Source organism: Streptomyces sp. Je 1-332 (assembly GCF_040730185.1).
Lineage (GTDB): Bacteria > Actinomycetota > Actinomycetes > Streptomycetales > Streptomycetaceae > Streptomyces.
Genome location: NZ_CP160402.1, coordinates 7,740,385 through 7,852,018 on the forward strand (window position 1 = coordinate 7,740,385; position 111,634 = coordinate 7,852,018).

At 70.5% G+C, this 111,634-nt stretch carries 105 protein-coding genes and 1 pseudogene (2 of these 106 running past the window's edge); 59 read left to right on the forward strand and 47 right to left on the reverse strand.

What is annotated here, in order from left to right; genetic code table 11:
* The 4 genes from ABXJ52_RS34830 to ABXJ52_RS34845 all read right to left on the reverse strand — a co-directional run.
* Positions 1–69, reverse strand: the 5' portion of a protein-coding gene (locus ABXJ52_RS34830) for an alpha-ketoglutarate-dependent dioxygenase AlkB (RefSeq protein WP_367047791.1). Its footprint begins 561 nt before the window's first position; only the first 69 of its 630 coding nucleotides appear in the window; it begins with the start codon at positions 67–69; the stop codon falls past the left edge of the window.
* A gap of 82 nt (positions 70–151) precedes the next feature.
* Complete coding sequence (locus ABXJ52_RS34835; protein ID WP_367047793.1) at positions 152–418, reverse strand: GlsB/YeaQ/YmgE family stress response membrane protein; 267 nt, start codon at positions 416–418, stop codon at positions 152–154.
* Between the two features lie 510 nt (positions 419–928).
* A complete protein-coding gene (locus ABXJ52_RS34840) occupies positions 929–1,357 on the reverse strand; it encodes an SRPBCC family protein (RefSeq protein WP_367047794.1) in 429 nt (142 codons plus the stop codon).
* A gap of 116 nt (positions 1,358–1,473) precedes the next feature.
* The gene (locus tag ABXJ52_RS34845) at positions 1,474–2,229 is read right to left on the reverse strand and encodes a hypothetical protein (RefSeq protein ID WP_367047796.1); all 756 of its coding nucleotides are present in this window, start codon (positions 2,227–2,229) and stop codon (positions 1,474–1,476) included.
* Positions 2,230–2,461: 232 nt separating this feature from the next.
* On the opposite strand from ABXJ52_RS34845, the gene ABXJ52_RS34850 reads away from it, so the two are divergent.
* Positions 2,462–4,507, forward strand: coding sequence for a SpoIIE family protein phosphatase (locus ABXJ52_RS34850; RefSeq protein WP_367047798.1), 2,046 nt, complete (start codon positions 2,462–2,464; stop codon positions 4,505–4,507).
* 77 nt (positions 4,508–4,584) lie between these two features.
* The gene (locus tag ABXJ52_RS34855) at positions 4,585–5,091 is read left to right on the forward strand and encodes a carboxymuconolactone decarboxylase family protein (protein WP_367047800.1); all 507 of its coding nucleotides are present in this window, start codon (positions 4,585–4,587) and stop codon (positions 5,089–5,091) included.
* 102 nt (positions 5,092–5,193) lie between these two features.
* On the opposite strand, the gene ABXJ52_RS34860 is transcribed toward ABXJ52_RS34855, so the two are convergent.
* From ABXJ52_RS34860 to ABXJ52_RS34870, 3 genes are all read right to left on the reverse strand, one after another.
* Positions 5,194–6,717, reverse strand: a complete 1,524-nt coding sequence (locus tag ABXJ52_RS34860; protein ID WP_367047802.1) for a catalase — start codon at positions 6,715–6,717, stop codon at positions 5,194–5,196.
* 345 nt (positions 6,718–7,062) lie between these two features.
* Positions 7,063–8,793 carry a thiamine pyrophosphate-dependent enzyme gene (locus tag ABXJ52_RS34865; protein WP_367047803.1) on the reverse strand — a complete coding sequence of 577 codons (1,731 nt, stop codon included), beginning with the start codon at positions 8,791–8,793 and terminating at the stop codon, positions 7,063–7,065.
* A 109-nt stretch (positions 8,794–8,902) separates the two neighbouring features.
* Complete coding sequence (locus ABXJ52_RS34870; protein ID WP_367047805.1) at positions 8,903–10,486, reverse strand: FMN-binding glutamate synthase family protein; 1,584 nt, start codon at positions 10,484–10,486, stop codon at positions 8,903–8,905.
* Positions 10,487–10,689: 203 nt separating this feature from the next.
* Between ABXJ52_RS34870 and ABXJ52_RS34875 the strand changes: the two genes are divergently transcribed.
* The 5 genes and pseudogenes from ABXJ52_RS34875 to ABXJ52_RS34895 all read left to right on the forward strand — a co-directional run bounded on the left by ABXJ52_RS34875 (position 10,690) and on the right by ABXJ52_RS34895 (position 16,104).
* Positions 10,690–11,316, forward strand: a complete 627-nt coding sequence (locus ABXJ52_RS34875) for a hypothetical protein (protein ID WP_367047807.1) — start codon at positions 10,690–10,692, stop codon at positions 11,314–11,316.
* Positions 11,317–11,689: 373 nt separating this feature from the next.
* Positions 11,690–13,777, forward strand: a complete 2,088-nt coding sequence (locus ABXJ52_RS34880) for an RICIN domain-containing protein (RefSeq protein ID WP_367047808.1) — start codon at positions 11,690–11,692, stop codon at positions 13,775–13,777.
* A gap of 30 nt (positions 13,778–13,807) precedes the next feature.
* Positions 13,808–14,863: a hypothetical protein gene (locus ABXJ52_RS34885; RefSeq protein ID WP_367047810.1), complete on the forward strand. Its 1,056-nt coding sequence runs from the start codon at positions 13,808–13,810 to the stop codon at positions 14,861–14,863.
* Positions 14,864–14,939: 76 nt separating this feature from the next.
* Positions 14,940–15,448: pseudogene (locus ABXJ52_RS34890) on the forward strand (NUDIX domain-containing protein).
* A 125-nt stretch (positions 15,449–15,573) separates the two neighbouring features.
* Positions 15,574–16,104: a GNAT family N-acetyltransferase gene (locus tag ABXJ52_RS34895; protein WP_367047812.1), complete on the forward strand. Its 531-nt coding sequence runs from the start codon at positions 15,574–15,576 to the stop codon at positions 16,102–16,104.
* 43 nt (positions 16,105–16,147) lie between these two features.
* Here ABXJ52_RS34895 and ABXJ52_RS34900 read toward each other — a convergent pair whose 3' ends face one another.
* A complete protein-coding gene (locus ABXJ52_RS34900) occupies positions 16,148–17,092 on the reverse strand; it encodes an SDR family oxidoreductase (RefSeq protein ID WP_367047813.1) in 945 nt (314 codons plus the stop codon).
* A 241-nt stretch (positions 17,093–17,333) separates the two neighbouring features.
* On the opposite strand from ABXJ52_RS34900, the gene ABXJ52_RS34905 reads away from it, so the two are divergent.
* Positions 17,334–18,173: a helix-turn-helix transcriptional regulator gene (locus ABXJ52_RS34905; RefSeq protein ID WP_367047817.1), complete on the forward strand. Its 840-nt coding sequence runs from the start codon at positions 17,334–17,336 to the stop codon at positions 18,171–18,173.
* A 10-nt stretch (positions 18,174–18,183) separates the two neighbouring features.
* Here the strand turns inward: ABXJ52_RS34905 and ABXJ52_RS34910 are convergent, their stop codons facing one another.
* Positions 18,184–18,567 carry a hypothetical protein gene (locus ABXJ52_RS34910; RefSeq protein WP_367047820.1) on the reverse strand — a complete coding sequence of 128 codons (384 nt, stop codon included), beginning with the start codon at positions 18,565–18,567 and terminating at the stop codon, positions 18,184–18,186.
* A 331-nt stretch (positions 18,568–18,898) separates the two neighbouring features.
* Between ABXJ52_RS34910 and ABXJ52_RS34915 the strand changes: the two genes are divergently transcribed.
* Positions 18,899–19,627 carry an SDR family NAD(P)-dependent oxidoreductase gene (locus ABXJ52_RS34915; RefSeq protein ID WP_367049467.1) on the forward strand — a complete coding sequence of 243 codons (729 nt, stop codon included), beginning with the start codon at positions 18,899–18,901 and terminating at the stop codon, positions 19,625–19,627.
* A gap of 66 nt (positions 19,628–19,693) precedes the next feature.
* Positions 19,694–20,839 (forward strand): galactonate dehydratase, encoded by a 1,146-nt coding sequence (gene dgoD, locus ABXJ52_RS34920; RefSeq protein ID WP_367047823.1) that lies wholly within the window; start codon positions 19,694–19,696, stop codon positions 20,837–20,839.
* Between the two features lie 27 nt (positions 20,840–20,866).
* Here dgoD and ABXJ52_RS34925 read toward each other — a convergent pair whose 3' ends face one another.
* Positions 20,867–21,319 carry an Lrp/AsnC family transcriptional regulator gene (locus ABXJ52_RS34925; protein ID WP_367047826.1) on the reverse strand — a complete coding sequence of 151 codons (453 nt, stop codon included), beginning with the start codon at positions 21,317–21,319 and terminating at the stop codon, positions 20,867–20,869.
* A 124-nt stretch (positions 21,320–21,443) separates the two neighbouring features.
* Between ABXJ52_RS34925 and ABXJ52_RS34930 the strand changes: the two genes are divergently transcribed.
* Positions 21,444–22,049: a LysE family translocator gene (locus tag ABXJ52_RS34930; protein WP_367049468.1), complete on the forward strand. Its 606-nt coding sequence runs from the start codon at positions 21,444–21,446 to the stop codon at positions 22,047–22,049.
* Between the two features lie 51 nt (positions 22,050–22,100).
* On the opposite strand, the gene ABXJ52_RS34935 is transcribed toward ABXJ52_RS34930, so the two are convergent.
* Positions 22,101–22,658, reverse strand: coding sequence for a GNAT family protein (locus tag ABXJ52_RS34935; RefSeq protein ID WP_367047829.1), 558 nt, complete (start codon positions 22,656–22,658; stop codon positions 22,101–22,103).
* A gap of 98 nt (positions 22,659–22,756) precedes the next feature.
* Here ABXJ52_RS34935 and ABXJ52_RS34940 point away from each other — a divergent pair, with 98 nt between their 5' ends.
* Entirely contained in the window at positions 22,757–23,386 is a 630-nt protein-coding gene (locus ABXJ52_RS34940) for a TetR family transcriptional regulator C-terminal domain-containing protein (RefSeq protein ID WP_367047831.1), read from the forward strand.
* Between the two features lie 40 nt (positions 23,387–23,426).
* Here the strand turns inward: ABXJ52_RS34940 and ABXJ52_RS34945 are convergent, their stop codons facing one another.
* Positions 23,427–24,071: a M15 family metallopeptidase gene (locus tag ABXJ52_RS34945; RefSeq protein WP_367047834.1), complete on the reverse strand. Its 645-nt coding sequence runs from the start codon at positions 24,069–24,071 to the stop codon at positions 23,427–23,429.
* Between the two features lie 86 nt (positions 24,072–24,157).
* Between ABXJ52_RS34945 and ABXJ52_RS34950 the strand changes: the two genes are divergently transcribed.
* From ABXJ52_RS34950 to ABXJ52_RS34965, 4 genes are all read left to right on the forward strand, one after another.
* Positions 24,158–24,853 carry a response regulator transcription factor gene (locus tag ABXJ52_RS34950; RefSeq protein WP_367047836.1) on the forward strand — a complete coding sequence of 232 codons (696 nt, stop codon included), beginning with the start codon at positions 24,158–24,160 and terminating at the stop codon, positions 24,851–24,853.
* Positions 24,846–25,976, forward strand: a complete 1,131-nt coding sequence (locus tag ABXJ52_RS34955; RefSeq protein WP_367047838.1) for a HAMP domain-containing sensor histidine kinase — start codon at positions 24,846–24,848, stop codon at positions 25,974–25,976. The genes ABXJ52_RS34950 and ABXJ52_RS34955 overlap by 8 nt, the downstream gene beginning before the upstream one ends.
* Positions 25,977–25,996: 20 nt before the next feature.
* Positions 25,997–27,040, forward strand: coding sequence for an endonuclease/exonuclease/phosphatase family protein (locus ABXJ52_RS34960; RefSeq protein WP_367047840.1), 1,044 nt, complete (start codon positions 25,997–25,999; stop codon positions 27,038–27,040).
* Between the two features lie 78 nt (positions 27,041–27,118).
* Entirely contained in the window at positions 27,119–28,630 is a 1,512-nt protein-coding gene (locus ABXJ52_RS34965) for a PE-PGRS family protein (RefSeq protein WP_367047842.1), read from the forward strand.
* A gap of 9 nt (positions 28,631–28,639) precedes the next feature.
* Here the strand turns inward: ABXJ52_RS34965 and ABXJ52_RS34970 are convergent, their stop codons facing one another.
* The gene (locus tag ABXJ52_RS34970; protein ID WP_367047844.1) at positions 28,640–29,419 is read right to left on the reverse strand and encodes an NAD(P)H-dependent oxidoreductase; all 780 of its coding nucleotides are present in this window, start codon (positions 29,417–29,419) and stop codon (positions 28,640–28,642) included.
* A 128-nt stretch (positions 29,420–29,547) separates the two neighbouring features.
* Entirely contained in the window at positions 29,548–30,564 is a 1,017-nt protein-coding gene (locus ABXJ52_RS34975) for a LacI family DNA-binding transcriptional regulator (RefSeq protein ID WP_367047846.1), read from the reverse strand.
* A gap of 270 nt (positions 30,565–30,834) precedes the next feature.
* On the opposite strand from ABXJ52_RS34975, the gene ABXJ52_RS34980 reads away from it, so the two are divergent.
* The 6 genes from ABXJ52_RS34980 to ABXJ52_RS35005 all read left to right on the forward strand — a co-directional run bounded on the left by ABXJ52_RS34980 (position 30,835) and on the right by ABXJ52_RS35005 (position 37,406).
* Positions 30,835–32,202: an extracellular solute-binding protein gene (locus ABXJ52_RS34980; protein ID WP_367047848.1), complete on the forward strand. Its 1,368-nt coding sequence runs from the start codon at positions 30,835–30,837 to the stop codon at positions 32,200–32,202.
* Between the two features lie 82 nt (positions 32,203–32,284).
* Positions 32,285–33,193, forward strand: coding sequence for a sugar ABC transporter permease (locus ABXJ52_RS34985; RefSeq protein ID WP_367047850.1), 909 nt, complete (start codon positions 32,285–32,287; stop codon positions 33,191–33,193).
* Positions 33,194–33,195: 2 nt separating this feature from the next.
* Positions 33,196–34,083 (forward strand): carbohydrate ABC transporter permease, encoded by an 888-nt coding sequence (locus ABXJ52_RS34990; RefSeq protein ID WP_367047852.1) that lies wholly within the window; start codon positions 33,196–33,198, stop codon positions 34,081–34,083.
* A 49-nt stretch (positions 34,084–34,132) separates the two neighbouring features.
* Positions 34,133–35,653: an alpha-N-arabinofuranosidase gene (locus ABXJ52_RS34995; RefSeq protein WP_367047854.1), complete on the forward strand. Its 1,521-nt coding sequence runs from the start codon at positions 34,133–34,135 to the stop codon at positions 35,651–35,653.
* A gap of 48 nt (positions 35,654–35,701) precedes the next feature.
* Complete coding sequence (locus tag ABXJ52_RS35000) at positions 35,702–36,901, forward strand: sialidase family protein (protein WP_367047855.1); 1,200 nt, start codon at positions 35,702–35,704, stop codon at positions 36,899–36,901.
* Between the two features lie 97 nt (positions 36,902–36,998).
* The gene (locus tag ABXJ52_RS35005) at positions 36,999–37,406 is read left to right on the forward strand and encodes a hypothetical protein (protein ID WP_367047857.1); all 408 of its coding nucleotides are present in this window, start codon (positions 36,999–37,001) and stop codon (positions 37,404–37,406) included.
* A 528-nt stretch (positions 37,407–37,934) separates the two neighbouring features.
* Here the strand turns inward: ABXJ52_RS35005 and ABXJ52_RS35010 are convergent.
* From ABXJ52_RS35010 to ABXJ52_RS35020, 3 genes are all read right to left on the reverse strand, one after another.
* Positions 37,935–38,828 carry a PRC and DUF2382 domain-containing protein gene (locus tag ABXJ52_RS35010; RefSeq protein ID WP_367047859.1) on the reverse strand — a complete coding sequence of 298 codons (894 nt, stop codon included), beginning with the start codon at positions 38,826–38,828 and terminating at the stop codon, positions 37,935–37,937.
* Between the two features lie 300 nt (positions 38,829–39,128).
* Positions 39,129–39,560, reverse strand: a complete 432-nt coding sequence (locus ABXJ52_RS35015) for a hypothetical protein (RefSeq protein WP_367047861.1) — start codon at positions 39,558–39,560, stop codon at positions 39,129–39,131.
* Between the two features lie 244 nt (positions 39,561–39,804).
* Entirely contained in the window at positions 39,805–40,743 is a 939-nt protein-coding gene (locus ABXJ52_RS35020; RefSeq protein WP_367047863.1) for a YihY/virulence factor BrkB family protein, read from the reverse strand.
* A 350-nt stretch (positions 40,744–41,093) separates the two neighbouring features.
* On the opposite strand from ABXJ52_RS35020, the gene ABXJ52_RS35025 reads away from it, so the two are divergent.
* The 4 genes from ABXJ52_RS35025 (at position 41,094) to ABXJ52_RS35040 (ending at position 45,772) form a co-directional block, all read left to right on the forward strand.
* The gene (locus ABXJ52_RS35025; RefSeq protein WP_367047865.1) at positions 41,094–41,687 is read left to right on the forward strand and encodes a hypothetical protein; all 594 of its coding nucleotides are present in this window, start codon (positions 41,094–41,096) and stop codon (positions 41,685–41,687) included.
* Positions 41,688–41,849: 162 nt separating this feature from the next.
* Positions 41,850–42,722 carry an ABC transporter ATP-binding protein gene (locus ABXJ52_RS35030; protein ID WP_367047866.1) on the forward strand — a complete coding sequence of 291 codons (873 nt, stop codon included), beginning with the start codon at positions 41,850–41,852 and terminating at the stop codon, positions 42,720–42,722.
* Positions 42,719–43,699, forward strand: a complete 981-nt coding sequence (locus ABXJ52_RS35035) for an iron-siderophore ABC transporter substrate-binding protein (RefSeq protein ID WP_367047868.1) — start codon at positions 42,719–42,721, stop codon at positions 43,697–43,699. The genes ABXJ52_RS35030 and ABXJ52_RS35035 overlap by 4 nt, the downstream gene beginning before the upstream one ends.
* Positions 43,700–43,705: 6 nt before the next feature.
* Positions 43,706–45,772 carry an iron ABC transporter permease gene (locus tag ABXJ52_RS35040; RefSeq protein ID WP_367047870.1) on the forward strand — a complete coding sequence of 689 codons (2,067 nt, stop codon included), beginning with the start codon at positions 43,706–43,708 and terminating at the stop codon, positions 45,770–45,772.
* Positions 45,773–45,987: 215 nt separating this feature from the next.
* Here ABXJ52_RS35040 and ABXJ52_RS35045 read toward each other — a convergent pair whose 3' ends face one another.
* Both ABXJ52_RS35045 and ABXJ52_RS35050 read right to left on the reverse strand, forming a co-directional pair.
* Positions 45,988–47,529, reverse strand: a complete 1,542-nt coding sequence (locus ABXJ52_RS35045; protein ID WP_367047872.1) for a SulP family inorganic anion transporter — start codon at positions 47,527–47,529, stop codon at positions 45,988–45,990.
* 54 nt (positions 47,530–47,583) lie between these two features.
* On the reverse strand, positions 47,584–48,234 hold the full coding sequence (locus ABXJ52_RS35050) for a carbonic anhydrase (protein ID WP_367047874.1): 651 nt from the start codon (positions 48,232–48,234) through the stop codon (positions 47,584–47,586).
* Positions 48,235–48,552: 318 nt separating this feature from the next.
* On the opposite strand from ABXJ52_RS35050, the gene ABXJ52_RS35055 reads away from it, so the two are divergent.
* Positions 48,553–49,125: a GNAT family N-acetyltransferase gene (locus ABXJ52_RS35055; RefSeq protein WP_367047876.1), complete on the forward strand. Its 573-nt coding sequence runs from the start codon at positions 48,553–48,555 to the stop codon at positions 49,123–49,125.
* A 30-nt stretch (positions 49,126–49,155) separates the two neighbouring features.
* Here ABXJ52_RS35055 and ABXJ52_RS35060 read toward each other — a convergent pair whose 3' ends face one another.
* Together ABXJ52_RS35060 and ABXJ52_RS35065 are read right to left on the reverse strand one after the other, a co-directional pair.
* The gene (locus ABXJ52_RS35060) at positions 49,156–49,635 is read right to left on the reverse strand and encodes a DUF5709 domain-containing protein (RefSeq protein ID WP_367049469.1); all 480 of its coding nucleotides are present in this window, start codon (positions 49,633–49,635) and stop codon (positions 49,156–49,158) included.
* A 111-nt stretch (positions 49,636–49,746) separates the two neighbouring features.
* Entirely contained in the window at positions 49,747–50,991 is a 1,245-nt protein-coding gene (locus ABXJ52_RS35065; RefSeq protein WP_367047878.1) for a PP2C family protein-serine/threonine phosphatase, read from the reverse strand.
* Positions 50,992–51,243: 252 nt separating this feature from the next.
* Here ABXJ52_RS35065 and ABXJ52_RS35070 point away from each other — a divergent pair, with 252 nt between their 5' ends.
* Positions 51,244–51,426 carry a hypothetical protein gene (locus tag ABXJ52_RS35070; protein ID WP_367047880.1) on the forward strand — a complete coding sequence of 61 codons (183 nt, stop codon included), beginning with the start codon at positions 51,244–51,246 and terminating at the stop codon, positions 51,424–51,426.
* Between the two features lie 111 nt (positions 51,427–51,537).
* Positions 51,538–52,560 carry a PHP domain-containing protein gene (locus ABXJ52_RS35075; RefSeq protein ID WP_367047882.1) on the forward strand — a complete coding sequence of 341 codons (1,023 nt, stop codon included), beginning with the start codon at positions 51,538–51,540 and terminating at the stop codon, positions 52,558–52,560.
* Positions 52,561–52,623: 63 nt separating this feature from the next.
* Here ABXJ52_RS35075 and ABXJ52_RS35080 read toward each other — a convergent pair whose 3' ends face one another.
* The 4 genes from ABXJ52_RS35080 to ABXJ52_RS35095 form a co-directional block, all read right to left on the reverse strand.
* Positions 52,624–54,720: a xanthine dehydrogenase family protein molybdopterin-binding subunit gene (locus tag ABXJ52_RS35080; RefSeq protein ID WP_367047884.1), complete on the reverse strand. Its 2,097-nt coding sequence runs from the start codon at positions 54,718–54,720 to the stop codon at positions 52,624–52,626.
* A gap of 32 nt (positions 54,721–54,752) precedes the next feature.
* The gene (locus ABXJ52_RS35085; protein ID WP_367047886.1) at positions 54,753–55,736 is read right to left on the reverse strand and encodes a xanthine dehydrogenase family protein subunit M; all 984 of its coding nucleotides are present in this window, start codon (positions 55,734–55,736) and stop codon (positions 54,753–54,755) included.
* Positions 55,733–56,266, reverse strand: coding sequence for a 2Fe-2S iron-sulfur cluster-binding protein (locus tag ABXJ52_RS35090; protein ID WP_367047889.1), 534 nt, complete (start codon positions 56,264–56,266; stop codon positions 55,733–55,735). The genes ABXJ52_RS35085 and ABXJ52_RS35090 overlap by 4 nt, the downstream gene beginning before the upstream one ends.
* Positions 56,267–56,344: 78 nt before the next feature.
* The gene (locus ABXJ52_RS35095) at positions 56,345–57,160 is read right to left on the reverse strand and encodes an SAM-dependent methyltransferase (RefSeq protein WP_367047891.1); all 816 of its coding nucleotides are present in this window, start codon (positions 57,158–57,160) and stop codon (positions 56,345–56,347) included.
* Positions 57,161–57,411: 251 nt separating this feature from the next.
* Here ABXJ52_RS35095 and ABXJ52_RS35100 point away from each other — a divergent pair, with 251 nt between their 5' ends.
* From ABXJ52_RS35100 to ABXJ52_RS35110, 3 genes are all read left to right on the forward strand, one after another.
* Positions 57,412–58,317, forward strand: coding sequence for a glycoside hydrolase family 16 protein (locus tag ABXJ52_RS35100; RefSeq protein ID WP_367047893.1), 906 nt, complete (start codon positions 57,412–57,414; stop codon positions 58,315–58,317).
* 68 nt (positions 58,318–58,385) lie between these two features.
* On the forward strand, positions 58,386–59,351 hold the full coding sequence (locus ABXJ52_RS35105) for an LLM class F420-dependent oxidoreductase (protein WP_367047895.1): 966 nt from the start codon (positions 58,386–58,388) through the stop codon (positions 59,349–59,351).
* Positions 59,352–59,436: 85 nt separating this feature from the next.
* Positions 59,437–59,859: a hypothetical protein gene (locus ABXJ52_RS35110; RefSeq protein WP_367047897.1), complete on the forward strand. Its 423-nt coding sequence runs from the start codon at positions 59,437–59,439 to the stop codon at positions 59,857–59,859.
* Positions 59,860–59,916: 57 nt separating this feature from the next.
* Here the strand turns inward: ABXJ52_RS35110 and ABXJ52_RS35115 are convergent, their stop codons facing one another.
* From ABXJ52_RS35115 to ABXJ52_RS35130, 4 genes are all read right to left on the reverse strand, one after another.
* Entirely contained in the window at positions 59,917–61,329 is a 1,413-nt protein-coding gene (locus tag ABXJ52_RS35115) for an NADP-dependent succinic semialdehyde dehydrogenase (protein ID WP_367047899.1), read from the reverse strand.
* Positions 61,330–61,456: 127 nt separating this feature from the next.
* Positions 61,457–62,290, reverse strand: coding sequence for an aldo/keto reductase (locus tag ABXJ52_RS35120; protein ID WP_367047901.1), 834 nt, complete (start codon positions 62,288–62,290; stop codon positions 61,457–61,459).
* A gap of 82 nt (positions 62,291–62,372) precedes the next feature.
* A complete protein-coding gene (locus ABXJ52_RS35125) occupies positions 62,373–62,945 on the reverse strand; it encodes an HPP family protein (protein WP_367047903.1) in 573 nt (190 codons plus the stop codon).
* A 240-nt stretch (positions 62,946–63,185) separates the two neighbouring features.
* On the reverse strand, positions 63,186–64,784 hold the full coding sequence (locus tag ABXJ52_RS35130; protein WP_367047904.1) for an MFS transporter: 1,599 nt from the start codon (positions 64,782–64,784) through the stop codon (positions 63,186–63,188).
* A 115-nt stretch (positions 64,785–64,899) separates the two neighbouring features.
* On the opposite strand from ABXJ52_RS35130, the gene ABXJ52_RS35135 reads away from it, so the two are divergent.
* Positions 64,900–65,802: a GntR family transcriptional regulator gene (locus tag ABXJ52_RS35135; protein ID WP_367047906.1), complete on the forward strand. Its 903-nt coding sequence runs from the start codon at positions 64,900–64,902 to the stop codon at positions 65,800–65,802.
* Between the two features lie 9 nt (positions 65,803–65,811).
* On the opposite strand, the gene ABXJ52_RS35140 is transcribed toward ABXJ52_RS35135, so the two are convergent.
* From ABXJ52_RS35140 to ABXJ52_RS35150, 3 genes are read right to left on the reverse strand one after another with little or no spacing between them, the layout of a single operon-like run.
* Positions 65,812–67,143, reverse strand: coding sequence for an enolase C-terminal domain-like protein (locus ABXJ52_RS35140; protein WP_367047908.1), 1,332 nt, complete (start codon positions 67,141–67,143; stop codon positions 65,812–65,814).
* A gap of 59 nt (positions 67,144–67,202) precedes the next feature.
* On the reverse strand, positions 67,203–68,540 hold the full coding sequence (locus ABXJ52_RS35145) for a gluconate:H+ symporter (protein WP_367047910.1): 1,338 nt from the start codon (positions 68,538–68,540) through the stop codon (positions 67,203–67,205).
* Between the two features lies 1 nt (position 68,541).
* The gene (locus ABXJ52_RS35150) at positions 68,542–69,444 is read right to left on the reverse strand and encodes a 5-dehydro-4-deoxyglucarate dehydratase (protein ID WP_367049470.1); all 903 of its coding nucleotides are present in this window, start codon (positions 69,442–69,444) and stop codon (positions 68,542–68,544) included.
* Between the two features lie 199 nt (positions 69,445–69,643).
* On the opposite strand from ABXJ52_RS35150, the gene ABXJ52_RS35155 reads away from it, so the two are divergent.
* The 9 genes from ABXJ52_RS35155 to ABXJ52_RS35195 all read left to right on the forward strand — a co-directional run bounded on the left by ABXJ52_RS35155 (position 69,644) and on the right by ABXJ52_RS35195 (position 78,036).
* Positions 69,644–70,474 carry an IclR family transcriptional regulator gene (locus ABXJ52_RS35155; RefSeq protein WP_367047912.1) on the forward strand — a complete coding sequence of 277 codons (831 nt, stop codon included), beginning with the start codon at positions 69,644–69,646 and terminating at the stop codon, positions 70,472–70,474.
* Between the two features lie 67 nt (positions 70,475–70,541).
* Entirely contained in the window at positions 70,542–70,835 is a 294-nt protein-coding gene (locus ABXJ52_RS35160) for a metalloregulator ArsR/SmtB family transcription factor (protein WP_367047914.1), read from the forward strand.
* A complete protein-coding gene (locus ABXJ52_RS35165; RefSeq protein WP_160509478.1) occupies positions 70,832–71,212 on the forward strand; it encodes a VOC family protein in 381 nt (126 codons plus the stop codon). The genes ABXJ52_RS35160 and ABXJ52_RS35165 overlap by 4 nt, the downstream gene beginning before the upstream one ends.
* A gap of 324 nt (positions 71,213–71,536) precedes the next feature.
* The gene (locus tag ABXJ52_RS35170; protein ID WP_367047916.1) at positions 71,537–72,808 is read left to right on the forward strand and encodes a fused response regulator/phosphatase; all 1,272 of its coding nucleotides are present in this window, start codon (positions 71,537–71,539) and stop codon (positions 72,806–72,808) included.
* Between the two features lie 70 nt (positions 72,809–72,878).
* A complete protein-coding gene (locus ABXJ52_RS35175; protein ID WP_367049471.1) occupies positions 72,879–74,462 on the forward strand; it encodes a CHASE3 domain-containing protein in 1,584 nt (527 codons plus the stop codon).
* Positions 74,459–74,908 carry a response regulator gene (locus ABXJ52_RS35180; protein ID WP_367047918.1) on the forward strand — a complete coding sequence of 150 codons (450 nt, stop codon included), beginning with the start codon at positions 74,459–74,461 and terminating at the stop codon, positions 74,906–74,908. The genes ABXJ52_RS35175 and ABXJ52_RS35180 overlap by 4 nt, the downstream gene beginning before the upstream one ends.
* 62 nt (positions 74,909–74,970) lie before the next feature.
* Positions 74,971–75,609 (forward strand): class I SAM-dependent methyltransferase, encoded by a 639-nt coding sequence (locus tag ABXJ52_RS35185; protein ID WP_367047920.1) that lies wholly within the window; start codon positions 74,971–74,973, stop codon positions 75,607–75,609.
* Positions 75,610–75,802: 193 nt separating this feature from the next.
* Entirely contained in the window at positions 75,803–76,288 is a 486-nt protein-coding gene (locus ABXJ52_RS35190; RefSeq protein WP_367047922.1) for a cupin domain-containing protein, read from the forward strand.
* A 41-nt stretch (positions 76,289–76,329) separates the two neighbouring features.
* Positions 76,330–78,036, forward strand: a complete 1,707-nt coding sequence (locus ABXJ52_RS35195; protein WP_367047925.1) for an ABC-F family ATP-binding cassette domain-containing protein — start codon at positions 76,330–76,332, stop codon at positions 78,034–78,036.
* Between the two features lie 15 nt (positions 78,037–78,051).
* Here ABXJ52_RS35195 and ABXJ52_RS35200 read toward each other — a convergent pair whose 3' ends face one another.
* Positions 78,052–78,759: a hypothetical protein gene (locus tag ABXJ52_RS35200; RefSeq protein WP_367047927.1), complete on the reverse strand. Its 708-nt coding sequence runs from the start codon at positions 78,757–78,759 to the stop codon at positions 78,052–78,054.
* Between the two features lie 291 nt (positions 78,760–79,050).
* Between ABXJ52_RS35200 and ABXJ52_RS35205 the strand changes: the two genes are divergently transcribed.
* On the forward strand, positions 79,051–80,826 hold the full coding sequence (locus ABXJ52_RS35205) for an alpha-L-fucosidase (RefSeq protein WP_367047928.1): 1,776 nt from the start codon (positions 79,051–79,053) through the stop codon (positions 80,824–80,826).
* Positions 80,827–80,862: 36 nt separating this feature from the next.
* On the opposite strand, the gene ABXJ52_RS35210 is transcribed toward ABXJ52_RS35205, so the two are convergent.
* The gene (locus ABXJ52_RS35210) at positions 80,863–81,519 is read right to left on the reverse strand and encodes a maleylpyruvate isomerase N-terminal domain-containing protein (RefSeq protein ID WP_367047930.1); all 657 of its coding nucleotides are present in this window, start codon (positions 81,517–81,519) and stop codon (positions 80,863–80,865) included.
* A gap of 74 nt (positions 81,520–81,593) precedes the next feature.
* Positions 81,594–82,247: a YceI family protein gene (locus tag ABXJ52_RS35215; protein WP_367047932.1), complete on the reverse strand. Its 654-nt coding sequence runs from the start codon at positions 82,245–82,247 to the stop codon at positions 81,594–81,596.
* A 258-nt stretch (positions 82,248–82,505) separates the two neighbouring features.
* Here ABXJ52_RS35215 and ABXJ52_RS35220 point away from each other — a divergent pair, with 258 nt between their 5' ends.
* Positions 82,506–82,661 carry a DUF6131 family protein gene (locus ABXJ52_RS35220; RefSeq protein ID WP_367047933.1) on the forward strand — a complete coding sequence of 52 codons (156 nt, stop codon included), beginning with the start codon at positions 82,506–82,508 and terminating at the stop codon, positions 82,659–82,661.
* 188 nt (positions 82,662–82,849) lie between these two features.
* Positions 82,850–84,061, forward strand: coding sequence for an aromatic acid exporter family protein (locus ABXJ52_RS35225; RefSeq protein WP_367047935.1), 1,212 nt, complete (start codon positions 82,850–82,852; stop codon positions 84,059–84,061).
* An 11-nt stretch (positions 84,062–84,072) separates the two neighbouring features.
* Here the strand turns inward: ABXJ52_RS35225 and ABXJ52_RS35230 are convergent, their stop codons facing one another.
* A complete protein-coding gene (locus ABXJ52_RS35230; protein WP_351165998.1) occupies positions 84,073–84,201 on the reverse strand; it encodes an LPFR motif small protein in 129 nt (42 codons plus the stop codon).
* Between the two features lie 205 nt (positions 84,202–84,406).
* Between ABXJ52_RS35230 and ABXJ52_RS35235 the strand changes: the two genes are divergently transcribed.
* A complete protein-coding gene (locus ABXJ52_RS35235; protein WP_367047936.1) occupies positions 84,407–85,006 on the forward strand; it encodes an NAD(P)H-dependent oxidoreductase in 600 nt (199 codons plus the stop codon).
* A 46-nt stretch (positions 85,007–85,052) separates the two neighbouring features.
* Entirely contained in the window at positions 85,053–86,306 is a 1,254-nt protein-coding gene (locus tag ABXJ52_RS35240) for a cation:proton antiporter (RefSeq protein WP_367047937.1), read from the forward strand.
* 31 nt (positions 86,307–86,337) lie between these two features.
* On the opposite strand, the gene ABXJ52_RS35245 is transcribed toward ABXJ52_RS35240, so the two are convergent.
* Entirely contained in the window at positions 86,338–87,108 is a 771-nt protein-coding gene (locus ABXJ52_RS35245) for a restriction endonuclease (RefSeq protein WP_367047939.1), read from the reverse strand.
* Between the two features lie 198 nt (positions 87,109–87,306).
* On the opposite strand from ABXJ52_RS35245, the gene ABXJ52_RS35250 reads away from it, so the two are divergent.
* Positions 87,307–88,290 (forward strand): Ku protein, encoded by a 984-nt coding sequence (locus tag ABXJ52_RS35250; protein ID WP_367047940.1) that lies wholly within the window; start codon positions 87,307–87,309, stop codon positions 88,288–88,290.
* A gap of 205 nt (positions 88,291–88,495) precedes the next feature.
* Positions 88,496–88,975 carry a DinB family protein gene (locus ABXJ52_RS35255; protein WP_367047942.1) on the forward strand — a complete coding sequence of 160 codons (480 nt, stop codon included), beginning with the start codon at positions 88,496–88,498 and terminating at the stop codon, positions 88,973–88,975.
* A 91-nt stretch (positions 88,976–89,066) separates the two neighbouring features.
* On the opposite strand, the gene ABXJ52_RS35260 is transcribed toward ABXJ52_RS35255, so the two are convergent.
* Together ABXJ52_RS35260 and ABXJ52_RS35265 are read right to left on the reverse strand one after the other, a co-directional pair.
* Positions 89,067–90,353, reverse strand: coding sequence for a phosphatase PAP2 family protein (locus tag ABXJ52_RS35260; RefSeq protein ID WP_367047943.1), 1,287 nt, complete (start codon positions 90,351–90,353; stop codon positions 89,067–89,069).
* 245 nt (positions 90,354–90,598) lie between these two features.
* Positions 90,599–91,165, reverse strand: coding sequence for a helix-turn-helix domain-containing protein (locus ABXJ52_RS35265; RefSeq protein ID WP_367049472.1), 567 nt, complete (start codon positions 91,163–91,165; stop codon positions 90,599–90,601).
* A gap of 244 nt (positions 91,166–91,409) precedes the next feature.
* Here ABXJ52_RS35265 and ABXJ52_RS35270 point away from each other — a divergent pair, with 244 nt between their 5' ends.
* From ABXJ52_RS35270 to ABXJ52_RS35280, 3 genes are all read left to right on the forward strand, one after another.
* Positions 91,410–92,561, forward strand: a complete 1,152-nt coding sequence (locus ABXJ52_RS35270; protein WP_367047944.1) for an NAD(P)/FAD-dependent oxidoreductase — start codon at positions 91,410–91,412, stop codon at positions 92,559–92,561.
* 248 nt (positions 92,562–92,809) lie between these two features.
* Positions 92,810–93,946: a PQQ-dependent sugar dehydrogenase gene (locus ABXJ52_RS35275; protein ID WP_367047945.1), complete on the forward strand. Its 1,137-nt coding sequence runs from the start codon at positions 92,810–92,812 to the stop codon at positions 93,944–93,946.
* A 165-nt stretch (positions 93,947–94,111) separates the two neighbouring features.
* Positions 94,112–94,777, forward strand: a complete 666-nt coding sequence (locus ABXJ52_RS35280; protein WP_367047946.1) for a histidine phosphatase family protein — start codon at positions 94,112–94,114, stop codon at positions 94,775–94,777.
* Positions 94,778–94,943: 166 nt separating this feature from the next.
* Here the strand turns inward: ABXJ52_RS35280 and ABXJ52_RS35285 are convergent, their stop codons facing one another.
* A complete protein-coding gene (locus tag ABXJ52_RS35285; RefSeq protein ID WP_367047948.1) occupies positions 94,944–95,825 on the reverse strand; it encodes a class I SAM-dependent methyltransferase in 882 nt (293 codons plus the stop codon).
* A 123-nt stretch (positions 95,826–95,948) separates the two neighbouring features.
* A complete protein-coding gene (locus ABXJ52_RS35290; protein WP_367047950.1) occupies positions 95,949–96,527 on the reverse strand; it encodes an XRE family transcriptional regulator in 579 nt (192 codons plus the stop codon).
* A 132-nt stretch (positions 96,528–96,659) separates the two neighbouring features.
* On the opposite strand from ABXJ52_RS35290, the gene ABXJ52_RS35295 reads away from it, so the two are divergent.
* Both ABXJ52_RS35295 and ABXJ52_RS35300 read left to right on the forward strand, forming a co-directional pair.
* Positions 96,660–97,196, forward strand: a complete 537-nt coding sequence (locus tag ABXJ52_RS35295; protein WP_367047952.1) for a MarR family winged helix-turn-helix transcriptional regulator — start codon at positions 96,660–96,662, stop codon at positions 97,194–97,196.
* A 134-nt stretch (positions 97,197–97,330) separates the two neighbouring features.
* Positions 97,331–99,466 carry an MMPL family transporter gene (locus tag ABXJ52_RS35300; protein ID WP_367047954.1) on the forward strand — a complete coding sequence of 712 codons (2,136 nt, stop codon included), beginning with the start codon at positions 97,331–97,333 and terminating at the stop codon, positions 99,464–99,466.
* A 95-nt stretch (positions 99,467–99,561) separates the two neighbouring features.
* Here ABXJ52_RS35300 and ABXJ52_RS35305 read toward each other — a convergent pair whose 3' ends face one another.
* A complete protein-coding gene (locus tag ABXJ52_RS35305; protein WP_367047957.1) occupies positions 99,562–100,191 on the reverse strand; it encodes a sigma-70 family RNA polymerase sigma factor in 630 nt (209 codons plus the stop codon).
* A 160-nt stretch (positions 100,192–100,351) separates the two neighbouring features.
* On the opposite strand from ABXJ52_RS35305, the gene ABXJ52_RS35310 reads away from it, so the two are divergent.
* From ABXJ52_RS35310 to ABXJ52_RS35330, 5 genes are all read left to right on the forward strand, one after another.
* Positions 100,352–101,371: a MerR family transcriptional regulator gene (locus ABXJ52_RS35310; RefSeq protein WP_367047960.1), complete on the forward strand. Its 1,020-nt coding sequence runs from the start codon at positions 100,352–100,354 to the stop codon at positions 101,369–101,371.
* A 165-nt stretch (positions 101,372–101,536) separates the two neighbouring features.
* Positions 101,537–102,784 carry an NAD(P)/FAD-dependent oxidoreductase gene (locus ABXJ52_RS35315; protein WP_367047963.1) on the forward strand — a complete coding sequence of 416 codons (1,248 nt, stop codon included), beginning with the start codon at positions 101,537–101,539 and terminating at the stop codon, positions 102,782–102,784.
* A 70-nt stretch (positions 102,785–102,854) separates the two neighbouring features.
* Entirely contained in the window at positions 102,855–104,087 is a 1,233-nt protein-coding gene (locus ABXJ52_RS35320; protein ID WP_367049473.1) for a lycopene cyclase family protein, read from the forward strand.
* Positions 104,084–104,851 (forward strand): class I SAM-dependent methyltransferase, encoded by a 768-nt coding sequence (locus ABXJ52_RS35325; protein ID WP_367047966.1) that lies wholly within the window; start codon positions 104,084–104,086, stop codon positions 104,849–104,851. Before ABXJ52_RS35320 ends, ABXJ52_RS35325 begins: the two co-directional genes overlap by 4 nt.
* The gene (locus tag ABXJ52_RS35330; protein WP_367047969.1) at positions 104,848–106,401 is read left to right on the forward strand and encodes an NAD(P)/FAD-dependent oxidoreductase; all 1,554 of its coding nucleotides are present in this window, start codon (positions 104,848–104,850) and stop codon (positions 106,399–106,401) included. Before ABXJ52_RS35325 ends, ABXJ52_RS35330 begins: the two co-directional genes overlap by 4 nt.
* Positions 106,402–106,413: 12 nt before the next feature.
* Here ABXJ52_RS35330 and ABXJ52_RS35335 read toward each other — a convergent pair whose 3' ends face one another.
* From ABXJ52_RS35335 to ABXJ52_RS35355, 5 genes are all read right to left on the reverse strand, one after another.
* Positions 106,414–107,421, reverse strand: a complete 1,008-nt coding sequence (locus tag ABXJ52_RS35335) for a DUF5914 domain-containing protein (protein ID WP_367047972.1) — start codon at positions 107,419–107,421, stop codon at positions 106,414–106,416.
* Entirely contained in the window at positions 107,418–108,410 is a 993-nt protein-coding gene (locus ABXJ52_RS35340) for a phytoene/squalene synthase family protein (protein WP_367047974.1), read from the reverse strand. Before ABXJ52_RS35340 ends, ABXJ52_RS35335 begins: the two co-directional genes overlap by 4 nt.
* The gene (locus ABXJ52_RS35345) at positions 108,397–109,893 is read right to left on the reverse strand and encodes a phytoene desaturase (RefSeq protein WP_367047976.1); all 1,497 of its coding nucleotides are present in this window, start codon (positions 109,891–109,893) and stop codon (positions 108,397–108,399) included. Before ABXJ52_RS35345 ends, ABXJ52_RS35340 begins: the two co-directional genes overlap by 14 nt.
* On the reverse strand, positions 109,890–111,032 hold the full coding sequence (locus ABXJ52_RS35350; RefSeq protein ID WP_367047978.1) for a polyprenyl synthetase family protein: 1,143 nt from the start codon (positions 111,030–111,032) through the stop codon (positions 109,890–109,892). Before ABXJ52_RS35350 ends, ABXJ52_RS35345 begins: the two co-directional genes overlap by 4 nt.
* Before the next feature lie 135 nt (positions 111,033–111,167).
* A protein-coding gene (locus tag ABXJ52_RS35355; RefSeq protein ID WP_367047979.1) for a cryptochrome/photolyase family protein crosses the window boundary here: on the reverse strand, positions 111,168–111,634 show its 3' end. Its footprint extends 1,030 nt past the window's final position; the window shows 467 of its 1,497 coding nt (coding positions 1,031–1,497); the start codon falls outside the window, past its right edge; the stop codon is at positions 111,168–111,170.

Here is a 111,634-nt window from a genome sequence, read left to right on the forward strand (position 1 = left end):
GTCCAGAGAGCCCAGGCGCACGTCGTCGCTCTGATCGAAGAGCGAGCCCTGGAGCTGGTGCGTTGCCATGCGGCCAGTGTACCGAATGATTCGAACATGCGATCTAATTCGAATGGCGGAATCGATGTACCGCCATCAGCCCGCCCGCGGGCTAGCGGCTTCGCCCTCCGGTGACCAGGCGATAGAGGATCAGGACGATCACGGAACCGACGATGGCGGCGATCCAGGTCGACAGGTGGAAGAACCCGTTGACCGAGTGAACACCGAAGACCACCTTGCCGAGCCAGCCGCCGAGCAGCCCGCCCACGATGCCGATCAGCATCGTCACCAGGCAGCCTCCGGGGTCCTTGCCGGGGGTGAGGGCCTTGGCGATGGCCCCCGCGATGAGGCCGATGAGGATCCAGGCGATGATGCCCACGAGCTCGTTCCTTCCCTTGTGCGAGTGGCGGCATGTGCTCCGCCGTCCGACACTGGGATCACTGTCCATCCGGGAACCCCGGACACGGGACCAAGGTCATCAGTCGCGGGACCAAGGTCACTGCGCTCGGTAGATGTGAAGAGAGCGTTGCAGTCTCTTCATGACTTCGGGGCCGTGAGCGCGCCGTCCACGGGCAGGCGAGGAGAGAAGCCGCGAGGAGGACGCAGCCGATGCTAGTTGTCGCTCTTTTGCTCCTGCCGGCCATGGGACTCCTGATCATCGCCATGGACCGCATAGAGGACCGCTTGAACGGGGAAGCGTGGCCGAGAACCGATCGGCGCGTACGCCACCTTCGCCTCGTCCGCGGGGAGGGGCACGCGGGACGTCATCGAGCGTCCGCCGCCGAGCAGCAAAGCGACGCGGCCTGACCCACGACACGACGGGAGGGCGCCGGGCCCGCATCCGCGGATGCGGGCCCGGCGCCCTCCCGTCAGTGGCCCTGCCAGGGGGCTACAGCGACAGCGCCGTCTTCTCGGCGAGCTTCTGGAATTCCCCCAGGTCGTAGTTGGCCAGGGTGGAGTCGAGATTGGTGAGAGCGCCGAGGTGTTCGACGAAGCCCTTGGGGTCGTACTCGATCTGGAGCGTCACCCGGCTCGTCGTGTCGCTGAGGCGGTGAAAGGTCACCACACCCGCGTGATCGACCCCCTCGACGGTGTGCCAGGCGATCCGGTTCTCGGGCACCACCTCGGTGAGCTCGGCGACGAAGTTCTTCTCCGCACCGGGCAGTTCAAGCTGCCACGCGAAGCGTCGCTCGTCCATCGGCTCGACCAGCCGTACGTGGCTGAGGAACGACGGCCAGCGGGTCACGTCGCTCCACAGGTCCCAGGCGACGGAAACCGGCGCCTGGACGTCGACGGACTCGAGCAGGGACGCGGACATACGCACCTCTTTCTGGACGGGGGAGTGGCCACGGGTTCTCCGGGCCGGTGAGGCATGGCACTCCGGTACCCCTCAAGGGGCTGACCATGCGAAAACGTCACTCGGACCGTCGCGCGTCACGCCTTCTGGGCGGATGCGGCGAGCTTCTCGAGGTCGACGGTCTCGCCGGGCGCGGGTGCCTCAGGACTGACCGGCTTGCCGTAGTCGCTGAAGGTGGAGGAGTTGGGCTTCTCGCCACCCTTCGACGTCGTGCGCAGGATGTACGGCTTGCCCTCGGTGGCCACGTACATGGTGAGGGTTTCACCGCCGGAGGTCTTCTTCGTCAGCTGGATCGCCTCGGTACCGTCGACGTCCGTCGTCGAGCCCTTCTTCATTCCCTTGCGGTCCGACTTGTCCTCGTCCATGGAGGACATGAGCGCCTTCTTGTCGCACAGGCCCTTCGTCGTCGCGTCGTCGGCGGGTGCCTTCACCCACTTGTCGGCCACCTTCGGCACGATCTTGTCGCCACCGGCCTGACCCTTGAGGGCCTGCTGCCAGTACTTCTCGTCGCCCCGCAGGTAGAACGTCCCCTTCGTGTTCCGGACGTCGGCCGACGCGCCCTCCGCCTGGAAGCTGCCGTCACAGTTCTTGCTGTTGTCCACCGACAGGTCGACGGTCATCGTGGTGCCCGCCGACTGCTGCACGGTCCCCTTCATGTGCATGGAATCGGCCTGCTCCGTCGCCTTGACCGCGTCAGCCGCGATCTGATCGGCGCTCTTGCCCGCGAACGGCTGCTTGGGCTTGTCGTCCGATTCGCCGCCACCGCAACCGGCCAGAGCCACTAAAGCCGCTCCGGCGACCGCGACCGCCATGGTTCTGCTGCCCCTGACCACGTCTGCTCCTTCCCGAAGGCGCGTCCGCGCCCTCCGGTGTCATCCGCGGCCGTCGGGGCCGCGGAACACCCGATTACCCCGTTGCCGCGATGGATCACCGGAAGGACGTTGTCCACTTTCTGGACGGTCCTGTCCGGTCCTGGACTGTCCTGGGCGGGTCGGCCGGGAGGCGACGGCCGCGCGCCTGCGGCTCCTGGCGCTTATGGTGACCGAGCGGCATACGGAGACAGCCATGACGTCAGCCAAGAAGTCACACATCGACCTGGAACAGTGCCTGCTCCTGACCGGCACGGGCGGTTTCGACTGGGACCTGGAGAGCGGTGAACTCCGGCTCGATGCCAGTGCCCTCGCGGTGCTCGACCTGCGCCCCGAAGAGTTCCGCGGCAAGGTCACCTCGCTGCGGGGACGCGTGCCCCCCGAAGAGGCCGTACGCATCAGCTTCGCCGTGACGGAGGCGGACACCACGGGCGTGGACCTCTTCGGCGTCTACTTCCGCGCCCGGCACCGTGACGGCTCGGTCCACCTCACGCACGCCCGTGGACGCATCCTGCGCGACGACGCGGGCCGGGCCGTGCGCGCAGTCGGCGTCGTGCGCACCGCATCGGACGACGGGGCCCAGCTCGCGGCGACCGACCCGCGGGAGGAGCGCAGGCAGGGCGTCGCCCTGATGGTGCAGGGCACCACCCAGGCCCTCTCCCGGGCCGTCACCGTCGACGACGTGGTGGCCGTACTGTCCGGTGCGAGCGGCCTTGACCGGTTCGCCGCCGACGGCCTGGTCCTCGGCCTGGTCGAAGGCGAGAACCTCAAGCTCATCGCCCTGGTGGGCCAGACGATGCAGGCCCTCGACGAACTCAAGCTGCACAAGGTCGACGAGTCGCAGCCGCTCGCCGAGGCAGTCCTGACGAGGCAGCCACGTTTCGTGGGCTCGCTGCCCGACCTCGGGCGGCGTTTTCGCCGTCTCGGGCCCTACATCGAGCACATGGAACTCGACTCGGCGGCGTTCCTGCCGCTGGTCGCGCAGGACCGCGCCATCGGCGGCCTCGCGCTCTTCTACCGTGGCCGCAAGGACTTCACCGACGCGGACCGCAACCTGTGCATCGGGCTCTCCGGCATCGTCGCCCAGTCCCTGCAGCGCGCCATGCTGTTCGACGAGGAACGCGACCTCGCCAAGAGCCTGCAGGCCACGATGTTGCCCCGCGGAGTCCCCGAGGTCGCGGACGCCCAGGTCGCCGTGCGCTATCACGCCGCCTGGGGCGGTCGCGACGTAGGAGGCGACTTCTACGACGTCATCACCCTGCCCCGAGGACGCATCGGCGTGGTCGTCGGCGACGTACAGGGACACGACACCCACGCCGCGGCCATCATGGGGCAGCTTCGCATCGCCCTGCGGGCCTTCGCCGGTGAGGGACACCCACCCGCGACGGTGCTCTCGCGTGCCTCCCGCTTCCTGGCCGAGCTGGACACCGAGCGCTTCGCCACCTGCACCTACGCCCAGTTCGACCCCGCCACCGGCATCGTGCGCGCCGTGCGGGCGGGCCATCTGCCGCCCCTCGTACGGCACGTGGACGGCCGTGTGGGCGTGCCACGGGTCCGCGGCGGGCTGCCGCTGGGGCTCGCCACCGAGTTCGGCATGGAGGACTACCCCGAGGTGCGGCTCGACCTCGTGCCGGGCGAGACCATGGTGCTGTGCACGGACGGACTCGTGGAGGACGCCAGCTTGGACCTCGACACGGGGATCCAGAACCTCGCCGAGGTGTTGTCCGCAGGTCCCGAGAGTGCCGAGGACCTGGCCGACCATCTCTCCCGCGCGCTCTGGAAGAGATGGGGAAGCAGCGACGACGTGGCGCTCCTTGTCCTGCGCCGGCTCCCCGACCCGGGGACGCTGCACGAACCGCGCATCCACCGGTACATCCACCAGGCCGACCCCGAGGGGCTCGCCGACGCGCGCGCGGCGCTACGGGAACACCTCGCGTCGTGGGGTCTTGGGGCGGTCGCCGACGATGTCGAGGTGGCCGCAGGCGAACTGCTCGTCAACGCCCTGGTCCACACCGAGGGAGGCGCCATTCTCACCCTGGAGGTCCTCACGGGGCCGCCTCGCCGCGTCCGCCTCTGGGTGAAGGACCGCTCCAGCACCCGCCCCCGCAAGAAGTCCCCGGTGGAGACCGCCACCTCGGGCCGCGGCCTGGTCCTGGTGGAGGCGGTCGCCTCGCGCTGGGGGATCGAGCCCCGGGGCGAGGGCAAGGCCGTCTGGTGCGACTTCGCGGTCCCGGAGGGGTGACCGGCCCGGCGGTCACATTTGTCTGCCGCGCTCCGTCAGGGCAGTAACAGCGACGTGAAAACCCTGAGGAGACAGCGATGGCAACACGTTCGATCACGGCACAGATCCCGACGGCGCCGCGGATGACCGAGGACCCCGCGGAGCTCGTCCCCGAGCTCGCGGCGGTGTCGGCGGCGCTTTTCAAGGTCACCGGCAACGGCTCGATACCGCGTTCCACGATCAGCCTGGTCCAGCTGCGTGCCGGTCAGATCGTCGGCAGCACCTATCTGACCGTTCTGCACACCGGATTCCTGCGCAAGGCGGGGGAGTCGGAGGAGCGCGTCACATCGGTGGCCAGCTGGCAGGACTCGCCGTACTTCACCGAGGCGGAGCGAGCCGCGCTGGCGCTTGTCGAGGCCGTGCTCCAGCCGTCCACGCACGGTGAGAGGGTCTCCGACGAGCTGTACGCCCGGGCGGCGGAGCACTACGAGGCAAAGGCGCTCGCCACGCTGATGTTCGCGATCGGGCAGGTCAACTTCTTCATCGCGGTGGCGCTCATCGCCAAGCCCGTGCCCGGCAGGTCGTTCACCGACCCCTGGAACTGACCCCCTTCGCGCACGACCTGCCAGGACCTGGCCCCGCACAAGGAGCGTCGGCCGCTGCCCCCCACGGGCAACGGCCGACGCGTACGGGCCTGGCAGCTTCGGTCAGGCCTTGTCCTGCATGCTGCTGCGGGCCGGGTTGGACTGCTCCGCGGCCTTGGGGTCCTTCTCGTTCGCCTTGGCGCGCACGCCCTGCTCGATGCGTTCACCGATGGACTTGTCGATGTTCGACCAGTACTCGAAGGCCCTGACGAGCACGGGCTCGGTCACTCCGTTGAGCAGGTGTCCGACGACGTTGTCCACGAGACGGTCGCGTGCGGCGTCGTCGAGGACCTCGCGCACCATGGTGCCGGGCTGGCCCCAGTCGTCGTCCTCGGCGTGGTCGACGTACGCAGCCCGGGTGATGTCGCCGTCCGCGTACCAGCTCGGCGGGGAGCCGTAGCGGGCCGTGTCGGCGGCCGGGCCGCCCTTGGAGTTGGGTGCGTAGACCGGGTCCTGCCGCTTGTGGATCGCCATGGCCCCGTCCTTGGAGTACGTGTGGACGGGCACGATCGGGGCGTTGACCGGCAGCTGCTGGTAGTTGCCGCCGATGCGGTAGCGGTGTGCGTCGGCGTAGGAGAACAGCCTGGCGAGCAGCATGCGGTCGGGGCTCGGGCCGATGCCGGGGACCAGGTTGTTCGGCTGGAAGGCCGCCTGCTCGATCTCGGCGTGGTTGTCCGTGGGGTTGCGGTCCAGGGTCATCTTGCCGACCTCGACCAGCGGGTAGTCACCGTGCGGCCAGACCTTCGTCAGGTCGAACGGGTTGAAGCGGTAGGTGGCCGCTTCCTCGTACGGCATGATCTGCACGTACAGCGTCCAGCTGGGGTAGTCCCCGTCCCGGATGTGCTCGAAGAGATCCCGGGTGTGGTAATCCGTGTCGGCCGCGGCCATCTGGTCGGCCTCGTGCTGCGTGAAGTGCTCGACGCCCTGGTCGGTCTTGAAGTGGTACTTCACCCAGAACCGCTCGCCCTGCGCGTTGATCCACATGTACGTGTGCGAGGTGTAACCGTTCATGTGGCGCCAGGTGCGCGGGATGCCCCGGTCACCCATCAGCCACGTGACCTGGTGGGCGGACTCGGGCGAGAGGGTCCAGAAGTCCCACTGCATGTCGTGGTCACGCAGGTTGTTGTCCGCCCTGCGTTTCTGGGACCGGATGAAGTGCTGGAACTTCATCGGGTCCTTCACGAAGAAGACCGGGGTGTTGTTCCCCACCATGTCGTAGTTGCCCTCGGTGGTGTAGAACTTCACCGCGAATCCGCGCGGGTCACGCCAGGTGTCCGGGCTCCCGCGCTCACCGGCGACGGTGGAGAAGCGGATCACCAGGTCGGTGTTGGTGCCCGGCTGGAAGAGGGCGGCCTTCGTGTAGGAGCTGACGTCTCCGGTGACTTCGAAGTGGCCGAAGGCGCCGCTGCCCTTGGCGTGCGGCTGCCGCTCAGGAATCCGCTCCCGGTTGAACTGCGCCATCTGTTCGATCAGATAGGAGTCCTGCAGGAGGATGGGGCCGCCGGCGCCGACGGTGAGCGAGTGCTCATCGCTTTCGACCGGCGCGCCGGCGTCGTTGGTGGTCGCCTTACCTGTGACGTCGCTCATGAGGTACGAGTGCCTTTCGATGGGTGAGATCTCAGCGCCGCGACGGCCTTGGCCCGCAGCTGCGAAGGGCTGTTGTCGAGAGTCGGTCTGGCGTGGCGGATTCGGCGGCGTGCTGGCGTCGAGTCCATATTGCGGCTTTTCCCCCGGTGTGGCCATTTATTCCACTAGGGGTTGTTCCACTACGGGCCTCCTGGCCGGCCTGAGCTCGTCGACCTCTCCGAGCTCTTCGGTTGGGTTGGGTCCAGAGCCGGACAGAGTCCGAGTGCCCGACTTGGCGCCGCCAATACGTGACGAACGCTTCCGTTTCTCAGTGACGGCCGGGTTTTCTCAGTGACCGCCGGGTTCTCAGTGACCGCCGGGGCTGGTGAGGTTCTCGCGGACCTTGGCGATGGCGAACCCCCAGCCCTGCTGGACGGTCGGCTTGGCCGGCACGGCGATCTCCTCGGGGTTGGTGAGGACGTCCAGAAGGACGGGTCCCGGCGTGGCGAAGGCCTTGCCGACGCCCCCGGCGAGATCCTCGGCCCTGCTCACGCGGATGCCGGTGATGCCCAGGGCTTCCGCGACCGCGGCGAAGTCCGGGTTGTCGAGCTCGGTGCCGAACTCCGGCAGCCCCGCCTCCTCCTGCTCCAGCTTCACCATCCCGAGCCGCTGGTTGTCGAAGACCACGAGCTTCACCGGAAGCTGTCGGCTGCGGATGGTCATGAGGTCGCCGAGCAGCATCCCCAGACCGCCGTCGCCGCAGAAGGCGACGACCTGCCGGTCGGGGTCGAGGAGCTGCGCGCCGATCGCCTGCGGCATCGCGTTGGCCATCGAGCCGAGGTTGTACGAGCCGAGCAGGCGACGGGAACCGCGCATCTCCACGAAGCGCGAGAGCCACACGGTGGCCATGCCGGTGTCCGAGGTGAACACGGCGTCGTCGGCCGCCAGGGCGTCCACCGCGGCGGCCAGCGCTTCCGGACGTACGAGGTGATCGCGGTTGTCCAACGCGGAGCGGACCTTACCGATCAGTCCGCGATCGTGTCCGGGCGAGGCGAGCCGCTGCTGTCCCTCCTGCCACTTGGTGAACTTCTCCCGCGCTCCGTCCAGGTGCCCGCGCTCCGTACGCCGCTCGAGCCGCTCCAGGAGTCCGCGCACGGTGGGGCCGACGTCGGCGGCGAGGGCCACCTCGACCGGGACGCGCCGCCCGATGTGCTCGGCGACCCGGTCGACCTGGACGACCTTCTTGCCCTCGGGATACCAGTCCCGGTACGGGAAGTCGGTGCCGAGCAGCAGCAGCGTGTCGGCGTGGTCCATGGCGTGCGCGGCGGCCGGATTGCCGATCAGGCCCGTCTGGCCGACCTGGTAGGGGTTGTCGCCCTCGAAGCCTTCCTTGGCCTTGAGCGTGAGCACCATGGGAGCCGCGAGCCGCTCCGCGAGCGCGAGGACGTCCTCGCGGGAGCCGCGCGCTCCGCGGCCGACCAGCATGGTGACCTTGCCGCCGTCGGAGAGGGCTGCGGCGGCCTCGTCGAGCACCGGGTCGTCGGGCCGGTTGGCGGACTGGGCGACGGAGAGCCGCGTCGGCCGGTCGTTCGGCAGTTCCTTGTCGCCGACGTCGCCGGGGACCGTCAGCACGGCCACACCGCGGCGCCCGATCGCGGTGCGCGCGGCGATCTCCAGGAGGCCGGGCAGTTGCTCGGGGGAGGTGACGGTGGCGCGGAAGACGGCGACGTCACGGAAGAGGAGGTCGTTGTCGACTTCCTGGAAGTAGTCGGTGCCCACCTCCGCGAGGGGCACCTGGCCCGCGATGGCGAGTACCGGGGTGCCGCTCTTGGCGGCGTCGTACAAGCCGTTCAGCAGATGTACGGAGCCGGGGCCCACGGTGCCCATGCAGACCCCGAGGGTGTCGGTGAGCTGCGACTGGGCGCCTGCGGCGAAGGCGGCAGCCTCCTCGTGGCGGCAGCCCACCCATTCGACGGACTTGCTGGCGCGGATGGCGTCGGTGAAGGGGTTCAGGGCGTCCCCCACCACGCCGAACACATGGCGCACTCCGAGTTCTTCCAAGGCGTCGATCACTACGCGGGCAACGGTGCGGGTCATCAGATGTTCCTTTCTGGATCAGCGGACAGGGCTGGCGGCAGGGCGTTCGTGCGGGTGGTCCGGGCGTGTGGGTGGTCCGGGCGTCCGGGCGGTCCGGTCGGCGCGGTCGTCAGGGCGTGAAGGCGTCCGGGTCCGCTGCCCGCCAGTCGGCGGCCCAGCTCGCCGGCGGCGCTGTGAGCAGTTCGCCGGGGGACAGCCACTCGTACAGCTCGGCGTAGGACCGGAACTCGCCGTGGTCCTCGCGGCGCCGCAGGAGATGAGGGCCGAGCTGCGCGGGGTCGTTGACGCCCATCGCGGCCATGATCTGCAGCGCGCTGTGGACGGTGGCCTTCTGGTAGCGCGCCACGCGCGCGGCCTTGTCGACGATGTCGAGGGCGCGGGCGCGGCGCGGGTCCTGGGTGGTGACGCCGGTCGGGCATCGGTTGGTGTGACAGCGCTGGGCCTGGATGCAGCCGACGGCGAACATCATCGCGCGGGCCGCGTTGGTGTAGTCGGCGCCGAGCAGGAGGCGCTTGACGATGTCGGCGCCCGTCGCCACTTTGCCGCTGGCGCCGAGGCGGATCTTGTCCCGCAGGCCCGTGCCCGTCAGAGCGCTGTGCACGGTGAAGAGACCTTCCCGCAGCGGCATGCCGAGGTGGTCGGCGAACTCCAGCGGCGCCGCCCCCGTGCCGCCCTCCGCGCCGTCCACGACGATGAAGTCCGGGGTGATCCCCTCCTCCACCATGGCCTTGCACACGGCGAGGAACTGGGTCCTGGATCCGGGGCACAGCTTGAATCCCACCGGTTTGCCGTTCGCCAGTTCCCGTAGCCGGGCGAGGAACTGGACGAGTTCGCGCGGGGTGGAGAAGGCGCGGTGGTACGGCGGCGAGACGACGGTCTCGCCTTCGGGCACGCCTCGTACCGAGGCGATCTCGGCGTTGACCTTGCTGCCGGGCAGGACGCCACCGATGCCCGGTTTCGCGCCTTGCGACAGCTTGAGCGACACGCAGCGCACGGAAGGGTGGGCGGCCTTGTCGGCGAACTGCCGCGGGTCGAAGTCCCCGTCGCGGGTGCGGCAGCCGAAGTAGCCGGTGCCTATCTCCCAGACGAGGTCACCGCCGGGCCGCAGGTGGTGTGTGGACAGGCCGCCCTCGCCGGTGTCGTGGGCGAAGCCGCCGCGTGCCGCGCCCGTGTTCAGCGCCACGATGGCGTTGGAGGAGAGCGAGCCGAAGCTCATCGCCGAGACATTGAGGAGAGCCATGTCGTACGGCTCGGTGCAGTCGGGGCCGCCGATCCGGACGCGGGGCGGCTCGTCGGGGACGGCCACCGGGGCCATGGACGGCACGAGGAACTCGTAGCCGCGGGCGTCCATGTCGCGCTCGCTGCCGAACGGCTCCTCGGCGGCGACCCCCTTGGCCCGCTCGTAGACGATGCTGCGGGTGTCGCGGTCGTAGGGCCTGCCGTCGTAGTTGCGCTCCACGAAGTACTGCTGCAGTTCCGGGCGCAGCGTCTCCATCAGGAACCGCAGATGGCCGAGCACCGGATAGTTCCGCAGCACGGAGTGCCGCCGCTGCACCAGGTCGTACGCACCGGTCAGCGCCACGGCCAGCAACGGAGCCGCCGCGAGCCACCACCACGGGGATGCCAGAAGGGCGAGCAGCACACCGCCCACCGCGCAGGCCGCCAACAGGCCCACCACCACAAAACGCGTCATGCCCCTCGTGTGACCTGATTTCCGCTGGTCACACGTTCAGTGATCAACACGTCGCCGGAAGGGTCCGGCACCGGGCCGCTACCCCAGGAACGCCGCCATGGTCGCCACGAATCGCTCGGCGTCGTCGAGCCACGGATAGTGGCCCGCGCCCGACTGCATGACCTGCGCCCGGCGCTCGCCGAATGGTGGGGGAGACTGAGGGCGTGCTGATCATGGATGCCGTGTTGGAGACCTACGAGGCTCGGGGCTTTACGCTCTGGCCCGTTTCCGAGCCGTCCGAGGACCGTCTCCTGCGCCTGTGCGGTGACCTGTCGTCACGTCAGGTCGGCACTGCCATGGCGGTCTTGACCAGCTACAACCTCCGGCCGCGCAAGCGTGGAGAGCGTCAAGCCGCTGACGGCGTGGGGCAGTTGCGTCGGTTGTTGGCGGCCGAGTGCGTTGTCGCGCCCGGCGGGCTGAGGGTCCGAGACACCGTCACCGGGGCTACGGTCGCGCCCGGATGCTGCTTCGGGCTGGAGAACTGGCGGGATTGGTTCGGCCTTTTGGACGGCGAGGAGCCTTGGCTCGGCCATTCCCCCGAACCGCGTGTCGAGCACGCAGGGTCGGTCATCCGGCTCTGGCCTGACGTGGACCGCCAGGAAGGGGTGCCCATCACCATCCCCCGGGCGGAGTTGCGGGAACTTCTGGGCTCGGTTCAGGACGACCTCTCGGGCTTCCTGAGCGTCGTGGAGCGGTGGGCTTCCGCGTACTTCGCGGACGTTACTAGCGGGCTGGTCTCGGCCCTCGATGAGGCCCTCGCCGTATCCGTGGCACTGGACGATTCGCCGTAGATTTCGAAAGCGGGTGCGAGTACCGCAGGTAACGCCAGCGTTCCTCTCTCTTCCTTAATGCAAGTCACTCGAACTTCTTGTTTCCCGTGAGTCGGCTGTGCCAAGGTGAGCTTCCTCGCGCTCCGGCAATGATCAGATCCGCCTTTCCTGTTCGAGATTCGTGCCGTCGACCCAAAAGGTCTTCTGTCGGCCGTATCGGACGGTCCACGGTTTGTTGATCCTGTTTCCCCTCTCAGTAGGCCATAGGTATGCACCAATCAGGCGCCCCTATTCGGTGGGTGTTGTTTTCCGCGTGCCGTCTTTCGGCTTGGAAGGAAAAGGTTCCGTGCAATCCCCCCACCCCCCACGCCCGACCCACCCCCCTCGTGCCGGTGTGAGCCCCGAGGAATCCGACACGAGCCTCGCCGCGCGACTGCGGGGCGAGGCGGAGGGGGAGTCGGATCAGCCTGTCGCGCTTCTGCTCGCCCGGCACTGGCAGGCGACGTACGACTACTCGGCCATCTGCCTCGCCGCCTGGTCGAGTTCGGCCTCGATGGTCGCCGCGGCGTCCTTCCACCGCGTGCTCGGGCAGATGGCGAGCGCCGAGCCTGGCGGGGCCCTGCGTCCGTATCTCCTGGTGACCGTCCGGGAGACGGTCAGGGGATGGACCGTCGACGAGCGAATATCCGCCCTTATGCCGGAACTCCGCAAACCCACCGGCGGTCGCGGTATGCGGGCGGCGACGACCATGACGCCCGAAAAGCGGCGACTCGCCGCACGCTCGTTCTGGGCTCTTCCCGCAGTCGCCCAGTGTCTGCTCTGGCACTCCGCGGTCGAGGCCGACGACATATCCATACCGGCTGGTTTGTCGGGCTTGAGTGCCGACCTCGCCGTCGCCGCCCTCGAGCAGGCGCGGGAGCAATTCAGGGCAGGCATCCTCCGCGGTCACCGGGAACTCGCGCCCACCGAGGAATGCCCCCTCTACAACCGAATCCTCGACGTCACGATTCGTCGCGGCGGCACCTTGCTTCCCGATGTCCAGCAGCATCTGTCGTCGTGCCGCCACTGCTGTGACGTGACCGAACAACTCAGCTTTGTCGAGGGCGAGTTGGGCACGCTTCTTGCCGAAGCGGTACTCGGGTGGGGCGCTCGCCGCTACCTCGAGTCGCGGCCGGGGCGAGGAGGAGCCACGAAGCGTGGCGCAGGGGCTGCCGGTCAGGGCGGCAGGCACGCGGGCGGTGGCGGACGACACCGTCCGCCGTCTCACGTCGCCCTGCCGGGCGGCGGTCACCTGCCGGGCAGCGGTCACCTGCCGGGCGGCGGCCCGCTCGCGTCGACGCGTACGCCCTCCAGGGCGCTGCGCACCGGAGCGGCCGTGGGGTCCGCGGCCCTCGTCGCGACGGTGCTCGTCATCGCCCTCTCGTCGGGTGACGGCGGTGGCGACGGTGCTGTTCCCCCGACCGGGATGACCGGCATGACCGGAAGCCATGACGCCCGACCGAGCGCGGATCCCGAGCCGCCCTCCGCCGGTACCTCCCCGCCCACATCGGCGGGGTACCCCGGCAGGTCCGACCAGGGCAGGCTCCGCAATACGGAGGCGGATCTGTGCCTCGACATCCGGGGCAAGGCGAAGCCCGGCGCCGAGGTGAAGCTCGCGAAGTGCTCGGCCGCGGGGAGCCAGCAGTGGTCGTACGACAAGAACGGGCTCCTGAGCAGCGCCGCCAGTCCTCAACTCTGCCTCGACTCCCACCGGGACGACGGCGTACTCGTCCTCGGACCCTGTGTGGCACCTTCCACCGAGCATGCCGACGAGGTGCGCTACGACCTGACTGCGCGGGGGGAGTTGTTGCCGCGGTGGCACGAAGGACTGGCGGTCGCGCCTGCCTCGTCGCGCAAGGGAGCGGAGGCCGTGGTCAAGGACCGTGACGGATCGCCGGAGCAGCGATGGAGGATCGACTCCTCCACGAGCTCCCCGAATTCCCGCTCGATCAAGGGAAGGGGCGAACCCACCGTGAAGGGTGTGATGGGTGAGAGGGATGGGAGGGGTGGGAGGGGCGGCCAAGGTGGCAAGGACCGGGCCGGAGCGCCGCGCGGTGGCGAGCACGTCTGCACGGGATCGACCTGCGAACCCACCTCGTCCCGCGCACCGAGGCCGGGGCCTACGGAGGCCCGGGAGGAAGACCGAGGAGAGAGGGGCGACGGCGACAGGCGTGACGGCGGCGGACGCCACGGCGAGAGGGGCCAGGGGCCTAAGGGCGGGGACCGGCGGGCATCGCCGTACTCCACCCGGCACGGCGAAGCCGAAGAGCGGTTTTCCGAGGGCGGCTGCCGCGCCGATTCCGAACCGATCGGGCAGAAGCGTTCTCGTGAGGGCGTCGGGACTCCCGCCCTGCGAAACGGAGTTCTAGGCCGGAGCGTCAGCGAGGGAGTGCCACCGGGTGAGGGGCGGCGAGTGAGGGGCGGCACGGAGGGCGCACGCTGAGCGTGGCCAATGAGTGACTAGGGTCGGGCCATGACGAGGACCACACCGCCGCGGCCACTGGACATCGAGGCGCTCTTTCCGGAGTTGGCCGCGCACCGAGGCACCACCACCCGGCTTCACCCGAGGCCGGGCAGCCCCGACGTGCAGGCCAGTTCCGTGGGTGGGCCGATGCTGTGGCCTGTTGCCGAGCCGTGGCCGGCGTGCACGGAGGCTCACCGTCGCGGAAGTGGCCGCCGTCCCGCGGACATCCACCGAGAGCGCGAGATCCTGGAGCGGGCGTGGGCCCACCCACCCTTCTCGGGCCCCACGGAGGAGGACCGGCAAATCCTGGACGAGCTGGACCACAGGCACCGGCTGCCCGGTGTCTCCGACACAGATCCGCTGCCGATGGTCGCCCTCGCCCAGCTGTACTGGCGGGACATCCCCGACCTGCCGGCCGGCCCGGACGGCAGCGACCTGCTCCAGGTGTTCTGCTGCCCTTTCGACGCGCACGGCCCGTCCCGGTACGGCCCGTTGTTCCACCTGCGCTGGCGGCGGTCGGCGGAGGTCGGCCAAGTGCTGGCCGCTCCGCCGCAGCCGCAAGTCGTCGGTGCCGTCGGTTATGTGCCCAAGCCCTGTGTGCTGCAGCCGGAGCAGGTGGTGACGTACCCGTTCGCCGGCCTTCTTCCCAAGGCGCTGGGCGAGAGGATCTACGCCTGGGAGGAGGCGCTTGAGGAAGAGGCAGAGGCGGCTCAGGAGGGCGGCGACGACGAGTACCGGGGCGAGGACGAGCACGGAGTGATCCGCTACCAGTACGACCTCTCCATCCCACCAGGATGGCGCGTCGGCGGATTCGCGTCCTGGCACACGACCGACCCGTCTCCCATGGACTGCCCGACCTGCTCCACGCCCATGCGATTGCTGCTGACCATCGACAGCTCCGAGTGGGACGGTGGCAGCGGCAGCTGGAGACCGACGGAGCAAGAAGGCCTCACTCCGCACCCGTTCGCCACACCCACCAAGGTCATCGTCGGCCGCGCCGGTGAACTCAACGTCTTCGCATGCCCCACGAATCCAGCCCACCCGCACCGCTGGAGCATCCAGTAGACCGACCCCGTCCGTCGATCCGGCCGCCAATCCGTCGCATCACCGACTGTCAGTGGTTCCTGCCATCGTGGGAGCCATGAGTGAGTCCGTGGAACGCGTAGACGATCACGATCAGGTGTTGGCCGTCGTGGACCGGGCCGATGCCATTCGGCATGGCTGGCTGCACCGCGTGGCGACCATCGTGTGTCGTGACGCCGCCGGGCGGATCCTTGTTCATCGCCGACCCGGGGACAAGACGCGCTTCCCGGGCCAGTTCAACTGGATGCTGGGCGGGGCCACAGAGGTGGGGGAGTCGTACGAAGAGGGCGCCGCGCGGGAGCTGTCGGAGGAGCTCGGGGTCGAGGGGCGCCCGCGTTTCGTTTCAAGTTCCTGTGCGCGGGCGTGATCAGCCCCTACTGGCTCGGCCTGCACGAGGTCGTGGTGCAGGGCCCGGTGCGACCTGACGCCTCGGAGATCGCTTGGCACGCCTGGTTCACGGAGCGCGAGTTGACTGACCTGGTGCGTCACGAGGCGTTCGTTCCGGACGCTCGGGAGGCCTTCGACAGATACCGTGCCCTCCGGCAACCGCCGAGAGACTGCGCGTGAGTTGGGCCCTTTCAGCGGACCCACGGAGTGCTTCTCGGCGGCCGTGTCCGCTTCCACATCGAGACGAGCCACTGCATGGCCACCGCTTCCCGGTCATCGGCCGCGTCTACTGACAGACTGCACCGATGATCGACGTTCTTCCTGGTGGTCTGACGGCGCGGCATCCCGTTGAGGGAGACCATCCGCAGGTGCTCGCCGTCCTTGATGAGTGGTGGGGTGGACTGAAAGGGGCTGCGGGGGTGTTGGAGCGTTCGTTGCTCCTGCCCAGGCTGTACTTCCAGCACTTCACCACCACCAGCTTTCTGGTCGAACGCGAGGGGGTGCAGGTCGGCGGGCGGCAGGGTGACGGAGGGGACGTCGCGGCCTTTCTGGTCGGTTTCTTGTCGCAGACCGAACTCGACGCCGCCTACGTGCACTTCGTCGGAGTCGACCCGCGACTGCACGGGCAGGGCATCGGGCGGGCCTTGTACCGGGCCTTCTTCGCTCTCGCCCGTTCACACGGTCGCCGATACGTGCACTGCATCACCAGTCCGCAGAACACCGCGTCGCAGTCCTTCCATACGCGCCTCGGTTTCACGGCATCGGGCGTGAAGCCGGACTACGACGGCCCGGGCCTCGACCGGGTGACGTTCTCGATCGACCTCGCTGCTCGGTGAGGAGCCTGAGCGTGAGACGTCCGTCGACTTCCCCGGGGGAATCTCAGCTGTCGGGGAAGGAGGCCTTCGTCAGCTCTTCGGAGATCTGCCAGACGCGTCGGGCCTCCTCCGCGCCGCGCAAGCGGGAGTAGAGCTTCTGTTCGCCGGGAGGGCCGCCCATGTGCCCCGGACCGCGAGGCCCGTAGAACCCGCCACGCCTGGCGTCGGGGGAGGTGGCGGCGTACAGCGCGGGAAGTTTCGCGGTTTCGACCGTCCCGACGATGATGCCGCGGGCGGACAGCGCCCGGATCAGGCGCACGCCCATGGTGTCCTTGGCGCGTCCGACCTCGGGGCGCGCGGCGAGGAGGCTCGTCGGGGCGACTCCGGGGTGGGAGAGGTTGCTCGTGATGCCCCAGCCGTGGGCCTGGCTGCGCCGGTCGAGTTCGAGGCCGAAGAGCCCGAACGCGATCTTCGACTGGCTGTACGCCTTCATGCCGTCGTAGGAGCGTTCCCAGTTCAGGTCGTCCCAGTTGATCGCGCCTCGATTCGCCGCGACGCTGACCTGCGAGGTCACGCGTGCGTGGCCCGCGCGCAGCAGTGGCAGCAGGTGGGCCACCAGGGCGAAGTGACCGAGGTGGTTGGTGCCGAGTTGCAGCTCGAATCCGTCGGCGGTCGTCTGCCGGTCGGGCGGGGTCATGACGCCGGCGTTGTTGATGAGGAGGTGGATCGGCCGGCCCTCCTGATGAAGGGTCTCGCCGAGCGCGTCGACGGAGTCGAGCGAGGAGAGGTCGAGCTCGCGGAGCGACACGTCCGCGTCGGGTGCCGTCTCACGGATCGTGGTGAGCGCCGCCTCGCCCTTGCGTGGGTTGCGCACGGGCAGGAGCACTTCGGCCCCGGCCGCGGCGAGCCTCGCGGCCAGGCCGAGCCCGATGCCGTCACTGGCTCCGGTGACGACGGCGCGCTTGCCGGCCAGGGCGGGGACGGTGACGTCGATGGGTTTGCGTGGCATGTTCCCGCTCCTGGGGGGTGTGTGGTGGGTCGTGGACTCCGGAACTCCGGAACTCCGGGACTCCGGGACTCCGGGACTCCGGCCGGATCAGCGCCGGTGCACGGGTACGTCACCGAGCCTCGATCGGCGCCGTGGCGGCGGCAACTCCTGAAGGGGGGATCGACAGACCGTGGCTGCCGGGGTGCACGGACGGTAGAAATGAGCATCGTAGGAGGCATACGCGGAGACGGAGGCGCGCACGGTGATCGATCGGACCGGCCTCGCGGACTTCCTCCGGCGCCGCCGGGAGGCGCTGCAACCCGAGGACGTCGGCCTCCCGCGGGGCCCGCGCCGCAGGACGAGCGGGCTGCGGCGGGAGGAAGTGGCCGCCCTGTGCCACATGTCGGCCGACTATTACGCGCGGCTGGAGCGGGAGCGCGGACCCCAGCCGTCCGAGCAGATGATCGCCTCCATGGCGCAAGGCCTCCATCTCTCGCTCGACGAGCGCGACCACCTCTTCCGGCTCGGCGGCCACACCCCGCCCCCGCGGGGCGCGACCGGCGAGCACATCAGCCCCGGGCTGCTGCGTGTCCTCGACCGTCTGCAGGACACCCCCGCGGAGATCGTCACCGAGCTCGGCGAGACACTGCGGCAAACCCCGCTCGGCGTGGCGCTCACCGGTGACCTGACCACCCACGTCGGGCCCGCCCGCAGCCTCGGCTACCGCTGGTTCACCGACCCCGCCACGCGGCAGCTCTATGCCCCGGAAGACCACGCGTTCCTCACCCGGATGTTCGCCTCGGGCCTGCGCGGGGTGGTCACGCTCCGGGGTTCCGGTTCGCGCGCGGCACACTACGCCGATCTCCTGCTGGCTCAGAGCGAGGAGTTCCGGCGGGTGTGGGACGAGCACGAGGTCGGCCTTCGCCCCGCCGAGGTGAAGCATTTCATCCACCCCGAGGTCGGGGCACTGGAGCTGACCTGTCAGACCCTCCTGGATCCGAACCAGTCGCACCTGCTCCTCGTCTACACGGCCGTCCCCGGCAGCGAGAGCCACGAGAAGCTGCGGCTGCTGTCGGTCCTGGGGGCCCAGGCGCTCCGCTGAACGGTCACCATCACCTCGAACGCGCGGCGGCCGACGAGCCGAACGCCCGGGACACATAACCGTCGAGGAGATCCCCGAACCCGTGAGGCGAACCGACTCCCGGAGCCTCGCTCACGACTTCCTCGTCTCCGCCGAGGCAGGCGAGAAAGTCAACGTCGGCCCAGCCGCCCCGGAACAGGACCACGGAGAGTTCAGAGCCCTGGGGCCCGGTGATGTGGATGCCGATGGAGTCCGGGGCCTCCACCCGCGAACGGCTCTGCTCGAGCCGCTGCGGCCAGGCCGCGGCACCGTCCCGCCAGGTGAGTGGCCCTGCCACCAGGCCGACGGCGGTCCACTGCTGCCGACGCGCTTCGAGCTGCGCCGCCGCCTGGTCGAGGTCGATGAGTTGCTCCACAAGGTGATCGTCCCTTACGCCGTACCGCTTCGTTCACCCCTTGCCCTACCGGCCGGAGCGGGGAAGGCAGACAAGCAGGGGGTGTTGGCGGCGAGGTGTCCTGTGGGGGTTAATGGCGTGGTGGGTGTCGTCTGCTGCCGTGTGCCGGTGCGAGAGGCGGGAGTTGCCGGTGAGTTCTGAGTCTTCCGGGGCGTTCGGTTCAGAGGTGCCAGGGGATTCGGAGGGGCCCCTGGGGTCAGAAGGGGCGTTGGAGTCGCTGGAGTCGTCGTGGGCAGCCGATCTCACCGACGGCGTGGCTGCGGGACCCGGGCGGCGGTTCGTCGGCCGCTGCGTGGTCGTCAGCGGGGGAGCCCAGGGGATCGGCGCGGCGACGGCTCGACGGCTCGCGGCGGAAGGGGCCGGAGTCCTGATCGCCGATGTGGACGCCGACGAGGGCGAGCGCACCGCGCGTGCCATCCGGGACGGCGGCGGTCGCGCCGTCTTCCAGGCGTGTGACGTGGCGGAGGAAGAGGCGTGGGCGCGGGCGGTGGCGGCCGCCCGCGCCCGCTTCGGCCCGGTTTCCGGACTCCTCAGCAATGCCTACACGGTGCGCGGCGGCGCGGCCCACGTGATCGAACCGGCCGACTGGCACCGGCAGTTGTCGGTCATGCTGACCGGCGCGTTCCTCGGCGTACGGGCCTGCCTCGACGACCTGCGTGCCACGCGGGGCGCGGTCGTCCTGGTCTCGTCCGTGCACGCGGTCATGGGGCTGCCCGGACGTCCCGCCTACGCGGCGGCGAAGGCGGGCCTGACCGGACTGGCCCGCCAGCTGGCGGTGGAGTACGCACCCGGCGTTCGGGTCAACGCCCTCCTGCCCGGACCCATCCTGACCCGGGCCTGGGACGAGATCGGCGCGGAGGACCGGGCGCGCAGCGTCGAGCAGACCCCGGCGGGCCGCCTGGGCCGCCCGGACGAGGTCGCGGCGAGCGCGGCGTTCCTGCTGAGCGACGAGGCGTCCTTCGTCACCGGTGCCAGTCTTGTGGTGGACGGCGGATGGAGCGTGTACAAGTCCTCCGCCTGAGCCGGCCCACCGGCACGCCGCCGAGCCCCGTACGCCAACTGTCGTGCTGCCCATGGAGGTTCACCTTTGAAGATCACCCGGGTTGAGACGTTCGCGGTGCCGCCGCGCTGGCTGCTGTGCCGTGTGGAGACCGACGAGGGAGTGGTCGGGTGGGGCGAGCCGGTGGTCGAGGGGCGCGCGGCAACGGTGCGTACGGCCGTCGGCGAGCTGGCCGAACTCCTCATCGGCAAGGACCCCTCGGGCATCGAGGACCACTGGCAGGTGATGACGAAGGGGTCCTTCTACCGGGGTGGCCCGGTCCTCTCCAGCGCGGTCGCCGGTCTCGACCAAGCACTGTGGGACATCGCGGGCAAGCGGCTCGGCGTGCCGGTGCACGTACTGCTCGGCGGCCCGGTCCGCGAGCGGGTACGCGCCTACAGCTGGGTGGGCGGTGACAGCCCCGCCCACATCACCGAGCAGGTGACGGCACAGGTCGAGGCGGGTTTCACCGCGGTGAAGATGAACGCGAGCGGCCGCATGAACCCGCTGGCCACCGTCGCCGACATCGACGAGATCGTCACCCGCGCCACCGCGGCCCGCGAAGTCCTCGGCCCCGGACGGGACTTCGCACTCGACTTCCACGGCCGCTTCCACGCCGCGAACGCCCGCCGGCTGCTGCCCCACCTGGCCCCGCTCGCCCCCATGTTCGTCGAGGAACCGCTCCTGCCGGAGTACGGCCACCTGCTGCCCGCCCTGGTCGCGTCCTCACCGGTCCCGATCGCCACTGGCGAGCGCCTGTACTCACGACAGGACGTGCTGCCCGTCCTCGAGGCCGGCGTCGCGGTCCTCCAGCCCGATCTCTCCCACGCGGGCGGCATCTCCGAGGTGCGCCGCATCGCCTCCCTGGCCGAGACCTTCGACACCCTCATCGCCCCGCACTGCCCCCTGGGCCCCGTGGCGCTGGCCGCCAGCCTCCAGATCGCCGTCAGCGTCCCCAACTTCCTCATCCAGGAACAGTCGATCGGCATCCACTACAACACCGGCGCCGACGTCCTGTCCTACCTCGCCGACACCGAGGTGTTCCGCTTCCACCAGGGCCACCTCCTGCGCCCGACGGCACCCGGGCTCGGCATCGAGATCGACGAGACGGCCGTGCGCGCGGCCGACGACAGCGAGGCCGACTGGCACAACCCGGTGTGGCGGCACGAGGACGGCTCGTTCGCCGAGTGGTGAGAGCGCAAAGCCCGCCGTTGTCGGCCTCTACAGAGGCAGGGCGCGCTCGTTCACCACGTGCTTCATGACGAGCGTGGAGCTCAGGCGCTGGACCCCGGGCAGGGTGGCGAGCTTGTCGTCGTACAGCCGCTGGAAGGCGGGCAGGTCCTTGGTGACGATGCGTACGAGATAGTCGGGGTCTCCGAAGAGGCGCTCCGCCTGCAAGATCTCGGGGATCTCGGTGAGGGCGTGCTCGAAGGCGGAGACGGTGTCACGGTCCTCCTGGCGCATGGTGACGAAGACCAGAGCCTCGAAGCTCAGCCCCACGGCGCGCGCGTCCAGGATCGCGCGGTAGCCGCGGACGGCGCCGCTCCGTTCGAGTTCGCGCAGTCGGCGGTGGCACGGGGAGAGGCTCAGCCGTACGCGCGCCGCCAGCTCCGTGACCGTCAGACGGCCATCCTCCTGGAGCTCGGCAAGAATCTTCCGGTCCACATCATCCATGGGGAAGATTCTGCCACTGAGGCTGTCTGAGCTGGCAATACTTGGAAACACTTTTGGCCTATTCGGAACTAATCTCCTACTCAGAACCTGTTCGAGAGGGAGAAGTACGTCGTGGCCGTCAGTTATCACCGCCTTCTGGACGGTCTCAGTCCTGCTCATCCTCGTGCCGGGTGCGGACTGGGCCTACGCGATCAATGCGGGGCTCCGCGATCGGTCCGTGGTCCCGGCCGTGAGTGGCCTGCTGCTCGGCTACCTCGCGCTGACCGCCGTGGTCGCCGCCGGCGTGGCCGCGGTGGTGACGCGGACGCCGTCCGTCCTCACCGCCCTGACGGTCCTAGGCGCCCTCTACCTGGTGTGGCTCGGAGCCACGACACTCGCCCGGCCCGCAGCCGCCGGGACGTCACCCCAGGAGCCAGACGGCGAAGCGGCGGGGGCCCGGGTCCTCAAGGGCGCGGGGATCAGTGGCCTCAACCCCAAGGCGCTGCTGCTGTTCCTGGCTCTGCTGCCGCAGTTCACCGCCCCGCACGGCAGCTGGCCGCTGGCGGCCCAGATCGGCACGCTCGGCCTGGTCCACACGCTCAGCTGCGCCGCGATCTACCTGACCGTGGGCGTCCTCGCGCGCACCATCCTGCGGGCACGCCCCAAGGCCGCGCGCGCCGTCACCCGCGTCTCGGGCGCCGCCATGATTTTGATCGGCGTACTCCTCCTCGCGGAACGCCTCGCGGCCTGAGCGCAAACGGAGGGGGGCTGAGGCGCACACGACACGCCTGAGGCGCACACGTCACGCGGTGCCCTGCTCGCCCCGCCACTCGTGTGCGAGCAGGGACCAGATCTCCATGTCATGGCGGACGCCCTTGTACAGCGACTGCTCGCGCAGGGTGCCGTCCAGGTGCATGCCCATGCGCTGGGCGACGGCTCGGCTGCGGGCGTTCCCCGTGCTGTTCCACCACTCGACGCGGTGCATGCCGCGCTCGCCGAACGCATACGCGATCAGGTGCCGCACCGAGGCGCTGATCAGACCGTGGCCCTCGCCCGCCGGCTCGGCCCACACGCCGATCTCGCAGTTGCCCCTCTCGGCATCGAAACGCACGAACATCACGCCACCGACCAGGACGCCGTCCCGCCAGATCCCGTAGATCCGCCCGGCATCGGCGGCCTGCTTGTCCGCGTAGCTCTGGAGGGTGGCGCGGGCGGAGTCCAGGTCGGTGGAGCGTGAGGCCCAGGGGATCCACGGGTCGGTGTTGGCGCGAGCCCGGTCGATGTGGGCCAGGAACTCGGCGTCCTGCCAGGGCTCCAGCACGCGGAGCTCGGCAGTCTCGGTCAGCGGTATGGCGTACATGACTGGTCCTATGCGGTTGTCCGGCTGGGCGCGCGGGCGGGTGCCCCGATGTCGTGCACCAGGTACGTAACGAACGTTGGGTATGTACTCTAACGGCCATGACGCCGCCCGCCCGTACCGACCATGACGCCCGTAGGACCGAGGTCTCCCAGGCCGTGTGGCGGGTCCTCGCCTCCCATGGTTTCGGCGGCCTCACCCTGCGTGCCGTCGCCGCGGAGATGGGGGCCACCACCGGCCTGCTCACGCACTACTTCCCCAGCAAGCGCGCGCTCCTGAAGCACGCCCTCGAGGTGCTCGACCGGCACTCGGCAGACCGCCCCCGCCCGGCGGCGGAACGGGCCGGTGAGGCGTCCGGTCTGGTGATGCTGCGGGCGACGCTGCTCGACATCCTCCCGCTGGACCCGGAGAGCGCCGCAAGCAACCGCATCTGGGTGGCTTCCTGGGACGTGGCGCTCGCCGATCCGGAGCTGGCTCAAGAGCATGCCGAGCGCTACCGCCGTGCACGCGAGCGGATGGCCCAACACATCGCGCGGGCCCAGGAGTTGGGCGAACTGCCGCTCGGCCCGCGGCCTGATGACACCGCCGCGGCTGCACAGAGCTTTGTACTCGGCCTGGTCGTCCAAGCACTGTTCGCGCCCCGGGAGTTCCCTGCCGAGCGGCAGATCGCGCTGGTCGACGGCTATGTGGCGCGGCTGGGCGACGGACGCCTCGGAGAAGCGCCGGGGTGATGGGAAGCCCCGGAGTGAACCGGGCGGCTCGTCGCGCCGGTCACCGCTGCATCCTCGGGTCGTGCGTCGGGTCGGCGTACATGGGCGGGCAGCCTCGCTCGACAGCCTCGGGGCGTAATTCGTAGTGCCAGGATTCGTTCCGGTAGATCTGGCACAGGCCGTAGCCCGCACCGCGTGCGGACAGCCACGCCGTGGCGGCGGAGTGTCCGATGTCGATCGCGTCCCCCGACACATGGGGAGAGGTGTCCGGCGTGGCCACCCACCGGGCGGCCTTCTCCTTCGAGCCGTACGTCGAGACGGCCTCGCGAAGCAGTTGATCCTGGTACTCCGGGGAACGCCAGCCACTGTTGACGTAGAACGTGACCTTGTCGTCCGCGGCGTCCTTCGCGGCCCGGCGGAGGGCGGCGAGCAGGTCGGGGTCGAGTTCGGCCACGGCCGGCGTCTCGTCGTCGAAGACCGTCACGCCGTCGGGGACGACGCCACTCGCCGCGCCCAGTGACATCGAGGCCGAAGCGGATGAGGACTGCGATGCCTGGCAGCCGACGACGCCCATGAGCGTCGCGCCGCCGATCGCGAGGGCGGCGATGACGGCCGACCGGCCTCGGCGTGCGAAGACGGTCGACCGGCCTCGGCGTGCTGACGTATCCGCCGTCTCTGCTGTTCGTGCTGGTTCGTTGTAGGTCATGTCCGCAGTCAAGGCAGCGCGGTGTTGCCGGCCCGTATGCGGTTTTCGATATGCCGACGATATGCGCCGACTCGTAGCCTCGGAGCATGCGAGTGCTGATCGTCGAGGACGAGCCCTACATGGCGGAGGCCATCCGTGACGGCCTGCGCCTGGAAGCGATCGCGGCCGACATCGCGGGGGACGGCGACACAGCTCTGGAGCTGCTGAGCGTCCATGCCTACGACATCGCCGTCCTGGACCGGGACATCCCCGGGCCCTCCGGTGACGAGGTCGCCAGAAGCATCGTCGGCTCCGGCAGCGGAATGCCGATCCTCATGCTCACCGCCGCCGACCGTCTCGACGACAAGGCCACCGGGTTCGAACTCGGCGCGGACGACTACCTCACGAAGCCGTTCGAGCTCCAGGAACTCGTGCTCAGGCTCAGGGCACTCGACCGCAGGCGTGCGCACAACAGGCCACCCGTGCGGGAGATCTCGGGGCTGCGGCTCGACCCGTTCCGCCGCGAGGTCTACCGCGACGGCCTCTACGTCGCGTTGACCAGGAAGCAGTTCGCCGTGCTCGAAGTGCTGGTCGCCGCCGAGGGCGGGGTCGTCAGCGCCGAGGAGCTTCTGGAGCGGGCCTGGGACGAGAACGCGGACCCGTTCACCAACGCCGTACGCATCACGGTCTCGGCGCTGCGCAAGCGGCTCGGCGAGCCGTGGCTCATCGCCACGGTGCCCGGGGCCGGATACCGCATCGGCACTCAGCCGGAGCGCGGACGTGAGGGAGCGGAGCATGGATAGGACGCCCGGGTTGAGCGTGCGCTTCAAGCTCACCCTCAGCTACGCCGGCTTCCTCATGCTGGCCGGTGGTCTGCTGCTCGCGGCGGTGTGGATGTTCCTCCTTCGATACGTCCCTGATCGCGCGATGCTCTACGACCCCGATGTCAGACCACACGGGGTCTTTCCCGTACGGTCCGTTCTTCTGGACGTCTTCGTTCCGAGAGCGGCCGCCGTCATGGCGTTCTTGCTGGTGTTCGGCCTCGTGGGCGGGTGGATCCTGGCCGGCCGGATGCTCGCACCGCTGACCCGGATCACCGATGCCACCGGCATGGCCACCAAGGGGAAGCTCTCCCACCGGATCCGGCTGCCCGGCCGCAGGGACGAGTTCCGGGAACTCGCCGACGCCTTCGACATGATGCTCGAAAAGCTGGAGGCGCACGTCGCGGAACAGCGGAGGTTCGCGGCCAACGCCTCGCACGAACTGCGCACCCCCCTGGCGATCTCACAGGCGCTGCTCGACGTGGCGCGCACCGATCCGACACAGGATCTCAGTGAGACCGTCGAGCGGCTGCACGCCGTCAACGCCCGGGCCATCGACCTCACCGAGGCGCTGCTCGTGCTCAGCCGCGCCGACCAGACGTCGTACGCGCCGGAGCCCGTCGACCTGTCCCTGCTCGCGGAAGAGGCCACCGAGACGCTGCTGCCGCTCGCCGAGCGGCGCGGTGTCACCATCGAGACCTCCGGCGACAACGCCCCGGCCTTCGGATCGGCGGCGCTCCTGCTGCAGTTGACGACGAACCTCGTGCACAACGCGATCGTGCACAACCTGCCCGAGAAGGGCACGGTGCGGGTCGAGACCGACGCCGGCCCCGAGAGCGTGGTGCTCACGGTCGAGAACAGCGGCGAGAAGCTCTCCCCGCGTCTGGTCTCGACTCTCACCGAGCCCTTCCGGCGCGGCGCCGAACGCATTCACGGCGACCACGAGCACGAGGGTGTCGGCCTCGGTCTGGCCATCGTCAAGCGGATCACCGAAGTGCACGAAGGCACCCTCACCATCTCCCCCCGTCCGGCGGGAGGCCTCCGTATCTGCGTTCAACTGCCCGCACCGCCAGCACATTTCACCAAGAGGACGTCCGACCAGTGAGTGAAGCGACACGAGAAGTCATGGCTGCGCGGCCTCAGGTCGATGCCGAGGAGCGGGCCGAGGTCCTGGGCACCGGGGAGACCGGCCGCTCCCGGCCGGGCCCATGGAGGCGCGGCCCGGTGTTCGCCGCGCTGGCGCTGCTGCTCGGCCTGCTCATGCTGCTGCACGCGAAGATCACGGACCGGGGTGGCCTCGGCAGCCTCGTGGAGACGTTCCTGCCGTGGTTCGGCCTGTTCGTCCCGGTGCTGCTCGCCGGGGCGCTGTGGCGCCGCTCCGCCTCGGCGTTGCTCGCGCTGTTGCTGCCGGTCGTGGTGTGGCTGAGCCTCTTCGGCGGGCTGCTCATCGGCGGGTCCAAGGAGGGCGGCGACCTCACCGTGGTCAGCCACAACGTCAACGCCGAGAACCCCGACCCGGCAGGCACCGCGCGCGACCTGGCCGCCTCCGGGGCGGACCTGCTGGCCTTGGAGGAGATGACCCCGCAGGCCACGGTCACGTACGAGAAGGAGCTGGCGAAGGCGTACCCGCACCACGTGGTGAAGGGCACCGTCGGGCTGTGGAGCAAGCTGCCGCTGTCGGACACCCGGGCGGTCGACGTCGTGCGGGGCGATGTCGGCCCGCTGGCGAGAACGCCTCCGGCCGACCATCCGAAGGACCCGCCCCGGGCGCTGCGCGCCACGGTGGCCACGGACCAGGGGCCGCTCGCGGTGTACGTGGTGCACCTGGGTTCCGTGCGGCTGCAGCCCAGGAACGGCTTCTGGACGGACTCGCGCGACTTCGGCGCGGACGCCCTCGCCAAGGCCGTCGCCGCCGAGCGCAACGAGCGGATGGTGGTCCTCGGCGACCTGAACGGCACCACGGACGACCGCGCGCTCGACGCCCTCACCTCGCAGCTTCACTCGGCCCAGGACGCGGCGGGCGACGGCTTCGGGTTCACCTGGCCCGCGTCCTTCCCGATGGCGCGGATCGATCAGATCCTGGTCAGGGGCGTGCAGCCGGAGAGCTCGTGGGTCCTGCCGGACACCGAAAGCGATCACTTGCCTGTGGGGGCCGGGATCAGCTGGTGAGCACCGGACGTTGGTGGACGATGGGGCGGCTTGCCCTTCGCCGTGGACGAGGTACGAGAGTGACAGGAGGCGGCCGCTGTGGCGCGGACCGAGGAGACCCCGCAGGAGCAGGCAGCGGCCTGGGCCTCGCTGTTCCGGGGGCCGGGTCCTTCGGCGGGGCTGCGCGGGGCGTGGGCGCATGGTCTCGCCCGCAACCCGGCCGCACCGGACGACCTGCGGGGCGGCCTTCTCGGGCTGTCGCATCACCTGCTGTGGCGCCGCCTGCCGACCGCGGTGGTGGAGGCGGCCATAACCCATCCGGACTGGAAAATACGGACGTTGCTGGCCGAAGCACAGCCGGGCCTCACGGCCGACCAGTGGAGCCGCCTGATCCTCGGCGAAGCCGACTCCCGGCGCCGGTGGATCCTCACCATGATCGCGGTGGACCGGCGCGTCGAGGTCGGCGGCGCCGCGCACCGGGAGCTCGCCGCCGACCCGTCCTCCCAGATCCGTGAGGAGGCCGCTCGCCTCACGGGACTGCCCGTGCGGCTCCTGACCGCGCTGGCCACCGACCCCGAACCGCCGGTGCGGGCCGCTGCCTGCCGCGAGGCGTGGCCCCATCTCGACGACGCTCGGCGGCAGGGGCTGCTGGCCGACCCCGACGGCAAGGTCCGCGCGACGGCGTTGCTGCGCCACCACCAGGATCACCCGCTGTCCCGAGCGGTCTACGAGGACGAGGGATTCACGGATGACGCGGTGGCGAGCTGTTGGCTGGAGCGCGAACTCGCCGAACACCTGGCCCACCACGGGGACGCGTCCCGGCGTGGCTCCCTGGCGAGCAATCCGCGTCTGGCACCGGACCTTGTCGCCCTCCTCGCCCAGGACCCTGACGAGGACGTTCGCTCCATGGTGGCCAGGCGCCCCGACCTCACCGAGGAGCAGCGGGCGGCCATACCCATCACCTTCGATGCTGGCGGCCATCACCACGCGCTCGACTGGGTCCAGGCGCTGCATCACGACCCCTCAGCCATGCGCCGCCTCGCTTTCTCCACCCACCCCCTCGTGCGCAGGAGCGTCGCCCGTGCCCGCCGCCTGCCACCGGACGTCGTCGACGTGCTGGCCCGGGACGAGGACCGAGTCGTGCGCCTCTTCCTCGCCGAGTCCTGCGACGACGCACCCGCCCACATGCTCCTGGAGGTGTGGCAGTGGTGGACCGGCAGCCTGAGCACACCCGACCGCCCGCACGGACACCCGAACTTCCCCCGCAGCGGCCTTCTGCGCTACACCGACGACGAGAACCCCCGCATGCGCCGGCTGGCCCTGGACGACCCGGAGTCGACGCCCGAGCTGGTGGAGCGGTTCAGCCGGGACACCAGCGAGGAAGTGCGCTGCCGAGCGGCCACCGACCCCCGGCTGAGCGCGCCGTCGGCCACCCGTCTCCTCGACGACCCGCACGATTCCGTACGCCACGCTGCCGCGCGGCACCCGCGGCTGCCCGCGCGGGTGCTGGTTCGGTTGCTCGGGGACAGGAGCACCGCGGAGGACGCGGCCATGCATCCCTGCCTGCCCGTCGACGTCATGCGACAGATGATCGAACGCCTCCAGGGCTGACGGGCCGCCTCAGCGTCCTGGGGTGCGTGAGCGGTGGGCCGCGATGCCGGTGAGGGTTGGTTCGATTTCCGGGTGCAGGACCAGCGCGTCGTCGTAGTCGCCGCGGTGTTCGTGGCGGTAGGGGAGAGGCTCGGTGAACGGCAGGGCGCGGAGTCGCTCGCGCAGTTCGGCCGTGCGGTCGCGGTAGCCGGCCGCGTCGAGGCGGTCGGCTCCGTAGACGACGTACGGCGGGAGCGCGTCCATCCCCGTGTACCAGAAGGTGCCGTGCAGCACGGGGAAGAGCACCTCGTCCAGCTGCCCGTGGATCCCCCGCGGCCCGAAGCCGGACTCCCGCGCGCCGACCGAGGTGATGACCATGGCGCGCTTGCCCGCGAGGCCGCCGTCGCCGTAGCGCAGAGTCCGCCCCGCGTGGTCCTGGAGTCCGAAGGCGAAGCCCTGCACCAGCACCCGGTCGAACCACCCCTTGAGGATGGCGGGCGGTCCGAACCACCACAGCGGGAACTGGAAGACCAATGTGTCGGCCCAGGCGATCTTCTCCTGCTCGGCGGCGATGTCGTCCCTCAACTCGGCTGCGCTGTAAGCATGTTCCTGCTCGGCACCGACCAGGAGCCGGCCGTCCGTCTCGCGGTCGAAGTCACCGGAGTCCACGACCGGCTTCCAGTTCATCGCGTAGAGATCGGACTCGCGGACCTCGTGCCCGAGATCACGCAGTTCCTGGATCCCCTCGTCACGCAGCGAGCCGTTGAGGGATTGCGGTTCGGGGTGTGCGAATACCCAAAGAATCTTCATGCCATCGATCCTGCGCCGCGGCAGGGCGGGGGACGAGTGGCCAGATGGCCAGGGAGTGCAAGGATCTGGCCAAGGGGGCGTCCGGGGGCTTGGGCAGCTTGGTCGCCGTCGCGTGGGGTGCGGCCGGCTCAGCCATCCACGCGCGTGCTCTCCCGCACCACCAGTTCGTATCCCGCGGTGAGCCGCGTGTGGGGGGCCATCGTGCCCGCGTCGATTCTGCGGAGCAGTGCGTCCACGGCCAGCTCCGCGATGCCTCGTTTGTCGGGGGCGATGGTGGTCAGGCTCGGCACGCTGTAGCGGGATTCCTCCACGTCGTCGAAGCCGACCACGGCCAGGTCGTCCGGGACCCGCAGGCCGTGCTCGTGCGCCACCCGCAGCGCTCCGGAGGCCAGCATGTCGTTGAAGCAGAAGACCGCGTCAGGCGGATCGTCCAGCTTCAGTAGGGTGTGCATCGCCGCGGCTCCGGCGGCTCGGGTGAACGACCGTGTGCCCGGCGCGAGTTGCGGGTCGTGTGGGACGCCGACCGCGTGCAGGGCGGTCAGATAGCCGTGCATGCGCTGGACCGTCGTCGCGTGGGCGGGTCCCGCGGGCTGGCCGATGACGGCGACGCGGCGTCGGCCGAGGGACAAGAGGTGGTCGGTGGCCTCGCGTGCCGCCGCCGAGTTGTCTATCAGTACGTGGTCCGCGGGGATCTCGTACGACTGCTCGCCCAGGAGTACGAGCGGTACGCGGCCTTCGCGGGCGGCGAGAAGCTGCTCGTCGAGGCGGAGCGGGCTGAGCAGCACGCCGTCGATGAGCGGGTCGCTGAGCCCGCAGGCGATACGGAGCTCCTCGTCCGCGTTGCCCCCGGTGTCCTCGATGAGCACGGTGCAACCGCGCTTCTTCGCGGCCGCGATGACCTGCGCGGCCAGCTCGGCGAAGTACGGTGCGACGAGTTCGGGCACGGCGAGGGCGATGATGCCGCTGCGTCCGGTGCGCAAGTGCCGTGCGGAGGCGTTGGGTTGGTAGCCGAGGTCGGCGATGGCCCGCAGGACGCGCTCGCGTGTCCGGTCGGCGACCCTGATCTCGCCGCGGACGACATTCGACACGGTCTTGATCGATACCCCGGCGCGCTCCGCGACGTCCTTCAGGCGGGTGCCTGCCACCGCGTTCTCCTTCCCCCTGACTCCCCCGACAGCAGCAGCGTACGTCATGGTCCAACGTTGTAACCGGTGCGGGCGGGCGGCCTTTCGCGTAGTACGTGAACAGGTAATGCGGGCCCAGGTGTTGACGTCGTATTGCCAGCTGAGTACAACGTTGTAAACGCAGCCAGCGGACACAATGTGCCGCTGTCGCCGACGTGCATTTCAACGTTGTACTCGTCTCACGCCTTGCCTGCCTTGCCAGTCTTGTCCGCCGTGGAAGGACGCATGCCCATGCGGGACCGCATACCGACCCCGTCACCGCCCGCCCCCTCCCGCCGCCGTGTGCTGCGCGGAGGGCTCGCGCTCGGTGCGGCCGGAGCCGCCGCGCTCACCGTCGGCGGCTGCGGCAGCACCATCGCGCAGGGGTTCACCGGCGGTGCGCCGTCGCCGTCCCGGCTGAACTTCTGGAACCCGTTCACCGGCGGTGACGGCGAGCGGATGCTGGCGATGCAGGACGCCTACCGGGCCACACACCGCTCGACCGAGCTGAAATCGGCGACGTTCCTGTGGGGCAACCCGTACTACACGAAGCTCACCCTCGCCACGCTCGGCGATCGGCCGCCGCAGGTCGCGGTGGTCCATCTGTCGAAGCTGCCCACGCTCGCCGAGGCCGGCCTGCTCACGGAACTGCACTCCGAGGATCTGGCGCGGCATGGTCTCACCGAGGACAAGTTCGACGCACGGCCCTGGCGGAAGTCCCAGTTCGGCGGGGCGCCGCACGCCGTGCCCCTCGACACGCATCCCTTCGTCCTCTTCTTCCGCACGGACATCGCCAAGAAGGCCGGACTGCTTGACGGACAGGGCCAGTTGGTGGACGTGGACGGGCCCGACGCCTTCATCGACGCCTTGCGCGCGGCGAAGGAGGTGACCGGCGCCTGGGGCGGTTCGGTGGCCTCGGTGAAGGAGTCCTCGATGCAGTTCCGCCTGTTCTGGTCGCTGTACCGGCAGCTCGGCGGCGGCGACCTCGTGGCCGACCAAGGCAAGCGGGTGGTCATCGACACCGCCGCCGCGGCCGAGGCGCTCGCGTACATCCGGCGCCTCAGCCAGGAGAAGGTGATCCCGGCGAACACCGACGGGAAGGGCGCCATCACGCTCCTGACCACCGGCAAGGCCGGCTTCCTGATGGACGGTGTCTGGCAGGCTCTCGCGGTCCAGTCGGCGAAGGTGAAGTTCGACATGCGGCCCCTGCCGCGCGTCTTCAAGGACGCGCCCTACGCCTGCGCCGCCGACTCGCACGCCCTGGTGCTGCCGAAGGCGCCCACCGGGACGGCCCAACGCCTGGATCTCTCCCTGGGGTTCATCGCCTCGATGCTGCACTCCAGCAAGCTGTGGGCCGAGGGCGGTCACGTCCCCGCCTGGCTGCCGACGCAGCGTTCACGCGCGTACAAGGAACTGGTTCCGCAGTCGCACTACGCCACGGCCGCCGACGGCGCGGTCTATGACCCGGCCGCCTGGTACGGCGGCGCGGGAAGCACCCTGCAGATCGTGGTGGGCGACGCCGTGACCTCCGTCTTCACCGGCGACACCAGCCCCACCGCGGGCGCCGCGCGGATGCGTCGCGACCTGCGGGAACTGGCGTCGCGCCCCGCTCCGGTGTGACCGGCCCACCCTCTCCCGCCGCTCGGCCCCGCCCGCTCCACCTGCCCCCGGATCCCGTACGCCTTGACCGAAAGGCCGAACCGTGGCCACGACGACCGCTCCCTCCCCGACGTCCAGCAGAGGCGACCGCTGGGCAGGACCGGGAATGCTGCTGCCCTTCGCCCTCTTCTACCTGGTGTTCCTGGTGGGACCGCTCATCTACACCGTGGTGGCCGGATTCTTCGAGACGAGCCTGCTCAAGAGCGGCCTCGGTGACTTCGCGGGCCTCTCGAACTACTCGGCGGTCCTCGGCGACGCGGAATTCTGGCGGACCCTGCGCAACACGCTGTGGTTCACGGTCCTGACGACCGTGCCCCTCGTACTGCTCAGCCTTGCCCTCGCGCTGCTCGCCGACCGGTTCGTGCGCGGCCGTTGGTTCTTCAGGTTCGCGTTCTTCGCGCCGTTCGTGCTGCCGTCCGCGGTCGTCTCGCTGCTCTTCATGTTCATCTACGCCGACCAACTGGGCCTGGCCCAGGAGGTGGTGACGTGGTTCGGCGTGGAAACCCCGCCGTCCTGGCTCGGTGACCCGGACTGGGCGATGATCTCCATCGCCGCCGCCACGGTGTGGTGGACGATCGGTTTCAACTTCGTGCTCTACCTGGCCGGTCTGCAGGACGTGCCGCGCGAGGTGCACGAGGCGGCCGCCATCGACGGCGCCGGGCCCTGGCAGCGCATCCGGCACGTGGTCGTGCCGATGCTCGGCCGTACGACGACGCTGGTGACGGTGTTGCAGATCATCGCCTCGCTGAAGGTCTTCGACCAGATCTACATGATGACCAACGGCGGCCCCGACGGCAGCACCCGCCCTTCGCTCCAGCTCATCTACGACACCGGGTTCGTCGAGGGCCGCGTGGGCTACGCCTCGACCGTGTCGCTGCTCCTGTTCCTGGTGATCCTGTTCGTCTCCCTCGTCTGGTTCGCCCTCGTACGCCGCGCCGAGAAGGAGAACTGACCATGACCGCGATCGCCACGCGACCCGAGACGGAACAGTGCGGCGGTACCGCGCCACCGGCTCCACGCCGCGACTCGGAGCGCCTGTTCAACCGGGTGGCGCTCGGTTCGCTCATCGCTCTCGCGCTGCTGTGGCTGGTCCCGCTGGCGTGGGCGCTCGCCACGTCGGTGCGGCCCGCGCAGGAGGTCGTCACCGATCCCACCGGGTGGTTCACCGCGCACCCGACCCTGGACGCGTACGGGGAGATCTTCGACGCGGGCAAGCTGCCCTACTGGTACGCCAACAGCTTCATCACCTCGACCCTCACCACGGTCCTCACGGTGGTCATGGCGTCCCTGGCGGCTTTCGCCCTGTCGCAGACGCGGTTCAGGCTGCGCCGGGCCGCGTTCGTGCTGCTGCTCGCCGGGATCATGATCCCGGGCCAGGTCCTGATGATCCCGCAGTTCCTCGCGCTCCAGTCGGCGGGCCTGCTGAACACGTACTGGGGCGTCGTGCTGCCCCAAGTCCCCAATGTGGTGGCCGTGTTCGTCTTCAAGCAGTTCTTCGACGGGATCCCGCGGGAGCTGATCGACGCGGCACGCGCCGACGGCGCGGGCTGGCTGCGCATCTACTGGCAGATCGTGATGCCGATCTCCCGCCCGGCCGTATCCGCCGTCACGATCTTCGTGTTCGTCGGCGTCTGGAACAACTTCCTGTGGCCGCTGCTCGTGGTGACCGACCCCGAGATGATGACGCTGCCCGTCGGACTCACCTCCGTCCAGGACGTGTTCGGCGTCCCCTACGCCCAGCTCATGGCGTCCGCCGTGCTCGGCGCGATCCCACTGCTCGCCGTCTTCGCGCTGTTCCAGCGCCGCATCGTCGAGGGCATCGCAGGCACCGGCCTCAAGTAGCCCACCCCTCACCCGAGTCAGAGACCGCACCACAGAGAGGCACCGCAACATGCCGCACACCGCACGGTTCGTCATCGACCCGGAGTTCAGCGTCGGAGACGTCGACCCGCGCCTGTACGGAACCTTCGTCGAGCACATGGGACGCTGCGTCTACACCGGCATCCACGATCCCGAGCACCCCACCGCGGACGCCGACGGATTCCGCGGCGACGTCGCCGAGCTGGTCCGCGAACTGGGCACAGGCCTCGTGCGCTACCCCGGCGGCAACTTCGTCTCCGGCTACCACTGGGAGGACGGCGTCGGCCCGGTCGCCGACCGCCCGCGCCGGCTCGACCTGGCCTGGCGCTCCATCGAGACCAACCGTGTCGGCACCAACGAATTCCTCGGCTGGGCACGTCAGTTGGGCCTCGACCCGATGATGGCCGTGAACCTCGGAACGCGCGGGATCGACGCAGCCCGCGCCCTGGTCGAGTACTGCAACCACCCGAGCGGCACGGCCTGGTCGGACCTGCGCATCAAGCACGGCGTGAGCGAACCGCACGGCGTGAAGCTGTGGTGCCTGGGCAACGAGATGGACGGTCCGTGGCAGACCGGCCACAAGTCGGCCACCGAGTACGGGCGGCTGGCCGCAGAGGCCGGAAAGGCGATGCGTCAGGTCGACCCGTCCATCGAGCTCGTCGCGTGCGGCAGCTCCAACTCACGGATGCCGACCTTCGGCACCTGGGAGCGAGAGGTCCTGGAACAGACCTACGACGAGGTCGACTACCTCTCCCTGCACGCCTACTACGAGGAGTTCGACGGCGACCGCGCCAGCTTCCTCGCCTCAGGGGCGCACATGGACCAGTACATCCGCGACGTCGTGTCGACCGCCGATCACGTGCGGGCGGTGCGGGGCGCCAAGAAGCACATCAAGCTCTCCTTCGACGAGTGGAACGTCTGGTACGCCGCCCGCTTCCCCGGCGAGCGCAACCTGGAGACCGCCGAGACGCCCCGGCTCATCGAGGACACGTACAGCGTGACGGACGCCGCCGTGGTCGGCTCGCTGCTCATCACACTGCTGCGCAACGCCGACCGGGTGGCCGTCGCCTGCCTGGCCCAGCTGGTCAACGTCATCGCGCCCATCCGCACCGAGCCCGGCGGCGCCAGCTGGCGCCAGACCATCTTCCACCCCTTCGCCCAGGCGGCCCGCTTCGCCACCGGACGCGTGCTGCGCACCGACGCCACCGGCCCGCGCATCGACACACCTCAGTACGGGGACGTATCCGCACTGGACACCGTGGTCACGCACGACGAGGAGACGGGCGCGCTCACCGTCCTCGCCGTCAACCGTGACCAGGAGCAGCCGCTGCGCCTGGAGGCCGCGCTGCGCGGGGCCGCCGCCGGATACCGCGTCGTGGAGCACCTGATCCTCGCCGACCAGGACCCGGACGCGGTCAACACCGAGGCGGAACCGGACAGGGTGGCGCCGCGCCGAGCGACCGAAACGCACCTCACCACCGAGGGAGCGCTGACGGCCGAGCTGCCGCCGGTCTCCTGGAACGTCATCCGGCTCGCACCCCGACAGAACTGACCACAGCACGCCGTTCGCTCCCCACCACCACAGAGTCAGGAGAGGCCCATGTCAGCGCACGACCCCGCACGACCACGTCTCCTCCGCCCCACGCTCCTGTTCCCCCTGTTGCTCGCCCTCCTGGCGGCGCTGTTCGTCACGCAGTCCGGGACGTCGGCCGACGCCGCGACCGGCACCTTGCTGCGCGACGGCACCGGCCTTTACCCACGCGCCGTCAGACTCGCCCACAGCGGCGAAGCCAACGGCCGGGTCCTGGCCTCCGTGGTCACGTTCGACGGCAACAACGGGCTCGGCGCCATCCACGAGAGCACGGACGGGGGCGCCTCGTTCCGCGAAGTCGGCGCCGTGCGCGACCCCGAGGCGGCGGGCGGGCAGGGGCTGTGCTGCTCGACGCTGTACGAACTCCCGCAGCGCATCGGTGACATGCCCGCGGGGACGCTGCTGTGGGCGGCGTCGATCGGACAGGACGAGCCGAACCGTCGTATGGCTCTGCGGGTCTTCAAGAGCAATGACGTGGGCCGCAGTTGGAGGTATCTGTCCACGATCGCCACGGCGCCGAACGACAAGGGGCTGTGGGAGCCGGAGTTCTCCGTCGACGCCTCCGGGCAGCTCGTGGCGCACTACTCCGACGAGACCGACGCCGCCCACAGCCAGAAGCTGGTGGCCGCCCGCAGTGCGAACGGGGTGACCTGGACCGGACACCACGACACGGTGGCCAGCACGCTGGCCTCGGACCGGCCCGGCATGGCGGTGGTCCGCAAGATGGGCGACGGGACCTACTTCATGTCGTACGAGATCTGCGCGGCCGCCGGGCAGTTCGTGTGCGTCGTGCATTACCGGACCTCCAGCGACGGCTGGAACTGGGGTGCCACCAGTTACCTGGGCATCCGCCCGGAGACCGCCGACGGCAAGTACTTCAAGCACGCGCCGAACCTGGCGTGGGCACCGGAGGCGGGCAACCCCAAGGGCAGGCTCTTCCTCGTCGGTCAGGTCATGTACAACCGCGACGGCAGCAGGGCGGCCGGCAGTGGGCGCACCGTATGGGTCAACAGTGCGGGTGGAGCGGGGAGTTGGCGGGAGATCCCCGCGCCGGTCGCCGTCGAGTCGACGACCGTCGACTACTGCCCCAACTACAGTTCCAGCCTGCTGCCGTCGGCCGACGGCAACCGTCTCCTCGAGATCGCGACGGACTGGTCGGGCTCGGTCTGCAAGCCGTACTTCGCGACCGGGGCGGTCCCTGCGGCCTGAGCAGTCAGGTGTCCGGCAGGGTGAATGCGCAGCCACACGAGGGAGCCCGCCCGCGCGCCTGCGCAGCCCTGCCCGCGGCGGCCGCTACCGAGAGATCATGACCTACGACCCGCTCGACGAGATGTTCCGCCGGATCGACCTGGCGCAGGCCATGGAAGAGCAGTTCGGCAACAGCCGGGACTGGCCACTGCGCCTGCGTGCCGCGCATGCCCAGCTGGAGCAGTTGCGCAGACTGCTCGGCGACTCCCCCTACGAGACCTTCGCCGCGAGCGCCGTGGAAGCCGTACGGCGCCGTGCGGAGAGCCGAGGTCCGAGGGACCTGCACAGTCAGTACCTCGGCCGGGAGCTGCACGAGCAGGAACACATCCTCGGTGAGGACGCCGCACACGTCGCCTGGGGGATCGCGAGCGGACTCACGGTGCTGCTCGACGACGAGCTGTACGAGGAGGTCATCACCGTCGCGGCGGCGGCGGCTTGCGGGTCGGGAGCCGCCGCCGGCGCCTGAGCGGTGGGGCCGAGGGGACAATGGCCGCATGACCACACAGGCACAGGCCCAGGCACCGCACCCCGGCTCGTGCCGCTGCCTGTGCGGAGCCCACCCCGAGTTCCCCGCGTCGTGCACCGGTCACGCGGAGCCAGGCCTCACCGGTGCCTTCGACTCGCCCCTGTGCCGCAACTGCCACGACATCCGCATGGGCCTCGCCCCCCAACGCGGCTCCGCCCTGGAAGCGGTCACCGCCACCTGCACCTGCCACTGCGGGGCCAACCACCCCAGCAGCCCCGGCGTTTGTACAGCGGCCTCCGAGGACGGGGTGACGATCGACGGCAGACCTGCCTGCCCCGAGTGCGAGGAAGCCAGCCGCGGCAGCTGACGATGGTGGCGAGGTGAGCAGGAGGAAGTCGAGCAGGAGGAAGTCGAGCAGGAGGAAGTCGAGCAGGAGGAAGTCGAGCAGGAGGAAGGGGAGCACCCTTGCGCCGGGTGCTCCCCTTCCTCCTGCTTCAGCTGCCCTCGATCACGGCGCCCTGAGGGGCGTCAGTGGCTCGGGCCCTGCTTGCGGTCGCGGTCGCGCCAGGACTCGCCCTTCGCGCGGCGCTCGCCCTTGGCGTCGTCGAACTCGATCTGCTCCTTGCGCACCGTGTCCGATACCTCCTCGGTCTCGGTGACCTTCTCGGTCTCCAGACGGACACGCTCGACCGGCACGGACTCCTTGCTGACCACCGCCTTCTCGGCGTGCAGGGTCACCTCGGTCTGCTCCTCGCCGATGTTGGCGCGCGTGCGGTCACCCTCGCGGATGGGCTCGCGTACGACGCGGACCTCCTCGTGGGAGATGGGGACGGAGGTCTTCACGTCTTCGTTGACGACCACCTTGCGGAGACGGGCGTGCCCGACCTCCTGCTCTTCCGTCCCGACGCGGAGGCGCTCCTCCGAGCGGATCATCTCGTCCGTCTTGCCCTCGTCGCCCGGGCCGGAGCGCGTCGCGAACTCACGGGCGCCCGCGTTGCTTCCGCGGCCCTCACCGGCGCCCATGCCCATACCGGCACCTGCTCCGGCCATGCCCGCGGTACCGGCGCGACCACCTGCCGAGGGGGCAGGCGTGCCACTGGGGCGGGTGAGGCCGTAGTGGGTGTAGAGGTCCTGCTCCTCGCCCGGCTCGAGGTGCTGGTCGGCGTCCACGCGCGGGGCGTCCTTGACGGCTTCCTTCGTCGCCGTCACGTGCAGCTCGTCCTGCTGACGGCGGGCTCCGGCGAGGGGCACGAAGCTCTGCTTCATACCGAAGAGACCGGTCTTGACGGTCACCCACTCGGGACGCCCAGTTCGGTCGTCGAGATACACCTGCTCGACGCTGCCGATCTTCTCGCCGGTACGGTCATAGGCCGTAAGGCCCGCGAGCCCGTCGGCGCTGGTGAAGGCCTCGCCCTGAGTCATGGGTGATCACTCCCTCGCAGCGCGCGACGGGCAGAATCGAATTTCGCCACGGACGCCGCACGCGTCCCCTCCATCCCGCTCCGGACCGGAGCGGAACGCAACCAGGAGAGTTACGGAGCGTACGCGGACAGCTCGGTTCAGGTCGTTCTGCGGGCTGTTTGCGGCGATTGAGGTGACTTCGCCCACCATTCCATCCACTAGCCCATTCGAGTGACGGAGTGACGGAGTGACGGAGTGACGGAGTGACGGAGTGGCGGGGTGACGGGGTGGCGCGAGTCGCGAGGGTTTCGGGACCCGGGGCTAGGGCAGAGCCGCCCGCACCAGGACCTGCTCCGTCTCGGACGGGAAGAAGCCGGAGATCCCCTGCAGCAGACGCAGTGCCGTGGTCACGCGGAGAGGGAGGGGCCGCGGCAGGCCGGCCGGAGTGAGGGCTGCCACGCAGGGCTGCGACCGGGCCTGGTCCAGTTCGTGCTGGGCGCGCTGATCCTCGCCGTTGCGGATGTGGACGAGAGCGCGCCGGACACTGCCCGACGCCTGTTCCGAGACGCTCAGGAGGGCGGTGATGCCGGACGCGGCCGCATCGGCCCCGGTGGGGTGATCGGCGGCCGGCCGGGTCATGGCCGGCGCGGCACCTGCGAGCGTGCAGTCGCCGGCGGCCAGTCGGAGGTGGGTGCTTGCCTGGTCCAGGATTTTGACGATCGCGCACAACCGTCCCGTGTCGAACGAGGCCATGGGATGACTCCTCTTCGATACCGCGTGGCGAACACGCGCACGAGTTGTTCGTCCTTCAGACGTATCACCGCTGCACGTCCCGCCCGAACCCCCGCGGGGGAGCGCACGCGGCGCGCAGGGAAGGGCGAAAGCGGGCGCGGCGCCCGGGATTTCCGCCCGGGGGCGCACAACTAGGGCCCGTCCTGGACGGGCCCTAGTTGGGGCTCAGGGACTGACTGAACTGATCAAGCCGGGTTGCGTACGGTCAGGCAGACGCGTCGACCGGTACGCGCGCCATCTCCACCGTGAACTGCGCCCCGGCCAGCAGTGCCAGGTTGGACACCCAGAGCCAGACCAGGAAGACGACCACCCCGGCCAGTGAGCCGTAGAGCTTGCCGTAGGTGCCGAACCCCGTGGCGTACAAGGTGAACAGGCCCGAGGACAGGAGCCACAACAGCGCTGCAAGGAGGCCGCCCGGCAGGCTGCGGCGCCAGCCGCGCTCCGAGGGCGGCGCGTTGCGGAAGAGCACGAGGACGAGCAGGACCACGAGACAGACCAGGGCGGGCCACTTCATGACGGTCCACGCGGTCTGTCCCGCGTCGCCGACCCCGATGCGCCGTCCGACGGTCTCGACGAGGGAGCCGCTCAGTACGAGCAGGAGCGCGCTCGCGGCCAGCAGGGCGAGCAGCGCGGCGGCGGTCATCAGTACGCGGTGCGCCTTGCGCCACATCGGCCGGGTGTCCTTCACGCCGTGCATCGCGTGCAGGGCCCGCCGGAAGACGGCCGCGTAGCTCGATGCGGACCACAGCGCGCTGACCCCGCCGGCGATCACCACGGTCACGGCGGCCGACCGCGCGCGGGCCATCTCGGTGAGGGCCTCGTTCAGGGCGCTGCCCGACTGCGCGGGTGCCCAGTCGGTGACCTCGGCTATGAGTGACTGCGTGGTGTGCGGACTGACCAGGCTGATCAGGCTGACCGTGACCAGGAGCGCGGGCAGCAGGGCGAGAATCGCGTAGTACGTCAACGCCGCGGCCCAGTCCGACACGTCGTCGTTCCACATCGCCACCGGGGTGCGGCGCAACGCGGAGCCGCGCCGCGTCCACGGTGAGGGAGCCCCGGCAGGACCGGCGGGGGCGGGGAGCGGCCCGGGCCCGCCCGGGACGCCGGCGCGCCCCGCACCCTCAGGCGTCGCGGAACTGGTCATGGGCTGCTCCTCGTTGTTCGTGCCGACGGTTCGTGCCGACGGTTCGTGCGGACGGGGGGCGTGCGGGCGGCGCACTGTGCCGTTTTCCCTGCTCGGCCCCTTGGACACGTGTCGCGCGGGTCCGTCACGAGGAAGCGGACGGAACGTAATCTTCCCCTTCCCGTCATCTGTGGGTCGAAGCGGGTCCGCGTACGTCGACCGGTAGCGGAGGTAGCCGTTCAGTGACATCGCGGACAGGGCTGTGACGGGGGATTGGGCAACGGTCGCGGGACGTCGCGGGTCGTATGTGGAGTGGGGGTCGGGCAAGCCGGCCCTCCGGGAACGGGGAGTTGACGATGATGAGCGTTCGCATGAGCCGAGGACTGTGTGCCCTGGGCGCCGCGGTGGCCGTGGCGGGTGTGGTGGCCGGCACGAGCCCGGCGGCCGCCGCCGGTTCACCCCGGTTCCTGGCTCCGGCGGAACTGCCGCCGCACGCGTCGTCGGCATGGGTCGCGGGCCCGGTGACCGCCGGGCAGCCCGACCCGCTGCCGATGTGTGTGGGGGAGGCCCTGCCCTCGATCTCCGTGCACCGCGACTACCGCACGGACTTGGACACCAACGCCCTCCAGGTGACGGTGGTCGAGCGCAGTGAGCAGCGTGCCAAGGACTTCGCGGCGCTGCTGCGCAAGAACCTGGAGGGCTGCTCGAAGAAGCTGATGCAGCAGTATCCCGACGTCACCGCGACCCAGAAGTACTACGGGAAGCTGAACGTCGAGGAGGGCGCCCACGTCTACGGCGTCCACACCGAGGCCACCACGGGCTCGTCCGATATCAACATGCTCTCGGTGGGCCGGGACGGCACGACGGTGACGCTCGTCAAGTGGGGGCAGATGGGCAACTTCGCCCACGCGCAGGTGGCCGACTTCAAGGCGACGACCATCAAGGCCGTCAAGAAGCTCTACTGACGGACCGGGATCGGACTACTGACGGAACAGGACCGAGAACAGCGCCTCCGGTGCCGCCCATCGCCACGGCCGATGGGCGGCACCCGTGCGTGAAAGGGGGATCTGGGCCGAGTTGGCACCCCCTACTTCCAGCCAGACTAAGGTTAGGCTAACCTTCACGCCGTGAGATCAGGTGAACGCGCAGGTAGCGCCACACGTCCGCGCGGTCACGAACTGTCCGCCGAGCACATGACCGTGTCGTACGACGGCGTCGACGTCGTCCACGACGCCGCCATCCAGCTCAGGCCCGGCGAAGTGACCGCTCTCGTCGGCCCGAACGGGAGCGGCAAGTCGACACTGCTGCGCACCGTCGCCCGCTTGCAGGGGGCCCGGCTCGGCACCCTGACCCTCGACTCCGGTACGGCCGACGCCGCCGACGCCTTCGACCTCACGTCCCGCCAGTTCGCCCGGCGCGTCGCGCTCCTGACCCAAGGACGCCCCACGCCCGGCGGTCTGACCGTCCGTGACGTCGTGGAGTTCGGCCGCTATCCCTACCGGGGGCGCTGGGGTCAGGCCGATCCCGGGGGCGCCGCCGTGGTGGAACGTGCGCTCGCCATGACCGGCGTCGACGGCCTCGCCGACCGCGCCGTCGACCAACTCTCCGGCGGACAGCTGCAGCGGGTGTGGCTCGCCGGCTGCCTCGCCCAGGAGACCGGCGTGCTCCTCCTCGACGAGCCGACCACCTACCTCGACCTGCGCTACCAGATCGAACTCCTCGACCTGATGCGCGACCTCGCGGACGACGGCGGCATCGCCGTCGGCGTCGTCCTGCACGACCTCGACCAGGCAGCCGCCGTCGCCGACCGGATCGCCCTCCTGGACGCCGGGCGCATCGTCGCCGACGGCGCCCCCGAGGACGTACTGCGGCCCGAGCGCCTCTCCGAGACGTACGGCATCCGCATCGAGGTCGACACAGACCCCCTCACCGGCCGGCTGCGCACCCGCGCGATAGGCCGCCACCACAGCAGAAGTGAAAGGCTCCACACCTCCTCATGAGACGCTCCCTGATCGCCGCGACGGCCGCCACCGCCGCGGCCCTCATCCTGTCCGGTTGTGGCACCTCCGAGCCCGCCAAGGCCAGTTCGGACAAGAAGTCCGAGCCGATCACCCTCACCGACGCCCATGGCAAGACGGTGAAGCTCGACGGCCCGGCCAAGAAGGTCGTCGGAACCGAGTGGAACGTCGTCGAGTCCATGGTCACGCTCGGCGTCGACCCCGTCGGTGTCGCCGACGTCAAGGGCTACAAGGCGTGGGACTCGGCGGTTCCGCTGAAGAACGACCCCAAGGACATCGGCACGCGCGGTGAGCCGAGCATGGACACCCTCGCCGGTCTCACCCCGGACCTCATCGTCACCACGACCGACATGTCGGCCTCCGCGGTGAAGCAGATGAAGAAGGTCGCCCCCGTACTCCAGGTCAAGGCCGCCGACGGCGCCGACCAGGTCGGGCAGATGATGGACACCCTCGACGTCATCGCCAAGGCCACGGGCACGACCGCCGAGGCCAAGAAGGCCAAGGAGTCGTACGAGGCGAAGGTCGCCGAAGGCAGGAAGGCGCTGAAGGAGGCCGAACTCGACGGCTCGAAGATCGCCATGGCCGACGGCTACGCCGCCTCCAACCAGGTCTCCCTGCGCGGCTACACCAGCAACTCCCTGCTCGGCGCCGTCAACGAGGACCTCGGCCTCAAGAACGCGTGGAAGCTCAAGGGCGACAAGGACTACGGGCTCGCCACCACCGACGTCGAGGGCCTCACCGCGCTCGACGACGACGCGAAGCTCGTCTACATCGGCAACAAGGGCGACGACAGCTCCGACGTGTTCACCGACGAACTCGCGGACAACTCCGTCTGGAAGTCCCTGCCGCTCGTCAAGGACGACGAGGTGCACCGTCTGCCCGACGGCATCTGGATGTTCGGCGGCCCCGAGGCGATGGAGGCGTACATCGACGCCCTCGTCGACAGCCTGAAGAAGTAGGAGACCGTGGCCGTCACCGCAACGCCCTCAGCCACGCCCGAACGCGCGGCCGCATCCCCATCGGGCGCGGTCGCGGTGACGGCCGGTCTGGTTCTCCTGGTCGCCGTACTCGCCGTCGTCGACATCACGCAAGGCACCGCATCCGTAGGGCCCGGCCAGGTGTGGAAGGCCCTCACCGGGCAGGCCGAGCAAGGCGAATCCTCCGTCGTCATCGCCTCGCGCATGCCGCGCATGGTCGCCGGGATACTCATCGGCGTCGCGCTCGGCGCGGCAGGCGCCACCCTGCAGGCCGTCACCCGCAACGTGCTCGCCGCGCCGGACACCCTCGCCGTCAACACCGGTGCCTACCTCGCGGTGACGATCCTGGTCGCCAGCGGTGCCACGGCCCCGCTGCTCGCGTCATCGGGAGTGGCGTTCGTCGGCGGCCTCGCGGCGGCCGCCGTCGTTCTCGCGGTGTCGGGACGAGGCGCCGGAACGGTGCGCCTCGTCCTGGCCGGCAGCGCGCTCGCCCTCGGACTCAACGCCGTCACCGAGGCGCTGCTCCTGCTCTTCCCCGAACGGACCGAAGGCCTCTACCAGTGGGGCCAGGGAAGCATCAGCCAGAACGGCTTCGACGGCGTGGTCCAGATGGCGCCCGTCATCGGGGCCGCACTCGCCGGCCTCCTGCTGATCGCCCGTCGCATCGACGCCCTGGCCCTCGGTGACGACGCCGCGCACGGGCTCGGCGTCCCGGTCCGCGGGACGCGCGTCACGTCCGTCGTCCTCGCGTCGATGCTCGCCGCCGCGACGGTGACGCTCGCGGGGCCGATCGCCTTCGTGGGGCTGTGCGCCCCCGCCCTCGTGCGGCCACTCGCCGGTCGTTTCCGCGCCCTCGTACGCCACCGGGCCCGCATCCCCGTCGCGGGTCTCGTGGGCGCCGCCCTCGTACTGGGATCCGACGTGCTGCTGCGCGCCGTGACGTCCTCCCAGACCGCGGTCGCCGTGCCCACGGGCGTCATCACGAGCGTCGTCGGCGCCGTGTTCCTCGTCGTCATGGCGATGCGCACCCGCGACGGCGCCGGCGCCACCGCGCCGGAGCGGCTGCGCATCCCGGGCCGGACGGCCTACGTCATCACCCTGGTGCTCCTGGTGGGCGTGCTGGTCGGCGTCACGATCGCCGCGGTGCTCGTCGGCGACAGCACGTTCCTGCTCGGCGACGTGGCCAACTGGGTGCGGGGTCAGTCGGGCCAGGCCATCACCTTCGTCCTCGACACCCGGGTGCCACGGGTGCTCGCCGCGCTCTGCGCGGGTGCCGCGCTCGCGCTGTCCGGCACGCTCGTACAGTCCGTCACCCGCAACCCGCTGGCCGAACCCGGCGTCCTCGGGGTCTCCGGCGGAGCGGCGCTCGGCGCCATCCTCCTCGTCACCTCGGTTCCGGGCGCCGGATCGTGGAGCATCGCGGGAGCGGCGTTCGCCGGCGCCGCGGTCAGCTCCCTGGTCGTCTTCGGGCTCGCGGCGAAGGGCGGGTTCCAGAACAGCAGGCTCGTCCTCGTCGGCATGGGTGTGTCATCGGGATCCCTGGCGCTGATCAGCCTCGTCATCGTGCTCACCGACCGGTTCAGCGCGACCAAGGCGCTGATCTGGCTCTCGGGCTCCACCTACGGACGGAGCGGCACCGACATCCTGCCGGTCGCTGCCGTGCTCGTGGCCGCGACGGTCGTGGCGGTCTCCCGCCGCAAGGAACTCGACCTCGTGTCGCTCGACGAGGACACGCCTCGGCTCCTCGGGCTCGATCTGGCTCGCGGACGCCTCGGCTTTCTCGTCGTGAGCGTGCTGCTCAGCGCCACCGCGGTGGCAGCGGCCGGCACGATCGGCTTCGTGGGACTCGTGGCGCCGCACGCGGCACGCGCGCTGGTGGGCCGACGCCACGTCCGGGTCGTCCCGGTGGCGATGCTGCTCGGCGCGTCCCTCGTCTGCCTCGCCGACCTGCTGGGCCGTACCGTCATCGCCCCGGCGCAACTGGGCGCGGGACTCATGACGGCGGTCGTCGGGACGCCGTACTTCGTGTACTTGCTGGTACGCAGCCGGCGTTAGCCGCGGGGCGAACGACAGCGGCCCCGCCGCGACGGGGGGACGCGGCGGGGCCAGTTAGGCGAGTGCCCCGCCCATCGAGCCTCACGCCCGCCGCGGCGGATTGTTTTTCGGCGATTTTGCCGGGCGGCAAGGCGCGAGGAGCACCGCGCCGCCCGCCACCGGGGCGGGTGGCGGGTGGCGCGGCGGGTGTTGCGGGTGATGCGGGGCCGACGGGGTCAGCGGCGCATCGGTATCTCCGCGGGTTCCCCCGACTCGGAGTCGGGGAACGTCTTCATCCGCACCGCTTCCGTACCGCTGTCGTTGTGCCGCAGCGCCCAGTTCTCCAGCGTCGTACGGCAGGCGTGGTCCAGGTGCCGTACGGCGGTCAGGTCGAGCTCGATGGGCCGGTCCTTGGGGAGGGCCTCCAGCGTCTCGAGAATGCGGGGCAGCCGCAGGAACGTCGCGTTGCCGGTGAGGGTGACGACCATCCGGCCGCCGGTCAACTCCCGTACGTCCAGGTGGATGTGCGAGGTGTCCCAGGCGGACTTGACCACCGCGAGCACCAGGCCGAGCACCACGCCCTCGAACATGTTGGTCACCACGATGGCGATCGCGGTGGTGGCGAGCACCAGCGCCTCGCCCCGGTGCTCGCGGGCGAGCGGGACGATCGCCTTGACGGGGATCAGCTTGCAGCCCGCGTGGACCAGGACGCCGGCGAGCGCCGCCAGCGGGATGATGCCGAGCGCGGCCGGGAACAGCACGGCGAACAGCAGCAGCCACGCGCCGTGCAGGACCCGGGAGAGCGGAGTTCGTGCGCCGGCCTCCACGTTGGCCGAGCTGCGGACGATGACCGCCGTCATCGGCAGCGCGCCGAGGACGCCGCACGTCGCGTTGCCGATGCCCTGGGCGACCAGCTCCTTGTCGTACTGCGTGCGCGGACCGTCGTGCATGCGGTCCACCGCGGCGGCGCTGAACAGCGATTCGGCCGACGCGATGAGGGTGAAGGCGAGGACCGTGCCGAGCACGGCGACGCTGCCAAGGGCCGCGAGGTCGCCGAACCCCGGCGGCTGAATGGCGTCGACCAGGCCGCGCACGGTCACGTTGGCCACGTCGAGCCGCAGCCCCGCGGCCACCGCGGTGGCCAGCGCGACGGCGGCGAGCGGTGCGGGCACCACGCGCACGGCCGCGGGCAGCTTCGGCCACAGCACGAGCACGGCGATGGTGCCAAGGCCCAGGAGCGCGGCCGTCAGTGAGGCGGTGTCAGCCAGCACGTCGGCGAGGAGTCCGGGCAGCCCGGCTATCTTGTCGAGCCCGGAGCGCGGCTGTTCGGCCCCGGCCATGGTGTAGAGCTGGCCGAGGATCAGTACGAGTCCGATGCCGGCCAGCATGCCCTGCACGACGGACACGGAGATGGCGCGGAACCAACGGCCGCAGCGCAGCAGGCCGAGGACGATCTGCAGGGCGCCGGTGAGCAGCACGATGGCGCCGAGCATGCCGAGGCCGAACTCCTGTACCGCCTCGAAGACGAGGACGGTCAGACCGGCGGCGGGCCCGCTCACCTGCAGGGCGCTGCCCGGCAGGAAGCCGACGACCAGGCCGCCGACGATGCCGGTGACCAGGCCCAGTTCGGCGGGCACACCGGAGGCGACGGCCACGCCGACGCACAGCGGCAGGGCGACGAGGAAGACGACGAGCGAGGCGAGGAAGTCCTTGCGCGGGACGCCCGGTTCACGCAGCGGGCGGAAGGGGGAGCGGAGAGTGGAGAGGAAGGAGGACATGAGGGTGGGGGGTCCTGTCGTGAGAGCGGGCCGGGCGGTGGGGCGTGGCGGCTCTCACAGCGGACCGAACGCCGGCCGGCCGCCCTGCGAGGGGCGGTGGGCGGTGACGGTGCCTGTGTGCACTTCGTAGTACCAGGCGTGCAGGGTCAGTGAGCCTTCGCCGATCCGCTCGCTCACACAGGGGTAGGCGCGCAGCCTCTCCACCTGGGCGAGCACGTGGGTCTGCACGGCTTCGGCCACGTCCGTGGAGGCGGGGGAGAGGGAGCGCAGGGCGGCGTCCGACGCGACGGAGTGGTCCAGCCAGTCGCGCACGGCCGGCACGCCCGACAGGTCTTCGCCGCGCACCAGGGCGCCCACCGCGCCGCAGTGCGAGTGTCCGCAGACGACGATGTCGCGGACTCCGAGCACGCACACCGCGTACTCGATGGTGGCCGCCTCGCTCACGGGGTGACTGCCCTGGCCGAGGCCGTCGCGGGAGTCACGGGAGGGGTAGGGCGGTACGACGTTGCCCGCTGTACGGAGTTCGAAGAGTTCGCCGGGGCGTGCTCCGGTGATCAGGGTCGGTACGACGCGTGAGTCGGAGCACGTGACGAACAGGGCTTCGGGCGACTGCCCGGCCTCGAGGGCCTGGAAGGCCGCGGCGTTTTCAGGGGCCGCGACGTGTGTCGCGGCGAAGGAACGGGCGTTGTCGATCAGGGACTTCATGATGGCCTGCCTCCTGCGTCACTCCGGCGGAGCCGGGACGCGGTGTGGTCGGGTCGATGGTGACAGTGAGGCGGCGCGGGCCGCTGCATGACAGCGGGCACCACGTCGCCCCGGAAACAGCCTCTACGGCAGCTGTGTCTCTCACTTTGCCATCGCATTAACGTCGGATGACAGAGCAAAAACCTGCCAAAGATTGAGTAATAAACGCCCCTGAACTGCGAGTCGATCGAACGCTCAGCCGAAGGTCGAGACTCCACGTGGAGATCATGTGCAGCCCGTGAGATGGTTCCGCTCGCAGACGCGTGTCACTGTGATGTCATGCCCATCGACGTGCGACCGGCCTCGGTCTTCGAGGATGTCCGGGCCGTCATCGGCCCCAAGTCGGCCGGTGCCAATGTCTGCTGGTGCCTGAGCTATCGGATCCCGTCCAAGCTCAACAACGAGCTGCGCGGGCCGGACCGGGGTGAGTACGTCGCCGGGTTGTGCCGTGCCGAGCCGCCTCCGGGGGTGCTCGCCTATGACGGGGACGAGTCGGTGGGGTGGGCCGCGGTCGCGCCGCGTGCGGACACGTCCTTCGCGCGGAACCGGAAGATTCCGCACGTCGACGATCTGCCGGTCTGGTCCCTGTGGTGCGTCCGGGTACGCCCGGGCCACCGTAAGCAGGGGATCTCACACGCCCTCATCGCCGGCGCGGTCGAGTTCGCCCGCGCCCACGGAGCGCCGGTGGTCGAGGCGTACCCGCTCGACAACGGCGACGCCAAGGTCGACCTGACGATGGCGTACGCGGGGATCCGCAAGAACTTCGAGCGTGCCGGATTCACCCACGCCGCCGACACCACCTCCGTGCTGGCCGGCCACCCCCGGATCCTGATGCGGCTCGACCTGCGATGAGCTACCGCTGACCCGCCTCGGACGGCGAGGTCAGTTCGCGGCGTCCGGGTCGATGACGTGCACCGCCGCCTCCTCGGCGGACGCCGCCCCGCCGTCGATGCCCATGTCCTCGCCGACCATGTCCTGCGCGGCGTCGGTCTCCGGATCCCCGCTCGCCCCCTCGTCCGGGGCGAAGAGGCGCCCTGCGCGGGCGTCACCCACCTCCGCCTCGTCGATCGGCTCGCCGTCGGTGTCCGTCGTGTCCCCGATGCCGTCGTCGTCCTCGGCGGGATCAGGAACGTCGAGCGCGGGGTCGGGCCGCTCCTCGGACAGGCGTTCGTCCAGGCTCTCGCCCTCCTGCTGCTCCTGAGCGGTGGTGCCGGTGTGGCCCACCCCGAGGGGCCGCTCCGGGGGCGACCAGCCCTCGTCGTACGGATCCGCCCCGCGGTCGTTGAGCGTGTCCTCCGGATCGAGGATGCCCTCGTCCTCGCGGACCTCCTCCGCGGCGGGCTGGTAGACCTCGTCGCCCATGACCTCGTCGTCTCCCACGGTGCTCGTCCTCCTTCATGCGCGACTGATGCTGGTGTCCTGTCGTGTATCCACCCTGATCCAGAACACACGTTCCGGCACGCGGGGGAGGGGTCACCGGGTTCCCGGCGGACGCCACTCCAGGAGCAACAGCGTCGCGTCGTCGCGCAGTTGGTTGTCCTGCCGGTCGAGGATGGAGTGGATGAGCTGACGCAGGGCCTCGGGCGCCGGTTCGCCCGCCGCGGTCGCGCGGATGATGCTGTCCGTGAACCGCTCAAGGCCGAACTCGGCGCCACCCCCGGTCCGCAGCTCGGTGACGCCGTCCGTGTACATCAGCACCCGGTCACCGGGCTCGAGCGCCTCCTCATGGACCTCCCACGCCACACCGGCCAGCTCGGCGGGCGTCCCCATGGGCGGCTGGGCGGGCCGCTCAAGCGCACGGTCGAGCACGCGGTGGTCCCGGATCAGGAGGGGCGGCGGATGACCGCAGTTGCACCAGCGCAGCACGCCTTCGGCCAGGTCGAGCTGGGCGAGGATCCCGGTGCAGAACTGCTCGGGCAGCCACCCGGCCAGCGCGTGCTGGATGGTCTCGACGAGCTCGGGCAGATCGGCCTCGGCGCGGCGGGCGTTACGGCAGCCGGCCATGGCCACGGCGGTCGTGAGCCCCGACGCGAGGTTGTGCCCCATCGCGTCGAAGATCGCCACATGCAGGGTCGACGGGGTCAAGGAGTGATCGAACGCGTCGCCACCGATCTCGTACGCCGGTTCGAGGACGGCGGTGGAGATCACACGGGAGTTGCCGATGGTCCTGGGCGGCAGGAAGGCCCGGAGCATCTCGGCGGGAAGCTGCATGGCCTCGGACCGGGTCCGGCGCGCGAAGCTGTCGCTCGACGCACGCTTCGAGGTGATCGTCATGGCGAGGACGGAGGCCAGCATGCGGCAGCGGCGCAGCAGCGCGACGTCGATGACCGACGCCGTGGCCCCGATCACGCCGAGGCGCTCGGCGCCGTCGATCAGCGGCAGCCAGGCGACGATCCTGCCCTGCGGCAGCTCCTCGACCCGCAGCGCGTGCGCCCGATAGGCCGAACCGGCGACGGAGTCGTCCACATCGAGGGACGGCGTCTCCTCGGCCAGTGAGATCAGACGCCGCTGCTGGAGGTCCACGAGATACACGTCCACCCCGTCGAGCCCCACGGCGTCGGCGAAGCGCTGCGCCAGCGCGGGCAGCTCCATGGGAGCCGCCGCGTGCGCCGCGGTGAGCAGCTGCTCGAACAGCTGCTCCCCGGGGCCGGGCTGCCGGGGGCCTTGCTTCCCGGGGGCCTGGGCCCCGGGATCGGGCTCCCTGGGATGGCTCGACATCTGTGATCACCGCCTCATCAGCAGTCTCACATCAGGCCCGGGATCCTGCCCGGCCTCGGACGGCACAGGCCCCCATTTCACGTACGCCCGCCGTGATTCGGGCCTCCCCGGGCTCACCCCGGTCCCCCGGACCGGCCGTCTCAGTGATCGACCCCGGTCCGCGGCGGCCCGCCCGCGCAGCGTAAGGTCGCGGACCGGCCGCCTGCGGCCCAACCGAACCAATACCGTCACCCGAACAAGGAGCTGCTGGTCATGCCAGCCAATGACGCCGCTGAGGCGCCGATCTACGAAACCCTCGTCCAGGAGCACGGCGATGTCCTCGCGACAGCCCGCAAGGCCGCCGAGGAGACCCAGCAGAGAGCCGAGGCCGTCCTCGACTTCCGGGGGCCGCTCGCGGTCGTGCCCGACGCCCCCTCCGCCGAGCCCGCGGCGTAGGCGCCACCGCGGGGCGGGGAAGGCCGTCGCCCTCACATGCCCCGCCGCCCTTTGTGGGCGACGCTGGAAGCACACGTACGCCGTCACGGTCCCCGACGGCCGGAGGTGCTGATGGATCCCGTCGAGGCGCTGGAACGGATCGCCTTCCTGCTGGAGCGCGGCCGCGCCCCGACCTATCGGGTGCGGGCCTTTCGCACAGCGGCCGCGGTGGTGGGCGGCCTCGCCGACGGTGAGGCGGCGCGGCGCGTCGCCGACGGCTCCCTGGAGTCGCTCAAGGGGATCGGCCCCAAGACCGCCGGTGTGATCCGCGAGGCGCTGTCCGGCGACGTGCCCGGGTATCTGGAGCGGCTCGAGGGCGAGGCCGACGCCCCGCTCACCGGGGGCGGCGCCCGGCTGCGGGCGCTGCTGCGCGGCGACTGTCACCTGCACTCGGACTGGTCCGACGGCGGCAGCCCGATCGAGGAGATGGGCCGCGCGGCACAAGCGCTCGGCCACGAGTGGGCCGTGCTCACCGACCACTCGCCACGGCTGACCATCGCGCGCGGTCTCTCGCCGGAGCGGCTGCGCGAGCAGCTGGCCGTGGTGGCCGACCTCAACGAGCGCTGGGCGCCCTTCCGGCTGCTCACGGGCATCGAGTGCGACATCCTTGACGACGGCTCGCTCGACCAGGAGCCGGAACTGCTCGACCAGCTCGACGTCGTGGTCGTCTCCGTCCACTCCAAGCTGCGCATGGACGCCGCCGCGATGACGCGGCGCATGGTCGCGGCCGTCAGCAATCCACGGGCCGACGTGCTCGGCCACTGCACCGGACGGCTCGTCACCGGGCGCGGCAGGCCGGAGTCGCAGTTCGACGCGGACGAGGTGTTCGCCGCGTGCGAGGCCGCCGGCACGGCCGTCGAGATCAACAGCAGGCCGGAGCGCCTGGACCCGCCGCGTCGGCTGCTGCGCAGGGCCGTGGACGCCGGTGTGCTGTTCTCCGTGGACACCGACGCGCACGCGCCCGGTCAACTGGACTGGCAGGTGCTCGGGTGCGAGCGGGCCGAGGAGTGCGGGGTGCCCGCCGACCGCGTGGTGACGACCTGGACCGCGGAGAGGCTGCTGGCCTGGACGCGGGAGAAGCGGGCGGCGGCCTGAGCAGGGCACGATGGCACGACGGCAGACCGGCCGGGGCCACGGCTTCAGCTGTGGCCGATGCCTTCAGAGACCGCCCGCGAGGACCCGGTCCGGCGTCAGCGGCAGCTCGCGCAGCCGCACACCCGTCGCGTGGTGCACCGCGTTTCCGATGGCCGCGGCCGTCCCCACGATGCCGATCTCCCCGATCCCCTTGCTGCCCATGGGGTTGAGATGGGCGTCGTCCTCGTCGATCCAGTGCGCCTCGATCGCCGGTACGTCCGCGTTGGCCGGTACGTGGTAGGCGGCTAGGTCGGCCTCCGTGAAGTCGCCGAAGGCCGGGTCCATGGTGCTGCCCTCGGTCAGCGCCATGCCCAGGCCCATCGTCATCGCCCCGATGAACTGCGAACGCGCGGTACGGGAGTTGAGGATGTGCCCGGCCGCATAGACCCCGAGCAGCCGGCGCACCCGGACCTCGCCCGACACCGTGTCGACGCCCACCTCGGCGAAGTGGGCGCCGAAGGCGTGGCGGGCGTAGTCGCTGTCCGCGTCGGCCTCGCCCGTGGTGTCGGCGGTGGCACCGACGCCCTCCGGGGGCAGCTGCTGCCCCTCCTGTCCTGCCAGGCGTGCGGCGAGCCGCGTACAGGCCTCGTGGACGGCCCAGCCCCAGGAGGCGGTCCCGGAGGAACCGCCCGCGAGCGGCGCGTCCGGCAGGTCGCTGCTGCCGATCTCGGTCCGTACGGACTCCAGCGGGACGCCGAGCGCTTCGGCGGCGACCTGGGCGAGCACCGTGCGGGCGCCCGTGCCGATGTCGGTGGCGTTGACGCGGACCACGAAGCTGCCGTCCGGGTAGGCGTGGGCGCTCGCCTGTGAGGGCCCTACGACCACCGGGTACGTGGCCGCGGCGACCCCGCTGCCGACCAGGACCGGCCCCTCGGCGCGCGAGCGTGGGCCAGGGTCGCGCTCGGCCCAGCCGAAGCGCCGGGCGCCCTCGCGCAGGCACTCCGCGAGGTGACGGCTGCTGAAGGGCTTGGCGGAGTCGGGCTCCGTTGGGGTGTCGTTGCGCAGCCGCAGCTCCACGGGGTCGATGCCCAGGGTCACGGCGAGCTCGTCCATCGCCGACTCCAGGACGTACATGCCGGGCGCCTCGCCGGGCGCGCGCATCCAGGAGGGGCTCGGCACGTCGAGCGGCACCACGCGATGGGTGGTGCGGGCGTGCGGCGAGGGGTACATGACACGCGTGGCGGCGGCGGCCGTCTCGACGAACTCCTTGACGCGAGAGGTGTGCGCGGTCACCTCATGGATCACGGAGGTCAGCCTGCCGTCCCTCTCGGCGCCCAGCCGTACCCGGTGCAGGGTCGGCGAGCGGTGGCCCACCACGGCGGGCAACTGGCGCCGTGGCAGGACGAGTTTGACGGGCCTTCCGGTCTCGCGGGCGGCCATGGAGGCCAGCACCACGTGCGGACGGGGTGTGCCCTTGGAGCCGAAGCCGCCGCCGACGTGCTCGGAGACGACCGTGATGTCCTCCTTGGGCAGCGCGAAGAGCCCCGCGAGGACATCGCGGACGGTGGTGGCGCCCTGGCTGCTGTCGTGCACGGTCAGCCGCCCGTCCCGCCACTGTGCGGTGGCCGCGTGCGGCTCCATGGGGTGGTTGTGCAGCGGCGGCACCCGGTAAGTGACGTCGACGCGGGAGGGCGCGTCCGCGAACGCGCTCTCCGCGTCGCCGCGCACGTGCTCGCCGGAGGTGCCGTCCTCGTCCTCCGGCACATAGGCCTCGGGGTGATCTGCCTTCAGGGTGACGTCGTGCGGTTCTTCGGCGTAGGTGACCCGGACGGCCGCCGCGCCCTCGCGTGCCGCCTCCAGGCTGTCGGCGACGACGAGCGCGACGTACCAGCCCCGGTGCGGCACGCGCGCGTCCTGCAACACGGCGAGCGTCGCGTCGTCCGGCTTCCCCAGGCGTGGCGCGTTCAGGTGGGTGAGGACCTCGACGACGCCGGGCAGCTCACGGGCCGCCGTGTCGTCGACCGCGGTGACCGAACCGCGCGCCACCGTGGCGGGCACCGGCCAGGCGTAGGCGCACCCCTCAGGGGTGTGCTCGGCGGCGTAGCGGGCGGCCCCGGCCACCTTCTGGGGGCCCTCCCTGCGCTCGGCGGGGGCCCCGAGGGCGCTGGCGGTGTCCGGCATGGGAGTTCTCCCTGGAGGCGGAGGCAGTCGGGTCACGAAGAGGTGAGGCGGCGCAGGACATCACACGCGAGATTGCGGGCGAGGCGCACCTTGAACGCGTTGTCCCGCAGCGGCTCGGCCGCGGCGAGTTCGGCGTCCACGGCGCTCAGGAACGCCTCGTCGCTCGCCGGGCCGCCGGCCAGCGCCTCCTCGGCGTGCCGGGCGCGCCAGGGCCGGTGGGCCAGGCCGCCGAACGCGATCCGCGCCTGGCGTACGACGGAGTCCTCGACGTCGAGGACCACGGCCACCGAGGCGAGCGCGAAGGCGTACGAGGCGCGGTCGCGGGCCTTGCGGTAGGCGGAGGGCAGCCCCGCGGTCCCGGGCGGGATCCGCACACCGGTGATCAGCTCGCCGGGTGTGATCTCGGTGTCCTGTTCCGGACGGCCGCCGGGCAGGCGGTGGAACTCGGCGACGGGCAGGGCGCGCCGGCCCCGCACGCCCTGGAGCTCCACCTGGGCGTCGAGCGCGGCGAGCGCGACCGCCATGTCCGAGGGGTGGGTGGCGATGCACTGCGGTGAGTGGCCGAGAACCGCGTGGTCGCGGTGGACGCCGTCACGTGCTCCGCAGCCGGTGCCGGGCTCACGCTTGTTGCACGGCTTGCCCAGGTCCTGGAAGTAGGGGCAGCGGGTGCGCTGAAGCAGGTTGCCGCCGGTCGTGGCGATGTTGCGCAGCTGGCCCGACGCCCCCGCGAGGAGCGCCTGGGCGAGGACGGGGTAGCGGTCACGCACCAGCGGGTGGGCGGCGAGGTCGCTGTTGCGCACCGTTCCGCCGGCGCGGAGGGACCCGTCGGGCAGCTCCTCCACGGCGTCCAGCGGCAGCCTGCTGACGTCGATCAGTGTCCCGGGGCGTTCGACGCCCAGCTTCATCAGGTCGACGAGATTGGTGCCGCCGCCCAGATAGCGGGAGCCCTGACGGCCCGCGTGGGCGGCGGTCGCCTCCTCGACGCTGTAGGCACGCACGTACCGGAAGGGCTTCACCGGGCCACGTCCTCTACTGCCTCGACGATGTGCGGATAGGCGCCGCAGCGGCAGAGATTGCCGCTGAGCCGCTCTCGGATCTCGTCCCTGGTCAGCTCGACGGGGGCGCCCGTGTCCGCTTCCGGATCCGTCACGTGGGAGGCGCGGCCCGCCGCGGCCTCCTCCAGTGCGCCGACGGTCGAACAGATCTGGCCCGGGGTGCAGTAGCCGCACTGGAAGGCGTCGCGCTCCAGGAAGGCACGCTGTACGGGATGCAGCCCTTCACCATCCTCGGAGTGAAGCCCTTCCACGGTGGTGATGTCGCACCCTTCATGAGCGACGGCCAGCAGCAGACAGCTGTTGGCCCGGCGTCCGTCGACGAGGACGGTGCAGGCACCGCACTGGCCGTGGTCACAGCCCTTCTTGGCGCCGGTGAGACCCATCTGTTCGCGCAGGACGTCGAGCAGCGTCGAACGGTGGTCGACGGTCGGGCGGCACGGCGTGCCGTTCACCGTCAGGGGCACTTCCGAGCGGAACACTTCGGTCCCCATGGCGCTCTGCTCCCTCGTCGAAGCGTGGTCTGCGGTGTCACCGCGTAACCAGCCTGAGTCAGGACACACGTTCCGGCATCACGGCTTGCGGGCGAGGCCGCCGTGTTCGCCGATGGGCTCCGGGGTGGGGGAGCCGGGGGCCGGGCGCCAGAGCGGGACCGAGACGACGCCCGGCTCCAGGAGTTCCAGACCTTCGAAGAACGCCGCGATCCGGTCGACGGGCCGCAGGAAGTAGGGGACGGCGCCGGTTTCGTTGTAGGCGTCCTGGGCCCGCTCGTAGTCGGCGTCGGTGCCTCGCGAGCCGTCGTTGATCGAGAGGTAGCTGCCGGAGGGCAGGCCTTCCATCAGACGGGTGACGATGGCCCGCGCCCGGTCGTGGTCGCCGATGTGCCCCAGGATGTTGCTGAGGATCAGGGCGGTGGGGCGGGAGAGGTCGAGCGTCTCGGCCGCGGCGGCGAGGATGCGGTCGGGGTCGGACAGATCGGCGTCCACGTACGCGGTGGCTCCCTCGGGCGTGGAGGTGAGCAGGGCGCGGGCGTGCGCGAGGACCATCGGGTCGTGGTCGACGTAGACGATCCTGGACCTCGGATCGAGCCGCTGGGCCACCTCGTGGGTGTTGTCCACGGTCGGCAGCCCGGTCCCGATGTCCAGGAACTGCCCGATGCCCGCCTCGGAGACCAGGTGGGTGATGTTGCGGCGCAGGAACGCGCGGCTGCTGCGGGCGACGGTGCCGATGCCGGGGAAGACGGCGCTGTAGGCGTCGCCCGCCTCCTTGTCGACGGGGTAGTTGTCCTTCCCGCCCAGCCAGTAGTTCCAGATCCGGGCCGAGTGCGGCACCGTCGTGTCGATCTTCTGATGCGCCGCGGGTCCGGGCGTCGTGGCGTGGTCGGTCATGGGCAGCGTCCGTCTCTCCGCCGGGGGCGTGAACCTGTTCAACGCACAATTTAGGTGCCAACCGAGCGGCCGCGTACACCAGTTGACGTTTGTCGATGAGCTCTGCGACGCCGTCCGTTCCGCTTCTGCTGCCAGACATCATCGGGTCCCGGCGGTTGTCCGCCCGCGCGGCCTCGGCGAGGATGCCGCCCTTACGTGAGGGGATCGCCGCGTTCTCCGGGGCGTGTGCGGCCGGGAGGAAAGGCATTGCGATGGGATCACACGCGGCGACGAGCCGACGCAGGCCGATCGTGTTCGCGGCGCTCGGCGCAACCCTGCTCGCAGCCCTGCTGTCCATCCCGAGCGCCGGGGGAGCGCCGCGGTCGGCCGACGCCTGCGGCAGCGTCGGCACCGAGCTGCCGCGCGGCGACTGCGGGCCGTTCTGGCAGGTCGTAGCCGAGGACTTCAACGGTGACCGGGTGCCGCTCGGCGCGTTCAGCGACTGCGATCACCACGCTGACACCTCCGCCGCGTACTGCGACGGACTGAAGGGGTCCTATCGCGCCGACTGGTGGGCCTACCCCACCGGTTGGCGCGACACCGCCAACGACCGGGACCGGGACGTCGTCGGTGTCTACCACCCGGAGGACACCGTGAGCGTGGGCCCTGCGCAGAACGGCGACGGCCGGATGCGCGTCCGGATGTGGCGGCCCGCCGACGGAGGTCCTGTCCACGCCGCCGCGGTCGTACCGCGTGCCGTCATGCAGATGAAGTACGGCAAGTACAGCGCCCGCATCAAGGTGACCAAGCCGGCCCCCGGTTACAAGTCGGCCTGGCTGCACTACGGCGGGGGCTGCGAGATGGACCACCCCGAGGGCAACTGGGCCGGGTCCCTCACCGCGTTCCACCACCCGTGCGGCGGTGGCGAACAGGGCACGTTCCGCGGCGCCGACGAGTGGACCGAGTGGCACACGGTGTCGACCGAATGGACCCCGGGGCACGTGCGCTTCTTCGTGGACGGCCGGGAGACCGGACACGACACCCGAGGCGTGCCGGACCAGCCGCTGTCCTGGATCCTGCAGAACGAGAGCGCGCTGGAAGGCCCGGGAGCGGCGCCCGGCAGCAGCGCGCAGCTGGAGATCACCTGGGTAGCCGCGTACGCGTACGACTGGAAGTAGAGCCGCAGGGCACCCGAGTACCCGCGGGGCGAGGTTTCAGCGGGAGCAGTTCGGCAAAGCGTACAAATATGGTGCAAATCGGCTACACGATGATGACCGAGCAGGCGGGCCCCCGTGCCCTCGTCGACGACCTGGTCGCGGCGGAGCGGGCCGGGTTCGACTTCTCCGTCACCTCTGATCACTACTTCCCCTGGCTCGACTCGCAGGGGCACGCGCCCTACGCGTGGAGCGTGCTCGGTGCCGCGGCGCAGGCGACGTCGCGGATCCCGCTCATGACGTACGTGACCTGCCCGACGGTCCGCTATCACCCCGCCGTGGTGGCACAGAAGGCCGCGACGATGCAGCTGCTCTCCGAGGGCCGCTTCCGGCTCGGGCTCGGCTCGGGCGAGAACCTCAACGAGCACGTGGTCGGCGCCGGCTGGCCATCGCCCCAGGTGCGCCTCGAGATGCTCGAAGAGGCGGTGGACATCATCCGGGCGCTGTTCACCGGCGAGAACGTCAACCACCAGGGCACCCACTTCGACGTGTCGAACGCCCGCCTGTGGGATGTGCCCGACAAGCTGCCGCCCATTGGAGTGGCGGTTTCCGGCGGCCGGTCCTGCTCGCTGGCCGGGCGCCTTGCCGACCTGGTCATCGCGACCGAGCCCAAGGCCGAGCTGCTCGAATCCTTCGACCGGCACGGCGGCAGCGGCAAGCCGCGCGTCGGCCAGCTGCCCGTCTGCTTCGACACCGACAAGGACGCGGCGATCGCCCGCGCCCGAGACCAGTTCCGCTGGTCGGTCGGCGGCTGGCCGGTGAACTCGGAACTGCCGGGGCCCTCCGGCTTCGCGGGCGCCACCCAGTACGTGACCCGCGAGGACATCGCCGAGCAGATCCCCTGCGGCGAGGACGTCGACTCGTTCGTGGACGCCGTACGCCCCTTCGTCGACGCGGGCTTCACGGAAGTCGCCCTCGTCCAGGTGGGCGGCGACCAGCAGCGCCCCTTCATCGACTGGGCGGAGCAGAAACTCCTTCCCGCGCTGCGCGAGCTCTGAGCAGCTCAGGAACATCAGATACCTGTTCGCACATCGGGTACCCGTGATCACACGTCAGTTACCCGCGACCCCACTGGAGCACAGCGTGAACGACACACCCGACCCGGCCGCATCCACCGCGCGGTCCGACTCCCCGGACCTGGTGCAAGTGGTACTCGGCGAGTGCTCCGCGGCCGACGCGGACGCCGTCTTCGGGGTCCTGCGCACCCACTTCCCGTCCGACCGCGGCGAGGAGGCGCCCCACCGGACGGAGCAGCCACGCCCCGCCGTCTGGACCGGCGGTTTCCTCGCCGCCGACAGCCCGGGGCCGGTCCGCGGTGTGCTGCTCGCGGACTCGGTCACCGCCGACCTGCAAGGCAGCCCGGTGGCGGTGGACCGGCTGCGGGCCACGCTCGAATCGGCCTTCGTCGTCTCGGCCACCGGCACCGCGTCCGGCGACCAGGAAGTACAGGTCCAGCTGCGCCTGACGGGCGCCGAACACGGCGAGCCGCCGCTCCCGGGTCACTGAACCCGGTCGCGGCGGTCGCGGCTACGGCCGTGCGCATTCGGCCCGGCCAGCCCCCGGTCAGCCCTTGGCGTCCGGGTCGGCCGGGCCGTACCAGACCGTCGTGGCGTTGCAGAACTCGCGGATGCCGTGGCCCGCCAGCTCGCGTCCGTAGCCCGAGCGCTTGATGCCGCCGAAGGGCAGCCCGGGGTGGGATGCGGTCATGCCGTTGAAGAAGACGCCGCCCGCCTGGAGATCTCGTACGCAGCGCTCCATGTCGGCGTCGTCGCGCGTCCAGACGTTCGAGCTGAGCCCGAACGGCGAGTCGTTGGCCAGCGTCACGGCCTCGTCCAGGCTCGCCACGCGGTAGAGCGTGGCCACCGGCCCGAACGCCTCCTCCCGGTGGATGCGCATCTGCTCGGTCACGTCGGCGAGGACGGTGGGGGAGTAGTACCAGCCCCGCTCCTGCTCCTTGGGGCGCTGTCCGCCGCACAGCGCGGTGGCGCCGCGGGCGAGCGCGTCGTCGACGAGCTCCTCCAGATCGCTGCGGCCCTGCTCGGTGGAGAGCGGACCCACGTCCGTCTCCTCGCTCGCGGGGTCGCCGACGGTCAACTCCCGCATGCCCGCGACGAATCGGTCGCGGAAGGCGTCATAGACGTCGGCGTGCACGATGAAGCGCTTGGCGGCGATGCAGGACTGACCGTTGTTCTGCACCCGGGCGGTCACCGCGGTCGCCGCGGCGCGCTCGACGTCGGCGCTCGGCAGCACGAGATAGGGGTCGCTGCCGCCCAGTTCCAGAACGGTCTTCTTGATCTCGTCACCGGCGGTGGACGCCACCGAGCGGCCCGCCGGTTCGCTGCCGGTGAGGGTCGCCGCGACCACCCGTTCGTCGCGCAGGATGCCCTCGACGGCGTCCGAGCCGATCAGGAGCGTCTGGAAGCAACCCTCGGGGAACCCGGCGCGGCGGAAGAGGTCGTCGAGATAGAGAGCGGTCTGCGGCACGTTCGACGCGTGCTTGAGCAGACCGACGTTGCCCGCCATCAGGGCGGGGGCCGCGAACCGTACGACCTGCCACAGCGGGAAGTTCCACGGCATCACGGCGAGCACGACGCCCAGCGGACGGTAGCGGACGACGGCCCGGCTCGCGCCGGAGTCCTCCACGTCGGCCTGCGCGGGGTGCTCGTCCGCGAGCAGCTCCTCGGCACGCTCGGCGTACCAGCGCATGGCCTTGACGCACTTGGCCGCTTCGGCCTTGGCGGCCTTGATGGGCTTGCCCATCTCGGTGGTCATCGTGCGGGCGATGAACGCGTTGTCCTCTTCCAGCAGGTCGGCCGCCCGGTTCAGGAACCGGGCGCGCTCGGCGAAGCCGCTGGTGCGGTACGTGCCGAACGCGGTGTGGGCCGCCGCCACGCGGCGCTTGACCTCCGCGTCCGCAAGCGGCTCGAAGGTTTCGAGAGTCTCGCCGGTGGCGGGATTGACCGTGGCGATGGGCATGCCGTTCCTCCTCGGGACGCTCCGGATGTAGCAAGCCCCGCGGTTCACCCTAGGGCGACATGCGCGGGGCAGCATGCGGGACCTGGCGGGTGCCCGGACATCCGGAGCGCACACCTCCGCGGAGGATCTAGAGGATCTCCAGCGGTTCCTTGCGCACGGGCGCGGGGAACGCGGCGTCCAGCGTCTTGAGGTCCTCGTCGGTCAGGGCGACGTCGAGGGCGCCGTGGTTCTCCTCCACATGGGCCGCGGTGGACGCCTTCGGGATGGCGATGACGTCGTCGTGCCGCAGCACCCAGGCGAGCGCCACCTGAAGAGGCGTGCACCCGTGCGCCGACGCCACGGACTCCAGGGCCCGGTCGCCGAGGAGCCGGCCCTGCTCCAGCGGGGAGTAGGCCATCAGAGGCACCGAGCGTTCGCGGCACCAGGGGAAGAGGTCGTACTCGGGGCCGCGGCGGGTGAGGTTGTAGAGCACCTGGTCCGTCTGCGGGCGGGCCCCGTCGGGGAGTTCCGCCAGGTCGTCGACATCGAGGTTGCTCACGCCCCAGGCGCCGATGCTGCCGCGGCTCACCAGGCCTTCGAGCGCCTCGACGGTCTCGGAGAGCGGCACGCCACCCCGCCAGTGCAGCAAGTACAGGTCGATCCGGTCGGTGCCGAGGCGGCGCAGGCTCGCGTGGCAGGCGTCGACGGTGCCGCGGGCGTCGGCGTTCGACGGCAGCACCTTGCTCACCAGGAACACGTCGTCGCGACGCCCGCGAATCGCCTCGCCGACCAGCTCCTCCGACGCGCCGCTCCCGTACATCTCGGCCGTGTCGATCAGCGTCATGCCCAGGTCGATGCCTTTGCGCAGGGCGGCGAGCTCCTCGCTGCGGCGCGCGGGATCGTCGCCCATGCGCCAGGTGCCCTGGCCCAGGGCGGGCACACTCGCGCCGGAGGGGAATGTCACCGTCTTTGCCGCAGTCATCGCGTATCCCTTCTCATGTCCCTGCGTGCGCAGGCTCGTCACGCCCAGAACTTCACACGGTCCGGCGCCCTCGCACAAGCGATCACCACCAGTACGCGGGATAGCGCGGCGCGCTGGGACGGGCACACGAGGCGGCCCACCCCGCGAGGACCACCATGACGACCGCCCCCGCGAGCAGGGGCACGAAGGTCGCGGGCCGGGGATGGTGCAGGACGATGACGACGGCCGTGGCACACGCAGGGGAGTGCGGGGTGCGCGCCACCGTCATCACGGCGAGGCCGATGCCCGCGGCGAGCGCCGCGGCCCACGGGGCGCTGCCCAGCGCGGCGAGCACCGCGTACCCGACACCGGCGCACAGCAGATGGCCCGCGATCACGCTGCGCGGCTGGGCCAGCGGCAGCCGGGGGACGCTGTGCACGATCGCCGCGGACGCCGCGAGCGGGGGTATCAGGACCGGCTCGTGGACGACGGAACCGACCGCGACCAGGGCCAGCAGCACGGCCGTGACGGCGCTGATGTTGTGCAGGGTGGCACCGGTCGGCGGCGGGGCGGGGGCGCGGCCCACCAGGCGGGGCAGGATGCGGGGACGGACAGGCGGAAGCGGGCGCGGGTGGGTAGGCGTGGGCGGCGCCTCGATGATTTCGTCGGTGCTCAAGAGAAGGATGTTCCGGACTTCAGCCGGCGGGAAACCCGGACGGCGGGTGACAGAGGGCAGGAGTCGCCACGGCCACCCATGCGGTCGGCAGGGGGCGCGGGCAGCATCGGCGGCCCAGGGTCGGGGCGTCCGCGTACTCACCCGCGATCTTACGAAGCCCGGTCACGCGGCCCGCGGCCAGGGCCGGTGATCACTGTGCTGACCAGGCCCAACACAGTGATCACGGGTTTCATGCCCTGCTCACGCCCTACTTGCGCCCGCATGGCGAGGTGGCTGATCGACGCGCGTTTCCGGCCCCACCCCGCCTGTCGGGGACTCGCTCGAGGGCTCGGTCCTGCCCGCGCCTCGTAGCAGGACGAGGGAGAAGACGCCCGCCGCGGCCATGACGGTGGCCGCACCGATCGCGGCGAAGCCCATCCCGTGCGTGAAGGCGTCGCGCGCCGCCGTCAGGACGCTCTCAGCCGTTGTGGCCGGGAGACGCGCGGCCACGGTCGTCGCCCCGCCCAGCGTCTCGCGTACCGCGTCGGCCTGCGGAACCCCGGCAGGCAGGGCATCGGCCATGTCACGGCTGTAGACCGCCGAACCGATGGAGCCGAGGAGCGCCATGCCGAGCGCGCCGCCCAGCTCCTGGCCGGACTCGAGGACGGCCGCGGCCGAGCCCGCGCGCTCCGGCGGGGCGGCGCCGAGGGCGAGTTCGTTGGCCAGTGTCATGGCGGCGACCAGGCCGCCCGCGTAGAGCGATGCGGCGGTCAGCGGGACCCAGAGCGCCGTGTCGGTGTGCACCTGGCTCAGCCAGAGGAAACCGCAGGCGGCGAGGAGGAAACCGCCACCCATGACGTACGCCCGGTCGACTCGCTGCGCGAAAGCCGCCGCTGTCGGAGCCGTGACGGCCATGCCCGCGGCCGGCAGCATGCTCCACAGCGCGGCCTCGAACGGGCCCATGCCGAGGACGGACTGCAGATACTGCGTGAGGAAGACGGCCATGCCCACCGTCGCGAACATGGCGAGGAGATTGGCGACCATCGGGCCGCCGAAAGCGCGCCGGCCCAGCAGTCCCAGGTCGATCATCGGGTTCGCCACCCGCCGCTGCCTGCGGACGAACGCGCAGCCGAGAGCCAGTCCCGATGTGACGCCGAGGGCGGGCAGCGGCTCGTAGCCGTGCTGGGCCAGTTCCTTGATGCCGTAGATGACCGGGAGCAGGGCGGCGAGTGACAGCGCCGCGCTCAGCAGGTCGAAGCGGCCCTGTTGCGGCGTCTTGAACTCCGGTACCAGGAACGGCACCAGGGCGAGCAGCAGCACCATCGCGGGCAGATTGATCAGGAAGACCGAACCCCACCAGAAGTGTTCCAGGAGCAGTCCGCTGACCACCGGGCCGAGCGAGATACCGGCGGCCATGACGGCCGTCCACACGGTCACCGCCTTGCCCCGCTGCTTCTCGTCGCGGAAGAGATTGCGGATCAGTGCGAGGGTCGACGGCATCAGTGCGGCGCCACCGAGCCCCAGCAACGCCCGTACGGCGATGAGCAGTTCGGCCGAGTGCGCGTACGCGGCGGCGATCGAGGCCGCACCGAAGACCGTGGCGCCCGCGATCACCAGGGTGCGCCGCCCGATCCGGTCGCCGAGTGCGCCCATGGTGATGAGCAGGCCGGCGAGGACGAAGCCGTACATGTCGAGGATCCACAGCTGCTGTGTGGCGGTGGGCTCCAGGTCCTGGCTGACGTAGGGGATCGCGAAGTAGAGGATCGAGACGTCCATCGAAACAAGGAGCAGGGGAAGCATCAGGACGCCGAGGGCGGTCCATTCCTTGCGGCCCGCACGGGGGTTGGGTGTGTTCTCCATGTCCGCCACGGAATCGGGTCGGCGCGTACGCCGCAAACAACGACCTAGTGCGCTTCCCCAGTAGGTGCCTGTGCACTGGGGGATCGGAGAGTAGGTGCACTAGTACAGTGTGCTCATGGTCACCGATCCGCCCTATCTCCGCATCGCCCGCGACATCCGGCAAAGGATCGTCTCCGGCGATCTCGCTCCGGGTGATCGAGTCCCCTCCACCCGGCGCATCACCCAGGAATGGGGTGTGGCGATGGCGACGGCCACGAAGGCGCTCGCCTCGCTGAACCAGGAGGGCCTGGTGCGTGCCGTGCCCGGTGTCGGCACGGTGGTGGCGGAGCCGGCGCGGGACAGTGGTGCGGCCTCCGGGCAGGGCCTGACCCGCGAGCGCATCATCCGGACCGCGATCGCGTCCGCCGACTCGGAGGGGCTCGGCGCTCTCTCCATGCGTCGCGTCGCGGCCGAGTTCGGGGTCTCCACCATGGCGCTTTACCGGCATGTCCCGAGCAAGGGCGAACTCGTACGGCTGATGTCGGAGGCGGTGTTCAGCGAGGAACCGCCGGGCCCCCGGCCGCACGGCTGGCGTGCGCAACTGACGCAGGAGGCACGGTGGTTGTGGAGCCTGTATGAACGTCGCCCCTGGCTGGGGCGGGCCATGGCCGGACTCACCCGGCCGATGGCATCGCCCCACGCGATGCGGTACACGGAGCGGGTCCTTGCCGCCCTGAGGGGGGTCGGGCTCACGCCGTACCAGATGATCCATGTCCACCTCGCGCTCCTCGGGTACGCCCAAGGGGTCACCCTGGCCATCGAGCTGGAGTCCCACGCGCGGCAGGACACCGGCATGACCCCGGAGGAGTGGATGGCGTCCAACGAGGCCCGGACGGAGGCGATCCAGACCTCCGGGGCCTATCCGGTCCTTTCCACGCTGTTCGGCGACGACGAGTTCGATCTCGAGCTCGGCACCCTCTTCGAGTTCGGGCTCCAGCGGTTCCTGGACGGGGTCGAGGCACTCATCGCGAAGCGCTGAGCAGGCCCGTCAACGCACCAGGCAGGGACGCTTGTTGTCGAACCGCCAGTCCGGGATGAGGTAGCGCATGGCGGTGGCGTCGTCGCGTGCGCCCAGGGCTTTCTGCCGGTAGAGCTCGTGGGCCGCCAGGAGACGGTCCATGTCCAGCTCGACACCAAGGCCGGGGGCGTCGGGCACGGCGATCTCCCCGTCGACGATGCGGGGCGGGGCGGTGGTGAGGCGCTCCAGGCCCTCCTGCCAGATCCAGTGGGTGTCCAGGGCGTTGTAGTCACCGGGGGCAGCCGCTCCGCAGTGGGTGACCATGGCCAGGGAGATGTCGAAGTGGTTGTTGGAGTGGCATCCCCAGGTGAGCCCCATCGCGTTGCACAGCTGCGCCACGCGTACGGAACCCTGCATGGTCCAGAAGTGCGGGTCCGCCAGGGGTATGGAGACCGACTGGAGGGCCAGCGCGTGGGTCAGCTGCCGCCAGTCGGTGGCGACCATGTTGGTGGCGGTCGGCAGTCCGGTGGCGCGGCGGAACTCGGCGACGACCTCGCGGCCCGAGTAGCCGCCCTCGGCGCCGCAGGGGTCCTCGGCGTAGGCGAGCGTGCCGGTCAGGGGGGCGCACAGCTCGATCGCCTCGCGCAGCGACCAGGCGCCGTTGGGGTCGAGGGTGATGCGGGCCTGGGGGAAGCGGTCCTTCAGGGCGCGCACGGCCGCGACCTCCTCCGCACCCTCAAGGACGCCGCCCTTGAGCTTGAAGTCCCGGAAGCCATAGCGGTCGTAGGCGGCTTCGGCCTGCCGGACGATCGCCTCGGGGGTGAGGGCCTGCTCATGGCGGATGCGGTGCCAGTCGACGGGAGAGCCGGGTTCGCGGACGTAGTCGAGATCGGTGCGGTCGGGGTCGCCGACGTAGAAGAGGTAGCCGAGGACACGGACGGAGTCGCGCTGCTGTCCGTCGCCGAGCAGCGCCGCGACGGGCACCTCCAGGTGCCGGCCCAGGAGGTCGAGCAGCGCGGACTCGACGGCGGTGACGGCGTGTACGGCGGTGCGCAGGTCGAAGGTCTGGGCGCCACGGCCGCCCGCGTCGCGGTCGGCGAAGCGGTCGCCGATCTCGCGCAGGACGCGCTTGTAGTCACCGACGCGGGCGCCGACGACGAGGGGCTCGGCATCGCGCAGGGTCTGGGTGATCCTCTCGCCGCCCGGCACTTCGCCGAGGCCGGTGCGGCCTTCGGAGTCCTTGAGGACCACGATGTTGCGGGTGAAGTAGGGGCCGTGGGCACCGGAGAGGTTGAGCTCCATGCAGTCCCGGCCTGCGACGGGATAGACGCTGATCGCGGTGACGGTCGGCTGCCTGTTCATGATCAGGAATTCCTCGGGGTGTGAGAGGGAGAGGGCGGGCGGAGTGGGGGCCGAGTGGGTCAGAGGCTGAGGACGTCCAGGGCCCACTCCACCGCGAGGACGCCGCCGAGGCCGAGGATCGCGAGCACCGTCGTGTAAGTGGTGCGGACCTTGATCGCCTCGATGACCGAGAGGTTGAAGTACTCCTTGAACAGCCAGAAACCGGGGTCGTTGACGTGCGAGAAGGCGATCGATCCGCAGGAGACGGCGAGCACGAGCATCTCGGGGTGGACGCCGCTGCCCGCCAGGAGCGGCAGGACGACACCGGAGGCGGTGACGACCGCGACCGTGGCGGAGCCGAGCGCGATGCGCAGGATCACCGCGATGAGCCAGGCGAGGATGAGCGGCGAGATGGCCCAGCCGTCGGTGGTGTCCTTGATGTGGTCGGAGATGCCGCCTTCGACGAGGACGTTCTTGAACGCGCCGCCCGCTCCGATCACCAGGAGGATCATGGCCATGGCCTGCGCGGCCGACGTACAGGAAGCGCTGACGTCGGACAGGCTGCGGCCGATGCGCGGCCCGAACGCCCAGATCGCCAGGAGGAGGGTCAGGAGCAGGGCGATCGGCGCGGAGCCGATGAAGGTGACGACGTGCAGGAACGCACCGGCTCCGGAGGTGGCCATCTCGGTGACCGAGGCACCGGCGATCAGTACGACGGGGAAGAGGGCGACGGTCAGCGACAGGCCCAAGCCGGGCATCTCCTCGTCGGTGAACTCCCGTTCGCTGACCAGACCTTTGGGGATGGACGGGTTCATCGCCCTGACGAACGGCAGCCGCGGCCAAGCCAGCGCGATCAGCGCTCCGGCGGGTATCGCGATGAACAGGCCGTAGACCAGGGTCAGACCGACCGACGCGTTGAACGTCGCGGCCACGGCGGTGGGTCCGGGATGCGGCGGCAGGAAGCTGTGCATCGTGGAGAGCGTGATGGACATCGGAAGGCCGATCCACAGCAGCTTCGCCCCGGTGACGCGCACGAGCGTGAACGCGATGGGCACGATGATGATGAAGGCGACCTCGTAGAACATGGTGACGCCGATGAGCATCGACGTGACGACCATGGCCACTTGGACCCAGCGCGGTCCGAACGCGTCCAGCATCTTGTTGGCGATGCGCTGGGCGGCTCCGGAGTCCCCCATGACACGACCGACCATGGCGCCGAGCCCGATGACCAGCATCGTGTCGCCGATCTGGCCGCCGATGCCCTCCGAGAGGACGTCCGGGATCGTGGCGACCGGAATTCCCTGCACCAGCGCGACGCCGACGGCCACGAGGAGGAGGGCGGCGAAGCCGTTCAGTTTCAGGCGGGTCATGAGGAACAGCAGGATCAGGACGCTGACCCCGACCACGACGAGCGGCATGTCAGTTCCCCACCAGATCGAGGCCCGCTTCGAGCACCTTCTCCAGGTCGGCGGTGTCGGCCGGGCCGGGATCGTTGAGGGGCGCGCGCACCGGGCCGACCGGGAAGCCGCGCAGCCGGGCGGCGGCCTTGACCAGCGAGACGGCGTAGCCCGGCGCCCGGTCGCGCAGTTCGACCAGCGGGACGTAGAACTCCCTCAGGAGCCGGTCCACCGCCGTGTCGTCCCGCTCCCGCAGCGCCGCGAAGAAGGCGTCCGCGATCTCGGGGGCGAAGGCGTGGACGGCGGAGGAGTAGGCGGGAACGCCGACGGTGGCGTAGGCGCGGGCCTGGATCTCCGCGGTGGCCGCGCCGTTGAAGAAGAGGAAGCCATCGGGGGCGGCAAGGGTCAGGCGCTGCAGCCGGTCCAGGTCGCTGTGCCCGTCCTTGAGACCGATGACGGTGGGGATGTCCGCGATGCGGCGCAGGGCGTCGGCGCCGAAGGTGACCTGGCCGCGCTGGTAGGCGATGAGGGGCAGCCGGGTGCCCGCGGAGATACGGCGCAGCTGCTCCACCAGTCCGTCCTGCGAGGCCTCGACCAGATAATGGGGCATCACCAGCAGGGCGTCGGCGCCCTCCTCCTCGGCGATCCGGGCGAACCGCAGCGACTGGGCCCACCCGTACCCGGTGCCGGCCACCACCGGCAGCCGTCCGTCGGCGACTTCGACCGTGACCCGGATGACCGCGCGGTACTCCTCCTCGTCGAGTGAGAAGAACTCGCCGGTGCCGCAGGCGGGGAACACCGCGCCCGGCTCGGTCGCCAACTGGGCGGTCAGATAGGCCCGGTAGGCGTCCGCGTCGAGGCTGCCGTCACTCGCCATGCTCGTGAGCGGGAAGGACAGCACGCCGCGCGCCATGCCTTCGCGCAGTCGCCGGGCGACATCCCAGGGCGTCGTACTGAACTTGTTCGTGCCGGACTCGGTGGGCTCACTGGACTCGCTGCGCTCGCTGGGCTCGTTCACGAATCTCATCTCTATATGCAGATGGCGTCCATGTATGAGAATGGAGGCTAGAGTCATGAACGATCAGGGGTCAATGGGTTCGGCGTCGCGGATCTACGATGGGCGGATGCCGGAGAGTGGAGCGGACCGCGGAGCGGACACGGGCGTCCGCACAGCGGATGTGGGTGTCCGCGGAGTGAAGTCGGCGCTGCGCACGGTGGCGCTCCTCGAACTGCTCGCCGAGCGCGCCGACCGTCCCGCCCGACTGGACGAGCTCGCCGAGGAGTTGGGCGTACCGCGCAGCAGCATGTACCAGCTGCTGCGGACCCTGACCGACTGCGGCTGGGTGCGCACGGACACCACCGGATCCCTCTACGGCATCGGGATCCGCACGCTGCTCACGGGTACGAGTTACCTGGACGGTGACGCGCGGGTGCGCGCCGTCCGCCCGTATCTGGACGAGGCCTCGGACGCCCTGGGCGAGACGATCCACCTGGCGCGGCTCGACGGCCCGCACGTCGTGTACCTGGCGACGCGTGAGTCGCACGAGTATCCGCGCACCATCAGCCGGGTCGGCCGCCGGGTCCCCGCGCATGCCGGAGCCCTGGGCAAGGCGCTGCTCGCCGAACGCCTGGACAGTGAACTGCCGCTCCCCGAAGGTGCGTTGACCGCGTGCACGCAGAGCACACACACCGACCGCGCCGCCCTCCTCGCCGATCTCCGGCGGGTGCGTGAGCGTGGTTACGCCATCGACCGCGAGGAGACGGTGACCGGCATCGCGGGCTTCGGATTCGCCCTGCGGTGCGACGTGCCGGCCGTCGACGCCATCAGCTGCTCGGTGCCCGTGGCCCGGCTCACCGACGAACACCAGGGCCGCATCGTGTCCGTCATGCGGGAGATCCAGACGAAGGTCGAGGCGCTCCCGTCGCTCGCCTCGGGTGCGCCCGACTGGCGCTGACCCGTCCCGTCGGTCCACCCGCCGGCCACCTTGATAGGTAAGCCGTCACTTGCCTATTGTGGGGGTCATGTCGGAGGATGTTTTCAAGGCACTGGCCGACCCCACCCGTCGGCGCATCCTTGACGAGCTGGTGGAACGGGACGGCCAGACCCTGTTCGAGATATGCGCCAGGCTGCTGAACAAGCACGGCCTGGGGCTCTCCCGCCAGGCCGTCAGCCAGCACCTGGCCGTACTGGAGACGGCCGGCCTCGTCCACTCGCGACGCGAGGGCCGCTACAAGTTCCACGACCTGAACACCGAACCGCTCGAGCTCATCGTGACCCGATGGCTCAGGCCCCAAGCACCGGAGCGAACTCCATGAGGATCCACCTGACCAGCGTCTTCGTCGATGACCAGGAGAAGGCCCTGCGCTTCTACACCGACGTGCTCGGCTTCGTGAAGAAGCACGACGTCCCCGTCGGCGACGACCGGTGGCTGACCGTGGTCTCGCCGGAAGACCCCGAGGGCACCGAACTGCTCCTCGAGCCCTCGGGGCATCCCGCGGTGCAGCCGTACAAGACCGCGCTCGTCGAGGACGGCATCCCGGTGACCTCCTTCGCTGTGGAGGACGTGGCCGCGGAGTTCGACCGCCTGCGGGGTCTCGGGGTGAAGTTCACCCAGGAGCCGGTGGAGATGGGCCCGGTCACCACCGCGGTCCTCGACGACACCTGCGGCAACCTCATCCAGATCCAGCACTGAGCCGTGCGAGGGCCTGGAGGTGGGCCAGTGACGGGACCGGCGGGGCGGTGTGATGGGGTGAGGCTGCGGGCCCGCTCGTAAACCCTTGCGATATGCGCCCCTTGTGGGTGTTCCTGCTCACGTCTTTCGCTCGGACGCGGCCTGTCGCCTCGACGACCGGCTACCGAGCGGTGTGTGCGTTGTGCGAAGATCCGGAGACCGTTCGACGGTCGCCGCGGCAGACACGCCGTGGCGGTCGACTCGGCAACGGCCGCATGGCCAGGCGGACTTACCGGATGAGGAAGGCGGGAGCAAGCGGTGGCGTCACAGCCATGGACTTCCGGCGTGCGTTCAGTCGGCGAGAGCGACACCGCGGCCGCCCGGCAGTTGTCGCAGCCGTTGGTACTGCTGGTCGAGGACGACCCCGGTGACGCGCTCCTGGTCGAGGAGCTCGTCGCCGACAGCGCACTGAAGATGCGTCTGCAGTGGGTGCGCTCCATGGCCGAGGCACGTGAGGCGCTGGCCTTCGAGGTACCGGACTGTGTACTGCTCGACCTGCATCTTCCGGACGCCCAAGGGCTGGAAGCCGTGTCCATGGTCCGTTCCCACGCCGATCAGGTCGCGGTCGTCGTGCTCACGGGCCTCGCCGAGGAGGAGACCGGCTCCGCCGCCGTGGCCGCGGGCGCCCAGGACTACCTCGTCAAGGGCCGCGTCGAACCGGACCTGTTCGGCAGGGCCGTGCGCTACGCGATCCAGCGCAAGCAGGCCGAGCAGGCAGCCGTCGCGCTGCAGGCCGGCCAGATGCAGGCGCAGGAGAACACCAGGCTGGAGCGGGGGCTGCTGCCGAGGCCGCTCCTGAACAGCGCGGGCGTGGACGTCGTGGCCCGCTACCGGCCCGGCCGTGCCCAGGCCCTGCTGGGCGGAGACTTCTACGACATCGTGCAGAGCGCGGACGGCACTGTGCACGCACTCATAGGGGACGTCTCCGGACATGGACCCGATGAGGCGGCCCTCGGCGTCGCGCTGCGCATCGCCTGGCGCACGCTGGTGCTCAGCGGCATCACCGGCGCCGAACAGGTGGGCCGCCTCGAGGAGATCATGCTGGCCGAGCGGGTGAAGCCGTACGTCTTCGCCACGCTGACCAGCCTCTCGGTCCCGGCCGGAGCACCGCACGCGCGCCTGACGCGCGCGGGCCACCCCGGGATGCTGCTGCGCACCCCGGACGGTGGCGTCGAGTGGGTGGAGGTGGCCGGCGGGCCGGCCCTGGGCGTCGCGCCCGGTATGCCGCTCTGGCCGGTCGAGGAAGTGACCCTGCCCGCGGGGTCGGCGCTGGTGCTGTTCACCGACGGCCTTTTCGAGGGGCACATCGGCAAGGGACGCGAGCGGCTGGGCGAAGAGAGACTGCTGGACCTCGCCAGGGAGCTGGGCGCGCTGACACCTGCGGCGTTCGTCGACACGCTGATCCAGCGGGCGGAGAACCTGGCCGAGGAGCAGGGCGGCCTCGCCGACGACGTGGCCGTGGTGCACCTGCACTGGCACGGCGACGGCGAGGGGCCGACGGAAGCCGTGACCGAGGGCCGCTACAAGAGCAGTATCGGAGAACAACGCCGTGGTTGAGACGACGAGCAGAGCATGGATCGGCCGGCGGCTGACCGTGCAGGGCTGGTTCCAGCTGGTCCTTGCCCTGATGGTGCTCCTGGTGGTCACGGGCACCGTGGTCGGCGCCCGTCTGCTGGGCACGACGGCGGATGTGACCGACCAGCTGGTGGACCGCCTGGAGCCGGCCCGCACCCAGACCTACCGTCTGCAGGCCGCTCTGGTGAACCAGGAGACCGGCGTCCGCGGTTACGCCATCACGGCCGACCGCCAGTTCCTCGACCCTTACATCAAGGGCAAGCGGGACGAGGCCCGCGCCGCCGCAGAGCTGCGCGAGCTCATCGGGGACCAGCCCCGGCTGATGGCGGATCTCAAGGCGGTCCAGCGCCAGGCGGCGGACTGGCGGCGTGCGTACGCCGAACCGCTGGTGGCCGAGGTCACCCCCGGGAAGCCACGATCCGTCGCCGAGACGAACGCCGGGCGCGGCAAGGAGGTGTTCGACGAGATCCGGACGGTGTGGGCCACGCAGAACGCCGACCTGACCCGGGCCGTCGACGACGGCAAGGCGGAGCTCGAAAGCTCCCGCACGATGCGCACGGTCATTCTCGGCGCCATGGTGGTGGTCTTCCTGCTGGCCGGAATGGCCCTCGCCTTCCTGGTGCGCGCGCTGGTGGCCCGGCCCCTTGAGGCGCTGCGCGGCTCCTCCCGCCAAGTGGCGCGCGGCGACTTCGACCACGTCATCACCATCGACGGCCCCGCGGACCTCAGGGCGGTGGCGGCGGACGTGGAGGGCATGCGCCTGCAGATCGTGGAGGAACTGGGAGCCTCACGCCGCCAGCGGGACGCGCTCACCCAGCAGGCGGCCGAACTGGACGCCCAGGCGGTGGAACTCCGCCGCTCGAACGCGGAGCTCGAGCAGTTCGCCTACGTGGCCTCCCACGACCTTCAGGAGCCGCTGCGCAAGGTCGCCTCCTTCTGCCAGCTGCTCGAGAAGCGGTACGGAGACACCCTCGACGACCGTGCCAAGCAGTACATCGACTTCGCGGTCGACGGCGCCAAGCGCATGCAGGTCCTCATCAACGACCTGCTCACCTTCTCCCGCGTCGGACGTCTCAACGACGCCCGGGTGCCCGTCGACCTCGATCAGGTCCTCACCAAGGCGCTCGCCAACCTGGACACCTCCGTACGGGACACCGACGCGCTCATCGAGCGCCCCGAGACCCTCCCCGAGATCGTCGGCGACCCGACGCTCCTGACGATGCTCTGGCAGAATCTCGTCGGCAACGCGATCAAGTTCCACGATCCCGAGCGTGCCCCGCGGATCAGGATCACCTGCGAGAAGGACGAGAGCTCCGGCAACTGGAACCTCTGCGTCACCGACAACGGCATCGGTATCCCCGAGGAGTTCGCGGAGAAGGTCTTCGTGATCTTCCAGCGACTGCACGGCCGCGATGCCTACGGCGGCACCGGCATCGGCCTGGCCCTGTGCAAGAAGATCGTCGAGCACCACGGTGGCCACATCTGGATCGACAGCGGCCATACCGGCGGCACTCGCCTGTGCTTCACCCTGCCGTCCGACACCGAGCCCGAGACCGCCACCGACACCGACACCGACACCGACCTGGACACCGCGGAGAACACCGCGCTCCGCACCGAGGAAGAAGCCCTGACATGACCACTCCTTCTGCCGCGCCGGTCGACGTGCTCCTCGTGGAGGACGACCCGGGCGACGAGCTGATGACGCGCGAGGCGTTCGAGGACAACAAGATCCGCAACAACCTGCACGTGGTCCGGGACGGCGAGGAAGCCCTCGACTTCCTCTACCAGCGCGGTGAGCACACAGGAGTACCGCGCCCCGATCTCATCCTGCTCGACCTCAACCTCCCCAAGTACGACGGGCGTCAGGTCCTGGAGCAGGTCAAGTCGGACCCGGACCTCCAGGACATCCCGGTGGTGGTGCTGACCACGTCGGCAGCGGAGGAGGACATCCTGCGCAGCTACAAACTGCACGCGAACGCCTACGTCACCAAGCCGGTCGACCTGGACCAGTTCATCGCCGCGGTACGCCAGATCGACGACTTCTTCGTCCAGGTCGTACGTCTGCCGCGGCGTCAGGGCTGAGGCGACGCAGCGAGGGAGGGGGTGTCGCTCTCGGTGGGGGGCACCCACTAGATTCCTCGGCTGTGACTGAGACTTCCTCCTACCTCAAGACAACAGCCGATGCCTACGGGGCCGTCGCCCTGCTCTACGACGAGCTGGCCCGCACCGCGTTCGACGCCTTCCCGCTGGACCGCGCGGTGATCGCCGCGTTCGCCGAACTCGTGGCGGAGCGCGGCGGACAGGTCGCGGAACTGGGATGCGGAACCGGCAGGACGACGGCGCGCCTGCGGGACCTCGGTCTCGACGTCTTCGGCATCGACCTGTCGCCGGGGATGATCGACCTCGCCCGTGAGAACCACCCGGACCTGAGGTTCGAGGTCGGTTCCATGGACGCCCTGGACCTGGCCGACGGCGTGCTGGCCGGCATCGTGTCCTGGTACTCGGTCATCCACACCCCGCCACAGGAACTTCCCCCGTACTTCGCCGAGTTCGGGCGGGTGATCGCGCCGGGCGGCCACCTTCTGCTGGGCTTCTTCGAGTCGGAGGGCGAGCCGGTCACCGCGTTCGATCACAAGGTCACGACCGCTTACCGGTGGCCGGTCGACGGCATCGCGGAGCTGGCCCGCGAGGCCGGGTTCGTGGAGATCGGCCGGATGCTGCGAGAACCGATCGAAGGCGAACGGTTCCGCCGCGGGCATCTCCTGATGCGCGCGGGGGAGTGACTCAGGCGGCTGCCGGGCCGGGCGGCGCACGGCGGTAATGAACTGGCCGCTGCCCGGCACTGTCCCTATCCTCGGCGGAGCGGGATCGCGCGGTCCCGCAGGCTGCGGAGCCGTGGCAGAGCGGCCCATTGCGGGGTTCGAATCCCGCCGGCGCCGCAGCCGATCCGTACGAGAGCTGCCGACTGGAGTCCGCATGAGCACGCCCGCCTTGACCGCTCCGGTGTTCGTCGGAGCGGAACGGACCGCGGCCGCCGGGCGAGGGGAGATCAGCGTCCTGTGGTCGCTCGGCGGCCCCACGAGGGATCTGGACGCCGGTGTCGTCCGGCTGGCCCCGGGCGCGAGCATCGGTGAGCACGAGGAGCACGAGTTCGGGGTCCTGTTCACGGTGCTGAACGGCACCGGTGAACTCCGTACCCCGGACGCGACCTGGCAGCTCGCCCCCGGCGCCCTCGCATGGCTTCCCGCGGGCGTGACCCGCTGCGTGGACGCGGGGGAGGAGGGGCTCGTCTACACGACCGCCCACCGTCGCCGCCCAGCCCCCGCCACCGGCCCGGGGGCTGGAACCGACGCGGGCGAGCCGGTCTGCCTGCTCGCCCGCGTCTGCCCCGACTGCGGGCGACTCGCCGCCGAACGTGACGCCCGGTTCTGTGCTCGTTGCGGAACCCCGCTGGCCGACTGACGGGCGGCGTCGTCCGACCCAGACAGGAGCTCCTCCTCACGATGCCCGAACCGAAGTCGGTTCACCCCGGTGCGCAGGACGTCCTGTCCGGTGACCACCGCTCCGCGCACCTTCTCGCCGAGAACGTGCACTGCGTGCTCGGGGACCGGATGGTGCTGCGCGATGTCTCGCTGAAGGTGTCCCGGGGCGAGCGGGTGGGCCTCATCGGCGAGAACGGCCGGGGCAAGTCGACGCTGCTGCGCGCCATCGCCGGGGAACTCCCGCCGCAGCGGGGTCACGTCGTACGGGCCGTCGCGGGCCAAGTGGGCTTCCTGCCGCAACAGCCGGGCTTCCCGGCAGGCGCGACCGTCGAGACCGTGATCGCGCGGGCGACGGCGGAGTTCGCCGACATGGCCGAACGGATGCGGGAAGCCGAGGAGTTCATGTCGTCCGGCGAGGACGAGGGCGACCTGAGCGAAGTGTTCGACGAGTACGGCAGGCTCCAGGACGAGTTCGCCCGACGCGGCGGCTGGGAGCTGGACGCCCGCGTCGGCGAGGTGCTCGACGTCTTCGGGCTCGGCGGCGTGGACCGGCGTCGTCCCACCGAGACGCTCTCGGGAGGCGAGCGCTCCCGCCTGGCGCTCGCCGAGCTGGTCCTCACCGAGCCCGCGGGTCTGCTCCTCGACGAGCCGACGAACCATCTCGACGACCGCGCGGTGGACTGGCTCGTCCAGTGGCTCGCCGCGTACCAGGGCCCGTGTCTGATCGCCTCCCACGACCGGGCCCTGCTCGACACCGCGGTCACCGCCATCGTCGACCTGGACGGCCCCAGCGGCTCCACCGTGCGCTACGGCGGCGGCTACCGCGACTACCTCGACGAACGCGCCGCGGCCCAAGCGCGTTGGTGGCAGCAGTACCGCGACTGGCGACAAGAGTTGGCCCAGGCGCGGCAGCGGCTCGAGCGGGCCGGCAGGTCAGGGCGCACCTTCGGAGCGATGCGGGACAGCGACAAGCTGTCCTACAACCTGGCGGGAGGCGGCGCCCAGGCTGCCGCGTCCCGCGCCACCCGCGCGGCCCGGCAGCAACTGGCGCGGCTCCTGGACGAGGAAGTGCGACGCCCGCCCGAGCCACTGGCCTTCCACCCGCCGTTCCAGGAGTCGGAGAAGGGGGAACCCCCGCACGGCGTACTGCTCCGGGCCGAGGGCCTGGGCGTAGGCGATGTGGTGCGTGGCGTGGACCTGGAGCTCACTCCCGGCTCGCTGCATGTGATCACCGGAGCGAACGGCGCGGGCAAGTCCACGCTCCTGACCGCCCTGGCGGGTCTACGAGCGCCGGACGCGGGGGCGGTGGTGCGTGAACCGGAGCTGCGTGTGGGCTACTTGCCGCAGGAGAGCCACTTCTCCCAGGAGCGGCGCGGCGTGCTGGCCACCTTCGCCGCGCACCGCGCCGCCTACGTCGACGATGCCGCGAGGGAGCTGACCCGGTTCGGCCTGTTCGGGCCGTCGGACTTCGACGTTCCGGTGAACCGACTCTCCGTGGGCCAGCTGCGACGCCTCGAACTCGCGCTGCTGTTCTCCCGGCGCCCGCACCTGCTGCTGCTCGACGAGCCGAGCAACCACCTCAGTCTGGCCCTGGTCGAGCAACTACAGGTGGCAGTCGAGCAGTTCACGGGCCCGGTCGTGCTGGTCACCCACGACCGGACCCTGCGCGAACGCCATCGGGACAGGCTGTGGGAGCTGGCCGAGGGGCGGCTGGTCCGGCGGGCCTGAGCCGGCCGGCCGGCGTCAGTTGTCCACGTCTCCGTACGTGGTGCCGACCTTGAGCCCGTCGATCCAGTTGATGACACGCTTGTCCTTGACCTCGGATCCGTAGGTCCCGAAGCGGGTGTCGTTGCCGAGGTCGTCCCAGGTGCGGCCGGAGAACTCGGCGACCTTGGTGCCGTTGTAGAACGCCGACACCCACCCGGTGGAGGCGTCCGAAGAGGTGTGGATGCCGAGCACGATGCGCTTGTACGTACTGGTCGTGACGGGCGTGGACCACTTCAGCGTCCACTTCTCGCCGGCCTCGATGTGGAACAGCTTGAGCGCGCCGCCCTCGACCTTCATCAATACCGGGTAGTTCTGCTGGTGTTGGTCGTTCGTGCCGTACGACTTCCACTGGAAGATCGTGCCCGCGTCCGGGGTGTTGGTGGAGGTGTCCCAGCCGATCCAGTACGTCGAGTTGTTCTTGAAGGTGTACCGCGAACCGCCGACCTTGATCCCGTGTGCCTCGCAACGCTCGAGGCCCAGCGGCTTGTTGAACTTGAAGACCCGGCCGCGGCCGTCGTTGTTGTCCTGCGCGGACACGCTGCCGGGCGAGTCGCACAGGGTCGAGGAGAACACTCCGGTCCCGCCCGAAGCGTCCCCGTCCCAGATCACGGAGGCGTCGGCGGGTGCCGCGGTGAGCAGGACCAGGGAGGCGGCGGCCATGAGTGTGCCGGTTCGTTTGCGCATGAGGGGGCTCCTTGCGAGTGGGGGGAGGGGCACGCGTGGAGGGTAAGCGGTTTCTAGCACGATCGTCGTTGAACGCTCAAGGGGTAAGCGGTAGTTGAGGCCCCCGATGTAGAAACCGGTATCTGCCGCAAGCCGGTTCGTCGGGGGTGGTGACGCCACGCCGTCACACCTCTAACATCCGATGTACGCGCCCCAGTCCGTCCCCATGCTTGCCTCCTGACCCGTGGAGCGCCCGAACTGGCTCTTAACGTCGGATGAATCAACCAGGGGCAGTTGTAGAGGAGATTCGTGATGCGCAAGGTGATCGGCGTCGTGCTCGCGCTCCTGCTCGCTGTCGTCGCCGACGTCGGAGCGGCAGCGGCAACCCCTCCCGCAGCGGTCGCCACGCAGGCGGACCGTCCCGGCGGCCCCCGCCCGCAAGGCATTCCCGGCGAGATCGAGACCAGCGACGACAAGGACCTGGCGGCCTGGCAGCGGCTCCAGTACGGCATGTTCATCCACTGGGGCCTCTTCTCCGAACTGGGTGGCGTATGGAAGGGGAAACCGGTCACCAAGGGCTACAGCGAACAGATCCAGATGTGGGCGGACATCTCCGAGAAGGAATACCTCGAAGTGGCCGAGCGGTTCAGTCCCGACCGGTTCGACCCGGCGGAGATCTGTTCTCTGGCGAAGCAGGCGGGGATGCGCTACGTGGTCATCACCAGCAAGCACCACGACGGTTTCTCCATGTTCGACACCGACACCACGGACTACGACGTCGTCGACGCCACTCCGTACGGCAAGGACCCGCTCAAGGCGCTCGCGGACGAATGCCGAAGCCAGGGACTGAAGTTCGGCTTCTACTTCTCACTCGTCGACTGGCACCAGGGCCACGATTTCGACGGCGACAACAACAATCCGATCCCCACGTCGATGGAACCCGTCATCGAGGGGCAGCTCCGTGAGTTGATGACCGGTTACGGGGACATCGCCGAGGTGTGGTTCGACATGTCGTCGCCCAGCGCGGCCCAGAGCGAGAAGTTCACCGGGATCGTCCGTGAACTCCAGCCGAAGGCGGCGGTCAACAGCCGGGTGTGGAACAACAAGGGCGACTTCCGAACGCTCGGCGACAACGAGATCCCCACGGTGGCGCTCGACGGCGCCTGGCAGACTCCCGCGTCCATCTACCACGAGACCTGGGGCTACCGCAGCTGGCAGAAGCGTGATGATCTGCCGGGCAAGATAAAGGACCTGGTCGGCGGCCTCACCGGAGTGCGCGCCCGCGGCGGCAACTACCTCCTCAACATCGGCCCGCGTGGGGACGGTTCGGTCGTGGAGTTCGAGGCCGACGTGCTGCGCGGCATGGGCGCCTGGCTGAGGCGCCACCCCGACGCCGTACTCGGCGCCTCGGCCACCCGCTTCGGCGGCCGGTCGTGGGGTGAGGTCACCGTCAACGACCGCGATCTGTTTCTCCACGTGAGTCAGTGGCCGAAGTCGGGTGAACTCCGGCTGCCGGGCCTTGCCACCTCCGTACGCGATGTCCGCGAGGACGGCTCGAAGGACCGGCTCGCGTGGCGCTGGGACGGCGACGACCTCGTCGTGAAGCTGCCCGCCCGCCCGCACGACGACGTGCTCCCCGTCGTGAAGGTCGAACTCGGAGGCGAACTCCGGATCATCCCGGAGCGCACGGTCGCCATCGGCCAGGACGGGGAAACCGTCCTCGCCCCGGACGACATCGAGCACGGCTACAGCTACGCCGACAACGGCAGCTACTACAGCACCCGCCGGACCACGGTGCGGCACACCGCGTACCTCACGGCCGACCGCACCGAAAGGCTCTCGGTGGCGGTCCGCGGAGAGGCACGGCCCGAGGCGCTCTACCGGGTCCAGGTCGGCAAGCACACCAGGCTGGTGAAGGGAGCGGACCTGACTGACCGTGCCGCTGGATCCTTCTTCGTGCGCGGCGGAAAGGTCACCCCCGTGACCATCACCCTGGCGGCACCGGAGCACGCGGGAGAGGAACTCGGCCTGCGGATCGACGCGTTGACGGTCAAACCCGCCGAGCACCCGACGCGGACATCCAACTGAAGTCGTAGAGACTCCCGTTCGGCCGCCCGGTGACGATCAGCCGAGCACGACCGGCAGTTTCGCCGCCAGGTCGCCCAGCGCGGACTTCTCCGCGTCGCTCGGTCCGCGCCGGCCCGTGCCGACCAGCAGCGCGTCCGCGTCGGAGAACGAAGCGGGGAAGGCGGCGCCGACGATCTCCTCCAGCATCTCGCGGCACCGGGCGAGCCCTTCCGCGGGCGGCCCGGCCACCCCCGGAAGATGCGCGATCAGGTCGAGGTGGTGCAGCGTGCACTCCATGACGTACGTGGTGAGGTAGTCGCCCGTGGTGAGAACCTCGTCCCGCGTGCCGACCCGGGCGGCGGGGTCGGCGAGCCCGGCGGCCCGGCCGGCGGCCGAACCGAGGTCGTCGAGGTGGAACTTGAGCAGCCAGGGCTCCTCGTACGCGGCGGCGAGCCGGACGGTCAGCGCGTCGAGCGGATCCTCGCCGGTCGGCGGCGTCGCGGTGACGTCCCAGTAGGTCAGCGCGTCGCGGGTCGGCTCCGCGTCGGCGGGCGTCGCAAGGGTGATCAGTACGTCCTGGGCGTCGATCACCAGGTGGCACACCAGATCCCGTACGAGCCAGCCGGTGCAGCCGGAGGGCCGCGCGAAGGCCTCGTCGGGAAGTTCGGCGACCGCCGTGCGCAAGGCCGTCCAGGAACGCGAGAAGAGATCCACGGCGCCAACGTAGTGCGGCGCGGTCAGTGGGGACAAGAACTCCCGCCCGCACTCCCGTCGCGGCCCGCGGCACTTCACTCCAGCGGCGTGGCCCGGATCGCGGAGATGTCGAACTGCAGCCGCACCTTCTCGCTCACCATGGCGCCGCCCGTCTCCAGACGCTGGTTGTAGACGAGGCCCCAGTCGGTGCGGTCGATGGTGGTGGTGCCGTCGAAGCCGGCCCTCTCGAAGCCGAACGGGTCCACGACTGATCCGAGATAGTCCAGCTGCAGCTCCACGGGCCTGGCGACGCCGCGGATGGTCAGCTCCCCGGCCATACGGAAGGTCTCCCCGCCCTCGTGGACCGTGGAAGTGCTGCGGAACGACATCTCCGGGTGGCGGCGCGCGTCGAAGAAGTCGCCGCCGACAAGGTGCGCGTCCCGCTGTTCCACGCCCGTGTCGACGCTGCCCACCCGGATGACGATCTCGGCCCGCGACTCGGAGGGCCGGGCGCCGTCGAAGTACAGCGTGCTGTCGTAGTCCCCGAAGGCGCCTCGCACGGTCGTGACCATCGCGTGCCGCACGGAGAATCCGATGCGGCTGTGCGGGCGGTCGATGATCCACTCCCCGGTCAGCGCACGCAGCGCCGGGTCGAGCGCGGCACCGGTGGCGGCCGAGAAGGGCGTGTGGTGGCCGACCGCCGGTATCGGCTCGAGGGTCGGGGTCTGGCGACGGCTGAAGATACCCATGATGTCGCGTCGTCTCCTTCGGAATTGATCACTCCGTGTTATCACGCCAAACACAGGCGCCCCTCAGCGAGATGAGCCGTCTCGTCCGGGTTCGACGCGGCGGGCTGGAAAGATGCACAAGATCGGCACGGATGTGGATGCACGGTTCGCTGGCCCGGCGTCACACACCGTCACACGGCCCGAATAGTCCGGCGCTGAGGCTGTCATCGGCAATCAGAAGGTGCATACTTGAAATAATTCTGAGGGTCGGAGGCGCAAATGATCGCACTCGGAATCATCCTGCTCATCATCGGCCTATTGGCCGGTATCTCCATCCTGTGGACCATCGGCGTCATCCTCGTCGTCGTCGGTGTGATCCTGTGGGTTCTCGGATCCGTGGGCCACGCGGTGGGCGGGCGAAAGCATTATTGGTAGGCGCGGCGGAACCCGCATGACCCCGCGGACGCACCAGGCCTGACGTCCTGCGACAGGCCTGGCGTTTGCGGTGGTAACGGCTTCCGCGATGTGCCCCGCGGGCCCCTCGGCCCGATGTCCGCATGCGGACGGCTCCTCCGGGTAGCAGGCTGAACTCGATCACCTGCTGGACGGAATGGAGTCGGTGTATGGCCGGCAAGGGCGGCGGGCAGCGGACGGAAACCGCGGCCCAGGGGCGGTTCGACCGTGTGCGCCAGTGGTGGGGGCGAGCCCGGGCCACAGCGGGCTACGAACGCCACACCGTGCTCCTGGTCGTCAAGAGCACGTTGGCCGCGACGCTGTCCTGGGTGGTCTCGTACTACCTCCTGAACGCGCCGTCACCGGCGTTCGCTCCGTTCTCCGCCGTGTTGATCATGCAGGTGACGGTGTACCAGTCCCTGCTCCAGTCGTTGCGCTATCTGGGTGCGGTGGCGGTCGGCGTGGCGATGGTGGCGGGCCTCGGATTCCTCGGCGGACCGGACCTGCTCACGTTCGTCCTGGTCGCCCTGGTGGGCCTGTCCATCGGACGGTGGCCCGCGCTCGGCGCGCAGGGATCACAGGTCGCCACCGCGGCGTTCTTCGCCTTCTCCACCTACGCCGCAGCCACGTCCGCCACCCAGAAGGTCACCCAGCTCGGGGAGATCATCCTGCTCGTCCTCATCGGCTGTGGCATCGGGGTCGTCGTCAACATCACGGTGGCCCCGCCGATGCGCTACCGCAGCGCCGAGCACGGGATCCGAACGCTCTCCACCGCTCTGGGCGGCCTGGTGAGCGACATGTATCCGGTGCTGCGCGAGGGCGAACTCGACGAGGAGCGCTGCAGCCAGTGGCGCCGGCGGGCCGAGCAGACCGGAGGCCTGATCACGCAGGCCCGCGAAGGCTTCCGTACGGCCGAGGAGAGCCTCTACTTCAACCCTCGCCGCCTGCTGCGCAGGCATCGGGGCCGGGCTTCGTTCGAGGGGTACGGCGCCGTGCTCGGAGCCCTCGAACGCTCGCTGTACCAAGTAGCTTCGCTGACGCGCAGCCTGCACCAGTGGCAGGAAGAGGAAGGGGACCGGCACGACGACCGGGCCTTCCTCGACAACTACGCCGACTTCCTGGAATCCCTCGCGAAGATCGCTCAGGTCCTCGGAGAGCTGGACGAGGACACCCTCACCGAGCAGGCCCGGCAGCTGTGTCAGCTGGCCGACGAGGCCCAGGGGTGCTGCCAGAAGGTGACCGACGGAGCGAGCCGGGCCGGCCTACCGCTGGCCGACCCGACTCGTCCGTACGGAGTCCTTGTGGTGGAGTCCACCCGGCTCATGGAGGAATTCCAGCACTCCTGCGACGTGCTGCAGAAGCACGTCGACCAGGAGATGTGAAGGCCCTGCTGTCAGTGGTGGCCGTGGGCGCTGGAGGAAGCTCCGCCGAACAGTCGCGCGACGGCGCGGAAGGGGAGCGTGACCACCGTGGCAATGGCTCCACCAATGGCTCGGAGTACATCTGCAATGGCCTTCAGCATGAGGGACCTCCAAAGAACGTCTTTACTAGCTCCGCGTCAGTTCGTTAACTGCTGCACAGCTTCTTGACTACCGGTTGCCCTGGGAACGACGACGAAAACATGGGCCGCTTACCTGCGATTTCTTTCCCAGGTGCTTGATTAGGGTTGATCCGATCGGGAACGCCTCCCAGGGATACCACCCCGTCACCGACGAATGGAGCTCCGCATGCGCGCGCTGTCCTTGGTTTGCACGCTGAATTCTTCGCCCACCTCTTCCAGCAGCCACACACTGTCCGACCAGGTGATGACGGAATTCGAGAAGCTGGGTGTCGAGGTCGAGACGGTCCGGGTGGCCGACCACGACGTACGCCCCGGTGTCGCCGTCGACCTGGGCAACGGCGACGCCTGGCCCGCGCTGCGCGAGAAGGTGCTGGCCGCCGACATCCTGCTGCTGGCCACGCCGATCTGGCTCGGCCACCCGTCGAGCGTCTGTCAGCGGGTCCTGGAGCGTCTGAACGCGGACATGTCGGAGACCGACGACGCGGGCCGGCCCCTCATGTACGGGAAGGTCGCGGCGCTGGCCGTGGTCGGCAACGAGGACGGCGCCCACAACGTGAGCGCGGACGTCTTCCAGGCCTGCAACGACCTCGGCTTCTCCCTGGCGCCCCACGCGGTCACCTACTGGGTGGGCGAGGCGAAGCAGGGCACCGACTACCAGGATCTCGACGAGACGCCCGAGGAAGTCGCCTCCGCCACGCAGGCCCTCGCGGCCAACGCCCACCACCTGGCCGAACTGCTCGCGGGACAGCCCTACCCGGCACCCTGACGGCTTCGCCACGAGGACAGGGGGCCGGTGGATGGACGTGAGCTAGATGGACGTGAGCGCCGCGGATGTCGGCTACGCCTGCATGGGGATCGGCGCCCTGCTGGCCGCGGTGCTGCCGAGGCTCGTGGCGCGCCAGCCCATGTCCATGCCGATGGTCTTCCTGGCTGTCGGTTTCCTCGTGTACCTGCTGCCGACCGGGCTCCCCGACCTCGATCCGTACGAGCACAGGGCATGGCTGGAGCACCTCACCGAGGTGTGCGTCATCGTGGCCCTGATGGGCGCGGGTCTCGCGATCAACCGGCCGTTCGGGCGACGGTCGTGGTCCACCGCGTGGCGCCTGCTCGGCATCACGATGCCCCTGACCGTCGTGGCCACCGCGCTGGTCGCCTGGGGCCTGGTGGGCTGGCCGCCGGCCGTCGCCCTGCTCCTGGGCGCCGTACTCGCGCCGACCGACCCCGTCCTCGCGGCGGAGGTACGGGTCGGCGAGCCGACCGACGCCGAGAACGACGAGGACGAGGTGCGCTTCGCCCTCACCGGGGAAGCGGGTCTCAACGACGGGCTCGCCTTCCCGCTGGTCCTGGCCGCGCTCGCCATGTTCGCCGCCTCGGAAACGGGCTGGTCAGGTGAGTGGGTGGGCCACTGGCTGTGGAGCGACGTGCTCGTGCGCGTCACGGTCGGCGTGGCGGTCGGTCTGCTGGTCGGCCGGCTGCTCGGGTGGATGTTCTTCCGGGCCGGATGGGAGGCGCTGCGGCTGTCCGAGCACCGGGAGGGGTTCGTCGCGCTCGCGGCGACCTTCGTCTCGTACGGCCTCACCGAAGTGCTGCACGGCTACGGCTTCCTCGCCGTGTTCACGACGGCCTGCGCGATCCGGGCCGCCGAACGCGCCCACGGCTACCAGCTGGTGATGCACACGTTCATGGAACAGGTGGAGAGGCTCCTCACGGCGGGGGTGCTGCTCCTCATCGGAGGGTTCATCGCCTGCGGCGGGCTCTCCGCACTCTCCTGGAGCAGCGCGGTGACGGCCGTGCTGGTGCTCCTCGTGATCCGTCCGCTGACCGGGTGGATCGCCCAGCTGCGGGGGAGGACGACGCCGGGGGAACGCGCGGTGACCTCCTTCTTCGGCATCCGGGGGATCGGTTCCGTCTTCTACCTCGCGTACGCCTTGGGGGAAGGGGATCTCCAGGCGTATCAGGAGGAGTTGTGGGCGGTGGTGACGTTCATCGTGCTGCTGTCGGTGATGGTGCACGGGGCCGCGGCATCGCCCGTGCTCAGACGCCTGGACAGGGCCGGCCTCCGCTGACGCCGCGGCGGGCCGGGGCGCCGCTCCCCGGTCAGGCCTCGACGCCCGCCCCCACCTCCCAGGGACTTGGACCGGTGCCGTCGAGCCAGGCATGCAGCTCTTCGCCGTTCACGCACACGATGCCGCACTGCTGGGCGTACTCCAGGGCGGGCGCGGTGAAGTCGCTCGTCGTGACGAGCGCCGCGATGTCGGCCTCGTGGACGGTGAAACAGGTCCCGCCGAAGCGCTGGAGATCCTGCGAGCCGACCTTGTTGTCGTCGCCGTAGCGCTTGCACTGGATGACGACGCGGAGCCCTTCGGAGGTGACCGCTATGACGTCCGCGCCCAAGTCGCAGGCGCCGCCCACCACTTCCACCTCCCGGCAGGCGTCGCGGGCGCACAGGTCGGCTATGGCGTGCTCGAAACCGTCGGGATCCAGTTCGGTGTAGTCATCCGGAGGATCGAGGGCGACGGTGGTCTCCTCACCGTCCAACACCGCTTCCGCGGCGGCCTGTTCCGCTGTGGCCCGTTCCGCAGTGGCCTGTTCGGCCACTTCCTCCAGCGCTTCGGCGGCATGGCGCGCGTATCTGGCCGCGGAGAAGCGGCGCCACCTGGAACGGCACAGATACGCGGCCGCGATGCCCACCACGATGATGGAGGCGGCCCACGCGGGGCGGCTCTCGATGATCTCCGCCGCGGTGCGGACCACGAAGACCAGGACGCACAGGATGATCGCCAGCAGCGCGAAGAACAAGGCGGTCGCACGCAGGTTGAAGCGCCGCTCACGGTCCATACGCGGAACCGGGCGCGAGGGTACGGTCATTGCACTCCCTTACGGAGAACGACGGAAAAGATCACTCGTCTCCGTGTGCCCAAGATCCACGAACTCAAGATCATTCCGGTGCGGTGACTGTTCCGGTTCGGTGGCTGCTCCGGCGCGCCGACCGCGGGTGCGCTCCACATGCCGCCCGGCGGAGTCACTCCTAGGCTGGTGTCCTCGGGGCTGTCACGGAGGTACCGCATGCCCCGACCCGTCTGGTCAGGCGCGATCTCGTTCGGCCTGGTCACGATCCCGATCAAGGTTCTGCCGGCCACCGAGAACCACAGCATCAGCTTCCACCAGTACCACCTGGAGGACATGGGCCGGGTCCGCACCCGGAAGATCTGCGATCTCGACGGCAAGCAGCTCACGAACGCCGAGATCGGCAAGGGTTTCGAGGTCAGCAAGGACACGATCGTCGCGGTCACCGACGACGAACTGGACGAGATGCCGCTCCCGACCGCGAAGGCGATCGAGATCGCCGGCTTCGTGCCCTACGAGTCGATCGATCCGATCCGGATCGGCGAGGGGTATTACCTACAGGCCGACGGGCAGGTCGCGAACAAGCCCTACACGCTCCTTCGCAAGGCCCTGGAGCGGAACAGCAAGGCCGCCGTCGCCAAGTTCGCGTGGCACGGGCGTGAGCGTCTGGGTCTGCTGCGGGTGCAGGACGACGTCATCGTGCTGCACGCCATGAAGTGGGACGACGAAGTGCGCGATCCGCAGGAGCTGGCCCCCAAGACGATGGACCTGGACGACGACGAGATCGACCGGGCGATCCTTCTCATCGACTCCATGACCACGGACGGCATCGCGGGCCAGGACTGGGCCACCGACCGCTACACGGAAGCCCTTGAGCAGGTCATCGAGGCGAAGGCGGAGGGCAAGCAGCCGCCCAAGCCGGACGAGTCACAAGCACCCTCCGGACAGGTTCTCGACCTGATGGACGCACTCCAGGAGTCCGTACAGAAGGCCAAGTCGGCCCGCGGCGAGAGCGGCAAGGACGCCACCGTCCACGAGTTGCCGAAAAAGAAGACGGCGGCCAAGAAGACCACGAAGAAGACGGCGGCCAAGAGCGCCGCGACGAAGAAGGCGGTCGGCAAGAAGGCGGTCGGCACGAAGAGCACTGCCAAGAAGGCGCCCGAGAAGAAGACGGCCGCGAGAAAGCCGCGGCGTACTGCCTGAGCGAGCCGCCTGTTTCACTGTGGGCCGCCTGTTTCTCTACGGGCCGGCTGTCCGTGCGGCTCGCGCTGGTCGGCGCCTGATAATGCGGATCTGCAATTCTTCTTGCGGGAGTGACATCGCGATGTCGATCCTGTCGGTACATCTCCGGCGTCGAGGGTGCGCGCCGCACCGCACCCGGCGCGTCTGCCGACGAAGGGACACCGCGATGCCGAAGACCGATACCGGACCGCCGCGGACCGACGCCGACGAGAGGGCCACCCTGCGCGGCTTCCTCGACCAGCTGCGCGGTTCGATCGCGGACAAGGCCGCGGGGGTGCCCGAACCGCAGGTCCGGACGGCCGGTGTGCCCTCGGGCACCAGCCTGCTCGGGCTGCTCAAGCATCTGGCGTGCGCCGAACGGTTCTACTTCCTCGGAGAGGACATCGACGACTGGCCCGCGAGCATGCGGCCGTCCGCGGACGACTCCCTCGACGGTGTGCTTGCCGACTACCGGAAGACCGTCGCGCGAGCGAATGAGGTCATCGACGCCTGCTCGGACCTGACACTTCCCGCCCCGCGGCCCCCGCGCCGAGGGGCTGCGCCATCAATGCGCTGGGTCCTGGTGCACATGATCGAGGAGACCGGTCGGCACGCAGGCCACGCCGACATCCTCCGAGAGCAGATCGACGGGTCCACGGGCCGCTGACCCGTGTGGCGGGCCTGATGGAGGCCCAGGGGCTCCGCTTCCCGGCCTGATCGGATCCGGGAAGCGGTCAGCCCCACCTCGTGCGAGCGCCTCAGACCAGTTCGGGTTGCGGTTCCGGTTGAGGCGTCGGAACGGCCTTCGGCTCCCACAGCTTGGTGGTCCGCACATAGCCCTGGACCACCGAGATCATCGCCAGCACGAGAAGTGGTCCGAATATCCACGGGTGCCTGGCCATCTGCATCGGCAGAAATCGGAAGGACACCAGGAGAAGTGTGAACACCGTCGTGCCGTAAGCGACCAGCAGGATGGCCGACCTGTCCCAGCCGCGGTCCAGCGCGCGCAGCGCCGCGTCGATGGTGAACGCGAAGACGACGCCGGCGATGATGTCCACGCCGTAGTGGTAGCCGAATCCCAGCGTCGCGCCGAGGGTGGCCACCAGCCAGAAGACGCCCGCGTATCGCAGGAGCCGCGGGCCCTTGCGGGAGTGAATGAAGATCGTCGTGGCCCACGCCGTGTGCAGGCTCGGCATGCAGTTGCGCGGAGTGATCTCGTCGAACGGCATCGACTGGGGGACGCTGATCGATGGCACCGTGTGCGGCCACAGGTTCGCGATCGCCCACTGCTCACCACCGGTACCGAAGGCGCCGTCCCCGTAGGTGAAGATCGGGCCGACCACCGGGAAGATCATGTAGATGGCTGGTCCCAGCAGGCCGATGACCAGGAAGGTACGGACGAGATGGTGGCCGGGGAAGCGCCGCTCGGTCGCCACGTTGCGCAACTGGTAGAGCGCGACGATGACCGCGGCCACCGCGAGCTGGATGTACACGTAGTCGAGAACGTGCTCGCCGACCGGACCCGTCGCCGAGACCAGCCGGCCCACCAGCCACGACGGGTTGCCCAGCGCGTGGTCGGCGGTGGCCACGTACTGATCGAGCACCGCGGGGCGGGTCTTGGACGTGATGAGCAGCCAGGTGTCACCCGTCTTACGGCCCGCCACCAGGAGCAGACTCAGCCCGACGCCCTTCAGGAGCAGGACACGTTCCTGGCCGGTGCGGCGCGTGACCGCGATGACCGCGCAGCCGAGGATCACCCACAACGCGCCGTTGCCGAACATCATGTCGGCGCCGAGAGGCCAGCGCACCAAGAAGAAGACGACGTCGATGCCGACCGCGATACCCATCGCGATGAACCGTTGCCGCCAGGTGAACACGACCATCATCAGCGCCATGCCGGCGTAGAGCAGAGGCCCCGACTTAGGGGCGAAGATCACCTCTCGCGCCTGGTTGGTGATCGGTCCCGCCATGCCGTAGTGGCGCGCGGCGATCTCCAGGGCGACGAGGAAGCCAAGGGCGATCACGGCCGCCGCGGTCCACAGCATCGCCCGTGGCCTGCGCCACGCCGCGAGCACTGTCCGGAGGTCTATTCGCGAGGAATTTCGCGGTGCTATAGGTATCAATTCTTTTGGCCGATTTGTTAGTTGTGGTTAATGGCTCACTCTTCGTGCTGGATGGCGTGGTTTTCTGCTGATGTAGGAGCGATCAGGGCACTCGTCGTGAGTTCGATCATGTTAGCGGAGCATTGCGGGTGGGTTTCGCCCCTTGGAACACCAGGAGTTCGGAAAGCTCAGGCTACGGACTCCCAACCGTTCTCCAGCAACTCGAAGGCGCGGATGACGGCCTGGCGGGGATCGTCGTGACCGCGGGCGGCGCGCGGCGCTTCGAGGGCGAAGTGGGCCAGCGCGGCGCAGGCAGGGTCGTCCGCCGGTCGTCCGCTTTCCTCGGCGATGGCCCTTGCCAGGGCGGAGCTGTGGCGCAGCCACATGTTCTGGACGTAGTCACGCAGGGCCGGGGTGGCGTTGACCAGGTCGGAGAAGGCGGTGAATCGGGCGTCACTGTCCGCGGACGCCATGCGGTGGCGCAGTGCGTGCTCCCGTAGTGCCGCGGGGATGGACCGGCCCCGGGGCCGGTCATGTACGGCGGCGAGCAGGAGGGTTTCCTGAGCGGCGTCCTCGTCGAAGACGAGGGCCTCCTTCACCGGGAAGTGCTTGAACAGCGTGGTGGTGGACACGTCGGCGGCGTCCGCGATCTCCCGGATGCCGACGTCGTCGTACCCCCGATCCAGGAACAGCCGCAGGGCCGCATCCGCGATGGCCTGGCGGGTGGCGGCCTTCTTGCGCTCGCGGCGCCCCATCGGTGTCTTCGGCGGTGCCTCTGTCGGCGCTTCGGAAGAGGCTTCCGGAGGGGCTTCCGACGGGGCTTCCGGAAGGGCGCCGGTCTCGGTATCGGTCATGCTCTGACTCTACCGCTTCAGTTGCTCAGCTTCAAAAGTTGAGTCGTTGCACTTAGTGAGTTGATGTGCTCTTCTGGGGCTGCGGCCCACAAGGTGCAGCCGCCCGAGTGCAGCCGCCGCTGCGCGACTCGAATGGAGCACCACCATGAACGCCACGTCCGAACCCCGCATCGCCATCATCGGCGCCGGTCCAGGCGGCCTGACCTGCGCCCGCGTCTTGCAGGAGCACGGCATAGCCGCCACGGTCCACGAGGGTGACGCCTCCCGTACCGCCCGAGATCAGGGCGGCACCCTCGACATGCATCCTCACTCCGGCCAGCGCGCCCTGCGCGCGGCCGGATTGCTGGACGACTTCCTGGCCGAGGCCCGCCCCGAGGGGCAGCAGATGCGGCTGATCAGTCGAGCCGGCCGGGTCCTGTTCGACGCGCTTCCGCCCGAGGGTGACGCCACCGAGGGCAATCCCGAGATCGACCGAGGTCAGTTGCGCGACCTCCTCCTCGCCTCCCTCGAGCCGGGCACGGTGCGCTGGGGACGCAAGCTCACCCGCGTCGACCCCCTCGGTGACGGCACCCACCGACTGCGCTTCGCCGACGGCACGGTCACGGAAGCCGACCTCGTCATAGGGGCCGACGGCGCCTGGTCCAGGGTGCGTCGACTGCTGTCGGACGCCACTCCGCTCTACACCGGCGTCACCTTCGTCGAAATCGGCCTCAACGACGCCGACCGCCGTCACCCCGCCCTCGCCGAACTCACCGGCGACGGCACGATGATGGCCCTCGATGACAACAAGGGCTTCGTCGCCCAGCGCAACAGCGGTGGACACATCCGCGTCTACGTCGGCATGCGCACCGACGAGCGCTGGCACCAGGAAGCCGGCCTCGACCTCGCCGACACCGCCGCCCTACGGCGCGCCCTGCTCCGCGAGTTCACCGGCTGGAGCCCCGACCTGCTCGGCTTCATCACACGCACCGACACGGGCTACATCAACCGCCCCCTGTACGCCCTGCCTGTCCCGCACACCTGGCCGCACACGCCCGGCCTCACCCTCGTCGGCGACGCCGCCCACCTGATGTCCCCCTTCTCCGGGATGGGCGCCAACCTCGCCATGCTCGACGGCGCCGACCTCGCCCACGCCCTCATCGACCACTCCACCATCGACCAGGCGATCACCGCGTACGAGAAGGTCCTCCTGTCGCGCTCCGTCGAGGCCGCCGAAGGCGCGGCGGAGGGCATCGACGGCGCCTTCGCGCCCGACAGCGCCGCGCAGACCCTCGCCCACATGACGCAGCGCCCCTGAGGTCACCTGAGGCCACGGTCATCGGCGGGAACGTCCGAAAGCGGGAAAGGTCAAGGCGGGAACGTCAACTGCCGGAGATGTAGGGCGCCTTGGTCTATACCAACAACCGTCGTCCCAGTATCCTCATGCGTGGCCAGTAGCACACCATCCCCCCACCCAGGTTGCGTGCTGGCGCGGGCGACACCCCCACCGAACTCTGCCCCCAGCAGCCGGGTGACCTCCCCTTCGCCGCCTCCAGGAGGATCACGGTGAACGTCCGCACCAGAAGCTCGGCGATCATCGGCACCATCTGCCTCATAGCCTCCCTCGCCTTGGCCACCGCGTCCGCCGACGAGCCCGCATCCCCGCGGCAGGCCCCGGCGGTGGCGCTCAAGAAGGTGACCACGGCCACGAACCCGACCGCCGGTACCGCCGGTCCGGGCGGCACGGTCTGGTTGGCCGAACGCACGGGAACCGTACGGGTGTTGGGCCCTCAAGGGCTCGGCAAGCCCGTCCTCGACATCTCCAAGGAGACCACCACCGACGGCGAACGCGGTCTCCTCGGCATCGCGTTCGACAAGAAGTTCGCGCACTTCTACATCTCGTTCACGAACCTCGAAGGCACCAGCACCGTGGACGAGTTCGCGGTGCGCCAAGGCAAGATCCGGCCCGAGACCCGCCGCACCGTCCTCACGCAGACGCAGCCCTACCCGAACCACAACGGCGGCGACATCAAGATCGGCCCCGACGGCTACCTCTACATCGCGTTCGGCGACGGCGGCTCGGGCGGAGACCCGCACGGCAACGGGCAGAACCTCGACACCCTGCTCGGCAAGCTGCTGCGGATCGACCCGAGGGGCGGCGAGCCGTACGCGATCCCGCAGGACAACCCGTTCGTGGACGACCCCAAGGCCAGGGACGAGATCTGGGCGTACGGGCTGCGCAACCCCTGGCGGTTCTCCTTCGACGCGGGCACGGGCGACCTGCTGATCGGTGACGTCGGTCAGAGCGCGTGGGAGGAGATCGACCGGGCCCCGGCGAACAGCAAGGGCGGCGAGAACTACGGCTGGTCCCAGATGGAGGGCACCCACCCTTTCCGGGACGGCACGGAACCCGCGAACCACGTGCCGCCGATCCACGAGTACGACCGCACCGGCCTCGGCTGCTCGGTGACCGGCGGATACGTCTACCGGGGCAAGGCGATCCCCGAGCTCGAGGGCCAGTACGTCTTCAGCGACTACTGCGACGGCACGGTCCGCGCCCTGCAGATGGAGAACGGCGAGGTGACCGGCGTGAACGACCTCGGAGTCAACGGCGGCGAGGTCATCTCGTTCGTACAGGGCGGCGATGGCGAGCTATACGTGCTCGACATAGGCGGCAGCGTCTACCGCATCGTCCCGGCGTAACGCTCGCTGGTACGTGCCGCGCCCCGAGGCGCCTTCGGCGTACTGCGGAAGGCCCTGGTGCGGAGACGCTCTGGTGCGGAGACGGAGGGCACTGGTGGCAGAGTGGAGGAGATTGTTCCGTCTTTGCCCCTTGCTCCGCCTCCGCCCAGGGAAGGTAGTTTCCGCATGCGTCTGCTGCTCATACGCCATGGTCAGACCCCGTCCAACCTCAAGCACCTCTTGGACACCGGGGCGCCGGGCCCGGGGCTGACGCCGCTGGGGCAGGACCAGGCAGCGGCGGTGCCGGAGGCGCTGGCGGCGGAGAAGATCGATGCCCTGTACGTGTCCACGCTGCTGCGCACCCAGCTGACCGCCGCGCCCCTCGCCGCCGCGAGGGGTCTCGAACCCCGCATCCGGGACGGCATCCGGGAGCTGATCGCCGGGGACCTGGAGATGCGGGGCGACGACGAGGCCGCCGCCCTCTACATGGGCACCGCCTTCGCCTGGTCCGGCGGTGACACCGAGCGCAGGATGCCCGGCGGTGAGAACGGCGTGGAGGCCCTGGGGCGCTTCGACGCCGTCGTCGCCGAGGCCGCCGCGACGGGGGCGGAGACGGTGGCGCTGGTCAGCCACGGTGCCGTGATCCGTACCTGGGTGGCGGCCCGCGCGGACAACGTGGACGTGGCGTACGCGGCGGGTCACCCGCTGCGGAACACGGGCGTGGTGATCCTCGAAGGCTCGCCCGACGAGGGCTGGCGGGCCCTGGTGTGGGAGGGGCGCCCGCTCGGCCCCGAAGGAGAGTCGCCCGAGGACAGCGGCCCGGCGGGAGAGGTCACCGCTCCGGTGGCGTGAGCCGCACCGCGCACTCACAGATGCCTGCTGCAGATGCCTGCTCAGGAGGCGCGGCGGCGCGGGTGCTCGTACGGTGGCCGCACGCGTTCCCGAGGACGCTGTGGGTGGGCCCGTCTCCGTTCGCACGTGACGGGCCCACCCTTCTCACGTCCGGGGGAGGGGTGCGTCACGGGCGCCGTGCGGCCCACACGCTGCGTTCGGTGCGGACCGCGAGGTCGTCGCGGCGCAGGACGCTGTGCGGGCTGCCGGCGTCGAGCAGCTGGTCGAGCGAGCCGAGGTCTTCCGCGGAAAGGGCGTGAGCGGCGCCGGCGCGCAGACGCCGCAGGCTGCTGAGCGCGTAGCGGCCGACCGCGGTGTCGCGGGAGCCGTCGACGTTCACGGTGATGACGCGCTCGCCCTCGACGGTGAACCCGGCGGCCGCCAGCTTGGGGCCCCAGTCGGCGCCGCGGTGCGACACGTGCTCGGCGCCGTGGTGTTCGAGGGCGGCATGGCAGCGCTCCTCAAGGCCGGGCCGGTCCGCCGGGGCGTCGGCGGGCAGGAAGCGCGGGAAGCCGGCCAGCTCGACGACGGCGAAAAGGCCACCGGGCGCGAGCAGGTCGTTCACCTTGCGCAGGGCGCGGTCGGGGTCGGCCATGTGGTGCAGCGACGCAGACGCCCATACCAGCTCGGGCCGGCCGAGGTCGGGCCAGTCCGCGTCGAGATCGGCCGCCACCGTGCGCACCCGGTCGGCCACACCGAGCTCGTCGGCCTTCGCCCGGAGGCGGCTCAGATGGTCGTCCGACGCGTCCACTGCGACGACTTCCGTCTCGGGGAAGCGTGCGAGCAGGGCGAAGGTGCCGGCTCCGGTCCCGCATCCCAGGTCCACGACGCGGGTCGGAGTTTTCTCGACGGGCAGCCAGGCCGTGATGGACGCGATGTGCTCGGAGAGCACCTCCGCGTCCAGGTCGAGGATCTCCGCCTGGCTGCCGACGTCCGGCTCGTGCTGGGGGGTGTGGCCGGCGTGGTGGTGGCCTGTGCCTGTGTGCGTGTGCGTCGATGCGTGGGTCATGCCGACGACGCTAGGCCGGTCATGCCGTCGCGGCATCATGAATCCCAGGGTGCGCAAGAAGATGGCTCGCCACACTGCCGCAGAGGCAACCGACGGGCACGTCACCGGCCGTCGATGCCCGTCTCAACCGCTCTTGTTCTCGTCCTCGCGCTGATGGCCGCGGCGGGCGTCGCGGTCGAAGATGCCGAGGATCTCGCACGGTCCGCCTTCGGCGCCGATGGCGTGGGGGAGCATCGTGGGGAACTCAGCCGCCTGGTTGGTCTCGATGCGCAGGCGCCGGTTGCCCAGCAGCAGGACCGCGGTGCCGGACAACACGACGAGCCACTCGCGGCCGGGGTGCGCGCGCATGCGCGCGGGGCTGTCGGGCGGCGGGTTCGTCATCCGTTGTCGTACGACGCTCATGCCTGGCTCCGCCTTGATCGGCCAGCGCATGAGCCCATGGGCTCCGTCGATCGCCGGGCTGGTGATGACATCGTCGGTGGCCGTCTCGACGAGCTGGTCCAGGGAGGTGTCCAGGGCCCGGGCGAGGGTGACGAGCTGGTCGAGAGCCAGGCGACGCTGACCGTTCTCGATGCGGCTGAGCGTCGACTGGCTGACCGAGGCGCGGGCGGCCAGCTCCTCCAGGGACCAGCCCTGCGCCACCCGCAGGGCCCGGATCCGCTTCCGCACGAGGCTGTCCATCTCGCCACTGTCTTGCGTCATGGGCAACATCGTATGCCCTTCTCGCAAGGGGTGCCTATCGCGGTGCTGGCGTGAGGACCGCGGCCCCGGCGAGGGGCGGGGCGCTGGACGCGACGTAGAAGGGGGTGCGGCGCCCCTCGCTATGCTGGCCGGGTGACGAGCTCAGACGGAACCGCAGATCAGGACGCAGCGTCGTCACGCGGGGCGCACGGCACTGACCTGCACGCATTCGCGGTTCAGCTCCGCCGGATGAACGGTGAGATCAACCGGCTCGTGCACACCTTCGCGGCCGCGCAGAATCTGCACCCCACCGACGTCCTCGCGCTCGCCGCGATCCTCGACGCGGATGCCCCGCTGACACCGGGCCGGCTTCGCGAGCACCTGGGGCTCACTTCGGGCGCGGTCACGGCGTGCCTCGACCGGCTCGAGCGCGCCGGGCACGTCCGCAGGTCGCGCGACACGGTCGATCGCCGTGTCGTGCACCTGCACTACGAGGCGGACGCCCGGGGCGTGGCGCGGTCCTCTTTCCGGCCGCTGGCCGACGCGACGGCAAGCGCTCTCGACCGCTTCAGTGAGGGCGAGTTGGAGGTCGTACGGCGATTTCTGGCTGCGATGAACGAGGAGCTCGGTGGTCTGCGGGAGGCCCCGAGCCGCGGTTCGTCGGCCAGGAGTGCATCCGCGCGGCCGTGATCTGCCGAAGCAGCTGACGAGCGGGACCACGGGGCCGGACCCAAGGGGACGCGGTCGTGTTGCCGTCTTCGCTCCGGATATTGTTCAATCATTGAGATTGTTGATGGTTGAGGAATGTCTACCCCGGGAGTGCCATGTCCACCGCCCCGCGTCTCGCGCGCCGGCTGGTTCCGATCGTCCTGCTGATCGCCTGGTTGGGCATCGGCGGCACCCTCGGGTCGTACGCCGGCAAGCTCGGCGAGGTCGCCACCAACGACCAGGCCGCGTTCCTGCCGAGAAACGCGGAGTCGACCAAGGTCATCGACGCGCAGCGTTCCTTCCGTCAGGAGGAGACGCTGCCGACGATCGTCGTGTGGACCGCGGACGAGGGAGCGACGCGTCGGATCAGCTCGGAGCAGCGCGCCGCCGCCGGTGAGGCGTTGGCCTCGCTCAAGGGATCCACCGGGGTCGTCGGCAGTCCCTCCCCTGCTCTGCCCGCCAAGGATGGTGAGGCCCTGCAGGGGGTCGTCCAACTCCGGACCGACCTGGGCGATGAGCTGCCGGCCGCGCTCGACCGCGTGCGTCAGGCCGTGCAGAAGGTGCCGGGGACCCGGGCCGAACTGGCGGGCCCCGCCGCCAGCCAGGCCGATCTGGGTGACGCGTTCGCCGGCATCGACGGGCTGCTGCTCGGTGTCGCCCTCGCCACCGTGCTGGTCATCCTGCTGCTCGTGTACCGCAGCGTGCTGTTGCCGCTGGTGATCATCCTGGGCTCGGTCTTCGCGCTCGGCCTCGCCTGCGCGATCGTCTACGTGCTCGCCGACCATGACGTGGTGCGCGTCGACGGGCAGGTGCAGGGGATTCTCTCCATCCTGGTCATCGGCGCCGCGACGGACTACGCGCTGCTGTTGACCGCCCGCTTCCGCGAGGAACTCGCGGTGGGCCAGGACCGCATGGCCGCCATGCGTGCCGCGCTGCGGCAGTCCGTCGGCCCGGTGGTCGCCAGCGGCGCGACGGTGGCCCTAGGCCTGCTGGCCCTGCTGCTGAGCGACCTCACCAACAACCGGGCACTCGGCCCCGTCGGGGCCATCGGAATCGCCTGCGCGGTGCTGAGCGCGCTGACCTTCCTGCCGGCGGCGCTGGTCGTTCTGGGGCGCGCGGCCTACTGGCCGGCGAAGCCGAAGTCGGTGGAGCAGAAGTCCGCCGGCCACGGTGTCTGGACGCGGATCGCCGCCTTGGTCGACCGGGCCCCGCGGCGGATCTGGGCCGCGACATCGGCCGCCCTCATCGTCTGCGCCGCCTTCGCCCCCACGCTCAGTTCCAAGGGCGTCCCGCTCGACGAGATCTTCGTCAACGACGCACCCTCGGTCGCCGCCCAGGAGACCCTGGGCCGCCATTTCCCGGGGGGTTCGGGCAACCCTGTCGTCATCGTCGCCGACGCCGACCGCGTTCAGGAGGTGACCGCCGTCGCACGGGACACCGCAGGTGTCTCGGAGGCCGCCGCCACCACGGCGTCCGGCCGGCCCGGCACGGGAAAGCCCCTCGTGGTCGACGGGCGCGTGCGCATCGACGCCACACTCGAGGAAGCCGCCGACAGTGACGCCGCGAAGGAGACCGTGGCAAGCCTCCGCGACGCGGTTCACGCGGTGGACGGGGCCGACGCACTCGTCGGCGGTTACACCGCGCAGCAGTACGACACCCAGAAGACCGCCGAGCACGACCGCGGGATCATCGTCCCCGTCGTCCTGGCCATCATCTTCGTCATCCTGATCGGCCTGCTCCGCTCCCTGGTCATGCCGGTGATCCTGGTCGCCACAGTCGCCCTCAACTTCCTGGCCACGCTGGGCATCTCGGCACTCGTCTTCCAGCACCTGCTCGACTTCAGCGGCACCGACTCCTCCGTACCGCTGTACGGGTTCGTGTTCCTGGTGGCCCTGGGCGTCGACTACAACATCTTCCTGATGTCCAGGGTGCGCGAGGAGTCCGCGCGCCACGGCACCCGCCAAGGTGTGCTGCGCGGCCTCACCGCCACCGGCGGTGTCATCACTTCGGCAGGGGTGGTCCTGGCGGCGACGTTCGCGGCCCTCGGGGTGATTCCCCTGGCCTTCCTCTTCCAGATCGCCTTCATCGTCGCGCTCGGCGTGCTGCTCGACACCCTGGTCGTGCGGTCGTTCCTGGTGCCCGCGCTCGTACGGGACATCGGCCCGGCCGCGTGGTGGCCCGGTGCCCTCAGCCGTACGTCGGACAAGGAGGCGGCCCCGCGGTCGGAGAGGCTGCCGCGCATCCGTTCCTGACCGCCGAGGCGAAGAAGAGGAAGCAGAGTCGCAAAGCCGCCCGGATGTGAGGAGCCCGCACCATGGATCAGCGTCGGTCGAGGGCGGGGGTGCGCCTATGCGGTCGACTCGTCGGCGCGCCCCCGTTCGATCCCGTGCCGCAGCTGGTGCAGACCACGCCGGGAGTGACTCTTCACGGTGCCCAGGGGCATCCCGGTCCGCTCGGCGATCTGGGCATGCGTCAGGTCGTCGTAGAACGCCATGCACAACACCTCGCGCTGGTGCCTGGGCAGCCGGGACAGGGCATCCGCCAGAAGCACCCGGTCCAGGACGGCATCCGACACGCGCTCCCCAGGAGGCTGCGGGTCGGCGAAGTGGGCCACCGAGTCGATCAGTGTGAGGCGCCGCGTCCTGGCTGCCAGCGCGTCGATGATCTTCCGGCGTGTGATGCCCACGAGCCAGGCGCCGAGGGACCCGCGCTCCGGATGGAAACCGTCCCGTCCGCGCCAGGCGCCGAGGAACACCTGCTGGGTGACGTCCTCGGCTTCGTGGGTGTCGCCGAGCGAGCGAGCGGCCATGGTGTGGACGAGCGGGCCCCAGTGGCGGTAGGTCGCGGCGAAGGCGTTCTCGTCCGCGGCGCGCAGGCCACGGGCCAGATCGTCCTCGTACAGCCTCTTCTCCGCGCTTGGTGTGCGCGCCTCCGTGCTCAGCGGGCGGACACCGGCGGATCGCGTGTGCGTGCTCATGGCTCTGCTCCTCCTGCCGTGCGTCCCGTGTGAGGGCGGAAGGTCTCCTGCGGACCCCCGAGGTGCGCGGCGTACGCGCTGCGGCGGGGTCTGTGGCCCAGTGTTGTGAGCCGAAAACGACGCAACAACTTGCGTCGCTTATGCGTCGTAAGGTGGAGACGTGAGCCTGACTGGAGACGACCGGGGCGAGGACTCACGGCGCGTCGGCAGGCTGACCACCGGTGAACTGGCGAGGCGGCTGGGGGTGGCGCCCACCACCATCCGTTCGTGGGACAGCCGCTACGGCCTGGGCCCCTCGGTGCGTACCGGTGGCCGACACCGCCGCTGGACCGCGGTGGACGTGGCCCGTTTGGAGCGGATGTGCGCGCTCACGGCGACGGGGCTGCCCCCTGCCGAAGCCGCCCGCCTGGTGCTCGGCGAGGCGAGCCCGGCGGTGACCGAGCCCCCTGCCGAGCCCTCTGCCGCTGCCGCCGCCGGTGCCGCCCCCGTACCGCGGACCGCGGCCCGGCAGCGCAGCCGGGCCCGCACAGGTTTTCAACTCGGCGATGTGCGCCAGGAGTGCAGGGGAGTCGCTCGCGCGGCCCTGCGACTCGACGCCGCAGCGCTCGACGAGCTGTTGGGGGCGGCCATCGAAGAACACGGCCTGATCGCCGCCTGGACAGAGGTGATCATGCCGACGCTGCAGGCGGTCGGCCGTAAATGGGAGAGTTCGGGGGAGCGGTACGTCGAGGTCGAGCACTTCCTGTCCTGGCACATCTCCGGCGCGCTGCGGCGGCACGCACCGCCCGTGGCCGCCGGCCGCCCCGGTGCCGTCACGGTCCTGGCCTGTGTGCCCGCGGAGAATCACACGCTGCCGCTCGAGGTACTGGCCGCCGCCCTGGCCGAACGATCCCTCCCCGTACGGATGTTCGGCGGCGCGCTGCCGGTCGAGTCACTGGTCGAGGCGGTACGCAGGACCGGACCGGTCGCCGTCGGGCTCTGGTCGCAGTCCCGCACCACCGCGAGCCGGCCGCTGGCCCAGCACGTGGCTTCGATGGAGTGGGGAGTGCGCGGCGCACGCAGGAAGCCGGTCGTCCTGCTCCTCGGGCCCGGCTGGGCCGGGCGGACCGCGCCAGGGGTCCAGCATCCGCTGAGCCTGGCCCAGGCGGTCATGGCGGTGGAATCGGTCGCGCTCAGGTGATGGTTTGTCGTCCGTCGGGGCCCGGGCCGCAGTGGCGCCTGGTCCGGCCGGGCGGAACGTGCTCGGGTGGACGTGGTGTTCGCCCCATTCTGTCGTGTATGGGCCGACATCAAGCCCACCAGGTACGGGAATCCGAGTCCGCAAAGACAGCCAGGGAAGAAGCAGATGACCAGTCAGCCCCGTGGGATCGTGGACACCGTCGTCGTCGGAGCAGGCCTCGCCGGCCTCGCGTGCGCCCTGGACCTGCAGCACGCCGGACGGCGTGTGGCGTTGCTGGAGGCGTCGGACGGCGTGGGCGGCCGGATGCGCACCGACCGCCGGGACGGGTTTCTCCTCGACCGCGGGTTCCAGGTGTTCAACACCTCCTACCCCCAGGTGAAACGGCGTCTGGACCTGCGAAGTCTCCAGTTGAGGCCGTTCACCCCGGGTCTCATCGCCCACACCTCGACGGGCCCCGTACGTCTCGCCGATCCGACCCGGCAGCCGAAGGACGCGCGGGCACTGCTGCCCGGGCGGGTGCTTCCGGCCCGTGACCTGGCGGCCCTGGGCGCGCTGACCGCGCGCGACGCCCTGCTGCCCGTCGGGTTCCTCAAGCGGCGCCGGGACCGCTCCACGGCCACCGCTCTGGCCCACGCCGGGGTGACGGCCGGCACCGTCGACGAAATCCTGCGGCCGTTCCTGTCCGGCGTGTTCCTGGAGGACCGCCTCGAGACCTCCGCCCGCTTCTTCCATCTGGTCTGGCGGAGCATGGTCAGAGGAACGCTCTGCCTGCCGGCCGACGGGATCGGCGCCGTGCCCGCTCAGTTGGCCAAGGGGCTTGACGACGGCGTCCTTTCGCTGGAGACCCCCGTCGCCGCGGTCACCGATGCGGGGGTGCTTCTGACCGACGGCCGTGAACTCCCGGCCCGGTCCGTCGTCGTGGCCACGGACGCGGCATCGGCGGCCGGCCTGCTGCCCGGGCTTGCCGTACCGGACGGCCGCACGGTGACCACGTACTACCACGCGGCTCCCCGCACGCCACTGCCGGAGCCGACCCTGCTGGTCGACAGCACTGGTGCGGTACTCAACACGTGTGTGCTGACCGAGGCCGCACCCACATACGCACCTCCTGGCACCGCGCTGATCTCCAGCTCCGTGCTCGGCGCGCACACGCCGGGAGTTGAGGCAGCCGTGCTGCGGCGCCTGGCCGAGTTGTACGGGACTGACACGAGCGGTTGGCGGCAGGTCGCCGTTTACACCGTCGAAGGAGCCCTGCCCGTGATGGAACCCCCGTGGCCGCTGAGCCGCACCACGCGTTTCGCGCCGGGCCGGTATGTCTGTGGGGACCACCGGGCGACCGGGTCCGTACAGGGCGCCCTGTCATCGGGTACGCGGGCCGCCAGGGAGGTGCTGAGTGACCTGGCGCGTGACTGAGGGCGACCGGGCCGAAGCGGCCGCATCCACCGACGGCCGGTCGGAAGAACACGACACGTCGGACGTCGTCATCGTCGGCGGCGGCGCGTCCGGCCTCAGCCTCGCCCACCAGCTGGCAGTGGCCGGCCGCCTCGACTTCACCCTGGTGGAGGCGCCGGACGGCCCGCGGAGACCGCCCGAGCGGACCTGGTGCTACTGGGACCAGGGCACCGGCGGCTTCCAGGACACGGGCGAAGGTCAGGACACGGGCGACGACCAGGGCGCCGGTGACCTCCAAGCAGCGGTCGCCGCCTCCTGGTCCCGGCTGCGCATCCACGCAGCCGACGGCCGCCCGGTCACCGTCGACCCGTCTCCGCTGCGTTACCGCATGCTCCGGTCCGCCGAGTTCGAACGGCTGGTGTACTCCAGGCTGGCACGCTCCTCAGGCGCACACGTCCTGCGCGCGACGGCCGACACGGTGCGCGACACGGCTGACGGCGCGGAGGTCCGCTGCACCACACCGGAAGGCCGTGCGCTGACCCTGCGCGCCCGCCACGTGTTCGACTCGCGTCCACGCCCGCTCCTTCCGCCAGCCCGGACCGAACTGATGCAGCACTTCCGCGGCTGGTTCGTGCGGACGGACACGGACCGGTTCGATCCGACGGTCGCCGATCTGATGGACTTCAGGGTGCCGCAGCCGCAGCACGGGCTCGCCTTCGGCTACGTACTGCCGCTGTCTCCGAACCGAGCCCTCGTCGAGTACACCGAGTTCTCCCGTACGCCACTGACCACCGAGGCCTACGACGCGGCACTGACCCGCTACAGCCGCGACGTGCTCGAACTCGGCGCCCACACCGTGGAATCGGCGGAGCAGGGCGTCATCCCCATGACGGACGGGCACTTCGCTCGCCGGGCCGGGAGATCCGTCTTCCGTATCGGTGCCGCGGGCGGCGCCACGCGCCCTGCGACCGGTTACACCTTCGCCGCCGTACAGCGGCAGAGCCGGGCCATCGCCGCCGCCCTGCACGATGGCCACGCGCGCGTGCCGCCACCGCACGGGCGCAGGGCACTCGCCATGGACGCCGTGCTGCTGCGGGCCCTGGACACCGGGCGGGTCGACGGCCCCGACTTCTTCACCCGCCTGTTCCGCCGCGTCCCGACCGAACGCCTGCTGAGATTCCTCGACGGCGACACCACTGTGCGGGAGGAGTGGACCATCGGCCTGCGCACCCCGATCGGCCCCATGCTCCGCACCGCTGTCGAAGTCCCCTTCCTTCCCCACCGCGCCCGCCCCGCCCCACGAACCGGAGAGAGCCACCGATGACACTGCTGCGCGACCACGACCTGGCACGCGCCTTCGACCACGCGGCGCGCACCTACGACAGCCTCACGGCACTCAACCCCGGCTACCGCACGGACCTCCTGCGCTCCGCACGCCGCCTTCAACTGCCGCGCGCCGGCGCCGGGCTCCGCATCCTCGACCTCGGCTGCGGCACCGGAACCTCCACCCGGGCCCTCTTGCGCGCCGCGCCCCACGCCCGCATCACGGCAGTCGACGCCTCCGCGGGAATGCTGCGCCGCGCGCTGGCCAAACCGTGGCCGGGCCACGTCCGCTTCCGGCACCTGACCGCGGAGGAGGCGGTCCTCAGGCAGGAGCAAGAGGAGCCGTACGACGCGGTGTTCGCCGCCTACCTGTTCCGCAACGTCACCGACCCGGACGGCCTGCTCGCGGCCGTCCGGGCCCTGCTGCGACCGGGCGGACGGCTCGCCGTCCACGAGTACAGCCTCAGCGGATCGGCCGCGCATCGTGCGCTGTGGACGGCTGTCTGCCAGGGGGTGATCGTGCCCGCGGGCACACTCAGCGGGGACCGCGCCCTCTACCGTCACCTGTGGCGAAGCGTCCTCGACTTCGACACCGCACCCGCCTTCACCGCGCGTCTCACGGATGCGGGGTTCACCGGCGTGCGCGTGGCTCCCGTAGCCGGATGGCAGACCGGGATCGTGCACACCTTCCTCGCCCGCAACGCCGCAGAGGGCGCCAAGGGCACAGACAGCGCAGAGGGCACGGCAGTTGGGGGAGCCGCGTGAGCGCCCGGCAGCCTGCCGCTCGGCGAGGCCGTGACCGCAAGGCCGAGCTGCTGCGGCCCACCCCCGGCCGAAACCGCTTCGAACGCGACGACGCACCGAGCGTCGCCGTGGTCGGCGGAGGCATCGCCGGACTGGCCGCGGCCACGTTGCTGGCCGAACGTGGCGCCCGCGTGACCCTCTACGAGCAGCAGGAGTCACTCGGCGGCCGGCTCGCCGGCTGGCGCACCCGCCTGGCCGACGGCTCCGAGACCACCATGAGCCGCGGCTTCCACGCCTTCTTCCGCCAGTACTACAACCTGCGCGGACTGCTGCGCAGGACCGACCCCGCCCTCGACCGGCTCCGGCCGCTGCCCGACTACCCCCTGCGGCACAGCGGCGGGATGACGGACAGCTTCGCCCGCGTCCCGCGCACACCGCCCTTCAGCGCGCTCGGCTTCGTCGCACTGAGCCCCACCTTCGGCTGGCGCGACCTCACCGCCATGGACGCGAGGGCGGCGCTGCCCCTCCTCGACGTACGCGTGCCCCACGTGCACGAGCGCTTCGACTCGATGAGCGCGACGCGCTTCCTGGAGAGCGTGCGTTTCCCCGAAGCCGCCCACCACCTGGCCTTCGAGGTGTTCTCCCGCAGCTTCTTCGCCGACCCGCGCGAACTGTCCGCCGCGGAACTCCTGTTGATGTTCCACATCTACTTCCTCGGCTCCTCCGAGGGCCTGCTCTTCGACGTGCCCACAGAGCCTTTCCCGCAGGCTCTGTGGAACCCCCTCGGCGACTACGTCCAGCGCCACGGGACGGACATCCGCACCGGCACACCCGTCCGCGAGGTCCACGCCGACGACGACAGGGGAGTAGAGGTGCGGACCGACACCGCCGCCCACCGGTACGACGCGGCCGTCCTCGCCCTCGACCCCGGAGCTCTGCGCGGCCTCGTCGACGCCTCGCCCGGACTGGGTACCCCAGTCTGGCGCGAGGACGTCGCCACCCTGCGCACCGCGCCGCCCTTCCTCGTCTCCCGGCTCTGGCTTGACCGCCCGGTCCGAGCCGACCGCCCCGGCTTCCTCGGCACCAGCGGCTACGACGGCCTCGACAACATCAGCGTCCTGGAACGCTACGAGGGCGAGGCCGCCCGCTGGGCCTCCCGGACCGGCGGGTCGGTCGTGGAACTGCACGGATACGCCGTCGCCGCCGGCACGCCTCAAGAAGCGGCGCAGAACCGTCTCCTGGACAGCCTGCGCCGGATCTACCCCGAGACCCGCCCGGCCCGCGTCGTGGATGCCCGGCACGAATGGCGCGCCGACTGCCCGCACTTCCCGGTCGGCTCCCACGCCCGGCGGCCCACGGTGCGCACTCCCCACCCGCGCGTGACCCTTGCCGGTGACGCGATCCGCTGCGACCTGCCCGTGGCCCTCATGGAACGCGCCGCCACCACCGGCTTACTGGCGGCAGGAGCTCTCCTTGCCGACTGGGGTGTCCGGGGGCAGGCGCTGTGGACGGTCCCCCGGGCGGGGCGCTCCCCGGTCCTGCGGGCGCTCGGCAAGCTGGCGAGGCACTGACGGCGGCTGCCCTCACCCGGGGAAACGCCCCGAGCTGCGCAGCGTCCAGCGCCGCTCGGCGTAGGCGAGGTCGTCGCGCCACAGGCGTGCGGCCGTGGCACGCACCAGGGGCCGCAGCGCGGGCGCCGCTGCCCGTGCCACAGCGAACCCCCGCCGGTCCGACGTGGCGACGACCGCCTCCACCACAGCCGTCCGCGGCTGCAGATCAGCCTCGGCCGTCAGTGGCGTGGCATGGGTCTCCACCACGGACGTGGACCCCTCACCCTCGGTGATGTGCATGACGACCGTACGCGGCTCGGGAGCGGTGAACTCCACCCGGACCGGCACCACGAGACGGCTCGTCACCCGGAACGAGACATCGACGACGAAGGCGTCGTCCTGATCACCCTGCGGCGGGCGCGCCACGGTCAGGTCCACGAACGAGTACGGATGGAACCAGGAGCCGTGCCAGGGGTCGAGCCGGTTGGCGATGACGTCCTGCGGTTCACACCGTCCGACCGTCGTGAACACGGCGTCCACCCCGCTGTCCGCCCTGGGCCGCACGGGAAGCACGGGGTGCTCGGTCGGTTCCTCGCCGCCGACCGAGTCAAGCCGTACCCACACCAGGACCCCGTCGTCGTGCGCGGGGTACGGTTCCCAGCCCGCGAACGACCCGCCGTCCAGGGCGAGTCCGTGCCAGTGGCACACCAGCGTGCCGCACACCACCCGGCTCTCGCGCAGCGGCGCACCGAGGTGCGGGCAGGCTCCGGGGCCCGCGTGCAGCCGGCCCGTGTCCGACCGCCACAGCACCACCTCGACCCCGGCGACCGTCCTGCCGCAGGGCCGCCCACCGGCACGCACGTCCCGCGAGGCCCCGACCACGAACCAGTTGCCGGAGGGGCGGGTCGCCGCCCGCTTGAGTGCGTCGGCGATCAGCGCCGGGCGTGCGTCCCGCCAAGTCGGCTCCTGGGCTGCCCAGTTGAACCGTCGTCGGCGTCGCAACGGCGGCGTCCAGCGGGGCCGTTCCGCTCGGTCACTCACTGCGCGGGGCCTTTCGTCCGGGAGGTGGCGCTCAGCGGCGGTGCCTGGTCCGAGGTACGGACGCGCCACCGCGCGGCGGCGCAGCGGAGGACTCCGGCGGCGGCCGTCGCCGCCCGACGGCCGCGCGACACCACCGCACGACGCTGCAGCACGCTGTATTCCTGCTCCGCGATCGCGTCGAGGATGCCGCCGTACAGGGTGAACGCGGCGCGAATGCACGGGCGCACCCGCGGGTCGAGCATCGCGATGCCCGGTTCCGCGTGCCGGTACACCTCTCGCGTCATGGCTTCGGCGGCGACGAGCGCGGCACGGATGCGCGGGTCGCGACGCCCTGTGCGGCGGCTCCACTCCAGCAGCGGCCGGTCCACGCCGTGAGCGGCCAGCAGATCCGCCGGCAGATAGACGCGCCCACGGTCGAGGTCCTCACCCACATCCCGCAGGAAGTTGGTCAGTTGGAAGGCCACACCGAGGGCCGCCGCGTGCGGCGCCGCTTCCTCGCGGGCGACGACCGTGCCGAGCACGGGAAGCATCTGCAGCCCGATCACCGCCGCCGAGCCGTGCATATAGGCCCGCAGGTCGGCGTAGGTCGCGTAGTCCGTCACGTGCAGGTCGCTGCGCATCGAGACCAGGAAGTCGGCGAACAGCGTGTGCTCGATGCTGTAGCGCTCGGCGGTGTCGGCGACCGCCCGGACGACGGGCTCGTCGCCGCCGCCGGTACGCAGCCCGTGCGCGAGGTCGCTCTCCAGGCACCGCAGCAGCCGGTCGCGCTCCTCGGCCGTCCGGTGCCGGTCCAGGTCGTCCACGATGTCGTCCGCCCAGCGGGCGAAGCCGTACAACGCGTGCACGGCCGTGCGCCGTTCGACGGGGAGGAGGCGGGTGGCCAGGAAGTACGTCCTGCCGTGGCGTGCGTTGAGCTGTCGACACCGGGCGTAGGCGGCGCGCAATCCGGGGTCGGTGATCCCGGCGGCGTCCAGTTCACGACGGGTCATGGACGCCTCCGGTGACGCGGTCGGCGGCGAGTTTGCCGCTGATGAGGACCGTCGGCACGCCCACCCCCGGGGTGGTGCCGCAGCCCGCGAGGACGACGTTCTCCAGGTCCCGTACGAGATTGCGCGGGCGGAACGGGCCGGTCTGGGCGAAGGTGTGCGAGACCGAGAACGGGCTGCCCGCCGCATGACCCTGCGCCGACCAGTCCAGCGGGGTCACCAGCTGCTGCTCCTGGATGCTGTCCGCGAACCCGTCGAGACCGCGCCGCTCCAGTTCGGCGACGAGGCTGTCGCGGTAGCGGGGGCCCAGGTCGCGCCAGGCGGTGGCCGACGGACCGACGGTGGTGTTGGGGCAGGGGGCCAGTACGTAGTGCAGGTGCCCGCCCGGAGGGGCCAGACCGGGATCGTGTGTCGTCGGCCGGGTGATCAGCAGGGACGGGTCGCTCATCAGCCGCCCCGAACGCGTCAGTTCGTCGAACGTGCCCTCCCAGGCCGCGCCGAAGGACAGGGTGTGGTGGGCGAGGCCTGGCCAGGTGCGGTCCGTCCCCGCGTGCAGGACGACGGCGGACGGCGAGTGCCGCAGGCGTACGGGACGCCGCGGGGCGCGGCCGAGCAGCCGGTGCGCGGTGGGCAACTCGCAGGTCAGCACCACCGCGTCACACGCGATCCGCTCTCCCGAGGCCAGCCGCACGGCACTCACCCGCCCGGACGATCGTTCCAGCGAGGTCACTTCGGCCGACCAGCGGAACTCGGCACCCGCGCGCGTCGCCGCGTTCGCCATCCCGCGTGGCAGGGCGTGCATGCCGCCCTTGGGGAACCAGACACCGGCGACGGTGTCCATGTAGGCGATCACCGCGTACGCCGCGAGAGCCCTGGCCGGAGCGACTCCCGCGTACAGGGCCTGGAAGGAGAAGACCCGGCGCAGGCGGGGGTCGGAGAGGAAGTGGCCGATCTTCCTGTCGAGCCGGCCGAAGCCGCCGAGGGCCGCCAGACGGGCCAGATCCGGGTGCAGCAGTTGGAAGGGCGAGTCGAAGTTCGTGTCGATGAAACGCCGCATCTGGGCCTTGTACAACTGCTCGAGCCAGCCCCGCAGACCGCGGTAACCGGCCGCCTCCTTCGGCCCGGCGAAGCGCCTGACCTCGTCCTCCATCGCCTCGCCGTCGGTGTGTACGTCGAGTGCGGATCCGTCCGCGTAGGCGGCGCGGTAGGCGGGGTGGAGGGACGTCAGCTCGACGTGGGCGGCGAGGCTGTCGCCGACAGCTGCGAAGGCTTCGTCGGCCAGGTGGGGCATGGTGAGCACGGTGGGGCCCGTGTCGATCTGGAATCCGCCCAGTCGCACACGGCCGGCCCGGCCGCCGGGGCCCGAGTCCCGCTCCACGACCGTCACTCGGCGACCTGACCCCAGCAGATGCAGGGCGCAGGCGAGCCCCGACAGCCCGGCGCCCACCACGACGACATGATCCGTGGGCCCCGGCAGTGTCCTCACGCGGCCTCCCCGGTGTCCTTCAGGGAGACGCCGGAGGCCCGCTCGACCAGCGCGGCGAACTCACGCCGTACGAAAGGCTCCGCACCGGTCCGGTCGAAGTGCCGCACACTCATCGCCGCCAACCCCGCGATCTTCGACTCCACGACGGCCCGTGCCCCGGTCCGCTCCAGTGCCGTCCGCATCCGGAGCACGGCGTCGTCGGTGGGGACGGGCGCGGCCGGGGCCAGGGCTTCGGCTGCTTCCTTGTCGTGACGGGCGTCGGCCAGTTCGAGGCCGGCCGCGAGCAGGTAGGTGACCTTGCGCGTCCGGAGGTCGTCGTCGGCCGGCTTGCCCGTCACCGCCGGGTCCCCGAAGGCGCCCAGGAGGTCGTCGCGGAACTGGAACGCGAGTCCCGCGCACTGTCCGGCGGCGCGCAGCGCTTCCAGGGTGGTCGCCTCCGCACCCTGCAAAGACGCACCGAGCGCCAGCGGCCTCGCGACCGTGTACAGGGCGCTCTTGAGCGTGGCGATGCTCACCGCCTCGTCGAGCCCGGTCGCGCCGGTGGCCTGCGCGTGGAGGTCCCGGTACTGCCCGGCGACCATCTCGCGGCGCATGGCCTGCCACTCGCGGTGCAGCCGCACGCCGTACCGCGAGTTGAGTGCCGTCTCGGTGAGCAGGTCGTCGGCCCAGGCCAGGGCCAGGTCGCCGGCGAGCACCGCGGCGGACGTCGCGAACGCCTGCGGCGCTCCCGCCATCCGCTCGGCGCGGTGCATGCGGGCGAAGTCCACGTGCACCGCGGGCGCGCCGCGGCGTAGCAGCGATTCGTCCATCACGTCGTCGTGTATGAGAGCGCACGCCTGGACGAGCTCCAGGGCCACGCCCGTGCGCAGGAGCGCCGTGGCGTCCCCCGAGCCGCCCGCGGCCCGCCACCCGCACCAGGCGAATGCCGTACGCAGCCGTTTCCCGCCACGCCGGACGAACGCGGTGACCCGGCCCGCGACCTCACGGGCGAAGACGGGATCCACGTCGCGGGCCCGGCACAGCCCTTCGCCGAGTGCACGCCCGAGTTCCGCCTCGACGGCCCGGATGGCGTCGCGGGCCGAGAGCGGACCGTCGACAGACCTGTCCGGTTCGGTCTCGGTGGGCCGCAATCCCAGCATGCACAACCCCTTCTCACTCTCGGTCACCTGCACACCAGTGCTTCTGGCGATCGCCCTTGTGTGGATGCGCTGATTCCTGCCCGCTACGGGGCTGCCGCTGACCGAGCTCACTTCACTGGCCCAGCGGCGCGGGCGTCATGGAGCCGCGTCACCTCGCGCGCCCTCCTCCCGGCGCACCTGCGCGAGGTCGGTGATCTGTTCCAGCTGGCGCACCGGCCGGGAGGTGCGGTGGTTGTGGCCGAGCAGTTGCCGGTGCCGGTCCAGGAACGTCCAGTAGCCGGCTGTGTAGGGGCAGGCCTGCTCGCCCGTCCGGTCGCCCGGCCGGTACCGGCACGGTGTGCACAGGTCGCTCATGCGGTTCACGTAGGCCCCGCCCGACGTGTAGGGCTTGGTCGTCATCCGGCCGCCGTCGGCGTACTGGGACATGCCGACGACGTTGGGAACCATGACCCAGTCGTATCCGTCCACGAAGCAGCGGTGGAACCAGTCCGTGACCGCGGCGGGATCCCAGCCCCGCTGGAGGGCGTAGCTGCCCAGGATCATCAGGCGAGGGATGTGGTGGGTCCACCCCGTGTCCCGCACCTGGGCCAGGACCGTGTGCA

Excerpts from the sequence above, each read along its gene's own strand:
- ABXJ52_RS34840 (WP_367047794.1), bottom strand. The coding sequence starts at position 1,357 with ATGTCCGCGTCCCTGCTCGAGTCCGTCGACGTCCAGGCGCCGGTTTCC.
- ABXJ52_RS34850 (WP_367047798.1), top strand. The coding sequence starts at position 2,462 with ATGACGTCAGCCAAGAAGTCACACATCGACCTGGAACAGTGCCTGCTC.
- ABXJ52_RS34855 (WP_367047800.1), top strand. The coding sequence starts at position 4,585 with ATGGCAACACGTTCGATCACGGCACAGATCCCGACGGCGCCGCGGATG.
- ABXJ52_RS34860 (WP_367047802.1), bottom strand. The coding sequence starts at position 6,717 with ATGAGCGACGTCACAGGTAAGGCGACCACCAACGACGCCGGCGCGCCG.
- ABXJ52_RS34865 (WP_367047803.1), bottom strand. The coding sequence starts at position 8,793 with ATGACCCGCACCGTTGCCCGCGTAGTGATCGACGCCTTGGAAGAACTC.
- ABXJ52_RS34870 (WP_367047805.1), bottom strand. The coding sequence starts at position 10,486 with ATGACGCGTTTTGTGGTGGTGGGCCTGTTGGCGGCCTGCGCGGTGGGC.
- ABXJ52_RS34885 (WP_367047810.1), top strand. The coding sequence starts at position 13,808 with ATGACGAGGACCACACCGCCGCGGCCACTGGACATCGAGGCGCTCTTT.
- ABXJ52_RS34895 (WP_367047812.1), top strand. The coding sequence starts at position 15,574 with ATGATCGACGTTCTTCCTGGTGGTCTGACGGCGCGGCATCCCGTTGAG.
- ABXJ52_RS34900 (WP_367047813.1), bottom strand. The coding sequence starts at position 17,092 with ATGCCACGCAAACCCATCGACGTCACCGTCCCCGCCCTGGCCGGCAAG.
- ABXJ52_RS34925 (WP_367047826.1), bottom strand. The coding sequence starts at position 21,319 with ATGGATGATGTGGACCGGAAGATTCTTGCCGAGCTCCAGGAGGATGGC.
- ABXJ52_RS34935 (WP_367047829.1), bottom strand. The coding sequence starts at position 22,658 with ATGTACGCCATACCGCTGACCGAGACTGCCGAGCTCCGCGTGCTGGAG.
- ABXJ52_RS34940 (WP_367047831.1), top strand. The coding sequence starts at position 22,757 with ATGACGCCGCCCGCCCGTACCGACCATGACGCCCGTAGGACCGAGGTC.
- ABXJ52_RS34945 (WP_367047834.1), bottom strand. The coding sequence starts at position 24,071 with ATGACCTACAACGAACCAGCACGAACAGCAGAGACGGCGGATACGTCA.
- ABXJ52_RS34950 (WP_367047836.1), top strand. The coding sequence starts at position 24,158 with ATGCGAGTGCTGATCGTCGAGGACGAGCCCTACATGGCGGAGGCCATC.
- ABXJ52_RS34955 (WP_367047838.1), top strand. The coding sequence starts at position 24,846 with ATGGATAGGACGCCCGGGTTGAGCGTGCGCTTCAAGCTCACCCTCAGC.
- ABXJ52_RS34960 (WP_367047840.1), top strand. The coding sequence starts at position 25,997 with ATGGCTGCGCGGCCTCAGGTCGATGCCGAGGAGCGGGCCGAGGTCCTG.
- ABXJ52_RS34970 (WP_367047844.1), bottom strand. The coding sequence starts at position 29,419 with ATGAAGATTCTTTGGGTATTCGCACACCCCGAACCGCAATCCCTCAAC.
- ABXJ52_RS34980 (WP_367047848.1), top strand. The coding sequence starts at position 30,835 with ATGCGGGACCGCATACCGACCCCGTCACCGCCCGCCCCCTCCCGCCGC.
- ABXJ52_RS34990 (WP_367047852.1), top strand. The coding sequence starts at position 33,196 with ATGACCGCGATCGCCACGCGACCCGAGACGGAACAGTGCGGCGGTACC.
- ABXJ52_RS34995 (WP_367047854.1), top strand. The coding sequence starts at position 34,133 with ATGCCGCACACCGCACGGTTCGTCATCGACCCGGAGTTCAGCGTCGGA.
- ABXJ52_RS35000 (WP_367047855.1), top strand. The coding sequence starts at position 35,702 with ATGTCAGCGCACGACCCCGCACGACCACGTCTCCTCCGCCCCACGCTC.
- ABXJ52_RS35005 (WP_367047857.1), top strand. The coding sequence starts at position 36,999 with ATGACCTACGACCCGCTCGACGAGATGTTCCGCCGGATCGACCTGGCG.
- ABXJ52_RS35010 (WP_367047859.1), bottom strand. The coding sequence starts at position 38,828 with ATGACTCAGGGCGAGGCCTTCACCAGCGCCGACGGGCTCGCGGGCCTT.
- ABXJ52_RS35015 (WP_367047861.1), bottom strand. The coding sequence starts at position 39,560 with ATGGCCTCGTTCGACACGGGACGGTTGTGCGCGATCGTCAAAATCCTG.
- ABXJ52_RS35020 (WP_367047863.1), bottom strand. The coding sequence starts at position 40,743 with ATGACCAGTTCCGCGACGCCTGAGGGTGCGGGGCGCGCCGGCGTCCCG.
- ABXJ52_RS35025 (WP_367047865.1), top strand. The coding sequence starts at position 41,094 with ATGAGCCGAGGACTGTGTGCCCTGGGCGCCGCGGTGGCCGTGGCGGGT.
- ABXJ52_RS35035 (WP_367047868.1), top strand. The coding sequence starts at position 42,719 with ATGAGACGCTCCCTGATCGCCGCGACGGCCGCCACCGCCGCGGCCCTC.
- ABXJ52_RS35045 (WP_367047872.1), bottom strand. The coding sequence starts at position 47,529 with ATGTCCTCCTTCCTCTCCACTCTCCGCTCCCCCTTCCGCCCGCTGCGT.
- ABXJ52_RS35050 (WP_367047874.1), bottom strand. The coding sequence starts at position 48,234 with ATGAAGTCCCTGATCGACAACGCCCGTTCCTTCGCCGCGACACACGTC.
- ABXJ52_RS35055 (WP_367047876.1), top strand. The coding sequence starts at position 48,553 with ATGCCCATCGACGTGCGACCGGCCTCGGTCTTCGAGGATGTCCGGGCC.
- ABXJ52_RS35060 (WP_367049469.1), bottom strand. The coding sequence starts at position 49,635 with ATGGGCGACGAGGTCTACCAGCCCGCCGCGGAGGAGGTCCGCGAGGAC.
- ABXJ52_RS35065 (WP_367047878.1), bottom strand. The coding sequence starts at position 50,991 with ATGTCGAGCCATCCCAGGGAGCCCGATCCCGGGGCCCAGGCCCCCGGG.
- ABXJ52_RS35070 (WP_367047880.1), top strand. The coding sequence starts at position 51,244 with ATGCCAGCCAATGACGCCGCTGAGGCGCCGATCTACGAAACCCTCGTC.
- ABXJ52_RS35075 (WP_367047882.1), top strand. The coding sequence starts at position 51,538 with ATGGATCCCGTCGAGGCGCTGGAACGGATCGCCTTCCTGCTGGAGCGC.
- ABXJ52_RS35080 (WP_367047884.1), bottom strand. The coding sequence starts at position 54,720 with ATGCCGGACACCGCCAGCGCCCTCGGGGCCCCCGCCGAGCGCAGGGAG.
- ABXJ52_RS35090 (WP_367047889.1), bottom strand. The coding sequence starts at position 56,266 with ATGGGGACCGAAGTGTTCCGCTCGGAAGTGCCCCTGACGGTGAACGGC.
- ABXJ52_RS35095 (WP_367047891.1), bottom strand. The coding sequence starts at position 57,160 with ATGACCGACCACGCCACGACGCCCGGACCCGCGGCGCATCAGAAGATC.
- ABXJ52_RS35100 (WP_367047893.1), top strand. The coding sequence starts at position 57,412 with ATGGGATCACACGCGGCGACGAGCCGACGCAGGCCGATCGTGTTCGCG.
- ABXJ52_RS35105 (WP_367047895.1), top strand. The coding sequence starts at position 58,386 with ATGGTGCAAATCGGCTACACGATGATGACCGAGCAGGCGGGCCCCCGT.
- ABXJ52_RS35115 (WP_367047899.1), bottom strand. The coding sequence starts at position 61,329 with ATGCCCATCGCCACGGTCAATCCCGCCACCGGCGAGACTCTCGAAACC.
- ABXJ52_RS35120 (WP_367047901.1), bottom strand. The coding sequence starts at position 62,290 with ATGACTGCGGCAAAGACGGTGACATTCCCCTCCGGCGCGAGTGTGCCC.
- ABXJ52_RS35130 (WP_367047904.1), bottom strand. The coding sequence starts at position 64,784 with ATGGAGAACACACCCAACCCCCGTGCGGGCCGCAAGGAATGGACCGCC.
- ABXJ52_RS35135 (WP_367047906.1), top strand. The coding sequence starts at position 64,900 with ATGGTCACCGATCCGCCCTATCTCCGCATCGCCCGCGACATCCGGCAA.
- ABXJ52_RS35140 (WP_367047908.1), bottom strand. The coding sequence starts at position 67,143 with ATGAACAGGCAGCCGACCGTCACCGCGATCAGCGTCTATCCCGTCGCA.
- ABXJ52_RS35145 (WP_367047910.1), bottom strand. The coding sequence starts at position 68,540 with ATGCCGCTCGTCGTGGTCGGGGTCAGCGTCCTGATCCTGCTGTTCCTC.
- ABXJ52_RS35155 (WP_367047912.1), top strand. The coding sequence starts at position 69,644 with ATGCCGGAGAGTGGAGCGGACCGCGGAGCGGACACGGGCGTCCGCACA.
- ABXJ52_RS35160 (WP_367047914.1), top strand. The coding sequence starts at position 70,542 with ATGTCGGAGGATGTTTTCAAGGCACTGGCCGACCCCACCCGTCGGCGC.
- ABXJ52_RS35165 (WP_160509478.1), top strand. The coding sequence starts at position 70,832 with ATGAGGATCCACCTGACCAGCGTCTTCGTCGATGACCAGGAGAAGGCC.
- ABXJ52_RS35175 (WP_367049471.1), top strand. The coding sequence starts at position 72,879 with ATGGTGCTCCTGGTGGTCACGGGCACCGTGGTCGGCGCCCGTCTGCTG.
- ABXJ52_RS35180 (WP_367047918.1), top strand. The coding sequence starts at position 74,459 with ATGACCACTCCTTCTGCCGCGCCGGTCGACGTGCTCCTCGTGGAGGAC.
- ABXJ52_RS35190 (WP_367047922.1), top strand. The coding sequence starts at position 75,803 with ATGAGCACGCCCGCCTTGACCGCTCCGGTGTTCGTCGGAGCGGAACGG.
- ABXJ52_RS35195 (WP_367047925.1), top strand. The coding sequence starts at position 76,330 with ATGCCCGAACCGAAGTCGGTTCACCCCGGTGCGCAGGACGTCCTGTCC.
- ABXJ52_RS35200 (WP_367047927.1), bottom strand. The coding sequence starts at position 78,759 with ATGCGCAAACGAACCGGCACACTCATGGCCGCCGCCTCCCTGGTCCTG.
- ABXJ52_RS35205 (WP_367047928.1), top strand. The coding sequence starts at position 79,051 with ATGCGCAAGGTGATCGGCGTCGTGCTCGCGCTCCTGCTCGCTGTCGTC.
- ABXJ52_RS35215 (WP_367047932.1), bottom strand. The coding sequence starts at position 82,247 with ATGGGTATCTTCAGCCGTCGCCAGACCCCGACCCTCGAGCCGATACCG.
- ABXJ52_RS35220 (WP_367047933.1), top strand. The coding sequence starts at position 82,506 with ATGATCGCACTCGGAATCATCCTGCTCATCATCGGCCTATTGGCCGGT.
- ABXJ52_RS35225 (WP_367047935.1), top strand. The coding sequence starts at position 82,850 with ATGGCCGGCAAGGGCGGCGGGCAGCGGACGGAAACCGCGGCCCAGGGG.
- ABXJ52_RS35230 (WP_351165998.1), bottom strand. The coding sequence starts at position 84,201 with ATGCTGAAGGCCATTGCAGATGTACTCCGAGCCATTGGTGGAGCCATT.
- ABXJ52_RS35235 (WP_367047936.1), top strand. The coding sequence starts at position 84,407 with ATGCGCGCGCTGTCCTTGGTTTGCACGCTGAATTCTTCGCCCACCTCT.
- ABXJ52_RS35240 (WP_367047937.1), top strand. The coding sequence starts at position 85,053 with ATGGACGTGAGCGCCGCGGATGTCGGCTACGCCTGCATGGGGATCGGC.
- ABXJ52_RS35245 (WP_367047939.1), bottom strand. The coding sequence starts at position 87,108 with ATGACCGTACCCTCGCGCCCGGTTCCGCGTATGGACCGTGAGCGGCGC.
- ABXJ52_RS35250 (WP_367047940.1), top strand. The coding sequence starts at position 87,307 with ATGCCCCGACCCGTCTGGTCAGGCGCGATCTCGTTCGGCCTGGTCACG.
- ABXJ52_RS35255 (WP_367047942.1), top strand. The coding sequence starts at position 88,496 with ATGCCGAAGACCGATACCGGACCGCCGCGGACCGACGCCGACGAGAGG.
- ABXJ52_RS35260 (WP_367047943.1), bottom strand. The coding sequence starts at position 90,353 with ATGCTGTGGACCGCGGCGGCCGTGATCGCCCTTGGCTTCCTCGTCGCC.
- ABXJ52_RS35265 (WP_367049472.1), bottom strand. The coding sequence starts at position 91,165 with ATGGGGCGCCGCGAGCGCAAGAAGGCCGCCACCCGCCAGGCCATCGCG.
- ABXJ52_RS35270 (WP_367047944.1), top strand. The coding sequence starts at position 91,410 with ATGAACGCCACGTCCGAACCCCGCATCGCCATCATCGGCGCCGGTCCA.
- ABXJ52_RS35280 (WP_367047946.1), top strand. The coding sequence starts at position 94,112 with ATGCGTCTGCTGCTCATACGCCATGGTCAGACCCCGTCCAACCTCAAG.
- ABXJ52_RS35285 (WP_367047948.1), bottom strand. The coding sequence starts at position 95,825 with ATGACCCACGCATCGACGCACACGCACACAGGCACAGGCCACCACCAC.
- ABXJ52_RS35290 (WP_367047950.1), bottom strand. The coding sequence starts at position 96,527 with ATGACGCAAGACAGTGGCGAGATGGACAGCCTCGTGCGGAAGCGGATC.
- ABXJ52_RS35300 (WP_367047954.1), top strand. The coding sequence starts at position 97,331 with ATGTCCACCGCCCCGCGTCTCGCGCGCCGGCTGGTTCCGATCGTCCTG.
- ABXJ52_RS35305 (WP_367047957.1), bottom strand. The coding sequence starts at position 100,191 with ATGAGCACGCACACGCGATCCGCCGGTGTCCGCCCGCTGAGCACGGAG.
- ABXJ52_RS35315 (WP_367047963.1), top strand. The coding sequence starts at position 101,537 with ATGACCAGTCAGCCCCGTGGGATCGTGGACACCGTCGTCGTCGGAGCA.
- ABXJ52_RS35325 (WP_367047966.1), top strand. The coding sequence starts at position 104,084 with ATGACACTGCTGCGCGACCACGACCTGGCACGCGCCTTCGACCACGCG.
- ABXJ52_RS35340 (WP_367047974.1), bottom strand. The coding sequence starts at position 108,410 with ATGACCCGTCGTGAACTGGACGCCGCCGGGATCACCGACCCCGGATTG.
- ABXJ52_RS35350 (WP_367047978.1), bottom strand. The coding sequence starts at position 111,032 with ATGCTGGGATTGCGGCCCACCGAGACCGAACCGGACAGGTCTGTCGAC.